This window comes from Bradyrhizobium nitroreducens, from assembly GCF_002776695.1.
GTDB classification, from domain to species: Bacteria; Pseudomonadota; Alphaproteobacteria; order Rhizobiales; family Xanthobacteraceae; genus Bradyrhizobium; species Bradyrhizobium nitroreducens.
The window spans coordinates 6351235-6466577 of the sequence record NZ_LFJC01000003.1 but is presented as its reverse complement, the minus strand read 5'-3'; the positions used below and the strand labels follow the sequence as shown (position 1 = coordinate 6466577).

The 115343-nt window shown below is 61.5% G+C and carries 88 protein-coding genes and 2 pseudogenes (1 of these 90 running past the window's edge); 56 read left to right on the top strand and 34 right to left on the bottom strand.

What is annotated here, in order from left to right:
• The 9 genes from TSA1_RS30805 to TSA1_RS30770 form a co-directional block, all read left to right on the top strand.
• On the top strand, nt 1–842 hold the 3' portion of the coding sequence (locus tag TSA1_RS30805; protein WP_100179607.1) for a helix-turn-helix domain-containing protein. Its footprint begins 55 nt before the window's first position; 842 of the gene's 897 nt are visible here — the last part of the coding sequence; its start codon lies off the left edge, out of view; the stop codon is at nt 840–842.
• Nucleotides 839–1444, top strand: coding sequence for a helix-turn-helix domain-containing protein (locus tag TSA1_RS30800; RefSeq protein ID WP_100179606.1), 606 nt, complete (start codon nt 839–841; stop codon nt 1442–1444). The genes TSA1_RS30805 and TSA1_RS30800 overlap by 4 nt, the downstream gene beginning before the upstream one ends.
• Nucleotides 1431–4784, top strand: a complete 3354-nt coding sequence (locus tag TSA1_RS30795; protein ID WP_145984401.1) for an ATP-dependent helicase — start codon at nt 1431–1433, stop codon at nt 4782–4784. Before TSA1_RS30800 ends, TSA1_RS30795 begins: the two co-directional genes overlap by 14 nt.
• A 74-nt stretch (nt 4785–4858) precedes the next feature.
• On the top strand, nt 4859–5350 hold the full coding sequence (locus TSA1_RS30790; protein WP_145984400.1) for a hypothetical protein: 492 nt from the start codon (nt 4859–4861) through the stop codon (nt 5348–5350).
• Between the two features lies 1 nt (nt 5351).
• Complete coding sequence (locus tag TSA1_RS39395; RefSeq protein WP_161497284.1) at nt 5352–5837, top strand: DUF7665 family protein; 486 nt, start codon at nt 5352–5354, stop codon at nt 5835–5837.
• Nucleotides 5791–6312: a Mov34/MPN/PAD-1 family protein gene (locus tag TSA1_RS30785; protein ID WP_161497283.1), complete on the top strand. Its 522-nt coding sequence runs from the start codon at nt 5791–5793 to the stop codon at nt 6310–6312. The genes TSA1_RS39395 and TSA1_RS30785 overlap by 47 nt, the downstream gene beginning before the upstream one ends.
• 2 nt (nt 6313–6314) lie before the next feature.
• Nucleotides 6315–7673, top strand: a complete 1359-nt coding sequence (locus tag TSA1_RS30780) for a ubiquitin-activating E1 family protein (RefSeq protein ID WP_100179602.1) — start codon at nt 6315–6317, stop codon at nt 7671–7673.
• A 131-nt stretch (nt 7674–7804) separates the two neighbouring features.
• Nucleotides 7805–8971 carry a metallophosphoesterase family protein gene (locus tag TSA1_RS30775; RefSeq protein ID WP_100179601.1) on the top strand — a complete coding sequence of 389 codons (1167 nt, stop codon included), beginning with the start codon at nt 7805–7807 and terminating at the stop codon, nt 8969–8971.
• On the top strand, nt 8968–11643 hold the full coding sequence (locus TSA1_RS30770) for an AAA family ATPase (RefSeq protein ID WP_100179600.1): 2676 nt from the start codon (nt 8968–8970) through the stop codon (nt 11641–11643). The genes TSA1_RS30775 and TSA1_RS30770 overlap by 4 nt, the downstream gene beginning before the upstream one ends.
• Nucleotides 11644–11870: 227 nt before the next feature.
• On the opposite strand, the gene TSA1_RS30765 is transcribed toward TSA1_RS30770, so the two are convergent.
• Complete coding sequence (locus tag TSA1_RS30765) at nt 11871–13058, bottom strand: hypothetical protein (protein WP_145984399.1); 1188 nt, start codon at nt 13056–13058, stop codon at nt 11871–11873.
• 66 nt (nt 13059–13124) lie between these two features.
• Nucleotides 13125–13850 (bottom strand): SOS response-associated peptidase, encoded by a 726-nt coding sequence (locus TSA1_RS30760; protein ID WP_100179598.1) that lies wholly within the window; start codon nt 13848–13850, stop codon nt 13125–13127.
• A 562-nt stretch (nt 13851–14412) separates the two neighbouring features.
• Here TSA1_RS30760 and TSA1_RS30755 point away from each other — a divergent pair.
• Together TSA1_RS30755 and TSA1_RS30750 are read left to right on the top strand one after the other, a co-directional pair.
• Nucleotides 14413–15318: a hypothetical protein gene (locus TSA1_RS30755; protein ID WP_100179597.1), complete on the top strand. Its 906-nt coding sequence runs from the start codon at nt 14413–14415 to the stop codon at nt 15316–15318.
• An 86-nt stretch (nt 15319–15404) separates the two neighbouring features.
• Entirely contained in the window at nt 15405–18371 is a 2967-nt protein-coding gene (locus TSA1_RS30750) for a tetratricopeptide repeat protein (protein ID WP_145984398.1), read from the top strand.
• Between the two features lie 12 nt (nt 18372–18383).
• Here the strand turns inward: TSA1_RS30750 and TSA1_RS30745 are convergent.
• Nucleotides 18384–18593: pseudogene (locus tag TSA1_RS30745) on the bottom strand (TIGR02391 family protein); the annotation flags it as partial.
• A 322-nt stretch (nt 18594–18915) separates the two neighbouring features.
• Nucleotides 18916–20025 carry an LOG family protein gene (locus TSA1_RS30740; protein WP_100179594.1) on the bottom strand — a complete coding sequence of 370 codons (1110 nt, stop codon included), beginning with the start codon at nt 20023–20025 and terminating at the stop codon, nt 18916–18918.
• Nucleotides 20026–20124: 99 nt separating this feature from the next.
• On the opposite strand from TSA1_RS30740, the gene TSA1_RS30735 reads away from it, so the two are divergent.
• The 6 genes from TSA1_RS30735 to TSA1_RS30710 all read left to right on the top strand — a co-directional run bounded on the left by TSA1_RS30735 (nt 20125) and on the right by TSA1_RS30710 (nt 30101).
• Nucleotides 20125–21900, top strand: coding sequence for a phospholipase D-like domain-containing protein (locus TSA1_RS30735; RefSeq protein WP_100179593.1), 1776 nt, complete (start codon nt 20125–20127; stop codon nt 21898–21900).
• Nucleotides 21901–22223: 323 nt separating this feature from the next.
• Nucleotides 22224–23480 carry an endonuclease/exonuclease/phosphatase family protein gene (locus TSA1_RS30730; protein ID WP_161497281.1) on the top strand — a complete coding sequence of 419 codons (1257 nt, stop codon included), beginning with the start codon at nt 22224–22226 and terminating at the stop codon, nt 23478–23480.
• A 49-nt stretch (nt 23481–23529) separates the two neighbouring features.
• On the top strand, nt 23530–24867 hold the full coding sequence (locus TSA1_RS30725) for a hypothetical protein (protein WP_100179591.1): 1338 nt from the start codon (nt 23530–23532) through the stop codon (nt 24865–24867).
• Nucleotides 24868–24946: 79 nt separating this feature from the next.
• On the top strand, nt 24947–27082 hold the full coding sequence (locus TSA1_RS30720) for a patatin-like phospholipase family protein (RefSeq protein ID WP_161497280.1): 2136 nt from the start codon (nt 24947–24949) through the stop codon (nt 27080–27082).
• 134 nt (nt 27083–27216) lie between these two features.
• Complete coding sequence (gene lysA / locus TSA1_RS30715) at nt 27217–28512, top strand: diaminopimelate decarboxylase (protein ID WP_100179589.1); 1296 nt, start codon at nt 27217–27219, stop codon at nt 28510–28512.
• Nucleotides 28513–28544: 32 nt separating this feature from the next.
• The gene (locus TSA1_RS30710; RefSeq protein ID WP_100179588.1) at nt 28545–30101 is read left to right on the top strand and encodes a UDP-N-acetylmuramoyl-L-alanyl-D-glutamate--2,6-diaminopimelate ligase; all 1557 of its coding nucleotides are present in this window, start codon (nt 28545–28547) and stop codon (nt 30099–30101) included.
• 210 nt (nt 30102–30311) lie between these two features.
• Here the strand turns inward: TSA1_RS30710 and TSA1_RS39085 are convergent, their stop codons facing one another.
• Nucleotides 30312–34277 (bottom strand): NACHT domain-containing protein, encoded by a 3966-nt coding sequence (locus TSA1_RS39085; RefSeq protein ID WP_145984396.1) that lies wholly within the window; start codon nt 34275–34277, stop codon nt 30312–30314.
• A gap of 507 nt (nt 34278–34784) precedes the next feature.
• Between TSA1_RS39085 and TSA1_RS30695 the strand changes: the two genes are divergently transcribed.
• Nucleotides 34785–35180: a hypothetical protein gene (locus TSA1_RS30695; protein WP_100179585.1), complete on the top strand. Its 396-nt coding sequence runs from the start codon at nt 34785–34787 to the stop codon at nt 35178–35180.
• 773 nt (nt 35181–35953) lie between these two features.
• Here TSA1_RS30695 and TSA1_RS30690 read toward each other — a convergent pair.
• From TSA1_RS30690 to TSA1_RS30660, 6 genes are all read right to left on the bottom strand, one after another.
• The gene (locus TSA1_RS30690) at nt 35954–36853 is read right to left on the bottom strand and encodes a Fic family protein (protein WP_145984395.1); all 900 of its coding nucleotides are present in this window, start codon (nt 36851–36853) and stop codon (nt 35954–35956) included.
• Between the two features lie 997 nt (nt 36854–37850).
• Nucleotides 37851–38423 carry an FHA domain-containing protein gene (locus tag TSA1_RS30680; protein ID WP_100179583.1) on the bottom strand — a complete coding sequence of 191 codons (573 nt, stop codon included), beginning with the start codon at nt 38421–38423 and terminating at the stop codon, nt 37851–37853.
• Between the two features lie 52 nt (nt 38424–38475).
• Complete coding sequence (locus TSA1_RS30675) at nt 38476–39948, bottom strand: hypothetical protein (RefSeq protein WP_100179582.1); 1473 nt, start codon at nt 39946–39948, stop codon at nt 38476–38478.
• A complete protein-coding gene (locus TSA1_RS30670) occupies nt 39932–40828 on the bottom strand; it encodes a protein phosphatase 2C domain-containing protein (RefSeq protein WP_100179581.1) in 897 nt (298 codons plus the stop codon). Before TSA1_RS30670 ends, TSA1_RS30675 begins: the two co-directional genes overlap by 17 nt.
• Nucleotides 40825–42024: a hypothetical protein gene (locus tag TSA1_RS30665; RefSeq protein WP_100179580.1), complete on the bottom strand. Its 1200-nt coding sequence runs from the start codon at nt 42022–42024 to the stop codon at nt 40825–40827. The genes TSA1_RS30670 and TSA1_RS30665 overlap by 4 nt, the downstream gene beginning before the upstream one ends.
• Before the next feature lie 41 nt (nt 42025–42065).
• Nucleotides 42066–42812 carry a vWA domain-containing protein gene (locus TSA1_RS30660; protein ID WP_100179579.1) on the bottom strand — a complete coding sequence of 249 codons (747 nt, stop codon included), beginning with the start codon at nt 42810–42812 and terminating at the stop codon, nt 42066–42068.
• A 451-nt stretch (nt 42813–43263) separates the two neighbouring features.
• Here TSA1_RS30660 and TSA1_RS30655 point away from each other — a divergent pair, with 451 nt between their 5' ends.
• From TSA1_RS30655 to TSA1_RS30635, 4 genes are all read left to right on the top strand, one after another.
• Entirely contained in the window at nt 43264–44220 is a 957-nt protein-coding gene (locus TSA1_RS30655) for an IS481 family transposase (protein WP_100179578.1), read from the top strand.
• Between the two features lie 355 nt (nt 44221–44575).
• Entirely contained in the window at nt 44576–45841 is a 1266-nt protein-coding gene (locus TSA1_RS30645) for a CaiB/BaiF CoA transferase family protein (RefSeq protein ID WP_100181430.1), read from the top strand.
• A 136-nt stretch (nt 45842–45977) separates the two neighbouring features.
• Entirely contained in the window at nt 45978–47183 is a 1206-nt protein-coding gene (locus tag TSA1_RS30640) for an acyl-CoA dehydrogenase family protein (RefSeq protein ID WP_245448447.1), read from the top strand.
• Between the two features lie 9 nt (nt 47184–47192).
• On the top strand, nt 47193–47750 hold the full coding sequence (locus tag TSA1_RS30635; RefSeq protein WP_100179576.1) for a flavin reductase family protein: 558 nt from the start codon (nt 47193–47195) through the stop codon (nt 47748–47750).
• A gap of 31 nt (nt 47751–47781) precedes the next feature.
• Here TSA1_RS30635 and TSA1_RS30630 read toward each other — a convergent pair whose 3' ends face one another.
• Nucleotides 47782–48690: an NAD(P)-dependent oxidoreductase gene (locus tag TSA1_RS30630; RefSeq protein ID WP_174719143.1), complete on the bottom strand. Its 909-nt coding sequence runs from the start codon at nt 48688–48690 to the stop codon at nt 47782–47784.
• A gap of 166 nt (nt 48691–48856) precedes the next feature.
• Here TSA1_RS30630 and TSA1_RS30625 point away from each other — a divergent pair, with 166 nt between their 5' ends.
• From TSA1_RS30625 to TSA1_RS30600, 6 genes are all read left to right on the top strand, one after another.
• Complete coding sequence (locus tag TSA1_RS30625) at nt 48857–49840, top strand: ABC transporter substrate-binding protein (protein WP_174719351.1); 984 nt, start codon at nt 48857–48859, stop codon at nt 49838–49840.
• A gap of 77 nt (nt 49841–49917) precedes the next feature.
• Nucleotides 49918–51603, top strand: coding sequence for a dihydroxy-acid dehydratase (gene ilvD, locus TSA1_RS30620; RefSeq protein WP_100179575.1), 1686 nt, complete (start codon nt 49918–49920; stop codon nt 51601–51603).
• Between the two features lie 91 nt (nt 51604–51694).
• Nucleotides 51695–52540 carry an ABC transporter ATP-binding protein gene (locus TSA1_RS30615; protein WP_100179574.1) on the top strand — a complete coding sequence of 282 codons (846 nt, stop codon included), beginning with the start codon at nt 51695–51697 and terminating at the stop codon, nt 52538–52540.
• Nucleotides 52537–53322: an ABC transporter permease gene (locus tag TSA1_RS30610; protein ID WP_100179573.1), complete on the top strand. Its 786-nt coding sequence runs from the start codon at nt 52537–52539 to the stop codon at nt 53320–53322. Before TSA1_RS30615 ends, TSA1_RS30610 begins: the two co-directional genes overlap by 4 nt.
• Entirely contained in the window at nt 53322–54086 is a 765-nt protein-coding gene (locus TSA1_RS30605) for an ABC transporter permease (RefSeq protein ID WP_174719142.1), read from the top strand. The genes TSA1_RS30610 and TSA1_RS30605 overlap by 1 nt, the downstream gene beginning before the upstream one ends.
• Nucleotides 54087–54121: 35 nt before the next feature.
• The gene (locus TSA1_RS30600) at nt 54122–55168 is read left to right on the top strand and encodes a 2,5-dihydroxypyridine 5,6-dioxygenase NicX family protein (protein ID WP_100179571.1); all 1047 of its coding nucleotides are present in this window, start codon (nt 54122–54124) and stop codon (nt 55166–55168) included.
• On the opposite strand, the gene TSA1_RS30595 is transcribed toward TSA1_RS30600, so the two are convergent.
• From TSA1_RS30595 to TSA1_RS30575, 5 genes are read right to left on the bottom strand one after another with little or no spacing between them, the layout of a single operon-like run.
• Nucleotides 55165–56157 carry a 3-hydroxybutyryl-CoA dehydrogenase gene (locus TSA1_RS30595; protein ID WP_100179570.1) on the bottom strand — a complete coding sequence of 331 codons (993 nt, stop codon included), beginning with the start codon at nt 56155–56157 and terminating at the stop codon, nt 55165–55167. The two genes, TSA1_RS30600 and TSA1_RS30595, sit on opposite strands and share 4 nt — an antisense overlap.
• Before the next feature lie 3 nt (nt 56158–56160).
• Nucleotides 56161–57249 (bottom strand): NAD/NADP-dependent octopine/nopaline dehydrogenase family protein, encoded by a 1089-nt coding sequence (locus tag TSA1_RS30590; RefSeq protein ID WP_100179569.1) that lies wholly within the window; start codon nt 57247–57249, stop codon nt 56161–56163.
• Nucleotides 57246–58772 (bottom strand): class I adenylate-forming enzyme family protein, encoded by a 1527-nt coding sequence (locus TSA1_RS30585; protein ID WP_100179568.1) that lies wholly within the window; start codon nt 58770–58772, stop codon nt 57246–57248. Before TSA1_RS30585 ends, TSA1_RS30590 begins: the two co-directional genes overlap by 4 nt.
• A 2-nt stretch (nt 58773–58774) precedes the next feature.
• On the bottom strand, nt 58775–60064 hold the full coding sequence (locus TSA1_RS30580) for an acyl-CoA dehydrogenase family protein (RefSeq protein WP_100179567.1): 1290 nt from the start codon (nt 60062–60064) through the stop codon (nt 58775–58777).
• A 12-nt stretch (nt 60065–60076) separates the two neighbouring features.
• Nucleotides 60077–60874, bottom strand: a complete 798-nt coding sequence (locus TSA1_RS30575) for an alpha/beta fold hydrolase (RefSeq protein ID WP_245448446.1) — start codon at nt 60872–60874, stop codon at nt 60077–60079.
• A gap of 212 nt (nt 60875–61086) precedes the next feature.
• Between TSA1_RS30575 and TSA1_RS30570 the strand changes: the two genes are divergently transcribed.
• Nucleotides 61087–61848 carry an SDR family NAD(P)-dependent oxidoreductase gene (locus TSA1_RS30570; RefSeq protein WP_100179565.1) on the top strand — a complete coding sequence of 254 codons (762 nt, stop codon included), beginning with the start codon at nt 61087–61089 and terminating at the stop codon, nt 61846–61848.
• Between the two features lie 30 nt (nt 61849–61878).
• Nucleotides 61879–62715, top strand: coding sequence for an enoyl-CoA hydratase family protein (locus TSA1_RS30565; protein WP_100179564.1), 837 nt, complete (start codon nt 61879–61881; stop codon nt 62713–62715).
• Here the strand turns inward: TSA1_RS30565 and TSA1_RS30560 are convergent.
• Nucleotides 62712–63056, bottom strand: a complete 345-nt coding sequence (locus tag TSA1_RS30560) for a LexA family protein (RefSeq protein ID WP_245448626.1) — start codon at nt 63054–63056, stop codon at nt 62712–62714. The two genes, TSA1_RS30565 and TSA1_RS30560, sit on opposite strands and share 4 nt — an antisense overlap.
• Here TSA1_RS30560 and TSA1_RS30555 point away from each other — a divergent pair.
• The 3 genes from TSA1_RS30555 to TSA1_RS30545 all read left to right on the top strand — a co-directional run bounded on the left by TSA1_RS30555 (nt 63049) and on the right by TSA1_RS30545 (nt 67964).
• On the top strand, nt 63049–64227 hold the full coding sequence (locus TSA1_RS30555; protein WP_100179563.1) for an IS630 family transposase: 1179 nt from the start codon (nt 63049–63051) through the stop codon (nt 64225–64227). The two genes, TSA1_RS30560 and TSA1_RS30555, sit on opposite strands and share 8 nt — an antisense overlap.
• Before the next feature lie 82 nt (nt 64228–64309).
• Nucleotides 64310–66661: a bifunctional salicylyl-CoA 5-hydroxylase/oxidoreductase gene (locus TSA1_RS30550; protein ID WP_100179562.1), complete on the top strand. Its 2352-nt coding sequence runs from the start codon at nt 64310–64312 to the stop codon at nt 66659–66661.
• 52 nt (nt 66662–66713) lie between these two features.
• Complete coding sequence (locus TSA1_RS30545) at nt 66714–67964, top strand: flavin-dependent oxidoreductase (protein WP_100179561.1); 1251 nt, start codon at nt 66714–66716, stop codon at nt 67962–67964.
• A gap of 7 nt (nt 67965–67971) precedes the next feature.
• Here the strand turns inward: TSA1_RS30545 and TSA1_RS30540 are convergent, their stop codons facing one another.
• Together TSA1_RS30540 and TSA1_RS30535 are read right to left on the bottom strand one after the other, a co-directional pair.
• Nucleotides 67972–68427, bottom strand: a complete 456-nt coding sequence (locus tag TSA1_RS30540) for a cupin domain-containing protein (protein ID WP_100179560.1) — start codon at nt 68425–68427, stop codon at nt 67972–67974.
• Nucleotides 68428–68455: 28 nt separating this feature from the next.
• Nucleotides 68456–69628 (bottom strand): ABC transporter substrate-binding protein, encoded by a 1173-nt coding sequence (locus TSA1_RS30535; protein ID WP_100181427.1) that lies wholly within the window; start codon nt 69626–69628, stop codon nt 68456–68458.
• Between the two features lie 249 nt (nt 69629–69877).
• Between TSA1_RS30535 and TSA1_RS30530 the strand changes: the two genes are divergently transcribed.
• The 3 genes from TSA1_RS30530 to TSA1_RS30520 all read left to right on the top strand — a co-directional run bounded on the left by TSA1_RS30530 (nt 69878) and on the right by TSA1_RS30520 (nt 72712).
• On the top strand, nt 69878–70396 hold the full coding sequence (locus TSA1_RS30530; RefSeq protein ID WP_174719141.1) for a MarR family winged helix-turn-helix transcriptional regulator: 519 nt from the start codon (nt 69878–69880) through the stop codon (nt 70394–70396).
• A gap of 146 nt (nt 70397–70542) precedes the next feature.
• Nucleotides 70543–72234 carry a benzoate-CoA ligase family protein gene (locus tag TSA1_RS30525; RefSeq protein ID WP_100179559.1) on the top strand — a complete coding sequence of 564 codons (1692 nt, stop codon included), beginning with the start codon at nt 70543–70545 and terminating at the stop codon, nt 72232–72234.
• A gap of 19 nt (nt 72235–72253) precedes the next feature.
• Entirely contained in the window at nt 72254–72712 is a 459-nt protein-coding gene (locus TSA1_RS30520) for a RidA family protein (RefSeq protein ID WP_100179558.1), read from the top strand.
• 6 nt (nt 72713–72718) lie between these two features.
• Here TSA1_RS30520 and TSA1_RS30515 read toward each other — a convergent pair whose 3' ends face one another.
• The gene (locus tag TSA1_RS30515) at nt 72719–73447 is read right to left on the bottom strand and encodes a CBS domain-containing protein (protein ID WP_100179557.1); all 729 of its coding nucleotides are present in this window, start codon (nt 73445–73447) and stop codon (nt 72719–72721) included.
• A gap of 202 nt (nt 73448–73649) precedes the next feature.
• On the opposite strand from TSA1_RS30515, the gene TSA1_RS30510 reads away from it, so the two are divergent.
• Nucleotides 73650–75512: a PHA/PHB synthase family protein gene (locus tag TSA1_RS30510; RefSeq protein ID WP_100179556.1), complete on the top strand. Its 1863-nt coding sequence runs from the start codon at nt 73650–73652 to the stop codon at nt 75510–75512.
• 99 nt (nt 75513–75611) lie between these two features.
• On the opposite strand, the gene TSA1_RS30500 is transcribed toward TSA1_RS30510, so the two are convergent.
• Genes TSA1_RS30500 through TSA1_RS30490 form a run of 3 tightly spaced genes read right to left on the bottom strand, consistent with a single transcriptional unit; the run spans nt 75612 to nt 79139 of the window.
• Complete coding sequence (locus TSA1_RS30500; protein WP_100179555.1) at nt 75612–76583, bottom strand: CHAD domain-containing protein; 972 nt, start codon at nt 76581–76583, stop codon at nt 75612–75614.
• Nucleotides 76570–78132: a bifunctional aminoglycoside phosphotransferase/ATP-binding protein gene (locus tag TSA1_RS30495; protein WP_100181425.1), complete on the bottom strand. Its 1563-nt coding sequence runs from the start codon at nt 78130–78132 to the stop codon at nt 76570–76572. Before TSA1_RS30495 ends, TSA1_RS30500 begins: the two co-directional genes overlap by 14 nt.
• 23 nt (nt 78133–78155) lie before the next feature.
• Nucleotides 78156–79139 carry a zinc-dependent alcohol dehydrogenase family protein gene (locus TSA1_RS30490; protein ID WP_100179554.1) on the bottom strand — a complete coding sequence of 328 codons (984 nt, stop codon included), beginning with the start codon at nt 79137–79139 and terminating at the stop codon, nt 78156–78158.
• A 164-nt stretch (nt 79140–79303) separates the two neighbouring features.
• On the opposite strand from TSA1_RS30490, the gene TSA1_RS30485 reads away from it, so the two are divergent.
• A complete protein-coding gene (locus TSA1_RS30485) occupies nt 79304–80143 on the top strand; it encodes a universal stress protein (RefSeq protein WP_100179553.1) in 840 nt (279 codons plus the stop codon).
• Nucleotides 80144–80209: 66 nt separating this feature from the next.
• A complete protein-coding gene (locus TSA1_RS30480) occupies nt 80210–82903 on the top strand; it encodes a bifunctional acetate--CoA ligase family protein/GNAT family N-acetyltransferase (protein ID WP_100179552.1) in 2694 nt (897 codons plus the stop codon).
• Nucleotides 82904–82912: 9 nt separating this feature from the next.
• Here the strand turns inward: TSA1_RS30480 and TSA1_RS30475 are convergent, their stop codons facing one another.
• Nucleotides 82913–83413: a phage holin family protein gene (locus TSA1_RS30475; RefSeq protein WP_100179551.1), complete on the bottom strand. Its 501-nt coding sequence runs from the start codon at nt 83411–83413 to the stop codon at nt 82913–82915.
• Complete coding sequence (locus TSA1_RS30470; RefSeq protein ID WP_100181424.1) at nt 83414–83689, bottom strand: hypothetical protein; 276 nt, start codon at nt 83687–83689, stop codon at nt 83414–83416.
• A 169-nt stretch (nt 83690–83858) separates the two neighbouring features.
• Between TSA1_RS30470 and TSA1_RS30465 the strand changes: the two genes are divergently transcribed.
• From TSA1_RS30465 to TSA1_RS30455, 3 genes are read left to right on the top strand one after another with little or no spacing between them, the layout of a single operon-like run.
• Nucleotides 83859–84995 carry an ABC transporter permease gene (locus TSA1_RS30465; protein WP_100179550.1) on the top strand — a complete coding sequence of 379 codons (1137 nt, stop codon included), beginning with the start codon at nt 83859–83861 and terminating at the stop codon, nt 84993–84995.
• Between the two features lie 2 nt (nt 84996–84997).
• Nucleotides 84998–85765: an ABC transporter ATP-binding protein gene (locus TSA1_RS30460; protein ID WP_100179549.1), complete on the top strand. Its 768-nt coding sequence runs from the start codon at nt 84998–85000 to the stop codon at nt 85763–85765.
• Nucleotides 85766–85768: 3 nt separating this feature from the next.
• Nucleotides 85769–86884, top strand: coding sequence for an ABC-type transport auxiliary lipoprotein family protein (locus tag TSA1_RS30455; protein WP_100179548.1), 1116 nt, complete (start codon nt 85769–85771; stop codon nt 86882–86884).
• Between the two features lie 6 nt (nt 86885–86890).
• Here TSA1_RS30455 and TSA1_RS30450 read toward each other — a convergent pair whose 3' ends face one another.
• Nucleotides 86891–87208, bottom strand: a complete 318-nt coding sequence (locus TSA1_RS30450) for a c-type cytochrome (RefSeq protein ID WP_100179547.1) — start codon at nt 87206–87208, stop codon at nt 86891–86893.
• Nucleotides 87209–87362: 154 nt separating this feature from the next.
• Between TSA1_RS30450 and TSA1_RS30445 the strand changes: the two genes are divergently transcribed.
• The 3 genes from TSA1_RS30445 to TSA1_RS30440 all read left to right on the top strand — a co-directional run bounded on the left by TSA1_RS30445 (nt 87363) and on the right by TSA1_RS30440 (nt 89308).
• Nucleotides 87363–88076: a helix-turn-helix domain-containing protein gene (locus TSA1_RS30445; RefSeq protein ID WP_100179546.1), complete on the top strand. Its 714-nt coding sequence runs from the start codon at nt 87363–87365 to the stop codon at nt 88074–88076.
• Nucleotides 88077–88169: 93 nt separating this feature from the next.
• Complete coding sequence (locus tag TSA1_RS40975) at nt 88170–88295, top strand: hypothetical protein (RefSeq protein ID WP_283811655.1); 126 nt, start codon at nt 88170–88172, stop codon at nt 88293–88295.
• Between the two features lie 284 nt (nt 88296–88579).
• Nucleotides 88580–89308, top strand: coding sequence for a Crp/Fnr family transcriptional regulator (locus TSA1_RS30440; RefSeq protein ID WP_028137643.1), 729 nt, complete (start codon nt 88580–88582; stop codon nt 89306–89308).
• 4 nt (nt 89309–89312) lie between these two features.
• Here the strand turns inward: TSA1_RS30440 and TSA1_RS30435 are convergent, their stop codons facing one another.
• Nucleotides 89313–90095, bottom strand: coding sequence for a cyclase family protein (locus tag TSA1_RS30435; protein ID WP_100179545.1), 783 nt, complete (start codon nt 90093–90095; stop codon nt 89313–89315).
• Between the two features lie 292 nt (nt 90096–90387).
• Here TSA1_RS30435 and TSA1_RS30430 point away from each other — a divergent pair, with 292 nt between their 5' ends.
• From TSA1_RS30430 to TSA1_RS30415, 4 genes are all read left to right on the top strand, one after another.
• Entirely contained in the window at nt 90388–91359 is a 972-nt protein-coding gene (locus TSA1_RS30430; RefSeq protein ID WP_100179544.1) for a TRAP transporter substrate-binding protein, read from the top strand.
• Between the two features lie 67 nt (nt 91360–91426).
• A complete protein-coding gene (locus tag TSA1_RS30425) occupies nt 91427–91975 on the top strand; it encodes a TRAP transporter small permease (protein WP_100179543.1) in 549 nt (182 codons plus the stop codon).
• Nucleotides 91966–93258, top strand: coding sequence for a TRAP transporter large permease (locus TSA1_RS30420; RefSeq protein WP_097661860.1), 1293 nt, complete (start codon nt 91966–91968; stop codon nt 93256–93258). Before TSA1_RS30425 ends, TSA1_RS30420 begins: the two co-directional genes overlap by 10 nt.
• Before the next feature lie 21 nt (nt 93259–93279).
• Nucleotides 93280–94086, top strand: a complete 807-nt coding sequence (locus TSA1_RS30415) for an SDR family NAD(P)-dependent oxidoreductase (protein ID WP_100179542.1) — start codon at nt 93280–93282, stop codon at nt 94084–94086.
• Nucleotides 94087–94095: 9 nt separating this feature from the next.
• On the opposite strand, the gene TSA1_RS30410 is transcribed toward TSA1_RS30415, so the two are convergent.
• From TSA1_RS30410 to TSA1_RS30395, 4 genes are read right to left on the bottom strand one after another with little or no spacing between them, the layout of a single operon-like run.
• A complete protein-coding gene (locus TSA1_RS30410) occupies nt 94096–94794 on the bottom strand; it encodes a molybdate ABC transporter substrate-binding protein (protein WP_100179541.1) in 699 nt (232 codons plus the stop codon).
• Nucleotides 94791–96917: a xanthine dehydrogenase family protein molybdopterin-binding subunit gene (locus tag TSA1_RS30405; protein ID WP_100181423.1), complete on the bottom strand. Its 2127-nt coding sequence runs from the start codon at nt 96915–96917 to the stop codon at nt 94791–94793. Before TSA1_RS30405 ends, TSA1_RS30410 begins: the two co-directional genes overlap by 4 nt.
• A 2-nt stretch (nt 96918–96919) precedes the next feature.
• Nucleotides 96920–97390, bottom strand: a complete 471-nt coding sequence (locus tag TSA1_RS30400; RefSeq protein WP_100179540.1) for a (2Fe-2S)-binding protein — start codon at nt 97388–97390, stop codon at nt 96920–96922.
• A 14-nt stretch (nt 97391–97404) separates the two neighbouring features.
• Complete coding sequence (locus TSA1_RS30395) at nt 97405–98379, bottom strand: Bug family tripartite tricarboxylate transporter substrate binding protein (RefSeq protein WP_174719140.1); 975 nt, start codon at nt 98377–98379, stop codon at nt 97405–97407.
• Between the two features lie 234 nt (nt 98380–98613).
• Here TSA1_RS30395 and TSA1_RS30390 point away from each other — a divergent pair, with 234 nt between their 5' ends.
• A complete protein-coding gene (locus TSA1_RS30390; protein ID WP_100179539.1) occupies nt 98614–100701 on the top strand; it encodes a molybdopterin oxidoreductase family protein in 2088 nt (695 codons plus the stop codon).
• Here TSA1_RS30390 and TSA1_RS30385 read toward each other — a convergent pair.
• Entirely contained in the window at nt 100698–102062 is a 1365-nt protein-coding gene (locus TSA1_RS30385; protein ID WP_100181421.1) for a caspase family protein, read from the bottom strand. The genes TSA1_RS30390 and TSA1_RS30385 overlap by 4 nt on opposite strands.
• A 180-nt stretch (nt 102063–102242) precedes the next feature.
• Between TSA1_RS30385 and TSA1_RS30380 the strand changes: the two genes are divergently transcribed.
• On the top strand, nt 102243–103025 hold the full coding sequence (locus TSA1_RS30380) for an enoyl-CoA hydratase/isomerase family protein (protein ID WP_100179538.1): 783 nt from the start codon (nt 102243–102245) through the stop codon (nt 103023–103025).
• Between the two features lie 49 nt (nt 103026–103074).
• On the opposite strand, the gene TSA1_RS39075 is transcribed toward TSA1_RS30380, so the two are convergent.
• The gene (locus TSA1_RS39075; protein ID WP_142249500.1) at nt 103075–104184 is read right to left on the bottom strand and encodes a hypothetical protein; all 1110 of its coding nucleotides are present in this window, start codon (nt 104182–104184) and stop codon (nt 103075–103077) included.
• Nucleotides 104185–105752: 1568 nt separating this feature from the next.
• Here TSA1_RS39075 and TSA1_RS30365 point away from each other — a divergent pair.
• The 5 genes and pseudogenes from TSA1_RS30365 to TSA1_RS40415 all read left to right on the top strand — a co-directional run.
• Nucleotides 105753–106715 carry an ArdC family protein gene (locus tag TSA1_RS30365; protein ID WP_100179535.1) on the top strand — a complete coding sequence of 321 codons (963 nt, stop codon included), beginning with the start codon at nt 105753–105755 and terminating at the stop codon, nt 106713–106715.
• 96 nt (nt 106716–106811) lie between these two features.
• A complete protein-coding gene (locus TSA1_RS40120; protein ID WP_174719138.1) occupies nt 106812–108929 on the top strand; it encodes a ParB/RepB/Spo0J family partition protein in 2118 nt (705 codons plus the stop codon).
• 184 nt (nt 108930–109113) lie between these two features.
• Nucleotides 109114–113430 (top strand): strawberry notch-like NTP hydrolase domain-containing protein, encoded by a 4317-nt coding sequence (locus tag TSA1_RS30345; protein ID WP_100179532.1) that lies wholly within the window; start codon nt 109114–109116, stop codon nt 113428–113430.
• Nucleotides 113430–114491, top strand: a complete 1062-nt coding sequence (locus TSA1_RS30340; protein ID WP_100179531.1) for a DUF7146 domain-containing protein — start codon at nt 113430–113432, stop codon at nt 114489–114491. The genes TSA1_RS30345 and TSA1_RS30340 overlap by 1 nt, the downstream gene beginning before the upstream one ends.
• 339 nt (nt 114492–114830) lie before the next feature.
• Nucleotides 114831–115343, top strand: a pseudogene (locus tag TSA1_RS40415) (hypothetical protein); the annotation flags it as partial.

Here is a 115343-nt window from a genome sequence, read left to right as displayed (position 1 = left end):
AAGCGATTGCCGACGGCCGCCTGCGAAAATATCGCCTTGAGACGATCGCGGCAGCCTTTCAAGACTTGGGTGAGGCCGATCTTAGAGTCCGTCAGGACCTGGCGAAGCATCTTTCTGGCGCGATCATCGGAATGCTTCGCAAGCGGGTCGATCCAAAGAAGCCTAACGGCGGCGAAGACATCATCTTTGAAGTTCACGAAGTGATCTTTGTGGCGTTGCTGAACCCAGGCACCGCCGATGGCAAACAGCTTCGCAAAGGCTTCGGCGGAATCGTTAACTTCCGCCTGAAAGATGCGCTCGCCCAGTCCCATAGTGATCAAATCGTTCCGGCGCCAAAGCCGAACAAGTCCTCCGCCAAATCGCGGAAGACGTCCGCCACCAAACCCGTCAAGAAAACAGCCGAAGAGATTGCCGCTGAGGTCGATAAAGTCGAGAGTGCCCTAAAGCAGGACGTGGCGGACCCACCGGACGAGACGGCCAATGATGACAAACCACCAGAAGCGGACCACGTCGATGACCGTCCGCCGCCTTACATAATGGATGACGCGGAGATTGACGAAATCGGGCCGGGCAAGAGCGAATACGATCCCAGCTTGATGGTCGCTGTCCAGAATATGGATGGCGAGATCGCCAGACAGCGTATCCTGGCAAAGATACCGGACCGCGTGAGGCAACTTGCATTCTCGCTCCACATGGATCGCGAGCCGCAAGAGGTCATTGCGCGAGCGTGCGGCGTGAGCACACGAACAATCCGGACATGGATTGCAGAAATTCAAGAAGATCTTCAACAGACCAAGGAGGCTCAAGAGCTTCTGATACGGAGAGCTGGAGCGAAGTCATGACCAAAGCAAATCGAAATCAAGAGCGGGACACCGTGCTGTTTGCCTTTCACGAGGCGTTCGAACGGCCAACAGCAACGCAAATTATCGAATGGACTGAGCGCTACCCTGAGTTCGCGGATGATATTCGTGCGCATGCCGCGGTGGCACGAGAGTGGGCCGATGACCAGCACGCCGTTTCTGCTGAAGCCGATGAGAGCCTCCTTTCTGCCGGCTATAGCCGCGCGCTCGATCTGATGCATAAGGCGCGCACGTCGACCAGCGAAGCGCAACGAAGCTTTCAAGACGTTATCGCTGCCCGCGGCATGACCGTTCCCCAGGTTGCGCGCGCGATCGGCATTGACCGAGGCGTCATCGCAGACCTCTTTAGCGGGCGGATGAGCGGTCCCATTCGGAATGTCTTTGTCGATGCGGCGATAGGAGTTTTGACGATGTCGCGCGATACTTTCGCGCGCCTTCACCAGCATGCGCTTAGCAACCCTACGCTTGGGTACGCCAAGGCGACGCACGCGCCGTCGGTCGTAGTCAGGCCATACGACGATATCATTCGGACATGCGACGACCTGACGGAAGACGAAAAAAAGAAATGGCTTGAAGAAGGTTGATATGGACGGCTGGATCGACATTCGACGCAAGGCGCGCGCAGTTCATTCGAAGGCACTCCTTGAAACGGGCGGAGACCGCCGCGCGGAGTTTCTGACTGCCGCCGCCGCAAAAGCGGACGATCTCAAAGTTCGTTATGTCGAAGCAGGCCAAACCTTCGGTCACGGCGTTTTTGGATTGCTCGAACGAGAAAATCTCATCTTGAATGTGCTCAAAGGGCAGAAAAAGCCTGATGAAGCCGTCGTTATCGCCCATGAGCTCGGCCATTTTCACATCCATCTCGATCCCACGCATGAAGTGACCAATCGCTCGGCCGGTCTCGGGGGCGATCCGGTCGAAAATGCAATGGGAAGCGGCGAGGGGTATTCACCGCGAGAACGGAAGGAGGTTCAGGCGGATGTCTTTGCAGGCGAGTTCCTGTGCCCTTCCGATTGGCTGCGCGACCAATTCGTAACGCATGGCAAGCGACCATCCGATATCGCCAAGGATCTTGGCTTGCCGCGTGATCTGGTCCTCCACCAAACGATCCGCGCCCTTTTGCTCCCGCCGCTTACCGAAGCCCCGCCGCCTCAAACCGGCGGGGCTTTTGCGTTGGATGACAGCCAGAAAACCGCTGCACTCTGGGCCGCCGGAAACATCCTTGTTGATGCCGGGCCGGGCACGGGCAAGACCCGCACTCTCGTTTCCAGGGTCGAGCACCTTCTGAAAAGCATCGGCCCTTCCTCCATTCTCGCGCTGACCTTTTCAGACAAGGCCGCAGAAGAGATGCGCGATCGCATTTCAACGATGAACCCTGCCGCCGCTATCGAGATGTGGGCTGGCACGTTTCACAGCTTCGGCTATGAGCTAATTCAAAAGTGGCCTTCGGCAGTGGGGCGATCCCCGAAGGTACGGATTCTGGACGAGGCCGCGCAGCTTGAGCTTCTTGAAGAGAATCTCGACAAACTGCCGTTGCGTTACTATCAAAACCTGTACGAACCGGCGTACGAGTTGGTTCACCTGCTGCGCGCTATCTCGCGCTGCAAAGACGAAGGGGTCACGCCGGCGGAATATCTGGCGGAAGCGCGGGCTATGCAGCAAAGTGCCGCAGACCCGGAGGCAACTGAAAAGGCTGACCGTGCCGTCGAAGTTGCCGAGACCTACGAGATATATCAAAAGGCGCTGCAAGAGGCCGACGCTGTGGACTTTGGAGATATTATTCTCCTTGCTGCAAAGTTGATCAAAGAGAACAAGGAAGTCCGCGCCTACATTTCCGGCTTCAAGCATGTTCTCGTCGACGAATACCAGGACGTGAACTTTGCAAGCGCGCGTATGCTGCAAGAAATCTGCAGCACGGGGTGTTCAGCGTGGGTCGTTGCCGACCAGCGCCAATCCATCTACCGGTTTCGCGGGGCAGAGCCATCCAACGTTGAATCGTTTGCGGCAGACTTTAAGGGAAGCCGTCATTCCTTAAATGTCAATTACCGCTCTTCAGCTCCGATCGTGAGGACGTTTCAGCAATTTTCTTCTGCCATGGGTGACGGTGGCGCCATGGCTGGATCATGGACGGCCAAGCGCGGTGCCGGAGGGCCGGTAACGCTGACTGTCACACCCGATGTGGCTGCGGAAGCTGAGGCTATTCGCGATCATATCGAGCAGCTTCGCCAACAGGGCGTTGCCTATAGCGATCAAGCGATCTTGGCCCGGACGCATCTCACGCTTGCCCGGATCACTACAATTCTCGAAAAGCTTGGCGTGCCATTAGTGTACCTCGGCGATTTATTCGAGCGCGAAGAAATCAGTACACTTTTGTCCCTGCTTTCTATTGACGCCGAGTACGGCGGCCTTGGCTTGATGCGGGTTGGCACGCTGAGCGATTACGGCGCAACCCGCGCGGATGTCCTGGCCGTCATTGATTGGTCGGCGCAAAAAAAGTCGCGCATCATCGACGCCCTTGCAAATATCACTGCGATCCCATCCCTTTCGACTGAAGGTCGAGCGGGGCTTTCTCGGCTCGCGAGCGAATTGGCTGGGCTCGCTGATGTGTCGGCGTGGACGATGCTCACCGAATGGCTCTTTGAACGCAGCAATCATCTTATGCCGCTGTTAGGTGCCAACAATGCTCTCGGGCAACAGAAGCTCATCGCGATCTATCATTTGCTTAAATTTTGCGGCGAGCAGGCGATGGCAGGCCGCAAGGGTAGGAAAGCGCTTCTGGAGCGGGTTCGGAGGCTTGAGGCTCTGAATTACGACAGCTCGTTCCGGCGGGTGGCTTCCGAAGCCTCGGATATGGATGCCGTGCGTGTCATGACGATCCACGGCAGCAAAGGACTTGAATTTCGGGCAGTTCATTTTCCTGCTCTTGCCACGCGCTATATGCCGACTAATCGGCAGGGCAATCGCTGCCCACCCCCTCCCGCTCTTTCTCGCTTGGCTATGCAGCCCTCGGACCATGATGCCGAAGAGGAGTGCCTATTTTTCGTGGGGTTGTCGCGTGCCAGGGATTATCTGTTTCTCAGTCGCGCTGAGTCCTACACGACGACCAGGGCAGGGGAGTCCAAATTCCTGCCCGCGATCCAAAGCGTCGTCGCGGGTCAAAGGTATTCGGGTTCTGGCGGTGTCTACAGCGATGCAACACCGCTCATTCCCCCCGCCCCGCAGGAGCGATACCTGGAACGCGATCTTGAGACATATATGCGGTGCCCGGCGCGCTATCGCTTCACGGTCGTGGAGGGCTTGCGGGGCGGACGGGATGACTCGGCTTACATCTCATTTCACCGCTGCGTGTACCAGACAGTTCGATGGCTGGAGACTGAGCGCGAAGCAGGAAAGACCGTCGGGATAGAGGACGGCCTCCGGCGGCTTTCAGAAACCTGGCAGGCTTCCGACATTGCCGAACATCCGTTCGAGCCTTACTACCGCCGCTCTGCAGAAAGCATGGTCCGCGCGATGGTCGAGGCCATCGCGAAGGAAACGGGCCAATATGCGCGCGATGAATGGGAAATTCCCGTGGGCCGCCATCGCGTTGTGCTCGTTCCTGATCGCGTTGTCGTGACGCCGGAGGGGGCGGTCAGCGTGCAGCGCGTCAGGACAGGTCGAGAAACAAAGTCCGAGCCTGACAAGCCAATCTACGCCCTCCTGCGCCGCGGTGCCGTGCAGCAATTCCCCCGAAAGAAGGTGAGCGTGGAGACTTTCTATTTGGCCGGGGCTAAGTCGGTGGCGACCGTCGCCAAGAACGACGAGAAGGCCATCGGCAAGTATGCCGACGCCATCGCGGCCATCGAGCTTGGCCGGTTTGAGCCCGATCCGAGCGACGACCGTTCTTGCCCTAATTGCCCCTGCTATTTTACCTGTCACGGCTGACTTCCGCTTTTTAGCGGCTCGCATCGCTTTCTCTATGACGGTCCATCATGGACCCCATTCAGGAGAAAGCATCCATGTCCACCCTCGCTCTCTTTGTTCAGGTTCACGGCACTCCAGGCCTGCGCGAACTCCAGCTCGCCGAAGCCGTCACGCTCGGGGAACTGCACCTGGCTCTCGAATCGCTGGGCATCAAGGTCGATGATGAAACGTTCGTATTCATCGACGAGGCAGAAAAACATGAATCCGGCCCGCATCATGAGCCGGTCGCGCATCTGAAGCATGGCTGCCGTGTTCACGTCAGCCGCTGCAAGCAGATCGAGGTGACCATTCACTATCTCGACAAGACCGCCAAGCATGCGTTCGCTCCCGGCGCGCGCGTTCGCGCGGTCAAGGCGTGGGCGGCGCAGCATTTTCACGTCAGCCCCAAGGACGCCGCCGAGCACGTCTTGCAACTCTGCAAGTCCAGTGATCGCCCCTCAAGCGATACTCCGCTGCATCAGGTCGCCAAGGGGCATGAGTGCACGGTGTGCTTCGACTTCGTCCCTGAAAAGCGGGTGGAAGGCTAACATGAACGCGCCAATCCCCCCGGATCGCTTGCTTCTCGATCAGGATCTCGCCGCAGCGGAATTTCGCTGCGGCGAAGCCGAGGGCCGTTGGCGCTTTCTCTCGCTGCGCTGGCCTTACGTCATCATCGCAGTGAGTGCCCCGGCGCGCCCGAACGCACCCGACGAGTTCGGCTTCCGTTTCGAGTGCACTGGCTACCGCCAGACCCCGGTTACCGCGCAGCCGTGGGATCTCGGCCGAGATGCGCCGTTGCCTCCGTCGCGATGGCCGACCGGGCCGACGCATGTTGTGGCGGTGTTTCGCCCTGACTGGAAGTTCGGCCAGTGCCTGTACCTGCCATGCGACCGTCTTTCGATCGAGGGCCATCACGACTGGCCAATCAAATACCCGAGCCGCATGTGGAACCCCGCGCGCGGCATCATCTGCTACTTGGAGCAACTGTATGATCTCTTCAATCATAGCGACTATTCGGGCGTGGTGGGCGCCTGAACATCGCCTTTGCTGTTCATCCCATCGCTGGCGCGGGCTTGTTGCCGAACTTGATCGGCGCGGCCAACGCCGCCACGAGGCTGGTGCGTTCCTCCTCGGAGCGACGCACGGGGCGCGGCGCGAGGTGGAGCAGATCGTGTTCTACGACGAACTCGATCCGCGAGCCTATGCTACGGGCGTCTGCGTGCTCCATGCGGATGCCTTTGCGAAGCTTTGGGCGATTTGCCGCGAGCGCGGCCTCTCCGTGGTCGCCGACGTTCACACGCATCCGGGAGCCGGGTTCCAAAGCGATTCCGACCGAACCAATCCGATGGTGGCGCGCCAAGGCCACATTGCGCTCATCGTACCAGATTTCGCCCGCTGGCCCATCAATCCGAAGCGCATGGGCATCTACGAGTACCGGGGTGACCACGCTTGGCTGGACCACAGTCCCGCGCGCGCACCGCATTTTCTTTACACCGGCTTCTGGAGTTGACGATGTCCATACCAATCGATCACACCGAACTGCATCGCACCGCCAAGTATTTCATGGACAATGGGCGCGCGTCCACGCACGAGGAAGCGATCGCTATCCTCAAGTCGTTTGGCCTCGTTGTCCACGTCGGGCCCGAGCTTGCCACCAGTGCCTTGCACCAGGCGGCATTGCTCACCCTCGTCAATCTTGCGCGCCGAACACTGCTCAACGGCGTCCATGTGTGCGGGATTCCCAAGGGCGCCGCTTGTGTGTCGAAACTTTCGAGAGCTTCGTCTCTCGCTGATGCGGTCACCGAGCTCGGAGGGACGATCACGTCGTCGCCGCCAGCAGACTGGCCGCAAGCTATGATTGGCAGCGCTGCCACCGCCATACGCCCGGCGTGGCGTGTAACATGGGAGGGGTGGCGTGGCGGCGTCGTGATGGCGGGTCATCCGGCAAAACTCGACGAAACTTCCGGGATGGAATTGGCCCCCATGCTCGCGGCGGCGGTGTGCGCCGCCGAAGCGTTTGCATTTTGCGCAGGCGATCACTTGCTTGCGGGTCGGCGCGCGCACGGCCTTTCCCTTTGGCGGCCTGGTCAGGACTGGCTCATCTCCGATCACAGCGAGCCGCGCCTGGCTTACCTGCCCTCCAGCCTGTGGATCATCGGCCTTGGAAATCTCGGGCAGGCCTTCGCATGGCTGCTATCGGCTCTCCCTTACTGCGAGCCGCAGAAGGCGACCCTCGTGCTGCAAGACTTCGACCGCATCGCGGCATCCAACGACAGCACATCGCCTCTTTCATTCAGGAAAGATATTGGCCGTCGCAAGGGCCGTGTCGTCTCGGATTGGCTTGAGGAGCGAGGCTTCCAGACCTTCGTTGAGGAGCGTCGCTTTGGCGGCTGGATACGGCGATCTCCGGATGAGCCGCGCGTTGCGTTGTGCGGCGTGGATAACGCGCTCGCACGAACCGCCCTGGAGGAAGCAGGTTTTGACCTCGTGGTCGAGGCTGGCCTTGGCGCCGGGCCAGAAGCCTTTCGGAGCCTCGCCGTGCACACGTTCCCAGCCACCCGCACCGCTAAAGAGATCTGGTCGCGGCAAATTAGCGACCGCGCCGTTTCCCCGGAAAGCATGCCTGCGTATCAGCAACTCAAGAAGGCTGGCATGGACGCTTGTGGCCTTGCGCAGCTCGCGTCGCGAACCGTCGGGGTGCCATTTGTCGGCTTGATCGCCGGCTGTCTCGCCGTATCCGAGCTCCTGCGCCGACTGCATGGAGGCATCGCGCTTGAATATGCGGCTGGCTCGGTGTTCGCACTCGACGATATTGAGTGTGGGTCAATCGAAGCGGAGGTCTATGCGTTCGGCCACCTGCCGCGCACATGAGTAAATCGCAGGGAAGGGCGAGGCAAATATCGGCGACATACGGGGACAACCGTCGGTAGCCAGCGTTTTTCTCTATTTCCGTGCAAGTTGAAGGCCTACCTTAGTGCAGATTCGAAGTTGAAGGTGTGTCCATGAAATTTATTCATTCGTCCGATCTCCAGATCGGTAAAGCATTCGGGTATTTCGTACCCGAGGTCGCGAACATCCTCCAGGATGCGCGACAAGCGGTCGTCCGCACTCTTGGTGAAGCCGCGGTCGAGGCGGGCGCGACCGCGGTTCTGATTGCCGGGGATATCTTCGAAAAGCAACAGATGAGCCAGCAGACGCTCGGCCGAGCGATCGAAAACATGCGCTCCTTCAGCACGGTTCAGTGGCATCTCATGCCGGGCAATCACGACCATGTGCGCGAGAGCGGGCTTTGGGATCGCTTGGCCCGTTCTCAATTGCCGGCCAACGTGAGCCTGCATGTTCGGCCTGGCGCGGTTCAAATTGCGGATGATGATGGCGCCCCAGTGTTTCTTCTACCTGCTCCGCTGCGCTTCACATCAAGCGTTGATGACCTCACGGCCTACATGAACGACGATCCTACGCCGGAGGGCGCCATCCGCATCGGCATGGCTCATGGCTCAATCCAAGGCTTCGGCTCGGAAGGAGACGCGAGCAATTATGTTGCGCCAACTCGCGCTGACGAAGCCGGCCTTGTTTATCTTGCCATGGGCGATTGGCACAGGCAGATCAAGGTCAATGATCGCTGCTGGTACAGCGGAACGCCGGAACCGGATCAGTTCAAACTTCCGCCAAACGCAGTGACGTCGCTCTGCAACGGCGGTTCTGCGCTGCTTGTCGAGGTGAACCGCTCAAGGATGGTGCCGTCGGTTACCCCCATTCTGACCGGCAGGCATCAGTGGCACCGTATTGAAAGGACACTGACCGAAGACAGCCAGATTAATTCGCTGGAAACCCAGCTTCGAGCGCTCAATTCGGACCTCAGCGAGCTCGTCATCGACTTGCGCGTGGAGGGCGTTCTATCCCTTTCCGGTCGTAAGGCATTTGAAGAGCAGATTGTGCAGGGCGTGGGGACTGCTTTCAGGGCAATGCGCTTCGATGATTCCGGCTTGGCTCTCAATCCCACGGAGCAAGATCTCGATGACATTGATCGCGCCGGCTTCGTACGCGTTGCTGCGGACCGTCTCAGGCTCATCGCCGCCGACGCATCGAACGGGGCACGAGCGCACACCGCCGCGCAAGCTCTGAAGCGCCTGTATGTCGAGCACCTTCGCCAAGGAGCGCGATCATGAAAATTCGCTCGGTCGAACTCACAAATTTTCGGAAATTCGTCGGAACGTTCCGGGTCGATTGCATTGGCGACAATGTCAATGTCTTAGTCGGCCGAAACGAGCTTGGTAAATCCACGCTGCTGGAGGCTATCAACGCCGCTATATTCGAAAAGGCCAAGTCCACAGCCGCTCATGTGAAGGCCTTCCGGCATCTCGCTAACCAAACCGTCCCAGAGGTCAAGCTTGCATTTGACGTGGACGGGAAGAGCTGGCTGATCCACAAGCGGTTTGCGGGGCAGGCCGGGAAAGCAATGCTGTCGTGCTCGGACCAGCGGTTGTTCGAGGACGAAGCTGCCGAAGCGGAATTGCAGCGTTTGCTCGGCTTCAGCGGCGGGAGGAGCGGGGGCGAGCCCGGAATTTGGGGGACGCTGTGGGTTCAGCAAGGCCAGTCCTTCGGCGACGTCGAGCTGAATGAGCAGGCTCAGCGGACCATGCAAGGTTGCCTTGAAGCCCAAGTTGGCCTTGTCACCGGCGGCACGCGGGGTCAAAAGATTCCCAAAGCTGTAAGGGACGCGCTGGACGCTCTTCGAGGGGCGAGGGGACCTCGCGGGAGGTTCAAAGACGCGGTCGACAAGCTTTCCGATGCCAAGCAGCAGGTAATCGATTTGGAAGCAAAGCGTCAGGCCGTGTTCCAGTTCATGGAAGACCTTGGGCGCAACAAGCATGATCTCAAGCAAGAGCTGGATGGATGGGACGAAAATGCGCACCGGCTAGAGCTTGAAGGCGAGCGCACCAAGCGCACGGTCGCTGTGACCCGCGCGGCCGAGGTCGGAAGTGCGCGAAGCGCGGCTAAGCTAGCACTTGAGAGGGCGACACAGGCCCGGAAGCTGGTGGATGATCGGGTCAAGGCTGTTGAAGAACTTCGACCGCTAGAAGCCAGCCTCTCGGAGCTTGGCGCGCAGAACGATGCGGCGCTCGCTGCGCAGGCGGATGCTCAGGTCGCTGTTTCGAAAGGCGAAGCAAAGCTGGCGGACCTCCGTATCAAGACGACCCAGAATGCCGAGCGAACGCGGAAGTTGGAGCGGGTCCGCAATGTTGTCACGCTGAGCGCAGAAGCCACTCAGCATCAGCACGTTATTGACACTTCTGCGGCCCTGGAGCTGGAACGTCAGCATCTCGGGGAAATGATCGGAGCGATTGCGGCGACCGACGAGGGAGTTACTCGCATTGAAGAGGCCGTGACTGAATGTGCGGCGGCGGATGCCGCCATGAGCGCCGTGGCGACGACTGTTTCTTTTGCCGTTCACGATGATGCGCGGGATAGCATTCTGGTCGATGGCAATGCGATTGCCGCTTCTGCCAGTTCCATGCCCATCATGGGCAAGACAACGGTTGCTATTGCGCGCGTTGGAACAATCACCATTGAGCCTCAAATCAAGAACCGAGGCGCGTTGCTGGCGCGGCGCGAGGCTGCTGTTCAGGAGATGAAAGACGCATTGCAGGCCGCTGGGGTTGAAAGCCTTGCCGCGGCGCGCGCGGCGACAGCTCAACGTAAGGAGCACGTACGTCGCCTCAGCGACATCGGGAAGGAACTGGCTCGCCTCGTTCCCGGCGACAAGTCCAAGAAGCTCGCGCCAGGGTTAGACGCTCTTAGGAGCCATTTGAGCGAACTGCGCGGTCGGCTCAAAGTTGATATGAAGGCCTGCGAACTTACAGAAATCCCGGCCGAGAGCGCGCTGGCGCGGGATATCCAGGAAAATCTTGATGATGGAGCGCGGCTAGAGGCCGAGATCAAGACGGCGGATGCGGAGATGGCTGGCCCCGCGGATGTGCTACTTCAGGCCGAGAAGAAACTGCGTCAAGTCCGGGAACGCATGGCGGGATTGAATGGCACAATCGAGAGCAAGAAGGCAGACCTAGCCGCGAGTCGGACGAGCGGAAGCGACGAGCAACTCGCTTCAGCTGCAGAAGCGCTGGAGCGCGAAGCGGTCGTGGCGGATACGCTATTGATCGAGAAGGAACGGGAAGAGGGCGAAAGCCTTGAGGCTATTGACGCCAGGATCAAGCGGCTGGAGAGGGCAGCCAGTAATCACCACCAATCTATTGCAAGCTTGAGCAATGAGGTTACCCGGCTGACGGCGTTGATTGAGGCAAACGAGGGGGCCGGTGTTGAGGAAATGCTTCTCGGCGCCGAGGCCGAACGGGACCGCCTCACGAACACGATCGCGGAATTTCACGAAGAAGCGGATGTCCTTCAATTGCTACTAGATACGCTAGAGACGGCAGAGGGTGAAGCGAAAACACGCTACCTCGCGCCGGTCGTAAGTCGGGTTGAACCTTACTTAAAGATGTTGTTGCCCGGGTCGAACATCGTCCTCGATGAAAACCTGCAAATTGCGGCTCTCCAGCGGAGCGGTCAACGCGAAGATTTCGAAGTGTTAAGCGGCGGGACAAAAGAGCAGCTTGCCGTTCTGACCCGGCTTGCATTCGCGGAGCTCCTGCTCGGGCAAGGACGGCCAGCCACAGTTATCCTTGATGACGCTCTAGCGTTCTCCGACGACGAACGGATCGAGAGTATGTTCGATGTGCTAATGCGAGCAGGAGAGAATGTGCAGATTATAGTTTTGACGTGCAGAAAGCGCCTTTTTACCCGCTTGGGCGCGTCGCCATTGGAGATTCGAGCGGCGTCTTGATGCAGCTCGCGAGCTAAAAGCGAATATGGGGAATTGTCATCGAAAATTGCGCGACTTCACCTTCAGGGTATCGATATGCAGGTCTGGTACGTACATATCTCCCGGTTTCGTCACAGGTTGCTTGGGTTCCCGGCTGTCCATGCCACTCGCGCCGCCTTTTGGTAAAGCGCCGAGGCGAGGTCATCGATATCCGACCAGAAACGCGCCGCTGACGGAGCGCAATACGCTCAATAATCCATGTTATCGTGCCGGTCCTGCTCGTAGCTCCAATGCATGATCCATTCTTTGCGCTCCTGAGTGGTGCCTTCACACAGCCGCTTGTAGAGCGCGATCTGGTCGGCTGAGTAAACCGGATCAACGCTTGCTTCAATGAAGTCATGCGCGCTTGACAGTGGTCCGTTGCGCATCGCTTCGTCAAACTCGTCAAACACAGCGCAGGCCGCGCCATGATCATCCTTCTCAACCGGAATAAAATTGAACCTTACGCTGTTGCGGATTTGCGTGAAGTTTGCCGGAAGCGCGCCAACAGTCGGGATGTGAACAAAGAGCGATCCGCCATCGTTCTCGACGCCGCCGTGCGCAAATGGATTCCGGACGCGCTCCTTGATGCGTTTCAGATCGGAGTACAGCTTCTGCATTGCAGGTTCGTCCACATCGACCAGCGCTTTCAACTTCTCATCCCAGAGCTTACTCAAATATGCCGTGAGCTCACCCTCAAGCAGCGGTTTGCCGGAGAACGCGCGCAGCAGCACAAGATTATGTTCGAGCCTGCTGAAATAGGCATCGACCATTGCCGTTGAATGATAGAAGCCTTGCGTCCGCGCGCGCATGGTTTGGTTCCAGCCGCGGGCGAACTCGGCAAGCACCGGTGAAAGCGAATCCGGTTTTGCCTTTGCCGGCTTCGCGCGCGGTTTCCGCTCCGCTGTCCGGTACGATCGGTCTGCAAGATCGCGGAAGAACCGGTAGCGGGAATCAAATTCCGAGTGCCGGTTGGCAACCGTGACGTTCCCGGCTGCGGCTTGCTGTTTCGCTATTGGCTCTAGCCAATCTTCGACATGCTTGACCGCAACCTGCAACTGGCCGCACAGCCGCTTCATATCGACGGATTCAGCCGCGTAAATCCTGAAGCCAAATTTCGCCATTTCCAGCGAGACCGGCGCGCCGTTGAAACCGAAATTGACCGCCCACCGCATCTTTTCGCCAGGACCGAACCAACGAAAGCCAAGGACGTTGCGAAGCGCAAAGAGGATCAACTCCGGGACGGGAAACTGTTCGGGCTCCGGTTTTACGCTCTTCGTCGGTGCCTGTTCGCTCCAATCTGCGGAATCTCGCGAAAAGCCCTTCAACGCCTTTTGCAGCCTTGGGCGCAGCACCGTGAAGGGATCTTCTGCCGTATCTTTGGCTGTTGGGGTCACATTCAATCCTCCCGGCGTATTCTTAGCGCTCGACACCGGTCGTTGGCTCAACTTTATCGTAACGTTTTATCCGCCCAGCGGCTGATCTTCCTTGGTACCCGTCGCTACGATCCGCAGAACGCCGTCCGCAAGAGGCCGCTGTAAGTTCAGCGCTTCTTCCACCGGCGCCTTTAGCCAGATCTCGATCTCGTCGGGCTTGGTCAGGATCACGGGCATGGCCTTGGGGTGAATAGGGCCGACCACGTCGTTGGGATCGGTGGTAAGAAACGCGAATAGATCGTTTGTGGTTTCGCCTTCCTTGACCTTGCGCACCGAGGTCCAGTTGGTCCAGAGCCCGGCGAATACGGCCAGCGGCCGGCTCTCATCGAACGCGAACCAGATATCGCCGCCTTCCGCCTTGTTGAACTCGCTGAAGGAGGAAAATGGGACGACGCATCGGTTCTCAACTCCAAGCCAGCGTGTCCAGTGCTTGCTCCCGGTGTTGCGGATGTTGGTGGTGCCGCTGTCCGGCTCCATGCGCAGCAGTTCCTTGAAGTCCACCGTCTTGCCCTTGGCTTCCAGCTTTGCGGCGCGCTTCTTGGTAGCTTCGAACAAGGCCGCATGCGAGGGGGGCATTCCGCACCGGGCGAGCGACAATTCGCGCACGCCGTCCGGCGCGTTGCGTACAATGGGCGCGCGGTAGTCGGGAAAAATACCCGGCATGGGCGGAAGGTTGCCCGTTGTGTCGCGCATGGCCCGTGTCAGCGCGATGATGGCGGCCTGGCCCTTTGTGAGGCTGTAAAGATTGCACATGCCGCAAGATATCGCGCCTCAAACAGAACGAACAATCCAAATCGATAGCTCGCTGAGCGCATCCGCTGGTCGCGGAACGGGCTCTCGTGAACCGAGCCCCTGCTTCGCACAGGGCTACGCAGGGTCTCGGCCATGCGGCTTCGATCCCTTGCGCAATACGGGGTCGCTCGCCGGAGGCACTCGCGTTAGGGGCTGCCGCTGCGCGGCACCGCTATCACTGCCCCGAACGCGGGTGCCTTCTTAACCGGTCTCGCGACTGCACTCGCTTTCGGTCGCGCCAGCTTCGCTGGCGTCGTTATCACTGCCCTTCAAGCGGGTGCCTCTTACTCCTTCCCAATCCGCACTTACGCGTTAGGGCAAAGCCCGATCGGCCGGGCGCTTGTCGCCGAACACGTCTGGCGTCGGATCGCGGGATAGGTGTGGTAAGCGAGATTTCAACCCTTGCACATTTGAGCTGGTATTGTCAGCTTCACCCGTCATGGCCCGAACCTCGCAATTCAACGCCGGTCCCCGGCTAAACGCACCTCCGGTTGGCGATCCATCACGGGAAGCCGTCGCGTCATTGCGCGGATACGCGTATCAGCTTTACACGAGTGCGCTTGCCTGGATCGAGCTCCGGAATCAGGAGGAGCTGTACCTCGAGGTTGCCGAAGACTATGCCGTTGCCGCGCAGGGCGCGCTCAAAGCGGTGCAAGTCAAAGACACAGGCCCATCTACCGTCACGATCAACTCCGAAGGCGTCCAGGAAGCGCTCGATGCATTTGTTGACCTCGTGGAGCGAAACCCGCAAACGAACGTTTTTGTCCATTATCTATCGACCTCTCCAATTGGGCAGGAACGTGCAGTTGCCGACCGTGCCGGAGGCAAGCCAACTCTTGAATATTGGCGGTCGGCGGCGGCCGCTGCCGACGTTGCGCCGCTACGCAAGGTCTTGCTGGCTTCCGGCCTCTCGGAAAGAGTCGCGCGGTTCATCAACGCGCGGGACGATGAGGCGCTGCGGAATGACTTCCTGAAACGGCTGCAATGGGATTGCGGGCAGCCTGACCTCCGAGCGGTTCAGGACACCCTGTCGGCACGGCTGGCGACGTATTGTTCAGAAGAACTCCAATTTTATGCTGACGATGGCGAAGACCTCGTCGGTACCGTTCTGATGCATGTCCTCGACACGATCGTCCATGGCAAACCGCGCCGCCTTGATGCGTTCGGCCTTCGAAAGTTGCTGGAGAATGCCACCACCGTCCGCGTTCCCCGAATTGCAGCGAACGCAATTCTGCAACAGGCAGCAGATCGCCTCGCTGGTTCGCAAGGAGAGGGAATTGCGACGCCAACGGTTCTTGCAACCGAAAGTGACCTTCCTCTGCCTGCCATCTTGGCGCGCAGGCCCTCGTTACTGACGAGGTCATCGGCCGTCTCCGTGGTTTTGGAGCGGCCGTTGTCACCGGGAGTTCCGGGCGAGGTAAAACGCTGATTGCCAGACTGTCGTCCCGGGAGCTCAGCAACGACATCCGCATTGTTGATCTGCGGAACGCCTCGCCGTCGGAATCCGTCACCCAGTTGCGGCTGGCCGCCCGCGAACTTCCGGCAACACGTCCGCGTGCGTTGCTGCTGGACGATCTGAACGAGATTGACGATCCCGGCGTCAGCGATGCCTTGGCTCGGTTGCTCTCGATGATCCGGCGCACCGACGCCGTCTGCATCATTACGGCTTACAATCAGCCGTCAGGGCGAGCCTTGGCTCAGGCAGGCCTTGATCAGAGCGTATGTCTTACTGTCCCTGATCTTTCAACAGATGAAGTCGAGGAAATGGTTGTCGGTGGCGGCGGCGATGCGAAATGGGCGCAAACGCTCTATCTCGCCGGAGGATTTGGCCATCCGCAGCTTGTGAACGCACTGATATCCGGATTACGGGCCCGGGCATGGCCTGAGGACGAGCTAAAGCGCCTCCGCGAGTTTGAGCGCTCGGACGACGTTGAAGCCGAACGCGTCGCCGCGCGCCGCCAACTCGTGACAGCACTCCCCGAAGCTGCGAAGGCACTCCTATATCGCGTTAGCCTGACGATCGGCAGGTTTGATCGCCCGATCGTACTGACCCTTGCTGAACTCCAGCCGCCTATTCCCGCACCTGGCGAACAGCTCGACCTGTTGGTTGGCCCGTGGATCGAGCCGTATGCCCAACAGCAATACCGTGTCTCGCCACTCGTCGCGAATGCCGGGGAGGAAACGTTAGGGCTATCTGCACAGCTCGGCGTGAACCGGGCCATCGCGGAGGCGTACACCGCTGGTTCGGTACTCGATATTCTCAAGGCGAACACGGCGTTTCTTCACGGGCTGCGCGGAAAATCGCAGCCAGCCCTCATGAAACTTGCAATTGGAATTCTTACCGCGAAGAAATCGGTCAGGAGAGATCTTGCCGACTGGATCACCGGGATTCGGCTCCACAGGACGGATCGACCGATCTTTGCGGAAGACACGCATGTGTCGGTATTGCTTCGCCTCTCACAACTGGTGCTTCGCGCCCCCGCCCGGGACCGCGAGGCAGTCGCAGAGTCCTGGCAGGCCTTGCAAAGGGAGGTTGCTCAGGCCGCATCCACCCATCCCGAGCTCGAGAAGTTGGCAATTGGAAAAGCGCTCAGCGACACCTCGCTGTCTGCGCTCCTGCCCGACTGGGTAGGGCTCATCCTGCGCTTCGCTGCGCTTGCCGGGACAGATGTCGATTTTGGGACTCTCGATCAGCCGATTGGTGGCATAAAAACGCCCACGGTCTGTGGGATATTGTTTCTGTTGCAGGCTTCCGGAATCGGCAGTGTCCTTGAACTTAAAGCCGTGTTTGACAGCCTCGATAGCCTTTCCGCCGAGCAGCGCGCCGCGCTTTTGGTGAATGTGGCGGAATTGCCAAGCGATTTCTCGGTCATCGTCAATCACGCGTGGTTGGCGGAGTCCCGGCAAAGCATCGACTTCGCGAGGTGCGCGCAGCTTTATCATGAGATGGCCGCGCAAGCGCTTCGCTGGGGTCTTCGTCAATTGGCACTACGCTGCTACGTCGCCCGATGCGTCATGCTTGACGAGTATGCCGTCGACCCAGAGGGGGCGCTGAAAGCTCTGGACGAGGCCGAGCAAGAACTTGGCGCCGATCCTGTCCTGTCGAGGGCGCGCGCCAAGGTTTATTACCGTCGGAAAGATCACGCCGCCGCCCTGGCTCTCTTGCGCGACTCCGCCGACAAAGCCGCCCGAAACGATTTTGTCGAACAGACCTTCATGTTGCGGGAGGCCGGGATAAGCGCAGCGGAGACGGGCGATTGGGAGGATGCGGCGCGATGGTTTGACGCCGCGCATGATGCGGGATCGAAAATCGTGACTGACGGTTTGGCGATGATGACCCTGGGTCTTGTCGCAGATCGCGGAATTGCCGAGTTTTTGGCGGGGCGTCTTCCCGACGCCATTGCATCTTTGGCCAAAGCGTTGGAAGGGCTGCCTCAATTTGATCCCACGGCGTCACTTGGGGCTGGCTATCTTCACAGGGTTATTCGACACGCGGTCTTTTGCGTAAATCTTCGCGTGACTGGCAAGAAGGTGATGCTGCCGGAGCAAGAGGGCGCCATCGTACCCGGCATGTGCAGCAATCCAGAGCCGTCGGATATGAGTGACATGCCGCTCGGGCATATCGACATCGCATGGTATTTGCTGGCGGAAGCCGAGCTTGCCAGGGATGCCGGGTCGTCCATTGCGGAATCGCTGCGAAGCCGTCTTGGCGGCAAGGCTATTCCCGCGATGGAGATCAACCTTCGGGCAGCGCGGCTAGAAGCAGCGATTAAAGCTTCGGACGTTCATCGGCTTTTCGCCAGCGTGTCGAGCTGGGTTGAGGGTCTCCTCTTCGTTCAAGGTCTCGGCCAAAGCTACAGAAGCTTTTCGCCGCTTGATCCCACCTACGGCGAAATTGAACCTGCCTCGCCGGAAAAATTTGAAGACGCGAACGGACAGCGGCTTCTTGCGAACGCCTTCTTCGGCTTCGGAATCGCTGCGAGCCTGCAGGGGAGGCCCGAAGCTCTGCAGGCGCTCCATGCCACGATGCCCGGCCAGCACTATTCCGCCGATCTCACCCGACTGGTGGGCGTGATGGCAGGTGCGTTGGAGCCCGATGCCGCGAACGAAGCGGTCGAAACCGCCATCAATCTGGTCGCCACGCGCGGGGCGGAGCTTCAGCCGGATGATGTGTTTGTGGCGGCCTTGAAGATGATCCAGTTCATTGCGCGCTCAACACTGAACACGGCATTGGCGCCGCTTCTCGCACACTGGTTGCGCGAGCGGTGGTCGCAAGCGGTTGAGCAACAAGTCTTCCTCCTGCGAAATCCGGCAACAAACATCCCTGCGATTCGGCGCGTCATTGGCATAGAGGAACATACCCTTGAATACTGCGCGCACTTCTTGTGCACCGTCGCACCAGCGGCCACAACGCGGCTGGATGAATCGCTTCGTGCTTACCTCACCGATCTGTCGATGCCGAAGTCGAACTTCGCGAGATGAAGTGCCTGTCCCTCAGGGCCTCGGCCTGCGCGCATCGACGATGCGCAGAAGATGCGAGGCGAGCAGCAGCTGATCTTTTGCCTCCTCGACCTCCAGCACCAGCGAGCGGTGAGAGATCGGGTTCCGGTATGTATTCATCGCGCCGATGAAAAGTGTTTGCAGACCTTCGCGTTCAGCCTTGGGCTTGCTTGTATCCCGGTCGCCCATTGGACCGGTATCGGGATCGAATGCTTTTTTTCATCAGGCGCTCGCCGTATTCTGTGAACGCATACCCACCGGCCGACCGAACGGCCTCCTCGATAGCGACGAAGGCTCCCCTGACAGCGTTGACAAGATCATTATGCGACGTGGAATTTGAGCTGCGCACCACGCCGTTCCACGCACTCTCTCGGATAGCCGGATGTAAGAGTGTCAAGTAGGGTGCATACGCCTATATGTTATTAACACCGAATATTCGCGTGCGACCGACAGGCGCCGTTCTCGGCATCTGATCGGGGACTCTCCTCTACTTAAAGACGGTCGGAGTCTCCGCGCACGTTCGTCGCTACCGCCGGTTCATGCGCAGGGTTCCGAATTTGAGCGGCTCCGCCGCGAGCGCGAAAGTGAGATTTTGCTGGGACGTTTTCTCGTGGCCGCGAAGCGCTTTCATGATGGATGGATGATCCGTAGTGAAGAGAAGCTTCTCATCAAGGCACGCCTCAACTTCCTTCTTGGGTCGATTGTCAGAGACAAGACCGAGCGCCAAAATCGGACGGATCGTCGGTTTCACATTGATGCCGGGCGATGTGGCTCGCGTATCACCCATGACGGGGTCCGTTTCCCAATACTTGTCGGGATCGAAGAAAATCATCGGGGTCACTTCCTCGAGCGTTTTCGCGTAGTAATTCCGCTCAACGTCCTGGTATACCTCGCGCATGGTTCCACCGCCGCGCCGGCCATACACGATCCCGGCGCGCGAATTATTGACGAGAGCCTCTTCCCGCAGGCTGTTCTGAAAATACTTCGCATAATGGGTCGCGAAGGGCATCGTTGGCTCGGCACCGTAGAGCCAGGTCGGGATAGCGAGGCTGACCGGAAGAATATCGGGGGCCTTGGCGCGCGCCTCGAGTGCGACTTTGAGCCATTTGCGCGCGTCGTCGATGGCACCGAGCTTTTCGTCCTTGATGGTCCAGGTGTCGGTAAAAAGGTCATCCAGAATGGGCGCTCTCGGTACCGCACTTAGAAGGCCGATCGCCTCGTCGAGCGGCCCAACACTCTCGGTCGAAGAAAAAGCGACGCCGAGATGGGCGGCCTCCATCACCCCCGGCCCTCCGCCCGTGACCAAGAGAAAGCGCGCGCGGGCAAGATCGCGCGCCAAATAAGCAATCGCCTTATAGGCCGCATGGTCGCGGGGAAGACTGTGACCTCCCATCACGCCGACCAGTGGCCGTTGAACGGTTTTCAAAAAAATACGTAGGGCATCGGCAATGGCGGCGTCGTGCGCAGCTTGCGCGGCGCGGACGGCGAGTGACGTCGGCACCGGCCCGCCGTCGGTTGCGAATTCGCGGTAAATCGCAAAGTCCCGGGAGAGCGTGAAGCCCATGGGGTCCCATGGGTTGAAGCCTCCGAGCAAGTCCTGAGCGTTGTACAGTTGGCTAGGCACAATGATGCCCATCACAAAAACCTCCGGCGAATATGACAAAAGTAATTCAGCGCACGCTTCAACGGGCGTTATACACCGTACGCACGTATTGCGCGAGCGTCGTATTCGTGCATGATGCGCCTCGAAGCGGGGGGAGCGATCATGGTCACGGCGGTGACGGTCAAAGCTTATGCTAGCCCGAGCTGCGTGCTCTTGACGTTCGACTGGAAAGCCGGCGCCGAACACGACGATTTCCTTGGGTTCGCCATTCAGCGCAATCCCGGTTATGGGCGCGACGGAAAGCCGCAATTCCTCTTCAACAAGCTCGACTTTGTGCCTCTCGCGGAGGAAGCCGCCCCGAAGGGGAGCGACAAGGCGCCCATCCAGAAGTTCAACTGGTGGGACGGCGGGATCAATCTCGACGACCAGGGCCGGAGCTTCGAGTATACGATCATTCCTGTCCTTGGCACCGGGCCGGGCGATCTGCAGCTACAGCACGCGGCGGCCGGCAAAAAGGCCGTAACGGTGCCCAAGCCCCTCCAAGGGCAGATCGCCACCTACTTCAACCGTGCCGTCATTAGTGCGCAGAGTTTTGCCAAGCAAAAGGACAAGCCGCTTGAGAAGCGGATGGATTGGCTAGCCAACGGCCTGCAAAACGCCGTTCCTCAGATCCTTAGCGAGAGCGATGCCTTTGAATGCGCCATCTATCATCTATCGGATAACCGGTGGATCATCCCGGCTTTCGAAGCCTTCAAAGGGCGCGGCTCAATCATCTATTTCGACAAAGCTGATGACACAAAATCCCGAGCCGCAGCGCTTCAGATCGCGGCCGCGCGGCCCAACATTTCGATCCACAAGCGCGATGCGATTTCCAAGCTGATGCACGACAAGTTCATCATCTCCTATCGGAAAAAGCACGAGCAGGCGGTTTTGGTGGGTTCGATGAATTTTACGCCGGAAGCCCAAACGATCCAGGCCAACCTCCTTCATATCATCCATTCCCGTGAACTTGCCGCCCTGTATGCCGAGCGCGCGAACGTGCTGGCCAAGAATCTCGGCAAGAAAGATATGGACCCGCCGGACTGGAACGACGTCACAGACGTCGACGGCACTGAACTGCGCGTCTTCTTTTTGCCCGAGCCCGGCGAAAGCCGAAAATTTCTCAACACGGTGACCGAGGCGGTCAAGAAGGCGAAGTCCTCAGTGCTGTTTTGCATGTACACGGCCTCCGACAAGGATCTCATGGAGGCGATCTTTGCCAAGGGAGACTCTCCAAAACACCTTATCTACGGGCTTCTCAACAGCATCGATGATCCCGACAAGCCAACTAAGAAGGGCGAGAAGCGCAAGCTTCCGGAGATCGCCGCGACCATTTTCCACCGCTCGCAGAATAACCCCGATACGCTACCCTACGCCGCTTTTGGGACCAACGCGCCACGCGGTTTCCTTCCCGAGCTCAAGACCATCGATACCTCGCCCTTTGACGCCTCCGCCCCAAAAGGCAAAGCAAAGCCTGCAAAAAAAGCTGCAAAGAAGAGATCCGGCGGCCCGCCGCCGATCCACGTGCACCACAAATTCATCGTGATCGATGGGGATACGGACGCGCCCACGATCTACACGGGCTCGCCGAACTTCAGCAAGGCATCGGAAAACTCCAACGACGAAAATGTCCTTGAGATCAAGGGCAACACGCAGCTGGCCCAAGCCTATGTTGCCGAGTTGATGCGGCTCTACAATCACTACCGTGCCCGCGCGATCTGGAACAGGACCCACGAAAAGGCGGGCAAGAAGCCGAAGCCGGGCTCCGAGGCGGATCCTCTCATCCTCAAGAAAACGCGGGATGAGTGGGTGAAGGACGCTTACAAAAAGGGCACCAAGGCCTCCCTCGCGAGGGAGCGCGGCCTGTAGGACCAGCGGTCTACTGCTGGTGATTCATAGTCTCAACTTTGTTTGATTTTGCTTTTTGCAGTTTTGCAGCATCGCCTTCGACCAGAATGAGCCATTTCCATTGCCATCGAGCACGCATGGGGCATCGATCGAAAGGCGACGCGCGAGAGCGTCTTGGGCGGGGAGGGTGCTATCGGCAAGCTTCCCAACGGCTGTGTCGCTGGTAGCCGGGATCCCATCCACCCCGCCGGCATGCAACCCCTGAAAGCCAAAGGAAACCTGCACCAGGTGCGGTCGCCTCAAGTTGAATAGGCCACCTTGGCATGAATCTCTGGAGCACTACGATGATTGGTCGCCGAAATGTCCTGTTCGCCCTGGCCGTCCTTCTTGGCACAGCGCCGGTCGCTCACGCACGAGACATTCGGATTGCGACGTGGAATCTCGGGTGGCATCTCAGTCAGGCCGAGGCGAAGGAGTGGATTCGTGATTGCGGCCAGCCTTTTTCCCTCAATCCCGCGAGTGGATTGTTTGAGCCCTCAACGACGGGAGCGACCAAGCCGGGCTGGGAACTCAAATGGGGACGGAACGCCAAGATCAAATGGGACATCGCCATAAAACCACCATGTGACGTCTACCAGGCCGGCTTCAAGATCGTGCCAGTGACCGAAGCCGCTTACCAGAAGCGCGCCCAGCAACTCCAGGACTTCATCCGAACGAACCTCGATCCCGACATCATCACCTTCCAGGAGGTCAGCGGTGCCACGGCCGTGCGCGAGGTTCTGCCTAACAACGGCGCCGATTACGAGATCTGCTCGTTCGACACGTTCAAGGTCCAGCGGCTCGCGATCGCCTGGAAAAGGACTCTTGGAACGGGCTCCGAGTGCAGCGTCATTGCGCCCCTCTCCCTCCCGGATCTCGCTGCTACCGATCAGGTGCGGCCGGGGTTATCTCTGACCTTGCAGATCGACGGCAAGCCCCTGCGCGTCATGACCGTGCATCTCAAATCCTCCTGCGTGAGCCCGCTCGAAGACCGCGGCAAGCTTGATGGTGGCGGCGACGCCTGTGCCATTCTGCAAAAGCAAATGCACCCACTTGAGGATTGGCTCGAAGCGAGTTCGGCAACCATGCCCGTCGTTCTGATGGGCGACTTCAACCGTAATCTCTCGCACGAGAAGAATTCGATCGCGAAATCTGCTGTTCGCTCAGACGGAAGTGATCCCGCTTCCCCGCTTCCAGCCGGCGTCCTGGTCCGCAGCCTCTATGGCGAGGTCAACGACGGCGCCCCTGCGTCCAGCGCCCTTCTCCACCTGGAGCCGGAATGCCAGGTCAACCCGGTCGCCAAGCAACTCTGCGAACGCTCCAAGCGTGAACTCTTTGATCAAGACGCACTCAAACCATTGACCAAGGCGGATAGCCTCGGTTGTCGTAATCCCATCGGACTGGATCAGATGCTCGTCAGTGCGAGCATTTCTGTACCGTACTCTGCCACCAAGCTTGCCATTGGACGCTTCGGCGGAACGCGGCCGGCTGGCCAAAGCCATTCTGACCCCTTGCTTGCGATCTCGGATCATTGTCCGTCAAAGGCCACGCTTCAGTTTTAGTGGAAGCTATTTCTATTCAGATCGGGATTGATTCCAAAGGGAGGAAGCAATGACCTGGGTACCAGCCAAGAAAAATATTCCCAATGTCAACATCATCTCGCTGACGCACGCCATCGCTAAAGACATCAGCGGCGTCTCTCTGCCGGAGTTGATCGAATTCGGTTGGGAGCAGTTCGTCCTGTCGGTGACCCGAACGCGAGGCATGCAAGTCCAAGTGGAGGGGCTGTCCTCGGAAAAGCGGGAAAAATATCTCACGCGGTATGCCCTAACCCGGGCGGAGGGCATCAACACCTTCATTGATGAAGACACGGAAGTGTTGTCGTTCGTCACCGCATTGAATGCTCTTCCCGATGACGAGCGCCCCTCCATGGCTGGCAATGTCGGCGCTGCGGTTGCGGATTTGACGATGGAAAGCCTCGGCTTCCATTGGCGTGCCAACGCGGCTGAGCTCAAGCTTTGGCAAAGCTCCGGCGCGGGAACCTCCAGGAAAACGCCAGACTATGTCTATGATCCCGGAAGCCAGCACGGCTTTGACGCTGGCAGCGTCGTGATCGTCGAGGCAAAGGGCAGCCTATCGGCTACGGAAGCGCAAGAGGCAGCCGTCAATCGTCGCGCACGCTCAGCCTTCAAGGAGCAGGTCGAAGATTTCATCGGAGCACAACCGGTGGGCCTAACCGTTGCGAACGGTTTTGCGATTTCCTTTGGATCGGTTCCAGGTACTCAAGAATCGCGCCTTGCGATCGCCAGCCCTCAAACGGTCGGGGTCGAACCGCAGCCTGCGTCACTTTCAGCGGCAGCTGTTGGTGGCGTCAGGAGGATACGCCTTTCGCAGCCACAGCCGCAGCAGCAAGAGAGGAAAATTCAGCAAGAGTACGTGAAGCAACAATTTCAGCAACCCGTCCAGCAAAAACGTGGCGGTGGCGGAGGTGGCGGCGGCGAAGGCGAAGGACGCCGCGAAGGCGAGCGCGCAGAGCCGAGTGGCCGGATTGCGTTCGCAAACTATGAGAACCTTTTTCTGATTTGCGGCGCCGGCAACGCGGCTGCGTTTTTGCGCAGTATTCTTGCAGGCGGATCGGAAGGTGAGCTCAAGGAGGAGGCACAATTCCAGGAGTTTCGGGTCCATTATAGCGATCCACCGATCTTCGGCGGTCCGAATGGACCATGGAGTTACGGCATCTATGCTCCGTCGGTGGAAGCGATACTCCGAGCTGCTGCCGCCAATCGCTCAGGCCCGCCTGCGACCGTTGATCTTCCTCTCGCTCCCGCTGGGGGAACGGCGGAAGTGGCCGTGCCGGTGATCATGCAGGGCGACGGGTTTGCGTACGTGCACCCTCCCGGGGGGGCGCACTACAAAACGTGGGATTTGATCAAGGGCGATTGGGTCTGAGTTAGAGATCGGATTTGAGGGTGGATTGATGTTACCGGAAAGTGAACGCGATTCCCCTCGTCTTGAGTGTGACATCGTCATGGCCGGCGGTGTCACGAGCGGGATTATCTATCCTGGCGCTTTGGCGATGATCGCGCGCAAATTCCGCTTCCGATCTATTGGCGGGACATCTGTCGGCGCGATCGCGGCGGCCGTGACAGCTGCCGCTGAATACGGACGCCAAACTGGGAAAAACCCGAACGCCTTTGAGATCGTAAGAACGCTGCCGAAAACGCTCGGCGAAGCGGCGGCCGACGGGCACACGCGCCTGTTTCATTTGTTCACACCGGAACCAGCGACCAGGACGCTATTGGCGTTGGTAACACCGCTTTTCGCTCAAGGCGCACGGATCAAGCAGGCATTCCAGATCATCGGCATTACCTGCTCTTATTGGCAAATCGCGCTTCCCTTGGCGTTGAGTTTTGTCGCAGGCCTGTTGGTTTTTCTGTGGCTACTGTTGAGCGGAAGTCTACAGTCGCTCCTGTTGTCAGCGCTGGCGTTGGCAATGACCATCGCTTCGTCTCTTGTGGTTTGGTGCGCCTCGACCTTGTTGATGCTGAAGCGGCAATGGCTCCTTGCCTGGCGATCTAACCAATACGGGATTTGTACCGGCCGCGCATCGCCTGATCCCAAGACCATCAAACGCCCGGACTTCGAAGGGCTGACGCCGTGGATGCATCGGGCGGTGCAGGATGCTGCTGGACGATCAGTCGCCGGCGGTCCACTCACGTTCGGTCAGCTTTGGTCGCTGCAGCAGCCAGGGGGAGGCCCATCTTCGATCAGTCCCCATTCGCCTCGCGAGATTGAGCTTGCAATGATCGCAAGCGATATTAGCCGGAACCGCACGGTCCAGCTTCCCTTTCTTGAGACACCTTCACCTCTCTACATCGAAATCGATGTTCTCAGCGCATATTTCCCGTCTTCGATTGTCGAATGGATGATCAATTCTTGCGGCGACTACGATAAGCGTGTCGAGCCGAGGTCCGACGTCATTCGGCTCCCGCGGCCTCAGGACTTGCCCATTGTGTTCGGCGCGCGGCTCTCCTTGAGTTTCCCTGTCCTTTTGTCTGCGTTGCCGTTGATGACGCCGGACTTCAATAAGGGAAAGGGAGAAAGCGGTTACATCCCACTTCGCCGCGTCTGGTTTTCGGATGGCGGGCTGACCTCGAACTTTCCGATCCACTTCTTCGACAGCCCGATCCCGTCGCGCCCGACCTTTTGTTTGAACCTCGTCGATTTCGACGCAGAGAGCCCGAGCGCGCTATCGACCAATCGCGTAGATGATGAGGAAGACGATCCCGCGGAGGTCGAGCAAGCGCTTGCCAAGCCGATCTCCCAGCCGGGAGCCGCTTCGCGTACTGCCGCGAACCGGCCCGACGTCACGACAGCGACTGATCCCGCGCCCCACGACAAAGTCTGGGGCTTTGTTTCCGTCGCACAAGGAAACCAATTCATACCGGCTCCATTCACGGCGTTCGATACGAAGCCCGGTACGGGTGTCCTTTCATTCGCGGCCACGCTCGTGAACACGGCCAGGTACTGGAGCGATAATCAAATGCTGTTGGCGCCCGGTGTTCGGGATCGAGTTGTGAACATAGCTCTTCGCGATGATGAAGGCGGATTGAACCTTGACATGAGCGCGAAAGTGATTGCTGATCTCGATTTGCGCGGGCGAGCGGCGGGCATGCTAATCGCGTCCAGGTTCGATCCAAACGAGAATACCGATCCCGAAACCGGTGGCCTAAGCGAACCCATGTTCGCAAATCATCGCTGGGTTCGGTTCAGGGGCTTCATGGCTTCATTCGAGGACATGTCGCGCCGCTTTGCTCGCTCGCGGCGTGCCTCTGATGCAGCGGCGGTTGAGCGCCGTGAATCCCTTCTCGATGATATGATCGATGGCATGGCGAAGGAAAAGCTGGGCTACCCCGCGCCATATGGAGCCCGAGCCTTTTACAAGACGGCAACGGATAAATTCGAGCAGCTTTCGCTCTGGATGGCGGGAACGACGTCACGGGAGCCTGCTGCGACATTTGACAGGGCCCGCGAGTTTAAAAATGATCGGGTTAGCAAGCCAGCCGGTGGCGCACCGCGGCCGATAATGAGAAGCCGATTACGGCCATTAGTAGACAACGACCCGCGTTCCGAGAGTGCCGACTTCCCCGAGCCTCGTGATTGAATTGCTTTTGCACAAGCGCCGGGGGCGGCTCACTACACCGGCAACGGCGGCAAATTCATTTCTCCACGGAACTGACTTGACCAACGCATGTAAAGATTGTTTCGTTATATTAAACCAGCAAGGGTAGAATTAGCATGCAGCGCCTGCCGGACGATCTTTTGCGTGAACTTGCAGAGAAGTATCATACACCGCTGTATGTGTTTGATGAAAATACAATTCGCGGGAAATGCCGCGAACTGACGTCCGTCATTACCTATCCGAATTTCAAGATTCGCTACGCCTGCAAGGCGTTAACGCTTCAGGCCGTCCTTCGCATCATGCTGGCCGAAGGCATGTGGGTCGATGCCTCATCCATCAACGAGGTTCACAGGGCGCTTCGTGCCGGGTTCAATCCCGAAGAGGTCTTCTACACCGGCGAAGGAGCCACAGACGCGGTGTACCGCTTTCTCGCGGACAAAGGCGTCCTTATCAACTGCACATCGCTCGATCAGCTTCGACTGCTGGGGGCCACAAGGCCCGGGCATTGCTGTTCTATCCGGATCAACCCTGGTGAAGGCCATGGCGAGAGCGACCGAACCAATACCGGGGGCCCGAGCAGTAAGCACGGAATCTACAAAGACCAGATCGACGAGGCCAAAGCGATCGCTGCCTCTCATGGTCTGCGTATCGTCGGAATCCATTCTCACATCGGATCGGGCTCCAAGCCGGAAGAGTGGCGACAGTGGAACAAGATCAACGAAATTGCTCTGGATATCGCTCGCGGGTTCGGAAGCGATCTCGAGTTCGTCAACCTCGGCGGCGGTCTGCCGGTGCCCTATCGTCCGGGCGAACAGCCCATGGATGTTGCTCAATGGGGTAAGGAACTGTCGGAGAGCATGCAGAAGCTGGCCGATGACCTTGGCAGGAATGTCCGCTTCTTCATCGAGCCGGGCAGATTCCTGGTCGCCGAGAGCGGAGTCCTCCTCGCCGAGGTTCAAGCCGTCAAGACCACGCCGACCGAAGGAAACATCCGCGGGTACAATTATGTCATCGTCAATACCGGGCTGAACCACAACATTCGACCCGCAATGTACGGAAGCTACCACGACATTCGCTTTTTGCCGCATGATCAGGTGCCCCGAGGAGAAGGCAAGGAATACGTGGTTGCCGGATATTTGTGCGAATCGGGTGACGTGTTCACGGCGGACGACAGCGGGCGACTGATGCCTCGCCCGTTCGCGGAGCTGAAGGTTGGCGATCTCATGGTCATGGGCAATATTGGCGCCTACAGCCACGCCATGAAGAGTGAATACAACTCGATGAACCTGCCTGCGTCAGTCCTCATCGATGCAACCGGACGCACACGGATCATCGAGAGACGCGGAACGCTCGATGACATCATGCGGCGGGAGTTGGAGGTCTACGACGAAGGCCGGGATGCCAGCATGTAGCGGGTTCATGACCCCGAACGTGGAGTACCACCTTGTATCTAGCCGAACTGAGAAGCAGGTTTGGGGCCGAACCAGTCGGGGATCTCTCTCAGTTCAACGAGGGCCTGTACCTTTTCGGCGTCACGGATGACTCAAGAGACGTAAGGTTCGGGTACGTCTTCTGCGCCGTCCGGGGCGAAAAGCAAGACGGGACCAAGTTCTGCAGGCAAGCCGCAGCAAAGGGCGCTCAAGCCATAGCGGTACAGTCGGGCGTTCCGGTTTCGGCGCTTGGGCTTAATGACTATGAACTGACCAAGATAGCTATCCTCCGGGTGCCTGACGTCAGAGCCTTCTATGCGCGCCTCTGCGCGCGTTTCCATCCTGGGCTGCCGGACACGATGGTCGGCGCAACCGGCACGAACGGCAAGACATCGACAGTCTCGTTTTTGCGCGACCTGTGGGATTTGAACGGAAAATCTGCAGTCAGCCTTGGTACACTGGGGATTCAGAGCAGGTCGCACGCTCGTACGAATCTCGAAGCGGGACTGACGACTTTTGACGCCAAGACCCTCCACATCATGCTGTCCGAGCTCAAGACCGTCCACGGCATTAGCAATGTGGCCATGGAAGCTTCGAGCCACGCCCTCCATCAGGGCCGGTTGGCAGGCCTGGCGTTCGATGCGGCCATTTTCACCAATCTTACGTTGGATCACCTCGATTACCACAAGGACATGGATGCCTATTACGTCGCGAAGGCGATGCTCTTTCGCGAACGGCTTAAGCCGGACGGCACGGCGATCATCAACGTGGACGATCCACGTGGCGCCGAGTTGGCGGCGGAACTAAAGGCCTCCAGGCGCAGGGTTATCACATATTCGCGCCGGTCGCCGGCCAGCGACCTGCAACTTGTCAATCGCAAGAGCCGTCCGGCCGGACAGGACCTTGAAGTAAGCATCTTTGGCCGGGTTTGTTCGATCGCATTGCCTCTGGCCGGCGAATTCCAGGCTGACAACATTATGGCGGCCATGGGCGCCGCGATCGCGACCGGGCTGACGGCAGATCACGTTGTCGAGCAGGCAGCGAAGGTCTCGCCCGTACCAGGGCGACTAGAGCTGGTCGCAACAACGCCAGCTGGCGCACCGGTCTACGTCGATTATGCGCACACCCCTGATGCTCTGGAAAATGTCTTGAGCAGCCTTCGGCCGCACGTTCCCCATACTGGGCGTCTGCATGTCGTTTTTGGGTGCGGTGGCGATAGGGACACATCGAAACGACCCAAGATGGGGGATATTGCTTCCCGGTTGGCTGATCGTGCTTGGATTACCGATGACAACCCCAGGTCGGAAGAGCCAACGGCAATTCGCAAGGCGATCATTGCCGGCGGCCCCGCCTGCGTGGACGCCGGCGATCGGCAGTCCGCGCTTCGTTGTGCGATCGAGGAGGCAGGAGGAAGCGACATCGTCGTGGTCGCCGGCAAGGGTCACGAAGACTATCAAATTCTACCCGTCCGGAATGAGCTTGGCGCACCCATACTGGACGAAAGCGGGAGGTTCGAACTAGAGAAGGTTCTCTTCTCTGACCAAGATCTGATACGTAGCCTATGCAGATAGAACAATGACATTGGATCCAGAACGATCACCTCTGTTCGATCCAAGAGGCAACCGATACATCGTCGTGGGCGGACTCTCGACGGAAAGTACTACTTGTGCGAACAGGCGTCACGAGCTCCTGACAACGCTGGCCAAGCCGCTCCTCCGCAGGTGAGCGATTGCCTTGCAGCGAGCGTCGCCTGATTGGTGACGCACCACCTAATCCCGCTGTTAAGAAGGCGTCGTTGATTGGCTGACCACTTCTCCTGACACATCGATCACTACCACCCCTAACCTCTCTCTATCAAACAAAGGTACGCTTTTGGCTAAGCGCCGCTGAAGTTCCATCGCCGTCTGCGCCGCCGTTTTGGCTCGACGGGCCTTGGGTATGTTCTTAGGACGCTTGGTGCCGAACCAGAATACCACTAATAGGCCATACCCCCCCGCATACAAATCAGACGCGTAGGATTTCTTCAGTTGGCCGGTTGCCGCGACCCACAAATCTGCGTGGTAGTCTCGCTTCAACTCAAGAGGAATTTTCATCCCTCCAACATTGATAGTAATATCCGCGCGTTTGTCGCGCGCCAAGTGCGCTTCTGGCTCAACGCTGATTCCAAGGCTACTCAAACGCAGCGACAAATGTTCCGCTAGGACATCTCGACAACTTTCTTCCGATTTCGGATCGATCACCCGTCCGCGGCTATCTTCGTTCCAGAAACGCTTGAAAATATCCGCGTTCGTCGCCGAATAATACTTTTTCAACCACTCGAGTTCGACAATAATAAGTTGGTAGAGATCTCCTATATTAGCTGGCTTTCCCGTCCACAAGGCAGCCAACGTCTGCTTCCAGCCAGGTTGCTCAAACTGCCTTTCTCTCTGTCTGGTCTGTTGATTGGACAAGGCATCGTTAAGTGCACGCTCGAAAGCGACAAAGCGTCTATCGCCCCTTGAACGCTGCAGATATGAGGCGGCCAAATGAGACGGATCGAGCGAAATCCGAGCAATCAAAAATTCGATCAATTTTCCATCGGTCGTCGGAAGTGCGCCTTTTTCTCCCATAAAAGACAAGACTGCTATCGCCTGCTTCGCATTGCTCCGCACGAGAGCCAAACTTGAACGAAGAATATCCATGACACAAGAACGTGCATAGTCTGACAACCCTACCGGAAGAATAGCAGTCTCGGATGAGAGTAAAAACGCCGCAGCCTTCCACGCGCTATCGACCGTATCGCTGTGGTTTGGAAGGGCGGCCGCTTGTGCCACGACCTGATAAAAATCTCGACGATTGGCAATATGCGAGAATCCGCTATTTAACAACTGCACGAGTGGCTCTGGTTCCACGTCAGCTGCTTCCTGCAAAAGACGCAAGATGAAATGTTCTTTGTAGTCCGAGAATTGCTCTTCCGACAGTACCTGATCAAGAGCACTCGATCGCGTATTATGCCGCAATTGCTGGCGGACAAACTGCTCGTAAACATCCAACACCGATTCCGGCCGATCTCGTTGGATAGCCGCGATCCAACCATATCCCTCTCGGTGAAACTCTAACTCGTCTTTTTCTGTTAGGTAGGTTCGTTCCAAGACAAACGCTATCGCCAACGCCCTTCTTGAAAATCCTTTGATGTTTTTCGACCGCAGCCACTCCTCATTGACGCCCGCCAATATCGCCATCCACCACATGGGATTCTGACGCGAATCTACTAAAGCAATCACTTTTGACAGTTCAGGAAGGTCATCCCTATCTAAACACGTAGACAACGCCTCCAATGCGGTCTGGGCTTGCCATTTCCCGAAGGCTTTCAGCACGCGCACTCGCGGTGAATCGACGCGATCGAGATTTAAAAGGCGCGAGAAATATACACTTGAGATTGTGCCAAGCCAGCCATCGTGCTTGCCGGAGAGAACCCGTGCACTATCGGCTCCAAAGCTAAACGAAACAGTCGAGGGAGACTTCTGCTCGAATTCGATTCGATTGAGGTCGAGGGAATTCTTCGAATAATTAATATCTTGTTGCCAGGGGCTAGTACAGAGACTTTCCCGAATCTGAAGAAGCTCGGAATTTGATCCGGCAAACGCAAAAATAGCTTCGAACTGAGTTTGTTCGAATTCTGCCGCAGACAACAAACTTGACAGGGCGAGTCTGTAAAGGCGTGGCGCACTATCATGCCCACATCCGAGGGCTTCTAGTTTACTGATAAGCCAACTCATCGCGTCGCGATCTGAGATGATGCCGACTGTGACCTGCCGGACCCACACACAGAAGGTCTCGCTTATATTGGATGTCGAGTAATTCTTCGTCGCGTCCAAGAGGCCCGCGCGCAACTGCGCCTCCCGCAATTTCAGCTGATCAACGAATGCATCATTGGCTGGTGGCTTTACAAAGGGCCATTCTCTCCGAAAAATAAGCCAATCAAAAAAGCGCACACCATCAGTGTCAGGAGGCAGCTCTAATAAGACGCGCTGAAAAATAACATCAAAAAGTCCGACAATAGCTCGCTCCTTGGGCCTTGGGACGCGCGAGTCTGGGGCGCGATCAATCTTTGGAAAATTGTTTAAAGCCTCGACCAAGTCTCGTTTAGGTACGCATGTCCCCGCTATGTCCAAATTCCATTCGCTACCGGTGTCCGAGGCGTTGGCCGATGCGTTGAGCAGATGGAGGACGTCGTCGAGATTGCATTGGCCGATGCTTGAGAGATGTGAATAAATTTGTGCAATGAAATTGACGTCGTCGACGGTCTTGTGGCGGCGTGCGCGAAAGAAGTTTACCAGAGGTCTCGATGCAATTTCTGGATTAACTTGGAGAACGATATCAAGGGCGCGACGTCGTAGCGCCGGCGTCAAATCTGGCCTGCCAACAATCGAAAGCAGGTCAGAGACCGCGTGGACAGAACCGGGAGCCCCTTGTAGGCTATCTACAACAATCTGAATGATCATCAGGGGCGGATCTCTGCGAAGAGCGTTTTGAAGTTCGAGCTCCATGCCTTCGCTGAATCGGTTATCTACCAGTGGTCGCACAGCGATTGAGCGATCAATCTGCCGATCTTCGATATTTCGAAACAACCTTCGTCGGTGGTCCAATTTGAGAACACCGGCATCACTGTCGAGCAAAACGCCAACTGGATCGGCGTCGATAAGAGTTTGGGCGTACTCTGGAAGAAAGACAGGAAGCCACGCATGGAGACCGCGCATCTCAGAGGTCGGAATGCCATAAACCCCTAAAAGGGCTCGCAATCGCTCAAGCGGAAAACCTGCTCTGACATGTTCCGCCAACCAACCGGCGGCCACGTACTCGGCCACTGTTCGGTGGGCATAGTCCACAGTCTCTTCAATGGGGCCCGAAATGAACAGCCGCCGGCTAAGAGCGGCGAGCAGTTTTTCGGTATCGGCGCTAGGAATCTCCTTGAAGTACGGAAAATCATCAGTGTTGAGATGGCCTGTCAGGCTTATGCCGCTTACGCCGCTGATAAGACTGGCTGCTAAGATGGAACCTGCTGCTTCTCTTAATTCGGCAGCGGTGTAAGAACCGCCTCCAGATCGGGAGCGATTGCGACTATGCTCTGACAAAAGAAGCCTTGCAGTTTCTTCAAACAAGGCATGCCGCGATTCGGGCCAGGTGCCGAATTGGACTAAGCTTGAGAGCATAACAACGTTTTGGGCATTTCCGAGGAACGCAGAAATTCCACGTTCGGTCGCTTCGTCCAAGAATGTGTCGGGAGCAGATATCCCGCGGGAAGCCAGCATCTCCACTTGTTGACTTCGGTTTAGATCTTGTAGCATCAGGACGACGTAGTCGTGTCCGGTCATATCAAAATAGGGACGGAAGGCGGCCAAGTCAGTTTCGCCGAGCCAATCTCTCTCGCGGCAAGAAATGCGAATTTTGCCCGGCCGTAGTTCGAACAGTTTGCGCACGAACAAGTCTATCGTGTCTTGGTCGCCTCTTCCGGCTCGCTTTTCGTCGAGCGCATCAATGAAAGTTTGATTGCAGCGTTCTAAAGCTGGCGAGTTGAGAAAATGCCGCGTGGTGATGTATCGTCCACCTTGCGATGCGGCAAACGCTTCGAAAAGATAGGTCTTTCCGGAGCCTGGCTCGCCTAACAGAATAATGTTTGCTTCTTCGGTAAATTCGGAAAAAGGCCTTGCGCCGGCTCTGTTTCTGGGAGGCGGAGGCGAAATCTGCTTTACAAGGCGGTCCGTCAATTTCTTTTCTTTCGAAAAATGGCTACGCCGGTAAACACGGAGTACTCTTAGGCTGGTTGAAACGCCCAAACTTTACGACCTGGTCGTCGATGGGATCAACAGGCGCCATATTGATCTCTCGTATCAATTGTCGCATCGCAACGAGAACCATTGACTATTCGCGACCGGGCAAGAGGCCACCTCTATGCGTCAACCCGCCCCCTTGGCGGGCATCCGTTCGATAGCTTGGCAGGCGAGATGGGCAAGAATGATGCATTCCACTTCCACTTTGCTGAGCGAAGTGAAGCAGCAAGCACCTCATAAGCCGCGTTGCATCCAAGGTTAGTGTCGCACAGGGGCGGTCAATTTGGCTCCAGCCCGTCGCCCGACGGTCTGTTTTTTAAGCTAATCAATGCCTTAGTTGATAATTAAGCTTTTTTAATATGCGACTGTGTAGGATTTCCCATATTTGCCCTCGCTTTTGCGGGCCAAAGACATTTGCTTGAAGCGTATTTTGAAGAGCAGTTCATGACGGAAGATTTGGTGCTTTCATCCGCCATCACGCGGCATCCAGCGGCCACGCTGTATGACCGCTTCTTCGTGACGGCGTTGCCCGAGGTCGCGACCGTTGCGGCTCGGAAGAACGTGTATCTTGGAGAGGGCGAAGCCGAGCACGTCTTGCACTACGCACTCAAAAACATTCCGCGAAAGACCCTCAAGCATGCCCTCCGAAATGATGACAGAGCTTGCTGGACGACCAGCTTCGCGCTCGACCATGCGCTCGACGTGCTCGCGATGATGCGGCTCATCGCACACAGCGAAGCCGTTTGCCAGAAGCCACTCCTTGGCGAAGGCCTCCTCGTCGAAAAGGCCGAAGAACTTCTCAAACAGAGATTTGCCAACGACAAAGCGCCGCAGCACTGAGCCTCCGCGCCGATCGGGACACTTATATAAGGACGTGTTAAGCCGCCAGAAGGACCTCCGCGCCGAGTTGGCCGAGCGGCAATCGTCGGGGCTGACCTCGCCTGATTTGCTTCGGGGTGAGGAGCGCCGATCTCCTCCCGGATATGCACCCACACGGACACGGGAGGCGGCTACCAACCCGCACGTCGGCCCCCTCTGGACACAGCGTGCGGGCCTGGTGCCGCAGCAACGGTCGGCACGCCGATGGCTCGACTTTGCGAGGGACCGGATTTCTCGCGGCCGAAGGAAAGAAGGGCCTCTGGCTACAAGCGCCCTGCAACGCGAGCAGGAACGCCTTCAGACAGTCAAGGTCGATAAAGGCAAGCGTTCGGGGAAAGCGTTGGAGCCAGGCGGCGGACCGGAATTATGAAGGGGCAACGGCTGCAGCGGATTCCGCCGGTGTCCCGAAAGAGACAGAAGTTCGCTACTGGGATTGCCGGCGGTCATGCCCGTGCGCGAGCCAGCCTTTTGAGCTGGTACGCGGCACGGTTCGCAAATGTCTGGACATGTTCGCGGCCGGAGGACCGGGCGGCGCAGATCGCGGCGCTCGAACTGGAGCAGCATGCCGCCATAGAAGCGTTGGCGCGGGCTTGGGCGGTACGGCTGCAGGAAGCACTCCGGGCCGCGAAAAGGGAAGTTACATCTTGCCATTCACCACGGGCTCGCCGGCCGCTGAGGAATCCGAAGCAAGCGAAGTCCGCTAAGGCAACAAAGCGAGGCCGCGGGCTGGAACACTAGCCCCCACTATCAAAGTCCTCATAAGGTAACGCATATACGCCATCGAGAAAAAACCTGAGGTATTCCCCGACGCGGTTGATGTCGTCCTGGCCGCCGCTGTTTCTGGTGAACAACTCCAGCATCGTCATCAGCAGCATGTCGTAGGGGCGCGGGTGGATCGAGAAGCGCCCCGAGAGGGGAATCCCGAAGGCCGTTGCCATCGCTGCGAAGATAACCCGCTGCACGTGGCCGTTGCCATCGAGAAACGGATGGATGCAACCGAAGAGGCCAAAAGTCTTCGCGAGGCTGCCAAGCCTCTGGTCGGCATTCTCGGGCGTGCTCGCGATTGCCCAGGATACATAATCCACGAGCTCAGCCATTTTGTCAGGAACGTGCGTCGAAGAGGTGAACAAGAAGGTCTTTCCGGGGGCCAGCAGGCTTGGTCCACTGATTTCCCTGCCTTCAAGCGTGGTTCCGGGTTGCCCGCGATATGTGCCAGCGTACTCGGGGTATCCATCCGGCGTGAGGGAGGCGAAGAGTTCGCGATGTATGGCGCAAGGATCGCGAAGGACGAGGTCGCGGCGTTCTTTGTTGATGAGAATGTCCCGGACAAGGGCATCGCATCGCGCGCGCATGATGGTCCCGTATTGTGGGCTTCGATGTACCTGCCACCCTGGCGGCGCTGAGGCTGACTCTTGTTTTGGCATGGGCGCATTCTGATCGTTCGCCGGAGCCCACGCAAGAATGCCGTAACCTTCTCCTGCGTCCGCAATTCTCGATTTTGCGCTGAGATAGCGCCCGCTGCGTCGGATTGGAAGAGAGGGCAAATGAGCGAACGGTTCAACTCTGAATCCATGAGATTGATGGATCTCGGCCTGGGTGTTGATCCCGGCGCGGGAGTTGCCGCGGAACAACACGATGGTTCATAGTCGAACATGGGAATCCCGATTGGTGGAGGCCAATGTGACTATGCGAGAGTTGGCAATCGAAGCGATGGCCATGAGGAACCGCGGAAGCGAGCCTTCCGAGATCCGGTTGTTCGTCTACAAGGGTGTAAATGCGCTGGTACTTCAAGATAGGACGCCAATGACGGAGCACGACAACCCGCCGGATGGTTGGGAAATGCGGAGACCGGCGACCGGTGAAGTCATCACTTATGGACCTAATGGCTACTCGTATCGCCCCAATTGAGGTTGCAGCGGGCAATGGGCTGCATTGCGAGAAAGAAGGCGTCCGAGGGCCCCATTCTCAACCGTTACAAAGCTTCTCCGATTGCTCCATCTGACATAGATCGGACATGGCGGAGTATTTTTCTGGGAATTTATTCCTTGTGCGAGCCTAAGTATATCTATAGAAAGAGGTTTCTCATTGACGCGGGATAGAGCAGCCCGGTAGCTCGTCAGGCTCATAACCTGAAGATCATCGGCTCAAATTTGATCGTAAAAGACATTCGCAGACTTTTCTGGGCTCCTCTTTTGTGATTTTGGACACTTCGCCACGCTGAAAAGCACGGGTAGTCCCGAAATGCACTTTGCTCTGCATCTCGGTCTGCAAGCCTTTGAAATCGCAGAAAATGCGAACGCCCTCCGAGCGCACCACAACCAATCTCTGGAATTGAATCGCCGTGCTGACGCGGTGCGTGGGCTCTCGCACACCCCTTGCTCAACATGGTTGGTCGCTCGCAACTGGCATTTTTGCCAGCGACCGTTATCGAGGCGTATCAGGCCATCCTGCGTTTCCACCTAAAGGACGCCATCGAGAGCGCCATCCGTTCCGATCCAGAGGTCCCGTCGGATGCGAACGCGAGTGCATACGAATAATCATAAAGGATCTGAACGGAAAAAGTGGCCTCAAAAGCGGGCGACGATAGCAAAGAAGAGCATCATCAATTTTCGAGTGCAAGTTCCGTCAACATTACGCCCCCCGAACAAGCACCAATTCGGTCTGCCCCACCGTCATAGTATCGTTTATCCGGAGAATACCTTTTCGAGCCTTAACCCCATTAAACTTGATCGCATTGTGAGCCGCCAAATCGGTGACTTCAATGTAGTCATCATGAACTTCGGCGATGCAGTGGTACTTGGAAACGTAGTCATCCTTGATGATAAGATCGTTGTCCTGTCCACGCCCGATGCTGATGGACGAGTTTCTCGGCAAACGATGAATTCTTCTTGAGCCGTTCGGATACCTTATTTTGAAAGCCAGCCATTGCGATCCCGACAGGGAAGCATTGGCGCCCCGTGTTGATCCCAGCCAGATCACAAATACGCCCCCGGACACGAGTAGAAGCCCGACCCAAACAGGGGCCGTTGGAGAAGTCTGCAACCCGAATGTCTTTCTTAGGAAATCAATTATGAGATCCTTGAATCCCGGAGCCAGGACGCCGACTCCACTAGCAATCAACACTGCCGCCAGTCGCAAGTAGAATGGCTCAATGCTGCGCAACGCACCATAAGCGCTTCTAAAGTCTTCGCGCCAATTCGCCATCCATTCTGCCCTACATCTCGGCACTATCGAGCAATACGCGTTTGGACCACACCTAGAAGACTGTTCGCTTCACCAATTCGACCAACGCTTTGTCATCGAGACCAGTTCGCGGCACGTACTGATGCGTCTTATTGCCATTCAGTATGAATGGAGCGATTGTGCCGTCGGATCGTTCAATCACGTGCCAGCAGTCGCCTTCCCGGCTGGTGATCGTGTTCACCAGCCTCCGCCACATCTCTTCGGGGATATGCGAACCTTTGAAAAGTGCCGCGGTCCCCGAAGCAGGGCTCTTCAGCAAGATGAAGCCGCACCCGTGGTTGTTCTCGTTTAGATAATTCTGAATAGCCTGATGAATTCGTGATACGCCAGCGACGGGCGTGATTGTTACCACCCAAACATGTGCGCGCTTTCGTCTAAGTGGTCCGCCCCGGTGATCGGGGGCCATGACATCAATTTCGCGAAGTACATTATGGGTTATTGTACCGACCTGAGTGCTTACTTTGATCTTCTGGCCTCGTACGGCAGCTCCAACGGCATCTTCGACGGCATAGAAGTGCAGTTGGTTCTGCAACTCGCCTTCCCAGAAATGGGTCGCGATGACGTCGCGGATCGCCTCACCCCAGCAGTGAGTGCAAGCAAAGCAAATCCGGCTGATGAGAAGAAGTTGGGGTGTCGATTTGCCCGCCGGAGTACCTAAAATGGCTTGCTTGAATGTTCTCTGCTGATCTCCAAAGATACTTCGCATACGGTTCACCGCATCATCAAAGCGCGGCTCGTCTGTGTGCGGGCTGTGTACGATATAGTTCTCTAGCGACGAGATCAGAGCTTCACGTTTAAGATCGGGATTGTCCAACAGATTGATGCGGTTTTCTTGACAAAAAACGACAGCCACTAGGCACGCATCAACGATCGCCCGCTTCCATTGGGGTGTGAGGTTGTCTCGGACCTGAGCGCCATCGCTTGCGCTTGAGTCGAATAGAAAGCGAATTTCGTGCATTGACTTGACGAGATTGTTCAGATTTTGCGGATGACCGCCGCCGAATTCGTCGATCGTGTTTACTTCATCTAGAACAGATCTGACCGACGACGGGACAGAACTCAACATCTTGTCAGCAACTATTTGGCTGCATGACGCCGCGACCTTGCTTTGTCCCGACACATGCTCATCGAACAGAAAGAGCGGTCGAGCTCCGCCTCCAAATGTGCTGCCAACGCCCAGGACGGCCGCGGAAGGCCATAGATGCTTTGCTCCGAGGTCGTCTGTCTCAGAAAAGATTGATTGTTCGACTAGATCGCATTGCCATTTTTCGCGCGGTAGACAGGCACGGAACAGCAATTGGGCAAAATACTCGTCTAGGTGTGGATCAGTATGGATGATGATCCGTTCAAGCTGGTCGACGGCTTGCTGGGACAGGGGCTTGAATGATTGCCCAAGGACGCTCTGCATGTATTCGACGCTCTTGTCCGAGAGAGCGGAAAGAAAGCCGCCGGCGTGTGCAACGTTGGCATCAGTGATCTTGATCATGAGATGCTGCCTCCGCGCTTGTCCGTCTCAGCAGGACGAACGTTGCATCATCGTCGAGTCTGGGCTCAACTGCAGGGTTCCATGCAAGGCGACTTCGGAAGTCTTGGAGGAGAAAGTCGACACCGTTTCTCACCTGTCGCGGTGATGGACTTGCGTTAGCGAATTGAGTGAATTCGTCACGATACTCGCTGATCAGTCGGGAAAGTCCGTCGGTTGCTAGAAATATGCTGTTGAGAGTGCTGGTGGGGCCGGCGGAGAGAAGCTTGATCGAGGGGCGGTCGGCCTCAGCGTTCACCCGCGAAAAAAGGTCGTTGGTCAGATATGTTCCCGCCTGACTCTCAAGGTCGAACAGTGTTCCGTTTATCGAAGCGAGTCCGTCGCCCGAGTGAAACACTATGAAGCGCTTATCCGTAACGACAAGGCCAAGGATCGTCGACATCAGGAAGTCGAACGCGAAGATGCGCTGGGATGTGAGATCGGGGCCGGCGAAAGTGCGAATCGTTCTAAGTAGCCTGCGGCCAACGAGGTCAGACAGCTTTAATACAAACCGATCCGGAGATAGTCGCGTATGAGTGATGGCTAGCTTTAGTGCGAGAGTTGACACGGCATAAGAAAGCAATTTCGCACCGACCTCATTCGCCGACCGAGTGCTCGCTGCCAGTCTCTCATGAGTTCCAGTACAGCCGTCGGTTACGACCGCGACGATGGCTTTCGGCTTTATTATGATGCTCGATGAATCTTGAGAATTCTGGCATTCGGTAACGGCTGTCAAATTGTGCTGAGTAGCGCCCCCGATCGCAAATGGAAGCGCGCATCCTTCTTGGGGAAGTTCAAAGTGCGATATGCGAGTCTGAAAGGGGGGGCGACGAGGCAATGTCATGAGGTGCTAAGCCTCAAATTGAATTGCTTCAAGAAATTGCCGAATTCCGCCGGATCGGGGCACTGCTGGCGAGTTGTCCTTTTCGGCGAAGATGGTGTCGAGGGCGACGGCACCAACGATGCGATCAAGTCTTTGAAGCCAGAATCAGGGACTGCGCGCTGTCCCTGGCGTGCTAAGACATCGTCGCGCACCTGTCGTCGCTCCTTCTCGCGGCGTATGACCGCGGCCATTCCACTGGTTTCGAAGAAATGATTGGCTGGATGCTTTACGTCTGAAATGGGCAGTGTGAACAGTATGTTCTCCCTGTCATCTCTAACGAAAACGCCTTCGAAGAAGTCGTACAGACGTTTATCGAGCGATTTGAGTTGGGCGACGCGGCGCTCAACCGATTCATTTTCGGGGCATGGGAAATAGCGTACTCCGTGTGAACTCAAGTGGTCACGGCCTATGGCGATGCACCTGATGCTGCTAATCCCAACCGCCTTATTCTGCTTGTCTAGCTTCGGCGGTGTTACCCTTAGCCAATGCGGTCGGCGGCCAACGAGAAATTCGAAGCAAACCACCGCTAGCGCAAAGATGTCAGTGCCGAAGTCGACGGGTAGTGCACCCCCGCGCCCCTTGCCGCGCGATAGGAGTTGAGGGTCGTTATAGTTGTCGTGAGTCGCACGGCAAGGAAAGCCGCCGATCTGGGCTGCGTCGACGTCGATAATCACCGGCTTCCCGGTCGACGGATCGCACATTATGTTTCCAGGATTAACGTCACCTAGGACAATCCGCGACTGATGAAGTTGGTCGACTAGCCCGAAGGTGTCGTATACGAATCTAATTGCAGTCCGGTCGTCGAACCGCAGGCCGCTGTCCTCGGAGAATCTCCCTGCGGAAATATCAAATCCAAGTTTATCGAGCTTTGGAAATGTGTACCGACACATTGAAAAGCCGACGACGGAGTCGAACGACACGGTGCCATGGTAGGCGGGAGCCTCGGGGAAGGCGATCATGCGATCATTGTGGCGCTTGCGAAAATTTGCGTGGGAGTTGCACAGCGCGAGGACTTTCTGTTTGCGCTCATCATCGATGAGGTGGTCATAGTAGAGCTTCGCTACGCTCTGCTTTGTCAGATCGTAAATTTCGCCTTCGCCGCCGTAGGCGAACGGCGTATCGAGGTCGTATAGTTGTGCGTTCACGAGTACTTGCATGAGAGACACCGGTTACGAAGCGTGCGCTGTTGAGAATCGCGCTATCCGATCGAGGCTCTTGAAGCGAGCGCAAATGCTCGTCTTATTTCGCGGCCGCTTTGACCGACGAAAATCGCGTCGTCAAACCCGAGGCTATTTTGAATATCAACAATTGTTTTTCGCGAGAGTTTTGGGTTTTCAATGCCGATGACTACTGACTTGGTTAGATATTCGTTTGCTCTTAGTTCACTCACAATGGTCTTGATGTCGGCTGGCTTGGCGCCGCCTTGATTGTCTTCTCCGTCCGTTATCAGGCCCAGCGTGAATGTCGTACGAATGTTTTGCTCTAGCGCAAAAGCGATATTGGCGGCCATGTCCTGGAGAACGTGAAAGACGGTCGCATACAGGGCCGTTCCGTCCCCGTCCTGCGGTCGATAGCGGGTTTTATCAAGAAGTGCCACGGCGTCATTGCCGGTTTGAGCGAGTACGCTGAATGGATTCAAAAGGGTTGTTTCATTCGAAAAGAGCCATTGGCCAACATACAGCGCTCCCATTCGGCACTTCGCGCTAGCGCGCAAAATATCGATCATCTGCCGCTGCCCGGCGATCACGTCATCGATGTATGGCTCCATGGAAGGGGAGGCGTCGACGATGAAGCATCCAAGCGTTGGATCCTCGAAGCCGGCGCGTATGTCTGCAACGGATATTGTTCTGTTTCGTTGCGACAGTTGAACGGCAGCTTGCGTTGTGATTGTCCCGGAGCTGACGAGCGTCTTTGTGGCTTCGGATACCGATACCTGACTCGACATGATCCCCCCTGAGAAGATGCCGAGTTAGGTCGGTCTTAGTTGTATAGAATTAGCTGATCTATTGTTGCGGGTGTGGCGGCAATTTGCAAGCGCTTGTTGAATCCCACGTCTTGGTCTCGGAGCCCATTAAAGGAAATGGTTCTTGAGCGAGAAGATCGCTGACCGAAGGTATTGGCCGGGCTCGCTATGCAGCGAGTTTGCTGGGCGGACACAAGATATTTCGCAAAAACAACAGTTTATCGACTCTCTGCATAGTGGGGGCAGGGAACAATGATGGTAGTCATTGAGGGGTTGATAGGATCTCGGTCGAAGACGTTCCATGCGCTGACACAGTGCAACGCTTGGCGGGCCGGGCCGGCCGATCTAGTTGTGGTCTGTCAGGAGGTTGTCCATCTGGTCTGAACCGAGGAAGCTGAGGTTGCGAAGCTTCAGTGTTCCAAGGAGAGACCAGATGAACGTGCATAAGAATGCGCCTTTGACGCCCAAAGGTCGAGAGGCGATGGTGCGAAGCGTGGTCGAGGGTGGGTTGAGCCAGGCCGGCGCGGCTGACCTTTTCAACACGACGCCGAAGACCGTCGCCAAATGGGTCAAGCGCTTCCGCGCAGAAGGTGTGGATGGCTTGCTCGACCGCTCGTCGCGACCTCATTCATCGCCGAGCCAAACCCCGCCAGCCACGTGCACCGCGATCGAAGCCTTGCGCCGGCAGCGCCACACCGGCAAGCAGATCGCAGCCGAAGTCGAGGTCTCGCCGGCTACCGTCAGCCGCGTCCTACGCCGCCTGGGATTGAACCGGATACGCGATCTGGAGCCGGCCGAGCCGGAGCGCCGCTATGAGCGCGAGAACGCCGGCGAGATCATTCACATCGACATCAAAAAGCTCGGGCGTTTCCAGCGTATCGGCCACCGTATCACCGGCGATCCGAGTGCTCCGAACAAGAGCCGCGGCGCCGGCCGGGATTTCGTCCATGTCTGTATCGACGACCATTCCCGCGTCGCCTTCCCCGAGATCAAGCCCGACGAGACGGCGGCCAGCGCTGTTCCCTTCCTCAAGGCGGCTGTGGCCTATTACAAAAGCCTCGGCGTCACCGTCACGCGTGTCATGACCGACAATGGCAGCTGCTATCAGTCGTTTGCCTTCCGCGACGCTTGTCGAGACCTCGGCATCAAACACATCCGGACAAAGCCTTACACGCCCAGAACAAACGGCAAGGCCGAGCGCTTCATCCAGACTGCACTTCGGGAATGGGCTTACGCCAAAGCCTACCCCACTTCGGATCGACGCGCCGAAGAGCTACCGATCTGGCTGCATCAATACAACTGGCACCGGCCCCACGGTGGTATAGACTCACAAACGCCGATCAGCAGACTTGGGCTGACCAAGGACAACCTCTTGAGGCTCCACACCTAGGGCGAGCGAGCGCATCCATTGTCCATCCTGAAAATTCCGACGGCGAAGATCTTCGAGCCGCTACTCAAGCCTGCGCGCTACAAGGGCATTTACAGCGGGCGCAGCTCGGGCAAGTGGTTGCGCTGACGGCCAAGTGCATATCCCGCGATGCGGAACGCGGCCTGCGATGGTCCTTATAAGGTGTAGCGCGGCTTGTATGCGCAGGATCGAAGCCCGGCAGCCTATGGCTGCCGGGCTTTTTTGCGTTGACAACCAATGCGAGCGAGACACTTGCGAAGTTGGCGGCGCCGGGCTTTAAGTTTGCCGTTGCGGGAAATTCGGCAGCCATAAGCCGATGTAAGGGAGCGTGCCATCGATGCCCACCAAGCCTCAATTGCCGGAACGTTCGCCGCGGGCGATGGGAGGGCCGACTGCGCTCGACGGTCTGCTGGTCGTTGATTTCACGCGGGTCGTCGCCGGCCCGGCCTGCACGCAGACGCTCGCCGATTTCGGCGCACACGTCATCAAGATCGAGAATCCGGACGGCGGCGACGATACCCGCGCCTATGAGCATGCCGAGATTGGCGGCGAGAGCGCCGCGTATTTGAGCCTGAACCGCAACAAGCGCGGCATCGCGCTCGACCTTTCCCTTCCTGAGGCCCGTGAGATAGCGCTTGACCTGATCCGCAAGGCGGATGTCGTCGTGGAAAATTTCTCGAGCGGGGTCATGAAGAAGTTCGGGCTGGATTACGAGAGGGTCGCGCCGTCCAATCCCCGGCTGGTCTATTGCTCGATTTCGGCGTACGGACGCTCCGGACCGTTCGCCTCGCGTCCCGGCTTCGATCCCATCACTCAGGCCGAGAGCGGCTTCATGTCGCTTAATGGATTTGCCGATGGCCCCGCGGTTCGCACCGGCCCTCCCATCGTGGATATGGCGACGGGGATGTCCGCCTGTAACGCGATACTTCTGGCACTGCTTGCGCGGGACCGGCTCGGCCGCGGGCAGCATGTCGAAGTCGCTCTGTTCGACGTCGCGATGGGGATGACCGGCTTCTACGGCATGGCCTATCTCATCAACGGTGAAAATCCCGGCCGGTTCGGCAATTCACCCAGCGGGTCGCCCACCGTCGGCGTCTACGAGGCTTCAGACGGACCGCTCTACATGGCCTGCGCCAACGATCGGCTCTATCGTCGGCTCGTGGTCGAGGTGTTCGACCGCCCCGATCTCATCACCGAGCCGCAGTTTGCCACGCGCAAGGCCCGTTCCGAGAACAAGGAGCTCCTGCGTGCCGCCATTGCGGACGTCTTTGCCGGCGATACCCTTGAGAACTGGATGGCAAAGATGAAGCTCGCCAATATTCCGGTCGGCTATCTCCGAACGGTCGAGGAGGGGTTCAACGCGCCCGAAGCTCGCGAACGCCATCGCTTGAGCCGGATTCCGCATCGTACCGCGGAATGGGTCCCCAACATCGAGCCACCGATAACCATGAGCCTGACCGGTGCGGTCGACCCCGTTGCCGCCCCGCTCCTGGGGGAGCACACCGAGGACATCTTGCGCAATATGCTCGGTTATGACGAGCGTCGTATCGCGGATTTTACCCGGAAGGGAGTCTTTGGCGCGGGCAGACCCTCGACGGGCTAGGTTCGCGGTCGATCCCCATGGCGTCAGGCCCACCGGCTTTGATGCGGTGTCAGCTGCATTGGCTTGATTTGGCGAAGGGGCGGCCGCATAAATACGCGAAGCGAGGGACAGAATGGCGCCTGGTCGAAAGCCGAGCATGGATCAGCCCGCCGGGTCGGAAGCTGGCGAACGCGCCTATGCGGAGATGATCGCGAAGGCCCGGGCTCTCCTGCCGCGACTTCGAGAGCGGGCGGCGCGGACGGAGGAGCTCCGACATCTCCCGCCGGAGACCGAAAGGGATCTCCACGACGGCGGTTTGTTCCGAATGCTCCAGCCGGCACGGATCGGCGGCGCCGAACTCGACTACGTCGCCCTCGTCGATTGCGCCGAGCTGCTTGGGCAAGCCGATGCGTCGGTCGCTTGGAATCTCGCCAATCTGGCAAGCCATCACTGGATGCTCGGCATGTTCGAGCAGAAGGCGCAGGATCTCGTTTGGAGCCGTGATCCGGACGCGCTAATCGCGTCCTCGTTCATTTTCCCAGCCGGACGCGCGACGAAAGTTGACGGCGGATACCAGCTGCGCGGCAGCTGGCCATTCTCTTCGGGCGTTGCCTCCTGCGAATGGAACATGCTGGCGAGCGTAGTCTACTCCGAAGACGAGGCAGACGGCATCGAGTATCGGATCTTCCTGCTGCCCAAGGGCGACTACAAGGTGCTGGATACCTGGAATGTCGCGGGATTGCGCGGGACCGGGTCTTGCGACGTGGAGGTCAGGGACGCCTTCGTGGCCGACCATATGACCGTTGCTGTCGGCGAGCTCGCAGGCGGCCCAACGCCGGGAAGCAAGATCAACCCGAATCCGCTTTATGCGTTGCCGGTGTTTTCGTTGTTCCCATACGTTCTCTCCGGCGTAGCCCTGGGGAATGCGCAAGCGTGTCTCGACGATTACATCGAGGTCACACGCCACCGGATTTCGACCTACAATCGCGCCAAGCTGAGCGACTTTCAAAGCACCCAGATCAAGATCGCGGAGGCCTCGGCGAAGATCGATGCGGCGCGATTGATCATGCGGTCGGCGTGCCTCGATGCCATGGAAGACGCGCGGTGCGGGCACATTCCCGACATGGTGACCAAGACCAGATATCGGCGCGACGGATCGTTTTCTGTGAACCTATGCACGGATGCCGTCTCGATGCTGTTTGCCGCGAGCGGCGCGCGCGGGCTGTTTACGTCAGGCGTATTGCAGCGGCAGTTCCGTGATGCACACGCCATCAACTCGCATCTCGCGTTCAATTTCGATGCGGCCGGAACCAACTATGGACGCGTGGCGCTGGGCCTGCCGTCCGAGAATCTCACGCTGTGAGGCCGGCTGATGAATGATCTGCCGAAGCAGCCGGCCGGCCCCGATCCAGCCAATGAGTTCGCGAGCGACAGCTCGCCGATCGATCCTCGCGACTTTCGCAATGCGCTCGGAACCTATGCTACGGGCGTGACGATCATCACGGCCGCGGCGCCTGACGGCAAGCCCTACGGCCTGACCTGCAATTCGTTCGCCTCCGTCTCACTGAATCCTCCGCTGGTCTTGTGGAGCCTGGTTGTCTATTCCTCGAGCCTGACCATTTTCCAGAACGCCAGCCATTTCACGGTCAATGTGCTTGGCGCCTCGCAGCAGGCTCTTGCGAGCAAATTCGCCAAGTCCTCGGAGGACAAGTTCACCGGTGTGGACTGGACACCGGGCCTCGGCGCGGCGCCGGTGCTTGCCGAGAGCGTCGCCAATTTTCAATGCCGGTCGGTGAATCGCTATTATGGCGGCGACCACGTGATCTTTCTCGGTGCGGTCGAGGCCTATACGTATAACGCGACGGAGCCGCTGCTCTTCGCGCGAGGCGCGTTCGGTCGATTTCTTGCGGACGACGAGCGCAAGAAGTGACCCCGGCGTGCTTCGCGGTGCGTTCGACAGCCTACGTCTTTGCCGCCGACAGCTTGTAAATCTCCAGCGCGTCCGCTTCCGCGCCGCGCGCGGCCTTGGCCAGCCTGAAGAGCTGTCCAGCAAGCGAGGCCATCGGCACCGGCGTCGACGTCGCCTGTGCGACGTCAGCAACCGTGTCGAGATCCTTGAGCATCGTGGCAATGTGACCCAGGGGCGGCGAGTGAATGCCTTGCACCATCCGCGGCACGAAGAGCTGAAGCGGAATGGAATCCGCAAAGCCGCCGGCGAGCGCTTCGGGAAGCCGATTGGCGTCAATTCCCGCGTTGACGGCAAGGCGCGTGGCTTCGGCGAGGACGGCCATGGCGCAACCGACGATGACCTGATTGCAGAGTTTTGTGGTCTGACCGGCGCCGGTCGGGCCCATGTGGGTGAACCTGCGGGCCATGGCCAGCACGTAAGGCCGGACTCGCTCGATATCGTCTGCTTCTCCGCCCGCCATGATCGCAAGCGTGCCTTCCTCGGCACCCTTCGTCCCGCCGGACACAGGTGCATCGATCCAGCCGGCGCCGTTTGCGCTTTCCAGTCGCTTGGCGAGGTCGCGCGCAGCGTCGGGGTGGATTGACGAGAAGTCGACGACGAGCTTGCCTGCACCGGGCGCTGCCGCCAGACCCTCCGGCCCGAAGATCACCTCCTCGACCGCCGTCGCATCCGTCACGCACATGAAGGCGATATCCGAATTCGCCAGGAGGTCGCGAGGCGTACCTGCGCGCCTGGCGCCGGCTTCGACAAGCGGAGCCACCTTGCCCTCCGAACGGTTCCAGACCGTCACCTGATAGCCAGTCTTGAGCAGGCGCCGGGTCATCGGCGTCCCCATCAGCCCGAGGCCGAGATAACCGAGCCTCTCGGCGCCTTGCGGGTTTGCCTTGCTCGCATCAGCCATAGGTTGCCTCCTTCTGTCGCAGCGCGACGCCGCCTTACCATACATTGCGCATCAGGCGGCAAACCCAGCCGGTTCGCATGGCTTGCCTGATTGTTTGAACCATGAAACATTTGAGACGGTCGGGTTGGGTGGCGCCGGTCGGCGCCAAAGCAGCGGAGTGGGCACGATGCGAACCGTTTCGAAGTGGATCCTGGCTTTGGGGACGGCGGCCGCCGTGACCGCAGGGGCATGCCCGTCGTGGGCGCAGCAGACGATCCGCGTAGGCTGGACGATCCCAGCCGAGGAATCCAAATACTGGATGATGCGCCGCCCGGCCGAATTCCCCAATATTGGCAAGACCTACAACATCGAATGGACCCAATTCCAGGGCACCGCGCCGATGACGCAGGCCCTGGCAGCGGGGGCGCTGGACTGTGCGACGCAAGCGCCGCTGTCGCTCGCCAACGGCGTGGTCGGCGGCAATCTCAAGGCCTACATCGTCGCGCAGCACGTGTTCGAGAAGCCGGGCGGCTTCTCGGTCTATTGGGCCGTCAAGGATGACTCGCCCATCAAGACAATCGCCGATCTTAAGGGCAAGACGGTCGGCATTTCCGTGATTGGGGGCGGCACCCAAGGTCCGTTCAACTTGCTCCTGAAGCAGAATGGTGTCGATCCAGCCAAGGATATCAAGCTGGTCGAGGTCGGGTTTGCAGTCTCCGAGGATGCGCTGCGCCAGGGCCGTGTCGACGCCGTCAACATGAATCAGCCGTTTGCCGCGCGCGCGGAGGCGAAGGGCGGCACACGGAAGCTGTTCTCACTGTCGGAGGCCATGCCGAACATCGTGCATATCCTGGAAGCCTGCCGCGCCGATTTCGTCGACAAGAACCCGGAACTCGTCAAGGCCTATGTCCGCGATATCACCTCGGGCATGAAGAAGGCGCTGGCGAACCGCGAGGAGACTCTCAAGGTCGTCAATGAAGTGCTGAAGGCGCCCATCCCGGTGCTCGAGACCTATCTGCTCAAGGACAACGATTTCGGCCGCGATCCAGGCGCCGCGCCGAATTTCCCGGCAATCCAGAAGATGCTGGACATCTACGCGGAGACCGGAATGCTGCCCAAACTGGATGTCGCGCAATTCAAGCATCCGACGATCGTCGCTCCGCTGCAATAGGCGATCGCGCGAACGAACCGGCCGATGATCTCGCGGCGTTCCGGCTCTCTGGCCCGCCGCATGAAGAAGATGCACGCATGAAGAAGTTACGATCACGAGTCACGACGGATGGCCTCGACCGGGCCCCGCACCGGGCATTCATGCGTGCCATGGGGCTTGACGACGCTGCGATTGCAAAGCCGATGGTGGGCGTCGTCAGCATGAAGGGCGAGCAGACGCCCTGCAACATGACCCACGACTTCCAGGTGGCTGCGGCAAAGACCGGCATCGAGGAGGCCGGCGGCACGCCGCGTGAATTCTCGACCGTTTCGGTGTCCGACGGCATCAGCATGAACCACGAGGGCATGAAGTTCTCGCTGTTTTCGCGCGAGCTGATCGCCGATTCGATCGAGGCTGTCGTTCATGGTCTGGCCTACGACGCGCTGATCGGATACGGCGGATGCGACAAGACGCTTCCCGGCGTGATGATGGGCATGGTTCGTTGCAACGTGCCGTCCATCTTCATCTACGGCGGCAGTTCTCTGCCGGGGCGCGTGGACGGTCGTACGCTGACGGTGCTCGACTCCTATGAGGCCGTCGGCAGCTTCATGACTGGCGAGATCGACGGCGCCACGCTCGAGCGAATCGAGCGGGCCTGCCTGCCGACGATCGGCGCTTGCGCCGGCCAGTTCACTGCGAACACCATGGGCATGGTCTCGGAGGCGATGGGGATGACCATTCCCAACGTCTCGATGGTGCCCGGTGTCTATGCAGAGCGTGCGCAAATCTCGCGGCGGGCCGGACGGCTGATCATGGAGATGCTGAAACGCGGCGGGCCGTTGCCGCGCGACATCGTGACACGGAAGTCCCTCGAGAACGGCGCGGCCATTGTCGCGGCGACGGGAGGCTCGACCAATGCCGCATTGCATCTGCCGGCGATCGCGAACGAGGCCGGCATTGCATTCACGATCGATGACGTGGGCGAGGTCTTTGCAAGAACGCCGTTGATTGGAAACCTGCGGCCGGGCGGCAAGTACACGGCAAAGGATGTCTACGACATCGGAGGTGCCGCCGTTGTGATCCGCGAGCTGATCCAGAGTGGTCACATCGATGGTGGCTGCATCACCATCACCGGCCGCACGCTTGCTGAAGAATATGGCGCAGCCAACGCGCCCGATGGCGTGGTGGTTTACGCCTCTCGCGCGCCGATCATGCCTGATGGCGGTGTGGCGGTTCTGAAGGGTAACCTCTGTCCCGACGGCGCGGTCATCAAGGTTGCCGGTTTGAAGAGCCAGTTTTTCGAGGGTGTGGCGCGCGTGTTCGAGGATGAGGAGGCTTGCGTCAAAGCCGTTCGCGACCGGAGCTACAAGGCGGGCGAGGTTCTCGTCATCCGCAATGAGGGCCCGGTCGGTGGTCCCGGTATGCGTGAGATGCTCGGCGTCACGGCGCTGATCTACGGGCAGGGCATGGGCGAAAAGGTGGCGTTGATCACCGACGGCCGGTTCTCCGGCGCCACCCGCGGCATGTGCATCGGCTACGTAGCTCCCGAAGCCTTTGTCGGTGGTCCGCTGGCGCTCATTCGGGACGGCGACAGGATCCGGATCGACGCCGCAAACCGGCGGATGGATGTCCTGCTCGATGAGCAGGAACTTGCTGCGCGCCGTCGCGATTGGAAGCAGCGTCCGCCGCGGCACCGGGCGGGGGCGCTTGCAAAATATGCGCGACTGGTTGGGCAGGCGCCGGGCGGGGCCGTCACCCATGAAGGCCCGGCAGAATGGCCGTGATTCGAATGACGCATCGCACGGGTGCGCAAACGATCGTCTGTCTGGCAGACTTCTTGCTAAGCCTGTGTCTCACGGTAAGGCGAGCGACGGGATGACGGCAGTGCCTGCGAGATCGAGCGAATGGGTGAGACCGGTGACGTCACAAGAGCCGGCTTCTGTAATCATCGAGATCGACCATGTCTCGCAGGTCTTTCAGACTTCGGCGCGCAAGGATCATGTGGCGCTTTCGGACATTTCGCTGACGATCGAGGAAGGGGCCTTCGTTTCCATCCTTGGTCCGTCGGGCTGCGGCAAGTCGACACTGCTCTATATCGTCGGCGGCTTCGTCAGCCCGACCAGCGGTGCGGCGAAAATGAAAGGGCAGGCCATCACGGGGCCGGGTCCGGATCGTGGCCCGGTGTTCCAGGAATTCGCGCTGTTTCCGTGGAAAACCGTGCTCGGCAATGTGATGTATGGCCCGTGTCAGCAGGGCGTGCGCGCCGCCGAGGCCGAAGCGCAGAGCAGGGCGTTGATCGAGATGGTCGGCCTCAAGGGGTACGAGAATTTCTATCCCAAGGAGCTGTCGGGCGGCATGAAGCAGCGTGTGGCGCTGGCGCGGACGCTGGCTTACCATCCTGAAGTCCTGTTGATGGACGAACCGTTCGGGGCGCTCGACGCCCATACGCGGACCCGCCTGCAGAACGATCTGTTGAACATCTGGGAACGCGACCGCAAGACAGTGCTGTTCGTCACCCATTCGGTCGACGAAGCGGTTTTTCTCTCCGACAAGGTCGTGATGATGTCGAAATCTCCCGGCCGCATCCGCGAGGTCATCGACATCGATCTGCCGCGGCCACGCCGCCGCAACGAGCTGTTGCTCGACCCGCGCTATCAGAAGTACGTCGTCGATATCGAGCGCATGTTCGATGAAAGCGACGAAGCCGGGCCTGCGTTATGATGTCACCGGCCACCCTGCTCAGACGAGCCGCTCCGGTGCTGGCCTGTATCGGGTTGCTAGCGGTGTGGCAGTTTGCCTCGCTTGTGTTGAAGAACGACAGCTTCCCGACGGCGATTGAAGCGATCCGCGCGATTCCCGATATTCTCGGCGACAAGGAATCCCTGATCAACATCCTGGCCTCGCTTCGCCGTATGGCGCTCGGGTTCGGCGTGGCGGTGCTGGTTTCGATTCCGCTGGGCCTGTTGATGGGACGCAGCCGCAGCGTCGCGGCGTTCTTCAATCCGCTTCTGATGGTGATTTATCCGGTGCCGAAGGCCGCCTTGATGCCGATCATCATGCTGTGGCTGGGCGTCGGCGACGTCACCAAAACCTTGGTGATCTTCCTCGGCGTCAGCCTTCCCGTGATTTACCATAGCTTCGAGGGTGCCAAGGCCGTCGAGGAGAAGATGCTGTGGTCGGGCGCCGCGATGGGTCTGTCGCCGGCCCAGCGCCTGGTGCGGATCGTGCTGCCGGCGGCGCTGCCGGAAATCCTGACCGGATGCCGCACGGGCCTGGTCCTGGCGCTGATCACGATGATCACGAGCGAGATGATCGCCCGCCAGTCCGGTGCCGGCAACATCCTGTTCAATGCCCTCGACATGGGCCAGTACGACACCGTCTTTGCGATGATCATCATCGTGGGCGCCATGGGAATTTGCTTCGACGCGATCTTTGAGAGGGTTCGGGCCAGGCTCGTGCGCTGGTCGGAGCCTCAGTTCGACCTGCCGCTGAGCTTCTCGTGATGGCGCGCCTTCTCTGCCCAAACGTCCTTCTCGGGATCGCCCCGATCGCACTGGTCATTGCCCTGTGGCAGGGGCTGGTGTCCTTCGGCTTCGCGCCCGCGGTCTTGCTGCCGCCGCCGGGCTTCGTCTTCAGCCGGCTGCTGCAGCAGCTCGTGACATGGACGTTCCAGCAGGAGATCGCGGCAACGCTCATCCGGCTGTTCGCCGGATTCGCGATCGCGGTCGTGCTCGGTGTCGGTATCGGCATAGCCGCAGCCGCCAGTCCCGCGATCAATGCCGTCGTGCGGCCGATCGTCCGTGTCTTGGCCCCGCTGCCCAAGGTCGCGCTCTATCCGGCACTTCTGCTGCTGCTCGGATTCGGCCATGGATCGAAGATCACCCTGGTGACCGCGGACGCGCTCTTTCCCATTCTGCTCTCGACCTATTACGGTGCCTCCACTGTTGAGCAGAAACTGATCTGGTCGGCCATGGCGGCGGGAACGCCGCGCTTTCAAATCCTGTTCAAGGTCGTGCTGCCGGCCGCGATGCCGTCGATCCTGACCGGCTGCAGGATCGGACTTGTCATTTCCTGCATCGTGGTGTTTCTGGCCGAGATGATCACGTCGACGGACGGATTGGGGCACGCGCTCGTGACCGCGGCGCGAACTTTTCAGGCCGTCGACATGTTCGTGCCGCTGATCACGATCTCGCTGTTGGGGTTGATCCTGAACGCCCTGCTGGGCGCCCTGCGATCTTACCTCCTGCGGGGTTTTCCAGAAGCGTGATCCGAACGAAGAAGAAACAAGACCGGGAGTGACCCATGCTGGCAGATCGCATCGAGGCAAAATGGATCGACGCATTTTGCGAGATCTTTGAGCGATGCGCCGTCAAGGCCGGCGATACCGCCGCAATTCTCTCGGAGACGCAGTCGCGCGCGTTGAATGTGCATCTGGCGGAGCTCGCCCTGTTGCGCATGGGCGCGCGGCCGTTTCACGTAGTGATGCCGACGCCGCGTAACCGGAATATCGTTCCGGTTCGTTCGACGGGAGCGAGCGAGGCCATCCAGAAGCTGGGCCCGGTCATCACCGCCCTGCAGCAGGCCGGCTTCGTGGTGGATTGCACCATCGAGGGCTTGATGCACGCGGTGGAGACGCCGGAGATCCTCAAGGCCGGCGCGCGGATTCTGGTGATTTCGAACGAGCACCCCGAGGCGCTGGAGCGGATGGTGCCGGATTCCGCGCTTGAGAAGCGCGTGCGCGCGGCGGCCAAGATGCTGCGCGCGACCAAGCGGATGCGGGTAACGTCGAAGGCCGGCACGGCGCTGGATATCGACATGGTCGGCGCGTCCACGGTCGGCGTGTGGGGTTGGACCGACAAGCCCGGCACGCTCGCGCACTGGCCGGGCGGAATCGTCGTCAGCTTTCCCAAGAGCGGGACCATCAACGGCACGCTGGTGATGGCGCCGGGCGACATCAATCTGACGTTCAAGCGATATTTGACATCGCCAGTGACGATGACGCTGAAGGACGACTATGTCGTCGAGCTGGCGGGTGAGGGCACGGATGCGGCGATGATGCGCGCCTATCTGGCGGCCTGGGGTGACCGCGAGGCCTACGCGGTCTCGCATGTCGGCTTCGGCATGAACCCGGGTGCCCGCTACGAAGCGCTGTCGATGTACGACCAGCGTGACACCAACGGTACGGAAATTCGCGCCGTCTCCGGCAATTTCCTGTTCTCGACCGGCGCCAACGAATTCGCCGGCCGCTATACGGCAGGCCATTTCGATCTGCCGATGATGGGAACGACCATCGAGCTCGATGGCGTCGCCGTGGTGCGGGAAGGCGTGCTTCAGGACGTCTTCGGTTAGCCGCGGTCGAGCACGGGCGGCCGGGCGAGGTCGAAGTGCCGGAGCAGGTCGACCATGGCCTGAAGCCGTTTCACGCGATACGCATCCACATCCATCCCGGAGTAGTCGAGGAAACCAGCGCCCGTGCGCAGGCCGATCCGCCCCTCATGCATGTTGCGGGAAATGACCTCCGGCGCCCGATAGCGGTCGCTGGCGAGCGCGCCCTCGAGGTAACGGCTCGCGTAGTACAGGATATCGCCGCCGCCCCAGTCGATGAACTCGAGCAGCCCGAGCACGACGTAGCGGAAGCCGAACCCGTAGCGGATTGCCTTGTCGATCTCCTCGGCGCTGGCGACGCCTTCCTCGACCATGCGTGCGGCTTCGTTCATCGCCAGCGCCTGGATACGCGGCACGATGAAGCCGGGCGTCGCTGCGCAGACAACCGGAACCTTGCCGATGCCTTCGAGCAGAGCCTTGACCTCGTCGATGATGGCAGGATCGGTGGCTTTCCCGGGCGAGACCTCGACAAGCGGAATGATGTAGGCGGGATTGAGCCAGTGCACGTTGAGAAAGCGGCGCGGGTTCACGATCGCGCCTGAGAGATCGTCGACAAGGATGGTCGACGTCGTCGATGCGATGATCGTATCGGGGCCGACCTGCTGGGAGGCCGCCCTCAGCACCTCGCGCTTGAGTTCGACGACCTCAGGAACGCCTTCGAAGACCATGCCGGCCTCGGCCAACGCCGCGCCGCTCTGGCTCGCCGGCACCACCGAGACCCGCGCGATCAGCGGATCCACATCCGCCTCGGTCAATAGCCCCAGCGTCGACAGGCTGGCGAAGGTCTTCCTGACCTCACCGAGCGCGTCCGCCTCCAGCTTGGCGAAGTCCTCCGGAGAGCGAGCCTTGACGTCAATCATCGCGACCTTGTGCCCGGCGTAGGCGAACGCGACGGCAATCCCACGGCCCATGCGGCCGGCCCCGAGACAGGCAATGTGGGCGCGACTGGTCATCGGTCAGAATCCATTGCGAAGCAGCGTCTGAAATTCGGCCTTGCTGAGCTTGTCGAGCCCCAGCGTCCCGAGCGTGCGGCCGCCTTGCGCAAAATCCTCGCCGCAGATCGCGCCGCCGATCGACAGGAAGGCCTTGGCCAGAGGTGTGGACACGCCCGCGAGGCCGGCGACGGAGACCAGCAGCGACAGTCCAAGCCGCAGATCCTCGCGCATGTAGCGATGCTCCGTCAGCACGATCCGCTCGCGCCAGTCGCCGGAATCGGTCAGGCGGTCGTGCGAGCCGCGGCCATACATCCAGATCTCGCCTTGCTTCGCGTAGTGATGAGCGAGCGGGAAATGCGGCGCGCCGTAGCCGAGCGCCTCGCGCACCGCGATCCGCTCGGCATCGAGCGCGTCGGTCACCCGCCGGATCGCGGCTTGCGTACCTTCTTTATGGATATCCCAGCGTTCGAAATGTTCGATCGGGCCTGCATTCATCACGATCAGCGGCGGATGGATGATCGGGCCAGCATTCATCAGTGCGCCGGACAATGCGTCTCCGCATGGCTCGATCGCGTCGGGAAAGGCGCGTCCGATCACTTCGAGCGCGTGTGGCGCCCGGTCGAGCGGAAAGACCCCGACCGGCAGCCGCTTGGCGCGGATGGTGATCGCGACCTCGAACGGCCCGTGCTTGCGGGTGAGCCACGGCAGCGTGCCGGTTTCGGCGAAGCTCGCCTTGGCATGGTTCCCCGCGTCGTTCGCAGCTTGGGCGAAGATCATCGAGCCGAATGTCGCCGGCGGCAGGAAGACGACCTGGTCGTCCCGCAGATGTGGGGCGAGCAGGCGGGCGATATCCGGTTGCGCGAAGGCGGGAGCCGGACACAGGATCAGCTCAGCGCCATCGACGGCCTCGGCCATATCGGCCGTGACCAGCGCGAGCCTCACGTCGTGGCGGCCGTTGTGGTCCTTGACCAGGATGCGCGCGTCGGCGGCGCGATGCGCCGCGACCTGGTCGGCATCGCGGCGCCAAAGCCGCACCTCATGCCCTGAGAGCGCAAAATCGCCTGCGGCCGCGAAAGAGCCGTTTCCCCCACCCAGAACAGCGATCTTCAAGATGCTTCTCCTTGCGCGCGTGACTGCGCATCGAGCTGCTTCAGCAGGAAATGCTGGACCTTGCCCAGCGCCGTCCGCGGCAAATCCGTGACGAAGACGATGTCGCGCGGAAGCTTGTAGCGCGCGAGTTGCGCCTGAAGGTGGAACCTCAGTTCGTCCGCTTCGAGCCGGCGACCGGATCGGGGAATGACGTAAGCGATCGGCACTTCGTCCCAGCGCGGATCTGGCCGTCCGATCACGGCGCATTCACTGACATCGGGGTGCTCGAGCAGGACACGCTCGACCTCGGCCGGGTAGACGTTTTCGCCGCCCGAAATGATCATGTTCTTCTTGCGGTCGCGAACCCAGAAATAGCCGTCGGCGTCGCTCAGGCCGATATCGCCGGTGCGATACCAGCCGTCGTGCAGCGCCTCGCGCGTTGCAGCTTCGTTGCCCCAATATTCGAAGAACACGTTGGGTCCGCGCACGGCAATCTCACCTGGCGTGCCCGCCGGCACCTCGTTACCGGAATGATCGACCACCTTGGCCTCGCAGCACAGGCCGGCAAGTCCGGTCGATCCCGGCCGTGAGAGATCGCCGCCAAGGCGTGTATAGACGGCGATGGGGCAGGTCTCCGTGGAGCCGTAGACCTGAAGCACGGGAACGTCGCGCGCGACGAAGCGCTCGATCAGGTGCGGCGGCACGATGGTCGAGCCTGTGGCGACGGCCCTGAGTGACGACAGATCGGTGTTCGCCCAGGCGGGATGCTCGCTGACGGCCTGGATGATCGCCGGCACCATCACGGTCAGCGTCGGCCGTTCGTTCTCGATCGCGGAGAGCGCCGTGTCCGGCGTGAAGCGGGCGTGGATCGTGACCGTCGCACCGAGCTGGAGCGCCGGCGTGGTCTGGATATTGAGGCCGCCGACATGAAAGAACGGCAGCACGGTCAGCACGTGGTCGTCCGACGTCATGTTGTGCATGTGCTGGCTCATGACGCCGTTCCAGAACAGAGCCTCCTGGCGCAGCACCGCGCCTTTCGGCCGCCCCGTCGTTCCCGAGGTGTAGACGATCAGCAACGGGCAGGAGAGATCGGTGTGCGGATTGCGGCTGGTGCCGTCGCTGCGGGCCAGCAGGCTTTCGAACGTCGTACCGCGAAGCGGCGAGAAGTCGAGCCCGACAACGGATGTCCCCGATGCAAGCTCGGGAAGAATGCCCTCGAACGCTCGTTCGAGCACCAGCACCTTTGCACCGGCGTCGGTGAGAATGAAGAGCTGCTCGGCGACCGCGAGCCGCCAGTTCAGCGGCACCAGCATCGCACCCAGCCGCGCGCATGCGTAGAGCAGCACCAGATAGTCTGGCCGGTTCAGGCTCAGGATCGCGACGCGATCGCCGCGACCGACACCCAGCTCCTGCTTCAACGCCGTCGCGGTCCGTTCGATGCGCGCGCCGAATGCCGCATAGCTCAGCCGCTCGCCTTCGAAGGCAATGGCTGTCTTGTCTGGCGCGAACGCCGCGTTGCGATCGATCAGACTACAGAGGTCCACCGTCAGTCGTCCGTCTCGCCGGCCTCGTACAGCGCCTCGCGCCCGATTCGGTCGAGGCAGAGCTCGGCCGTCCAGGGCAGCATCAGCGAGCCGCAGCGGCTGTCGCGATAGATCCGCTCCAGCGGCAGCGAGCGAAGCATGGCCTGGCCGCCGCAGGTACGGATCGCGAGCGCCGCGAGCTCGTTGGCCCCTTCCATCACCGAATATTGCGCGGCATAGGCTCGCAGCACCTGCTCCTTGCTCGGATTGGCGCAGGCGTCCGTGACCGCCTGGAACCAGATCCCCTTGATCTGCTCTAGCTTGATCTGCATTTGCGCGACCGCGATCTGCTTGGTCGGGTACATCCGCCGCTTGACCGGCGGCATGCCCGGCACTTCGCCGCGCAGATAACGCACGGTGAAGTCGTAGGCGGCCTGCGCGAGGCCCATATAGGTCGGCGACAGCGTCAGGAACATGTGCGGCCAGCGCATCGCGGCCTGGAAGTAGACGCCGCGCGGCATCAGCGCGGAATCCTCGGGGACGAACACGTCCTTGAACAGCAGCGTCCGCGAAACCGTTCCGCGCATGCCGAGCGGATCCCAGTCGCCGACGACCGAAACGCCTTCCGATTTGGCTGATATCGCGAGGTAAAGCGTGTTGCGGCGAGACGCCTTCTCGCCTTCCTCGATCTCGGTGCAGAGCACGCCGTAATAGTCGGCATGACCGGAGAGCGATGCAAAGATCTTTTTGCCGTTGACGATCCAGCCGCCTTTGACTGGCTTTGCCTCCGTGCCAAAGGCGACGCCGCCGGCGGCCGCCGCTCCGCCCTCGGAGAAGGGCTGCGAATAGATCGCGCCGTCATCGACAATGCGCTTGTAATGAACCGCGCGACGCCGCTCGTGTTCCGCGCGGGTCTCGGCGTCCATGTCGAGATCGTCGGCCAGCGGGCCCGACCACAGGGTCGAGCAGACGTGCATGTTCCAGGTCAGCGCCGTTGCACCGCAATAGCGGCCGATCTCGGCCGCCGCCAACGCATAGGTCTGGTAGTTCGCGCCGAGTCCGCCGTGCTTCTTGGGGACGGCAATGCCGAGCAGACCGACGCGGTGCAGATCGCGATAATTCTCTGTCGGGAAGATCGCCTCGCGATCGTAGGTGGCGGCGCGACCGGCGAACACGCTCTGCCCGATCTCCCTCGCGCGCGCAATGATGCCGGCTTGTTCGTCACTGAGGCGGAAGGCGACGGGATCAAAGATCGGGGCATCCAGCGCGACCTTGCCGGTTGCGCCAATCGTCTTGCTGACTTGCATGGTCATCGCGCAATCACCTTACGCTTTGGTCGTCACGGAATCGAGGAAGCGGCCGAGCGCCGCGTCGAAGGCGTCGGGACGCTCGAGGTTGGCGAGATGGCCGACGCCGGCGAGCTCGACATATTCAGCCCCAGGGATGTAGGTCGCCGTTTTCGCCATCATCGGCGCGGGGGCATTGTTGTCCTTGGACCCTGACAGCAACAGGGCCGGAACGGAGATGTCCTTCAGCGTGCTGCGCTGGTCGAACCCGATCAAGGCCAGCATCATGGCGCGATAACTCGCTTCGGGCACGCTCCCCATGCACGCGCGCGCAAGCTCCATTCCCCTGGGATCCGGATCGTCGCCAACGAGCTCCTTCACCAGCGAAGGTGCCAGCGACCTCATGGTCTCGCCGCGATCGAGCGGGCCGAGCCGCGCCGCGATGAAGGATCTCTGCCAATCGCCGTCGGCCTTGCCGAAGGCAGGGCTGGTCTGCGCCAGCACCACCGCGCGGGCCAGTTTCGGGAACTGCACCAGCCATTGCTGGACGATCATGCCGCCGATGGAATGGCCGACCACAATGGGTCTCGTTGCACCAAGCTGTTCGATGAATTGCTGGAGTGCATCTGCCAGGGCAGCGATGCTGACGCTCGCGAGCGGTGCCGAGCCACCATAGCCCGGCATGTCCCAAGCGATGGCGTGGAAGCTGCTGCCGAAAGTCGCCAGCTGCTGCCGCCAGCTCCGGGCCGCCCCGCCGATGCCATGCAGGAAAATCAGAGGGATCGCGCCCGGATCGCCTGCGGCTTCATAGGCGAAGCGTCCGTCCTTTGTTATCATTGGCACAGGCTGCGACACGCAACATCCTTCTGCTCGGCCCATGGATGCTAACAGGCCTTGCGGCGATGGGAAGCGATAATTTTATACTTAAAGCAATTTCCGGGCCGTGTTTCGTGGCGCGGCATTCGCGCCGGCGAGCGGCGCCTTCATTGCAAAAGTTTGAAGGTTAAAATATATCGGAAGACGATCACGAGATCCGAGGGAGCCAGCGCATGTCCGGATTGCCGCATTCGCCGCACGCGCTGGTGACCGGTGGCGGCCGCGGCATCGGTCGTGCGATCGCGGCGGCTCTCGTCGGTGCCGGCGCCACTGTGACGATCGTCGGCCGGAACGTCGCGGCCCTCGAAGAGGCCGTCAACGCAGGCGCTGCGCATTTTGGGGCTGCCGCCGACGTCGCGAACGAGATCGCTCTGAAGGCCGCCATCGCCGAGGCCCATGCGCGCAAGCCGATCGATATCCTGATCGCAAATGCGGGCAGCGCCGAATCCGCGCCGTTTGCAAAGTCGGACAGTGCCCTGTTTGCGCGCATGATGGACATCAATTTCATGGGCGTCGTCCATGCCATCCACGGCGTGCTGCCGGGTATGAAGGATCGTCCCTATGGCCGTATCGTCGTGATTGCGTCGACGGCGGGCCTCAAGGGCTATGCCTATGTCAGCGCATACACTGCGGCCAAGCACGCCGCGGTCGGGCTCGTTCGTTCGCTTGCCCTGGAGCTCGCGGGCAGTCATGTGACCGTGAATGCCGTTTGCCCCGGATTCACCGATACCGATCTCGTCGCCGGCAGCATCGACAACATCATGAAGAAGACGGGACGAAGCCGCGAGCAGGCCATCGCCGAGCTCGCCAGGCACAATCCGCAAGGGCGCCTGATCGCGCCTCAAGAGGTGGCGGATTCCGTGCTTTGGCTGTGCGGGCAGGGCGCCAGCGCAATCACCGGACAGGCAATCGCAGTCGCAGGCGGCGAAATCTAGCGGCGCGCAACAGACACCCAAGGAGATCGCATGAGCAGACCAGCCAATCCTGTCACCGTGCCGCTCGCGGATTACTCGCCGCAGCATTTCCTGCTGGCCGTGGTCGACGGCGTTGCGACGGTCACGCTCAATCGTCCCGAGCGGAAGAATCCGCTGACATTCGAAAGCTATCGGGAGCTGACCGATTTCTTTCGTGCCTGCGCCTTTGACGACGCCGTCAAATCCATCGTCGTGACCGGTGCCGGCGGCAATTTCTCGTCCGGTGGCGATGTGTTCGAGATCATCGGCCCGCTCGTGAAGATGGACACCAAGGGGCTGACCGCCTTCACGCGGATGACCGGCGATCTCGTCAAGGCGATGCGGGCCTGCCCGCAGCCGATCGTTGCCGCAGTCGAGGGCATCTGTGCCGGCGCCGGTGCGATCGTCGCCATGGCCTCGGACATACGCCTTGCGGCGAGCGGCGCCAAAGTGGCCTTTCTCTTCAACAAGGTGGGGCTGGCCGGCTGCGACATGGGGGCTTGCGCGATCCTGCCGCGGATCATCGGGCAGTCCCGTGCATCCGAGCTGCTCTATACCGGCCGGTTCATGACCGCGGAGGAGGGCGAGCGCTGGGGCTTCTTCAGCCGGATCGTGACATCGGAGCAGGTGCTGCCCCAGGCGCAAGTTCTAGCGAAGCAGATCGCGGAAGGGCCGACCTTCGCCAACACCATGACCAAGCGAATGCTGGCGATGGAATGGGCAATGTCGGTTGAGGAGGCCATCGAGGCGGAAGCCGTTGCCCAGGCTCTGTGCATGACCACGGCCGATTTCGAGCGCGCCTTCGAGGCCTTCGCCAACAAGGTTAAGCCGGTCTTCCGGGGCGACTAGTACCTCGACGCAGAGGTTTTGACTGGTTGATCTGGGTCCTGCAAGATCGGTAGCTGCTCGGGGGCGACGAGGACTTCGATGCTGCGTGGGCCACCGGGTGTTCTGCGGATGAACCCGGCGCGCTCGAGCGTGAGGATCATCTGGTGCACGGTCGGCGGCGTGACGCCGAAATAGCGCTGGATGTCGCGCTCGGCCGGCGGGCGCCGGTTGACGCGGGTGTAGGCGTCGATGAACGCCAGATACTGGCCCTGCTTAGGGGTGAAGCCGGGCGGGGTCTTGCCAGACATTTGATTCATCGGTCGATTCAGCTGGGCCTCCAGAACGGAGGCTGTGATGAACATACGTTATCATGTCGATCTAAGCTGCGCGGAGCGCACGGAGCTCGAGCTTCTGCTGAGTGGAGGTAGCCAGGCGGTGCGCAAGCTCAAGCGGGCGCAGATCCTGCTCGCGGCGGATGCCGGACTCAGCGACGACGACATTGCCACCAGCGTAGGCGTCGGCCATTCGACGGTCTACCGGACCCGGCGGCGTTTCGTCGAAGGCAATCTGGCTGCCGCCCTGAGTGAGGAGCCGCGTGCCGGGGCGGAACGCAAGCTCACCGACAAGGAGGAGGCCCTGCTTGTGGCCACCGCCTGTTCGAGCCCTCCGGCCGGTCGCGCGCGTTGGACGCTTGAGCTTCTGGCTGATGAGATGATCAGATTGACGTCTCACGAGAGCCTGTCGCGTGAGACGGTGCGGCGGCGCTTGGCCGAGAACGATCTCAAGCCATGGCGCAGGAGCATGTGGTGCATTCCAAAAGTCGACGCGGAATATGTCGCGCGCATGGAGGACGTGCTCGATCTATACGCCGCGCCGCCCGATCCGCGGCAACCGGTGGTCTGCTTCGACGAGAGCCCGGTCCAGCTTATCGGCGAGGTCCGGCCACCGATCCCGGCAAAGCCTGGACGGATCGAGCGCTACGATTACGAGTATCGGCGCAACGGCACCGCCAATCTGTTCGTGGTCATCGACGTGAACCGACCGTGGCGCAAGGTAAAGGCCACCGCGCACAGGGCCGCCACCGACTTCGCCGAGTGCATGCGCGAACTGGTCGACGTGCATTATCCCAAAGCCAATCGCATTCGCGTCGTGCTCGATAATCTGTCCACTCATACGGCCGGCGCACTCTATCAGGCGTTCCCGGCCGATCAGGCTCGTCGGCTGCTACGACGCCTGGAGTTCCATCACACTCCGAAACATGCCAGCTGGCTCAACATGGTCGAGATCGAGATCGGAGTCCTCGTCCGACAGTGTCTCGACCGCCGCATCGACAGCTATGCCCGTCTTGTCAGAGAGACCGTCGCTTGGGAAAAACGTCGCAACGCCGAGCGCGCCCAGATCAACTGGATGTTCACAACCCAGAAGGCGCGCGCCAAATTGGGCCGCGCCTACCCCAAAATACCCGCCGAAGCGGTGCAAAAACAAAGAGTCAAAACCTCTGTGTCGAGGTACTTGATCGGCGCCTTTGTCTGACGCCGAGTCAGCAGCGGGGACTTGCGCGAAATTATTTTAGGCTTAAAATAGTTTTCATGGCCGGGTGAATTGGCGAGGTCCCATGAAAGTCGCGATCATCGGTGGCGGACCTGCGGGTCTCTATGCTGCGATCCTGCTCAAGAAGCAGCGCCCGGGCGCCGACATCACCGTGTACGAGCGCAATCGCGCCGACGACACGTTCGGCTTCGGCGTGGTGTTCTCCGACGCCACGCTGGACAATTTCGAGAAGCACGATCTTCCGAGCTATCGCCGCATCACCCAGGAGTTCGCCTACTGGGACGATATCGCGGTGCATTTTCGCGGCACCGTCCACCGGGTCGGCGGCAACGGATTTTGCGGCTGCTCGCGGCAGAAGCTGCTGCTGATCCTCCAGGAGCGGGCGCGCGAGCTCGGCGTGGTGCTGCATTTCGAAGCCGACGTCGATGACGAATCCCGCTTCGCCGATGCCGATCTCATCCTGCTCGCTGACGGCATCAACAGCCGCTTCCGCGAAAAATACGTCGATCATTTCCAGCCGGAAGTCGATCTGCGCACCAACAAGTTCGCCTGGATGGGCTCGACCAGGCCGCTCGATGCCTTCACCTTCATCTTTCAGGAGACGGAGTGGGGCCCGTTCATTGCCCATGCCTATCAATACGAGGCGGGGCACTCGACCTGGATCTTCGAGACCGACCCCAAGACGTTCGAACGCGCGGGGCTGAAGGGGCTGGACGAGACGCAGTCCGCCGCCCGAATGGCCGAGATCTTCGGCTGGTTCCTCGATGACCACAAGCTGCTCACCAACCGCTCGATGTGGCGCAATTTCCCGATGATCCGCAGCAAGCGCTGGGTCAAGGACAACATGGTGCTGCTTGGCGATGCCAAGGCGAGCGCGCATTTCTCGATCGGCTCCGGCACCAAGCTCGCGATGGAAGATGCCATCGCCCTGGCCGACGCGATGGAGAAGGCATCTGACATCAAGGCCGCGCTCGACGTCTACGAGCATGGCCGGCGTGAGGAGGTCGAGAAGACGCAGCACGCTGCAGATGTCTCGCTGGTCTGGTTCGAGCATGTCGACCGCTTCTGGGATTTCGATCCCGTGCAGTTCGCCTTCGGCGTGATGACGCGCTCGAAAGCGATCACCTACGACAATCTCAAGCTTCGGGCGCCCGATTTCGTCGCCGAGGTCGAGAAGTCCTTTGCCAAACAGGTTCGCGCCGGCGGCTTTGACGTCGACACCGAAAAGCCTGCAGTGCCGCTGTTCCAGCCGTTCCGGCTGCGCGAGCTGGAGATCGCCAACCGCGCCGTGATGTCGCCGATGTGCATGTACTCGGCCAAGGAAGGCGTGCCGACCGATTTTCACCTCGTCCACTACGGATCGCGTGCGATCGGTGGTGCGGGCCTCATCTTCACCGAGATGACCTGCGTCAGCCGCGATGCCCGCATCACGCCTGGCTGCGCCGGCCTGTGGAACGATGAGCAAGAGGCCGGCTGGCGTCGCATCGTGGATTTCGTCCATGGCAATTCGGCTGCGAAGATCTGCCTTCAGCTCGGGCACGCCGGCCGCAAGGGCGCGACCAAGCTGATGTGGGACGGCATCGACCGTCCTCTGGACGAAGGTGGCTGGGACGTGGTCTCGGCGTCACCGCTGCCTTATTTCCCCGACAGTCAGGTGCCGCGCGAGCTCGATCGCGCCGGCATGAATGCGGTGCGGGATTCCTTCGTCGCGGCGGCCGAGCGCGGCGAACGCTGCGGCTTCGACATGCTGGAGCTGCATTGCGCCCACGGCTATCTGCTCGCGAGCTTCATCTCGCCGCTGACCAACACCCGCACGGACGAGTATGGTGGCTCGCTGGAAAACCGCTTGCGTTTCCCGCTCGAAATCTTCGAGGCGCTCCGCGCGGTGTGGCCGTCGCACAAGCCGATGTCGGTGCGTATCTCCGCGACCGATTGGGCGGAAGGCGGCATCACCGGCGACGATGCGGTGGCCATTGCGCGCGCCTTTGCCGAGGCCGGCGTCGATCTCGTCGATGTCTCGACCGGGCAGACCGTGCGAGATGCGCAGCCGGTCTATGGGCGCATGTTCCAGACGCCGTTCTCCGATCAGGTCCGCAATGAGGCGCGGGTGGCCACGATGTGCGTCGGCAATATCACGACGGCGGACCAGGCCAACACCATCCTGGCCGCGGGTCGGGCGGACCTCGTCGCCCTTGGCCGGCCGCATCTGGTCGATCCCTTTTTCACCATGAGGGCGGCGGCCTGGTACGGCGCAAAGGACGCGTACTGCCCGCCGCAATATCTGCCCGGAATGGATCAGATTTTCCGCAACAGCGTCCGCGATCGCCAGGACCTGGAGGAGCTGCGGATTAAGGCTAAGCCCAAGACCCGGGCCGAGCTCAAGGCGGAGGCGACAAAGCCGCTTGCGGCGGAGTGACCGCCCGTGCGACGTTAACCCATTGCCTGTGTTTTGAGTGGAGTAAGGGGCGATGAAGGCGATTATCGTCGGTGGTGGTATCGGTGGTCTCACCACCGCTTTGATGCTGCGCTCGCGCGGCCTCGACTGCGAGATTTTCGAGCAGGCCGACACCATTCGTGAGCTTGGCGTCGGCATCAACACGCTGCCGCATGCCATGCGCGAGCTCGCCGGGCTCGGCCTGCTTCAGAAGCTCGACGACGTCGCTGTTCGCACCGACCAGCTCTATTATCTCAACCGTCACGGCCAGGAGGTCTGGCGCGAAGCTCGCGGGATCGATGCCGGCCACGACGTGCCGCAATTCTCGATCCACCGCGGCCGCCTTCAGGGCGTCATCCACCGTGCGGTCGAGGAGCGGCTCGGAGCTGATGCCATCCACACCGGTTGCAGGCTCGGCGCCTTCACGCAGGACGAGGGTGGCGTCACCGCCTATTTCTTCGATCGCGCCGGCGCGCATGTTCACACCGCGCGCGGCGATATCCTGATCGGCGCCGATGGCATTCATTCCCGCGTTCGCGAGACGCTGTTTCCGAACGAGGGCCCGCCGTGCTGGAACGGCCTGATGCTGTGGCGCGGCGCGCGCGACTGGCCGCTGTTCCTCACCGGCAAATCGATGATCGTGGCCGGTGGTCTCAATGCCAAGGTGGTGATCTATCCGATCGCGGAGGGATCGAGCCCGGCGAGCCGCCTGACCAATTGGGCCGTGCTGGTGAAGGTCGGTGAGGGCAATGCTCCGCCGCCGCGCAAGGAAGACTGGTCACGGCCGGGCCGCCGCGAGGAGCTGATGCCCCATGTGGCCCGCTTCTCGGTGCCCTATATCGACGTGAAGAGTCTGATCTCCGCGACACCCGAATTCTACGAGTATCCGACCTGCGACCGCGATCCGTTGCCCTATTGGTCGTCCGGACGCGTCACGCTGCTCGGCGATGCCGCGCACCCCATGTATCCGGTCGGCTCCAATGGCGCATCGCAGGCGATCCTCGATGCGCGCTGCCTTGCGGACGCGCTGGTGCGCGCCGAGCATCCGCGCCAGGCCTTGCTCGAATACGAGAAGAAGCGCCTGCCGATGACGGCGGATATCGTTCGTTCCAACCGGCGCGGCGGCCCCGAGGGCGTTATCGACGCCGTCGAGCAGCTCGCACCCGACGGCTTCGACAATGTGGACAACGTGCTGAGCTATTCCCAGCGCGAGGCCATCGTGCGCGGCTATGCCACCAAGGCGGGCTTCGCCGCCGTGCCGGGGCTCGCGGCGGTGCGCGCCTAATGCGCGGCTAGCCGCCGGGCGGCGGCGGCAGGAAGTGGATGTTGAATTCGGCCGCCATCGCCACCACGTCCTCCGGCTTCTGTTCCTTCATGTTGTGAAGGCCCCAGAACAGGTCGAACAGCTTCTTGGTCGGCGAGACCCAGAACAGCACCTTTGCGGTCTGCTCCGACTTGTTGAAGATGCCGTGCGGCACGCCCATGCCGAGCCGGATCAGGTCACCTGCGGTCGCCTGCGCCTCCGAATTGCCGAGCATGAAGTCGAGCTTGCCTTCCAGCATATAGAGATATTCGTCCTGGTCGGGATGAATGTGCGGCGGCACGAACGTGCCTGGCGGCAGCGTCGCGTGCCAGGAGAAACTGTGCTCGGTCTTGCTCTTCGGCACATAGGTCTGGCCCAGAATGTTCCAGGAAATGCCCTGGATGCCCTCATTGGCCCGTGTGATGCCGGTGATTTCGCTGCTCATTGAAGTCCTCCCGTAACCCGTCGCGGCTTTAGTTCGCCGCCTTGCAGTCCTTGGCGTAGCGGTCGCCGTAGTTCTCGAAGACCTTCTGCACGATCTCGGTCTGGAACTTGCCGTCCGGACGCTTGGCGACCTTGGTCAGATAAAAATCCTGGATCGGATAGCCGTTGGTGTTGAACTTGAAGGCGCCGCGCAGCGAGGTGAAATCAGCCTTCTTCAGCGCGGCCTGGACGGCGTCCTTGTTCGACAGGTCGCCCTTCACGGCCTTGACCGCACTGTCGATCAGCATCGCGGCGTCGTAGGCCTGGAAGGCGTAGGTGCCGGGCACGACATTGTAGGCGGCCTCATAGGACGCCACGAACGTCTTGTTCTGGGGATTGTCGAGGTTGGGCGCCCAGTTCGCTCCGCCAAACATGCCGACGGCCGCATCCTGCTGCGCCGGCAGGGTCGATTCATCTACCGTGAACGCCGAGAGCACCGGGATGCTGTCGGCAAGGCCGGCCTGCCGATACTGCTTGACGAGATTAACGCCGAGGCCGCCCGGCATGAACGTGAACAGTGCATCGGGCTTCTGCGAGGAGATCTTGGAAAGCTCCGGCTGGAAATCCAGCGTGTTCAGCGGCATGTAGGATTCCTCAACGATCTCGCCCTTGTAGTCGAGCTTGAAGCCCGCCACCGAATCCTTGCCGGCCTGATAGTTCGGCACCATCAGGTACATGCGCTTGTAGCCGCGATCCTGCGCGACCTTGCCGAGGATCTCGTGCACCTGGTCGTTCTGATACGAGGTCACATAGAAGAACGGGTTGCAGTCCTTGCCGGCGAATGTCGACGGACCGGCATTGGGGCTGATCAGGAAGGTTTTCGATTCCGTCACGGGCCGATGGATCGCCTGCAGGATGTTGGAGAAGATCGGGCCGACCACGAAGTCGACCCTGTCGCGCTCGAGCAGGCCCTTGACCTTGGTCACCGCCGCATCCGGCTTCAGCTCGTCATCCGCGACGATCACCTCGACGTCGCGGCCGCCCATCTTGCCGCCGAGATCCTTCACCGCGAGCGCAAAGCCGTCGCGGACTTGTTGGCCCAGTGCAGCGGCAGGCCCCGACAGGGTTACGACCACACCCAGCTTGATCTTTTCCTGCGCCACGGCTGGATTGAGGGCGGTGCCGACGAGCAAGGCTGCGGCCAAGGTCAATTGCGTTTTCATGATCTGTCCCCGTGACATCGGGCTTGCGCTGCAAGCCGCGTACTCCAATCCAAGCTTATGCCGATGATGGCTGCCGCGGCAAGCAAGCTCGACGCGCCGCCATTCGTGCGGGCAGCGCGCATGCAAGTGGCGCGCCAATTATTTGAAGCCTAAAGAAGTTGACGTGCGGTCGATTGTTGCAGCTTTGGGCTTGCGGCCGGACCCGATTTATTTGAAGCTCAAAATGTTGGGGAATCCGTGCCGGCGCCAATGCCCGCCGAGAGTGACTGCACCGCGATGCTCGATTCCGAGACCAAGGCCGTCGAAACGCCGGAAGATCACGCCGACGAACTGCGACTGTGGTTGCGCCTGCTCACGTGCACGACGCTGATCGAAGGCGAGGTCCGAGGCCGGCTGCGGCAGCGCTTCGACGTCACGCTGCCGCGTTTCGACCTGATGGCGCAGCTCGACAAGGCACCCGACGGCATGACGCTGTCCGATGTCTCCAAGCGCATGATGGTGTCGAACGGCAACGTCACCGGTCTCGTCGAACGTCTTGTGGAATCCGGCCATCTCGACCGGCGGACGTCGGAGACGGACCGCCGTGTCCAGGTGATCCGCCTCACAAAGCTCGGTCGCGCCGAGTTCCGCCGCATGGCTGCGGAACACGAGACCTGGATCGCCGATCTGTTCGCCGACCTCTCGCCGAAGGACGTGCGCGAATTGATGCGGCTGCTCGCCAAGACCAAGGCGTCGGCGCAGAAATCGGCCGCCCGCCGCCGGCCGTAAGCGCTGGGCGAGCAATCCGCCCAATCCCTTTGCCACAGGAAAAAGCACGCCATGCCCAAAATCCGCTATTGCGCCGAATTGTTTTAAGCCTAAAATGTTTTCCAGATCGTGCTGCCGGGTGCAATCCATGCTGAAAGGAGCGTGCGATGGCCAACGCCGCCAAGGTTCAAGTGACGGGCTCGCATGACGGCAACGCCGCGACGGCCCATGTCGATACGTTCGCGCGGCAGCATCTGCCGCCGCGCGAGCTGTGGCCCGAATTCATCTTCACGCGGCCCGAGCTGGACTATCCGCCCCGATTGAACTGCGTCAGCTACTTCCTCGACCGCTGGGTCGAGCAGGGCCATGGCGACGCGCTCTGCGTCATCAGCCCCGCAATCAGCTACACCTATCGCGAGCTGCAAACGCTGGTGAACCGCATCGCCAACGTGCTGGTCGGCAAGCTCGGTCTCGTCGCCGGCGGTCGCGTGCTGCTGCGCTCTGCCAACAACCCGATGATGGTTGCGACCTATCTCGCGGTGATCAAGGCCGGCGGCATCGTGGTGGCGACCATGCCACTGCTCCGCGCCAAGGAGCTGTCCTACCCGATCCAGAAGGCAGAGATTACGCTGGCGCTGTGCGACGGCAAGCTCGCCGAGGAAATGGAGAAGGCGAAAGCTGCTGCGCCGAATCTCGAGCGGGTTGTTTATTGGGGCAATGGCGCGCCGGACTCGCTCGAAGCGCTCATGGCGGACGCGAGCCCGGAGTTCAATGCCGTCGACACCGCCTCCGACGACGTCTGCCTGATCGCTTTCACGTCGGGCACGACAGGTAATCCCAAGGGCACCATGCATTTCCACCGCGACATGCTCGCGGTCTGCGACGGCTATGCTCGCAACATCCTGCGCGCCGAGCAGAAGGATCGTTTCGTCGGCTCGGCGCCGCTCGCCTTCACGTTCGGTTTCGGCGGCGTGCTGTTTCCGATGCACATCGGCGCCTCCTTCGTGGTGCTGGAGAAGACGACGCCGGACGACATTCTGAATGCGATCGAGCAGTACAAGACCACGGTCTGCTTCACGGCGCCGACGGCATACCGTGCCATGATCGGCAAGCTCGCCGGCCGCGACATCTCCTCGCTGCGAAAATGCGTCTCCGCCGGCGAGACACTGCCCAAGCCGACCTTCGATGCCTGGCTCAAGGCCACCGGCCTCAAGCTGATGGACGGCATCGGCTCGACCGAGCTGCTGCACATCTTCATCAGCGCGACCGAGGACGAGATTCGCCCGGGCGCGACCGGAAAGCCGGTGCCGGGCTACGAGGCGAAGATCGTCGACGATGACGGCCGTGACCTGCCGCCGGGCACGATGGGCAAGCTTGCCGTGCGGGGGCCGACCGGCTGCCGCTATCTCGCCGACGAGCGCCAGCGCAAATACGTCCAGAACGGCTGGAACATCACCGGCGACACCTATCTGATGGATAGCGACGGTTATTTCTGGTACCAGTCCCGCTCCGACGACATGATCGTGTCGGCCGGCTACAACATCGCGGGCACCGACGTCGAGGCGGCGCTGCTCACGCACCCGGCGGTTGCCGAGTGCGGCGTGGTCGGCGCTCCAGACGAGGCGCGCGGCATGATCGTGAAGGCCTATGTCATCGCGGCGGCCGGCGTGACGCCGGATGCAAAGCTCGTGGCCGAGCTGCAGGAGCATGTCAAACGCGAGATCGCGCCGTACAAATATCCGCGCGCCATCGAGTTCGTGGCGCAACTGCCGAAGACCGAGACCGGAAAATTGAAGCGCTTTGCCCTGCGGCAACTGGCGCAGGCTGCGGTGACGTCCTCAGGCGTCGCGGCGGAATGAGAGGGATGGAGAATTGTCCGTGACGACGCCGAAAGGCCCGCAGCTCGCAGTGCTGTCGACCGCCGCCGAGGATGACACCCGTTCGCGGGTGCAGGTGCTCCAGCCGTCGGGGTGGCCGATGCCGAAGGGCTATGCCAACGGCATGGCCGCCGAGGGACGCATCGTCGTCACCGGCGGGGTGATCGGCTGGGATATCGAGGAGCGTCTCGCCGACGGCTTCGTCGCACAAGTGCGCCAGACCTTGAGCAACATCGCCGCGATTCTGGCCGAGGCCGGCGCGCGGCCCGAGCACCTCGTGCGGTTGACCTGGTACGTGGTCGACATAGACGAGTACCTGTCCAACCTGAAGGAGCTCGGCAAGATCTACCGTGCCGTCTTCGGCGCGCATTACCCCGCGATGGCGCTGGTGCAGGTGGTGCGCCTGGTGGAGAAGGCGGCGCGCGTCGAGATCGAGGCCACCGCCGTCATTCCGCGCTGACGCGCGTCAGCTCGCCTTGGAGAGCTCCTCGTCCTCGGGCGAATTCAGGTAGATGCCCGACATGGTGTCGACCCAGCACAGATGGTCGTGCACCTTCTTCACGCCCTCGACGTTCTCCGCAGCGACGATCGCGGCCTGCCGCGTGCGCTCTTCGGTGATGACGCCGCTGAGGTGAACGATACCGTCACGGACGATGACGTTCAGCCCGAAGGGGCACCAGTCGTTCTTCTCCATGCTGTCGATGATGCGGCTGCGAATGTGGTCGTCATCGGCCGTCGGATCCCGCACTTCGCGCGCAAGCCCCGCCACCGCCTGCAGCAGATTGGCCCGCGATACGATCCCGACGACCTTGTCGCCGCGCACCACCGGCAGCCGCTTCACGTTGTTGCGCTCCATGAGGTCGACGATCTCGGCGAGCGCGGTATCCTCCGTGATGGTGACGACCGAGTCGGTCATGACCTCCGCGACCTTGCGGCCATGCTCGTGGACGAAGTCGCTGGCGGATTTGCCCGGGCCGAGGATGAACCGCAGCCAGCGCCCACGCTTGCGCCCGGTGCCGATTTCGCTGCGGCGGATGAAATCTCCTTCCGAAACGACGCCAACCAGCTTGCCGGTATCGTCGACGACCGTGAGACCGCTGACATGCCGCTTGAGCATGATATTCGCCGCCTCGACGATGCTGGTGTCGGGGGTAACCGAGATGACCGACCGGGTCATGATCTGGTGGGCGCGCATGGACAACTCCGCTGGCTTGTTCAATTTCGATGCACGAAAACTAGCTCGGGTATCGAGGTGCGGTTTGACTCAGGTCAATTGGGCGAAGCCGATCTCCTCGATTAAGCAAACGTGATCTGGCGGGCGGGATTTGATGCAGCTCAACCCCTATGCGAAGCTTGGTCATATGCTGTTTCAGTTAGACCGACAGGAACATTTAGCCATGAGCGTCGTCCAGATCTTTCCCCGGACTGAAGAAGAAACGGCGGCGCTGGCTCTCCCCGTCAGTCCAGCCGCTCCTCCGGAAGCCGCGATGACGAGTTCCGAGAAGCCTGCGCTTGCGCCGACGCCGGTTGCCGCCGAGCCTTTGCCTGCATCAGAGCCATATCCCCTCGACCGCGCGTTTCACGCGATGCTGGCGCGATTCACGGGCGGCATTTCGCCGCTGGCCTTGTCGCTCGCTTGGCTCGACTGGAGTTCGCATCTCGCAGCGGCGCCGCAGCGCCAGATGGAGATTTCCCGCAACATCTTGCGCGACACCGGTCGGCTGGCTGAAGCAGTCGCGCACGCGACGTCGCCGGAGCAAAAGCCTTGGTCCGTGATTCAGCCGCAGTCGCGCGATCGCCGCTTCAGCGGGCCACAATGGGAGACTGCGCCGTTCAATCTGCTGGCGCAGGCATTCCTGCTCGGAGAGCGTTGGTGGCACGATGCCACGACTGGCGTGCGCGGCGTTTCGCATGCCAATGAAGCGATCGTCGAGTTTTCGATTCGTCAGATGCTGGACATGCTGGCGCCGTCGAATTTCGCGGCGACCAATCCCAAGGTGCTGGAGAAGGCGTTCCAGAGTGGAGGGGAGAATTTCGTCTTCGGCTGGCAGAACTGGTGCAGCGACCTGATGCGCCTGCTCTCCAACGCAAAATTGACAGATGACGCGCAGTTCGTGGTCGGCAAGACGGTGGCGGCGTCACCCGGCAAGGTCGTTTACCGCAACGAGCTTATCGAGCTGATCCAGTACCATCCGACCACGGCGCAGGTCCGGCCCGAGCCGATTCTGATCGTGCCGGCTTGGATCATGAAGTACTACATCCTCGATCTCTCGCCGCAGAACTCGCTGGTCAAATACCTGACCGGTCAAGGTTTCACCGTGTTCGCGATCTCCTGGCGCAACCCGGATGCGAGAGATCGGGATCTCGCCTTCGACGACTATCGCAAGCTGGGCGTCATGGCCGCGCTGGACATGATCGGCCTGATTGTGGTGGGCCGAAAGATCCATGCGCTCGGCTATTGTCTGGGCGGCACATTGCTGTCGATCGCCGCTGCCGCGATGGAGCGCGACGGTGATAATCGCCTCGGCACTGTCACGCTCCTCGCGGCCCAGACCGACTTCACCGAGGCTGGAGAGTTGACGCTTTTCATCAATGAGAGCCAGGTCGCCTTCCTCGAAGACATGATGTGGCAGCGCGGCTATCTCGACACGACGCAGATGGCCGGCGCCTTCCAGCTGCTGCGCTCGAACGAACTGATCTGGTCGCGTCTGTCGCACGACTATCTGATGGGCGAGGTCGCGCCGCCGAATGATCTGATGGCCTGGAATGCGGACGCCACGCGGCTGCCGTATCGCATGCATTCGGAATATCTGCGCAAGCTGTTCCTCAACAACGATCTGGCCGGAGGTCGCTATCACGTCGGCGGCCGGAGCGTTTCCCTGTCCGATATTCACGCGCCGATGTTCGTGGTCGGCACGCTCGCCGATCACGTCGCCCCATGGCGATCCGTCTACAAGATTCACTATCAGGTCGATGCCGACGTGACGTTCCTGTTGACCAGCGGCGGTCATAACGCCGGTGTCGTTGCGCCTCCAGAGGAGGCCGGCCACAGCTATCAGGTGCTGACCAAGGCGGAGGACGCGCCCTATGTCGGTCCGGACGAATGGCTGAAGCTGGCTCCGCACGTTGAGGGGTCGTGGTGGCCGGAATGGACCAATTGGCTGGCGGCGCGCTCCGGCGCGCCCTGCGATCCACCGCAGATCGGCGTTGGAGACGCTGCGGACCTGCCCGATGCACCAGGGAACTACGTCCATACCTAGAGCATTTTCGGTTCTGATTGAATCAGAACCGAAGCTCTGGATTCGTGTTTTGACGCGTTTTCTTCACGCGAACCGGTGTCCACTTCGCTCGAAAACGCTCTAAGCTTCGGGCTCGGAATTCGGCGCGAGAACAGAGGAGCGGAAAGGCTTGGTCTTGTCCAGTTTGCGGTAGGCCGCCGAGGCCGCTCGCAACAGCTTCTTTTCCCGCTTGCGGTCGAGGAAGCGATGGCTGGCATCGAGGCCGGCGCCGTTCAACGACGCCGCCAATGCCTGTCCACGCGCATCGTCGTTCAGTTGCCCGAGCGACCGTTGCGCCTTGCGCAATTTCTTGAGGATGGACTGCTGCTTCTTCAGGGCTTCCTCGGCGAACAGGTCCTGGAGCGACTCGATCGAATAGGTCATCCGCTTGTTGAGAAGCCGCAGCTTGTGGCGTTTCTCGACGTCGAGCTTGCGGAGCTTTCGCGCCTTCTTGAGCAGCGTCGTCTCCCATTCGGTCAGCCTCTGCATCGCATGTTCAGCGAGCGTCGAGCGGCGCAGTCGAATGGCCTCCTTGCTGCGCCGGGTCGACCAGGGGCCGCTCTCGATCCAGGCCGAGGTCTGCTCGACGAGGCGGCGATAGCGCGCCGATTGCAGCGCGCGCGCGAGCAGGCGGTGGCTCTCGGCCCGTTTCTCGTCCCAGTGCCGGAGCTCGGCGACCTCGACGAGTTCGCCGTCGCTCTCGGCGATCACCCGCTCGATCGCCACGTCGAGGTCCCTGACCATGCCGAGCTGGCCATTCAGCCATTTCAGTTCGGCCCAGACATGCGGCCGCTGAGCGTCGTCGACCATCGGCGAGAAGAAGCGGATGGCGGTGCGCAGATGCGTGAGCGCAATGCGAATCTGATGGAGCGCGTCGGGATCGCCGCGGCAGGTGCCGTCATGCTGGGCGAGGACGGCCGCGAGGTGGCGGCGCGCGATGATCCGGAACGCCGTATCGCAGGCCATGCCGGGACTGAGGCGGCCGGGCAAGGCATTCCGCCGTGCCGCTGGCGTGAGACGAGCGGCCGTCGAGGTCGTGCTAGGTCGCGCCATCTTTGCCCGCACCAATCAGATTGCCCTGCTTGCCTTCAGCGATCGCGTCCCGGCAGTTCTGGAGCGTCTGCTCTTGCGTCCCGGATGCATCGACGGTCGCCCAACCGACATGACCGATATTATAGTGCTCTTGCAGCGCGGCAACCTCTTGCGTGGCGTCGGATGCGTCGCCCCGGCGGCTTCCGATCCGCATCTGCCGGGTCGCAAGGTCCGCAACCAGGAACAGGCCGTTCAGCGGCACCTTGCTCTTGCGCGCCAGTGCCGAGATCGCGTCCCGTTCGTCCTCACGCGCGAACACGCCGTCGATGATTGCCGAATGGCCTTGCGCCAGCACCCGGCGGGCGAGTTGAACCAGCCTGTCGTAGACGCGGCCCGCGTGCTCCGACGTGTAGGCGGACGGCGGCAGGCGGTGGGTGTCTTCGACGCCGAACATCTGCTTGCGGACGATGTCGCTGCGCAGCACGACGGCTCCGGGCGGCGGTGCGACGAGGGGCGCGAGTGCTTGCGCCAGAACCGTCTTGCCGGTGCCTGACAATCCGCCGACCGCAATAAGGCGCGGAGCGGCCGGATGGATCAGCGTCCTGGCGAGGTCGAAATAGCGTTGGGCCTCATCCAGAATGCCGGGGTCATCGGAGTGCGGCGGCCTCAGCCGTGCCAAAGCCACCTGGGCGCGGATCGCGGCCCGTATGGACATGAACAACGGCAGAAGCGCGAGCGCGTCGAGATTGTCGGCAGATGTCGCGGCGAGATAACGGTTCAGGACGATGTTGGCGGCGCTGGGCTGATTGTGGTGCAGCAGATCCATCAGCGTGAATGCGATATCATAGAGCACGTCGACGGTTGCCATCTGCGCATCGAACTCGATGGCGTCGAACAGAACGGGCCGGCCATCGAGCAGCACGATGTTTGCCAGGTGCAGATCGCCGTGGCAGCGGCGCACGAAGCCCTGACGGCCGCGCTCCGCGATCAGGGAACGGAGGCGCAAGAACGCCTCGTGCGATGCCTTGTCGAGCTTGTCGATCTCGTCAGCGTTGAAACTGCCGCCTGTCCGCAGGCCGTGACTGTTGCCGTCGATCAAGGCAGGGATGGACGAGACCCACGCTTTTCCGTCGGCGTGAATCGCCGCCGCGTGCGAAGCCACAATCGCGTCGGCGGCAGCCGAGGCCAGTTTCGCATCCAACGGCCCGGTCTTTGCCAGATGATCCAGCGTCCTGCTTTCGTCGAAACGCGACATATCGACCGCGTACTCGATCGGCCGGCCGGGACCGTCGACCTGCACCGACCCATCCGGCTCTTCCGTGATCGCGACGACGCGATGATAGATCTGCGGCGCCAGCGGCCGGTTGATCCTGATTTCCTCCTCGCAAGCGGCCTTGCGTTTCTCGAGCGTCGAGTAGTCGAGGAAGGGAAACTTCACGGCACGCTTGATCTTCAGCGCGCGCTTGCCGTCGAGGAACACCGCGGCGCCATGCGTGTCGATCCGCGTCACGCCGGGATGGTCGGTCAGCGTCCGGAAGATCCGCTCCTGGGGCGCCATTTCATCTGTCATGGAACGAGCATCCGTAAGCACCATCAGGGCGTCAGCACGGCCGCGCCGAGAATCTGACCGGCTCGCAGCATGTTCAGGACGTCGTTGGCCTGGTGAAGCGGAAATGCCGTCGTTTCCGTGCGCACGCCGGCTTGCGGAGCGATCTTGAGAAAATCCAGGCCATCCTGCCGGGTCAGGTTGGCGACCGAGACCAGCTGCCGTTCCTGCCAGAGCAGATCATAGGGAAAGCCTGGAATGTCGGTCATGTGGATGCCGGCGCATACGACGCGACCGCCTTTGCGGACCGCGCGCAACGCGGCCGGGACAAGTTCGCCAGATGGTGCGTAGATGATGGCCGCGTCGAGCGGCTCCTCGGGCACCTCGTCGGATGCCCCCGCCCAGACCGCGCCGAGACGACGGGCAAGGTCTTGTGCGGCAGCATCGCCGCGTCGCGTGAAGGCATGGACGGATCGCCCTTGCCAGCGCGCGACCTGCGCGATGATGTGGCCGGCCGCGCCGAAGCCGTAGAGGCCGAGCCGTTCGGCGGGGCCAGCCAGCACCAGCGAGCGCCAGCCGATCAGCCCCGCGCACAATAGAGGCGCAATCTCCACGTCGTCGCCTTCCTCGCCGAGGGGAAAGGCGTAGCGTGCGTCGGCGATGGTGTGGGTGGCATAGCCGCCATCGCGCGTGTAGCCGGTGAACAGCGGCGCATCACACAGGTTTTCCATGCCGTCCCGGCAGAAGCGACAATGTCCGCAGGTGAAGCCGAGCCAGGGAATGCCGACCCGATCACCCGGCGCATGCGTTGCGACGTTCGGACCCACGAGATCGACCCGGCCGACGATCTCGTGACCGGGCACGATCGGGTAGCGAATATCGGGCAGCTCGGCATCGACGAGGTGAAGATCGGTCCGGCATACGCCGCAGGCGCTGATCTTCACCCGGAGCTGACCCTCGCCGGGTATCGGGTCGGGCCGCTCCTCTATCTCGAGCCGCGTTCGTGGGGCCGGCAACACCATCGCACGCATGAGCTTCTCCGGGGCAACCGCTCCCACTGGATTATCCGTAGAACAACCGGGCGGCCAGTCCTTGATGCCGGTCAACGCCTGTTCTGGCCGAAGTTCCCCTGGCTTGACGAGGATCAAGCGGCTCGACCAGAGCCGGCCTATTGTGGCAGCCAAGGAGAATCCCGATGCCGATCAAGGATGTCTTTATGCCGCTTGTCGGCCAGCCGCGCGGGGCGGCGCTGGCTGCGATCGACAAATGCGTGGCCGTCGCCGCCGAACTCGGCGCCAGGATCACCGCGCTCGCGCTCGAGGAAGAAGTTTTTGAGCGGCCGAAGGTGATGCTGCCCTACGATCGCGAAGCCGCGGAAGCCGGCAGCTCGGGCGAGGTGAGCGACATGCAGCAGCTTCTGAACGCATTCACGAGTGCGACGTCCCGCGCCAAGATTCTCGCCCGGAGCCGAACGGGCAAGGTGCCGGCGGACCAGATCGCGGCGGTCGTGGCCGAGCACGCCCGTTTCAGCGATCTCACGCTGCTTCCCGTGAAGCCGCACGACAGTCGGACAGAGAGCATTGTCGAAGCTTTCCTGTTCGGATCCGGCCGACCGCTCCTGCTATGCCCGGAACATCTCGCGAACGAGCTTCGGCCCAAATTCGAGAATGTCGTGATCGCCTGGGATCACTCCGCGCGTGCGGCGCGTGCGACCGGCGACGCGCTGCCGGTCCTGCAGGCGGCGGCGACCGTCCGCGTGGTGACCGTGGCGGATGACAAGACCGATGCGATCGTGCAATCCGGAACCGCCCTGGTCGATCATCTCAGGGAGCACGGTGTCCATGCTTCGTTCGAAACGGTGAAAGGCCGCGGCAGCTCGATCGGCAAGGTCCTGGAAAACTTTGTGAATTCCCATGATATGGACGCCATCGTGATGGGCGCCTATCATCATTCGCGTCTGAACGAGATCGTCTGGGGCGGTGTGACAAAGACCGTCATTGGCCAGCCACCGTGCTGGGTTATGATCTCACACTAGGCTCGCCATTCGTCCCGACTGATCGTCAACCATCGGAACCGTCTCCGACCGGGCGCATTTGATTTCATGTCAACCTATCGTCTGAACAACCTGCTGGCGCCGCGTTCGGTTGCGCTTGTCGGAGCCAGCGCTCGCCCGGTCTCGGTGGGACGCGCCGTTCTGGAGAACGTTCGCAAGGCCCAATTCAAGGGGCGGTTCGGCCTCGTCAATCCACGCCATGCGGAAATCGGCGGCATGGCGGCGGTGAAGAGTCTGGACGCCTTGGATTTCGTGCCCGAACTCGTGGTCATCACCGCGCCGGCGCGCGAGATCCCCGGCATCATCGACCAGGCCGGGCGCCGCGGCACGGCGGGCGCTTTGATCGTCTCGGCCGGGCTCGGCCATGGACCGGGATCTCTGCACGAGGCTGCCATCGCAGCGGCCGGTAAATACGGCATGCGGCTGATCGGACCGAACTGCCTCGGCATCATGATGCCCGGGGTCAGCCTGAATGCCAGCTTTGCCGCGCATATGCCGGGGGCGGGCAGCCTCGCGCTGATCTCGCAATCGGGGGCGATCGCCGCCGGCATGGTCGATTGGGCTGCGCAGCGCGGCGTCGGCTTCTCCGGCATCGTCTCGATCGGCGATCAGATCGACGTCGACATTGCCGATCTGCTCGACTATTTCGCGATGGATCACAAGACCCGCGCGATCCTGCTCTATATCGAGTCCATCAAGGACGCACGCAAGTTCATGTCGGCGGCGCGCGCGGCCGCGCGCGTGAAGCCCGTCGTCGTGGTGAAGTCCGGTCGCATGGCGCAGGGCGCGAAAGCCGCGGCGACCCACACCGGCGCGCTCGCTGGCGCCGACGCCGTCTATGACGCGGCGTTCCGCCGCGCGGGCGTCCTGCGGGTGTCGGACCTGCGCGAGCTGTTCGATTGTGCCGAGACGCTCGGCCGTGTCGAATCGCCGACCGGAAAGCGTCTCGCCATCCTGACCAATGGCGGCGGCATCGGCGTGCTCGCCGTCGATCGACTGGTCGAGCTCGGTGGAATTCCGGCGACCCTCTCGGCGGAGGCGCGCGAGAAGCTCGACGCGGCGCTGCCGCCGACCTGGTCCGGTGCAAATCCCGTCGACATCGTCGGCGACGCTGACGCCGCGCGCTATGCGGCGGCGCTGGAGGTGCTGCTGGCCGATCGCGACAATGACGCGGTCCTGGTCCTCAACGTGCAAACGGCCATCGCCTCGGCGGCCGAGATCGCCGCCACCGTGACGGAGCTCGTCGGTAAGTATCGAAAGGAGCACAGCCGATGGGCCAAGCCGGTGCTGGCCGCCTGGGTCGGTGCCGATCAGCAGATCATTCAGGCGCTTTCCGGCGCCGGCGTGCCGAACTATCCGACCGAGGACGACGCCGTGCGCGGCTTCATGCATCTGGTCCGCCACCGCGAAGTGGTGGAGGAGCTGAGCCAGGTTCCTCCAGCGATGCCCGACACGTTCGTTCCCGACGCCCGGGGGGCGAGGGAGATCGTCACCGCCGCGATCGCCGACGGTCGTGAATGGCTCGAGCCGGTCGAGATCAAGAACCTGCTCGAAGCGTATGACATCGCGATGGTGCCGACCTATGCGGCAGCAGATGTCGAGCAGGCGGTAGGCTATGCAAACGAGATCTTCGCACAGGGTGGCACCGTCGTGCTGAAGATCATGTCGCGGGACATCACCCACAAATCCGATGTCGGCGGCGTCGTTCTCAATCTGACCACGCCTGACGCCGTGCGAGGGGCTGCGGCGAACATTCTCGCGCGGGCGAAGAAGCTGCGGCCCGAGGCCCGGATCGGCGGCGTCATCGTCCAGGCCATGGTCGTCAAGGCCAAAGCGCGCGAGCTGATCCTGGGACTGGCCGACGATCCCACTTTCGGCACCGTTGTCGTGTTCGGCCGTGGCGGCACAGCGGTGGAGATCATCAACGACAAGGCCCTTGCGCTGCCGCCGCTGGATTTGCAGCTCGCCCGCGACCTGATCGACCGCACCCGCGTATCGCGGCTGCTAAAGGCCTACCGCGATGTGCCGGCGGTCAAGCAAGATGCGGTGGCCATGGTGCTGGTCAAGCTGGCACAGATGGCGGCTGACATTCCCGAAATCCGCGAATTCGACATCAATCCGCTGCTCGCGGACGAAACCGGCGTGACCGCGGTCGATGCCCGTGTCGCGGTCGGCCCGCCGCAACGGAAGTTTGCCGGCTCCGGCCCGGCCAATTTCGCCGTTCGCGCCTATCCATCGCAATGGGAGCGCCGCCTCAAGCTCAAGGACGACTGGCGCATCTTCGCGCGGCCCATGCGCCCCGAGGACGAGCCGACCATCCACGAATTCCTGCGTCACGTCACGCCGCACGATCTTCGCCTGCGCTTCTTTGCGCCGATGAAGGAGTTTACCCACGAGTTCATCGCGCGCCTGACCCAGCTCGATTATGCGCGCGCGATGGCCTTCATCGCATTCGACGAGGCCACGGGCGAAATGGTCGGCGTGGTCCGGCTCCATTCAGATTCGATCTACGAGAGCGGCGAATACGCGATCCTGCTGCGCTCCGATCTCAAGGGCAGGGGGCTCGGCTGGGCGCTCATGCAGCTCATCATCAACTATGCCAAGTCGGAAGGGCTGAAAGTCATCTCGGGCGACGTTCTCAAGGAGAACACCGTGATGCTCGAAATGTGCCGACAGCTCGGCTTCGAGGTCAAGCCGGATCCGGCCGAACCCGATATCTGCGACGTCAAGCTGACCCTTTGAGGACGCCCGTCAGGAATCCGCTTCGGCCGACCCTGCCGCCGCGGATGTCTTGGCGGACGTCCTGGCAGTCGATCGCAAGTTCTTCACGATGATCGCGATCAGCGGCACCAGCACCGGCACGATCGTACTGAGCGGATGATGCACCGCGCCCGACATCTGGGCCTGGAACGCGCGCGCCTCGAACTGGAGCGCTTCGATGGACGAGTCGTGGATTTCGTTGGCGAGCTCGATGTCACGGCCCGACGGAGCGCGGCCGGCGATGACGAAGAGAGCCGCCGCGATGACGAAATTGACGGCTCCGAGGATGGCCGCGGCGGCAATCGCGCTCCAGATCTGGACCAGCGCGAAATAGGCCGACAGCTCCAGCATCAGAAGCCCGAACGCTGCGATCAGGGCTGCAAAGGCGCGCAGGCCGAGCCCGATTAGCAAATGGCGGAGCCGGATGTCCGCAATGATCCTGTCGGTGCGCCACAGTGCGCGCAGATGTTTGACCACATTCTCGGTATTCACCTAGTGTCTCCTCAGCATGAAGCCGACAACCACGCCGAGCGCGAAGGCGGAGGCGAGCGATGTGATCGGACGGTCCGCAATGAGGCCCTGAAGCTGCTCCTGCTCTTCCTCGACGGTCTCGCCGAGCTCGGTCAGTGCGGCCCTGATCTGGTCGGCGAGCGCTTCGGCGCGATCTTTCGAACTCTCGTACATCTCTTCGCCGGCGGTGCTCAGCAAGCGCGTGACGTCGACCTTCAGCGCGCGTAGTTCTTCGCTCATCCTGTCGCTGTTGAACATGGACTTGATATCCCCATTGAACGGACGCAAGCCTAGGGCCCGCGCGCGCGATCGCGCTTGATTTGCGTCAATCGGCAGGGCAGCTCTTGAGACAGGTCAAGCCGGCCGCCATAAGCTGGCCTAGAAATACCGTCTGAATGGGGACCGATTGTCCCGACGAGGTGGAAGCGTGAACCACGAACCGCTATTGCTCGCGACGCCGTCCGGCGACGTGCTGAACTTGCGCCCCGAAGGGCCCTGGACCGCCGCGAATGTGGTGACGCTCGAGACCTTGTCCCGATCGGTCGGGACCGACGTCGATCGCTCGCGCGCCGTCACGCTGGACATGTCCGGTGTCAGTGCGCTCGACACGCTCGGCGCCTGGGTCCTGGAAAAACTGTCGCGCAGGGCCGCATCGTCAGGCAGATCGGCCGAATTCGTCGGCGTCGCCGATCATTTCAGCGGGCTGCTGGAAGAGGTGCGCCAGGTCAACCTCCACACGCCGGCTCCGGCGGCTGTGCCCAATCCGGTGCTGGCGAGGCTCGGCGATCTCGGCAAGTCCACCGTTGGCGCGCGGGAGGACATCACGATCTTCCTGCAGATGCTCGGCGCATTGTTCATGGCCATCATCGGCGTGCTGCGCCGGCCGCGTTCGCTGCGGCTGACCTCGCTGGTCTATCAGCTCTACCGCATCGGGTGGCAGGCGATCCCCATCGTAGCGCTGATCACCTTCCTGATCGGCGCCATCATCGCGCAGCAGGGTTTCTTCCATTTCCGCCGGTTCGGTGCGGAATCCTATACCGTCGACATGGTCGGCATCCTGGTGCTGCGCGAGCTCGGCGTGCTCATCGTCGCCATCATGGTCGCCGGCCGGTCCGGCAGCGCCTACACCGCCGAGCTCGGCTCGATGAAGATGCGCGAGGAGATCGACGCGCTCTCGACCATGGGGCTCGATCCCGTCGACGTCCTGATCCTGCCGCGCGTTGCGGCCCTGATCATCGCGCTGCCGATTCTCACCTTCATCGGTTCGATTGCCGCGCTCTATGGCGGCGGTCTCGTCGCTCAGTTCTATGGCGACATGGGTCCGGCGATCTACATCGCGCGGCTGCACGAGGCCATCTCCGTCACCCATTTCGAGGTGGGCATCCTGAAGGCGCCGTTCATGGCGCTGGTGATCGGGATCGTGGCTTGCAGCGAGGGATTGCGCGTCAAGGGCAGCGCGGAATCGCTCGGGCGACAGACCACGACGTCGGTGGTGAAATCGATCTTCCTGGTGATCGTGCTCGACGGCCTGTTCGCGGTCTTCTTTGCCTCGATCGGAATGTGAAGATGGACGCATCGCAAGACCAGTTCGCGATCCGCGTCCGGGACCTCGTGGTCGGCTTCGGCCGCCAGACCGTGCTGGACCATCTGTCGCTCGACGTCCGCCGGGGCGAGATCCTCGGACTGGTGGGGGCATCCGGCGGCGGCAAGTCGGTCTTGATGCGAACCATCATCGGCCTCATCCCGCGCCGGGGCGGGACCATCGAAGTCATGGGACAACCCACCGGCGGCCATGGTCGAGGCGCAGCCACGATATGGGGCATCTTGTTCCAGCAGGGCGCGCTGTTCTCCTCGCTGACGGTCCGGCAGAACATCCAGTTTCCGTTACGTGAAAATCTCGTCCTGTCGCAGGAGCTGATGGACGAGATCGCGATCGCCAAGCTTGAAATGGTCGGCTTGCGCGCTCAGGACGCCGACAAATATCCGTCAGAGCTGTCCGGCGGCATGACCAAGCGCGTCGCGCTGGCGCGCGCGCTCGCGCTCGACCCGCCGATCCTGTTCCTGGACGAGCCGACCTCCGGCCTCGATCCGATCGCCGCCGGCGATTTCGACGCGCTGATCAAGACCCTGCAAAAGACGCTGGGGCTGACCGTGTTCATGGTGACCCACGATCTTGCGAGCCTCACCACGGTCTGCGACCGCGTCGCCGCGCTCGCCGACGGCAAGATCGTGGCGATCGGCCCGATGCGCGAATTGCTGCAATCCGAGCATCCCTGGGTGCGCGCCTATTTCCACGGCAAGCGCTCGCAGATGCTGCAACACGAGATGAGATGAGACATGGAAACCCGCGCTCCCTACGTGCTGATCGGCAGTTTCGTGCTGGCCGCGATCCTCGCGGTGTTCGGCTTCGTCTATTGGCTGAACAACACCGGCGGCATCGGGCCGCGCACGAACTACCACGTGCAATTCCAGGGGCCGGTCCCGGGCCTGCTGGTCGGTGCCGGCGTGCTGTTCAACGGCATTCGGGTCGGTGAGGTGACCCAGCTCGGGCTCGCGCCGGACAATCCGCGTTTCGTCAACGCCACGATTTCGGTCGCGACCGCGACGCCAGTCCGCTCCGACACCAAGGTCGGTCTCGAATTCCAGGGCCTGACCGGCGTGCCGGTGGTGACGTTGGAGGGCGGATTGATCGTCGCCAAGTCCGGTGACAAGTCCGGCGAGCCGCCGACCTTGATCGCCGAGGCCGGCGCCGGCCAGAGCATGACGCAGGCGGCGCGCGATGCGCTGCGGCGGGTCGACACGGTGCTTCAGGACAATTCCGGCCCGCTCAAGGACACCATCGCGAATTTCAAGACCTTCTCCGAGGGGCTCGCGCGCAATACCGGCAAGATCGACGGCATTCTGGCGGGCCTGGAAAAGATGACCGGCGGTGGCGTCCCTGCGCAGAAGGTCACCTACGACCTGCACACGCCGCAGAATCTCGGCCCCGCCGGCAAGACGCTGTCGGCATCACTGGCCATTCCCGAGCCGAGCGCGGTCGCCATGCTGCAGACCCAGCGCATGCTGTTCGCGCCCGTTGGGGACCGGCCGGGCTTTGCCGACTTCCTCTGGGCCGACAGCATTCCGAAATTGGTGCAGGCGCGCCTGATCGACAGCTTCGAGAATTACGACATCGTCCACGCCCCGCTGCGCACGAGCGATCTCGGTCAGGCGGATTACCAGCTCCTGATCGACATCAGGCGCTTCCGGATCGCCACGGAGGGCGAGGCAAGGGTCGAGATCGAACTGTCGGCACGGATCGTCGACAAGAGCGGCAAGGTGGTTGCCTCGCGCCTGGTCGAGACCAGCGAGAAGCTCGACAAGGTCGAGCCGGCCGCTTCGGTTGCCGCCTTCGATGCGGCCTTTGCTCGCATCGCCAAGGAGCTGATCGGCTGGACCGTGCAGGCGGTGTAACGCCGTCTATTCCAGCGTCTTCAGGTAGGACAGAAGGTCGTGGATCTGGTCCGGACTGAGCTCGAAGGCCGGCATGTCGGCGTGACCGGTATAGATCCCCTCCGCCAGCGCCTCGCCAAGGGTCTCGATCGGGTAGCGCTGATGCAGGATCCGCAGCGGGGGCGCGCCCTCGAGCGGGCTGCGGGAGACGCGGTCGATCGCGTGGCAGCGGGCGCAATTGGCCCTTGCAAAGGCCTTGCCGCGCTGTTCGGCGGTCGGGGCCGCCAGCGCAGGTGTCATCAGAAGCAGCCCAATCAGGCCGTGACGCAGGGCGCCTTGCAGCATGGAACGTGATCCCGTCGAAACTCTGGAGCAGAATAAGACGGGGATGCCACTCAAATTTGATCTGAGTCAATTGGCTTTGGCGCAGTGCAGTAAAATGCCCTCCGCGCGGTGGACTCGGCCTGGGGCCGGGGGCAGCCGGCGCGGGGAGCGGTGGATGAAGCCTTCCGTGGTCATGATTGAGCCGAACGGACATTTTTGCAGCGATTGTGCCGTGCGCGGTGCGGCGGTTTGTTCGTCGCTGAATGCGGCCGAGCTCAGGGAGTTCGAGCATCTCGGGCGCCGCGTCCATTTTGACGGAGGCGAGACCGTGTTCTCCGAGGAGGACATCACGACCTCGTTCTACAACGTTCTCGAAGGCGTCATGCGGCTGTACAAGCTGCTGCCAGACGGCCGCCGGCAGATCGTCGGTTTTGCCTTGCCCGGCGATTTCCTGGGAATGAACATATCCGGCCGGCATAATTTTTCCGCCGATGCGATCGGCGTCGTGACCGTGTGCCAGTTCGCCAAAGCCCCGTTCGGTCGCTTTATCGAAGACCGGCCGCAGCTGCTCAAGCGGATCAACGAGCTGGCGATTCGCGAGTTGAGCCAGGCGCGCGACCATATGGTGCTGCTCGGCCGTCGTTCGGCCGACGAGAAGGTCGCGACCTTTCTGCTCAGCTGGCGCGAACGGCTGGTTGCGCTCAAGGGGCTGTCCGACACGGTTCCGCTTCCCATGAGCCGTCAGGACATCGCCGACTATCTCGGCCTGACCATCGAAACCGTCAGCCGCACCTTCACCAAGCTGGAGCGTCACGGCGTGATCGAGATCATTCACGGCGGCATCAGCCTGCTCGATCCCGCGCGCGCAGAGGCGCTGGCCGCAGCCTGACGGTCCGTTCGCGACGCTCTGGCATTCTTGATCTCGATCAATGACGTTGGCCGGCTGCGGCAAAATAATGCCCCAAATTATCGGGAGGGGATGATGCCTGCTGACGCGTTGCTGGTAACCGTTGTCGTCGTCGCGATCTTCGTCGTATTTGCCGCAGCCTTGGCTTACGCGGACCGGCAGACCAGCTCAGGCCGGATCGATTCGGATTCCAAGCGCTGAAGCTCCCGAGGTCCTAGCTAATCCGCCTGGAGGCGCTGACGGCTGACGCCCGCCCGGCCGGCTTCGGCGTTCGTCAGCGCCTCAACGCAACTACGGCTCGCGCGGCCTGCAACTCTGCATCGACCAAAACGCATCGGCGCATCCTTCGGATGCGGGCTTCGGGCTCGACCGCGGCTTTTTCGCGGCATTTGCCTCAAAACACGCGCGTGCTTTCCGGTTGAAAAGCCTGATAACGTTGACTACGCAGGAACATCAGTGCCTCGCAGTCTTAGGAGCCCCGCGGCGTGCCTCAGGACAAGACCGGCGACCCCCGACAGTCGGCGGGCAACAAACTATCGGTCCTGCGCAAGCACCCGATCTTCGCTGATCTGGAGCCCGAGGCGCTCGATCAGCTCTGCCGCTACGCCAAGCACACCACCGTCAAGCGCGGTGCGACGATCGCCGCCAAGGGCGATCCCGGCAACAATCTGTTCGCGGTGATCTCGGGGACGGTGAAGATCTCCTCCTCCTCCCCGGATGGGCGGAACGCCATTCTCAATCTGATCGGCCCCGGAGAGATTTTTGGCGAGATCGCGGTGCTCGACGGCGCGCCGAGATCGGCTGACGCGACCGCCAACACCAATTGCGAGCTCTACATCATCGACCGCCGGGACTTCCTTCCGTTCGTGAAGAGTCAGCCGGCGCTGGCGATGAAGTTCATCGAGCTGCTCTGCGCGCGTCTGCGCTGGACCAGCCAGCAGGTCGAGCAGGTGATCCTGCAGAATCTGCCGGGCCGGCTGGCGAGCGCGCTGCTCGGTCTCACCGAGGAGCGCAAGTTCGATTCCGGCAGCGGCACGCTCGCCATCACGCAGCAGGAGATCAGCGAGATGGTGGGGATGACGCGCGAGAGCATCAACAAGCAATTGCGCGCCTGGGCCGGCCGCAACTGGGTTCGCCTCGAGCACGGCGCCATCGTCGTGCTCGACACCGACGCGCTGCGCGAGCTCGCCGAGAGCGGCCTCGACGGCGAGTGACGCCTCAGGGCAGATCGTCGATGATGGCGACCGCGCGAGTCCAGCCCGCCGAGGCGCGTTCGATCTTCACCGGAAAGCATGAGACCGTGAACCCGGTCGATGGCAATTGGTCGAGATTGTGCAGCTTTTCGAGATGGCAATAGCCGATGTGCCGTCCCGCCTTGTGGCCCTCCCAGATCAGACCGGCGTCTTTGGTCTCTGCATATTTCTTCGCGGTGTAGACGAATGGCGCATCCCAGCTCCAGCCGTCGGTGCCGGTGAGCCGCACGCCGCGTTCGAGCAGATACATGGTGGCCTCATAACCCATGCCGCAGCCGGAATTGACGTATTCGGCCTTGCCGAATTTGGCGCCGGCGCTGGTGTTGACGACGACGATCTCCAGCGGCGACAGCGTGTGCCCGATGCGTTTCAGCTCCCTCTCGACGTCCTCGGCGCTCGCCACATAGCCGTCGGGCAGGTGCCGGAAGTCGAGCTTCACGCCGGGTTGAAAGCACCATTCCAGCGGGACCTCGTCGATCGTCCATGACCGCTCGCCGCGATTCATGGTCGGATGGAAGTGCCAGGGCGCGTCGAGATGCGTGCCGTTATGGGTCGACAGCGAGACCTGTTCGACGGCCCAGCCTTGTCCGTCCGGCAGATCCTGCGCCTCGAGCCCATCGAAGAACTGCAGCATGCGGGGCAGGCCCTGCTGGTGATCGATGTACTGGATGGTCGGATGGTTGCCGGGCGGATCGGCCGTCACGTCGTTTCTGAGCGGCACCGAGATATCGATCAGCTTCCGCGGCATGGGTATTCCTTGGACAGGGTCCGCTGTTTCCGTCCATTTTGGAGGGCCCCCGTCAGTCGCGTCAAGTCTCGTGCCGGCGAAGCAAGCCGTTCTGCCGCTTCCACAGCGAGGCGAATTGAGCCAGATTGATCGATGCAACTGTTGCATCGATCAATGCCGGATTTGGCTTGGACAGGGAATGCCGCGCGCCCTAGGGACGATATTGGCGCTTGACTTCACACTTGGAGCGGAGCGACCCAAGGCGGCCTGCAGCCTGCCGACAACGACATAATCAACCCAGGAGGAAGCCCTGATGAAGACACTGACCGGTATCGTCACAGCCGTTGCGCTGGCGCTCACAGCGCCCCTGGCGACCGCGCGCGACTTCCGCTCCGCCGACGTTCATCCCGCCGACTATCCGACCGTCGAGGCCGTCAAGTTCATGGGCAAGCAGCTCGCGACGGCGAGCGGCGGCAAGCTCGGCGTGAAGGTGTTTCCCAACGGAGCCCTGGGCTCGGAGAAGGACACCATCGAGCAGCTCAAGATCGGCGCGCTCGACATGATGCGGATCAACGCATCGCCGCTCAACAATTTCGTGCCCGAGACCATCGCGTTGTGTCTGCCGTTCGTGTTCCGCGACACCCAGCACATGCGCACCGTGCTCGACGGGCCGATCGGCGACGAGATCCTGGCGGCCATGGAGCCCGCGGGCCTGATCGGCCTTGCCTATTACGACAGCGGCGCGCGCTCCATCTACACTGTCAAGGCACCCGTCAAGTCGCTCGCCGATCTCAAGGGCCTGAAGATCCGCGTCCAGCAATCCGACCTGTGGGTCGGCATGATCCAGAGCCTCGGTGCCAACCCGACGCCGATGCCCTATGGCGAGGTCTATACCGCGCTCAAGACGGGTCTGGTCGATGCGGCCGAGAACAACTGGCCGTCTTACGAATCCTCCCGCCATTTCGAGGCCGCCAAGTTCTACAACGTCACCGAACATTCCCTGGCGCCCGAAGTCCTCGTGATGTCCAAGAAGGTCTGGGACGCGCTGAGCAAGGAAGATCAGGCCATGGTCCGCAAGGCGGCCAAGGAATCGGTGCCGGTCATGCGCAAGCTCTGGGACGAGCGCGAGCAGGCCTCCCGCAAGACCGTCGAGGCGGCGGGCGTGCAGGTCGTGACGGTGGCCAACAAGCAGGAGTTCGTCGACGCGATGAAGCCGGTGTACGACAAGTTCGCCGGTGACGAGAAGCTGAAGGGCCTCGTCAAGCGCATCCAGGACACGAAGTAAACCAGGGCGGTACAGGGTCCGGCGTCGCCGCAGGGTGACATCGGACCCTCGCGAGGGGAGACGCGGGATGACGGACCCACACGTCGCGGATCACGAGCACGACGAGGCCGGCCGCCCGTCCATCGGCTTGCTGTCGCAGATCAATGCGCCTGTTGCACGCGTCGGCATGTATCTGTCCGTGGCAGGGCTGCTCGTCATCGTCGCCATCGTCTTCTACCAGGTGTTCGGACGTTACGTGCTCAATTCGAGCCCGACCTGGACGGAGAACCTTGCGCTTGTCCTCATCCTGTACGTCACGCTGATCGGCGCCGCCGTCGGTGTGCGCGATGCCGGACACATCGGAATGGACAGCCTGCTGGTGATGCTGCCCGACCGGGCGCGAGAGAAGATCGAGATCGTGATCCACGTTCTGGTCGCCGTGTTCGGCGTCGCGATGGCCTATAACGGCTGGATCCTCGGCGCTTCGGTCGGCACCGTGAAGATCCCAAATCTGGGCCTGCCCGAGGTCATCCGCTACGTGCCGCTGATCGCCTCCGGCCTGCTGATCGTCTCCTTTTCAATCGAGCACATCATCGCTCTCCTGCGCGGCGAAGAGGTCGTCTCCTCATGGAACTGATCATCCTCGGCGCCACCTTCTTCGGCTTCCTGATCCTCGGCGTCCCCGTCGCCTTCGCCATCGGCCTCTCGGCCATCTGCACCATCCTCTACGAAGGCCTGCCGGTTGCCGTCATCTTCCAGCAGATGATGTCGGGGATGAATATCTTCTCCTTCCTCGCGATTCCCTTCTTCGTCTTCAGCGGTGAGCTGATGCTGCATGGCGGCGTCGCCGACAAGATCGTGCAGCTGGCCAAGAATCTGGTCGGGCACATCCGTGGCGGCCTCGGCATGTCGAACGTGGTCGCCTGCACGCTGTTCGGCGGCGTCTCCGGCTCGCCCGTGGCCGACGTCTCGGCGATGGGCGCGGTGATGATCCCGATGATGAAAAAGGAGGGATTCGACACCGACTACGCCGTCAACGTCACCACCCATGCCTCGCTGGTCGGAGCCTTGATGCCGACCAGCCACAACATGATCATCTATGCGCTCGCCGCCGGCGGCAAGGTCTCGATCGGCGCGCTGATCGCCGCCGGCCTGCTGCCGGCGATCGTGTTGATGGTGTGCATGCTGGTCGCCGCCTACGCGGTCGCGGTGAAGCGCGGTTATCCCGCCGGCAAGTTCCCGGGCTGGGCCGAGGTCGTCCGCTCCTTCGCGGCTGCGCTGCCCGGCCTCTTGATCGTCGGCATCATCCTCGCGGGCATCCTGTCCGGCGTCTTCACGGCAACGGAATCGGCGGCCGTCGCCGTCACCTACACGATCCTGCTGACGTTCTTCATCTACCGCACCATGACCCTGCAGAACTTTCTGCGCGCCGCCGCCAAGGCGGTGAAGACGACGGGCGTGGTGCTGTTGCTGATCGGCGTCTCCACCATGTTCCAATATTTGATGGGTCTCTACGAGGTCGCCGACTTCGCCGGCGACCTCATGAGCAAGGTGTCCTCGCAGCCCTGGATCATCTTCCTGCTCATCAACATCATCCTGTTCGTGCTCGGCACGTTCATGGACATGGCCGCGACCATCCTGATCTGCACCCCGATCTTCCTGCCGATCGCGATGAAGGCGGGCATGGACCCGGTGCAGTTCGGCATGCTGATGCTGATCAACTGCGCCCTCGGGCTGAACACGCCGCCGGTCGGAACCACGCAGTTCGTCGGCTGCGCCATCGGCGGCATTTCCGTCGGCGCTGTGATGCGCACCATCCTGCCGTTCTACGCCGCGCTGATCGCAGCTCTGATGTTCGTGACCTACGTCCCCGCGTTCTCGCTGTGGCTGCCCCGCCTGCTGATGGGTTACAAGGGCTAGCAGCTACAGGAGAAGCCATCAGTGACTGACTATCGCAAGCTCTTCGATCTCACCGGCAAGACGGCCGTGGTGCTCGGCGCCGCCTCCGGCATCGGCAAATCGTCGGCCGAGGCGCTGGCGGGGCTCGGGGCCCGCGTCGTCTGCGCCGATCGCGCGCTCGATGCAGCGGAGGCGACCGCTGCCGGTATCCGTGAGAAGGGCGGCTGGGCGGAAGCGGCCAGCTGCGATGCCGCGAGCGCTGCGGACGTCAACGCGCTGGCGAAAACCGTGATGCAAAAATTTCCGCGGCTCGACATCGCCGTGACGACGCCCGGGCTCAACATCCGCAAGACCATCCTCGACTACACCGAGGAGGACCTCGACCGCGTGCTGAATCTCAACGTCAAGGGCACTGTGTGGTTCTTCCAGGCCTTCGGCCGCATCATGGTCGAACAAAAGGGCGGCAGCATCATCGCCTGCTCTTCGGTGCGCGCGGTCACCATCGAGCCGGGGCTCGGCGTCTACGGCTCGACCAAGGCGGCAATCGGCCTGCTGGTGAAGGGCTTTGCCTCCGAGGTCGGTCATGCCGGCGTGCGCGTCAATGCGATCGCGCCGAGCATCGCGGAGACCGCGCTCACCGGTCCGTTCAAGCAGCGCCCCGACATCTACAATCTCTACGCCGGCCACACCGTGTTCAACCGCTGGAGCAGCGCCGACGAGGTCGCGACCGCCGTCGCCTATCTCGCCTCGGATGCCGCGAGCTATGTCAGCGGCAGCACGATGTTCGTGGATGGCGGCTGGACCGCCGTCGACGGTCCGCCGACCGGGCTCACCCAGCTGCACAAATAGGCCGGCGGGCTAGCCGGCAAAGCCTACGCGCTGACGCAGCCCCCTCTGGTCTGGGCCGGTGAGGAGTGCAACCAGTGCGGCGGCCTCCCTCGGATGCGCGGCCCGCGTCGTCACGCCGGCCGTGTACATCGTCACCAGCTCGCATCCCGGCGGCAGCGAACCCGACAGCGCGATGCCTTCGGTCGCGATGATCTCGGTCGCCTGCGTGCAGCCGATCGGCCGCGTGGCAGTCGAATTCGCAAGCTCGCGCATCGCGGTCGCGCCGTTCGGAAAGATCTTGAGGCGCGAGGCGACCTCGTAGGCAATACCGAGCTGGTCCAGCACCCTTGCGACATGCTGGCCCGCGGTCGAAGCCTTGGTGTCCGGGACGTAGATCGCATCGGCGGAGCGTAACACGTCGCGCAAATCGGCTTCGGTTTTCGCCACCACCTTGGGATCGCGGCTGCGGACTGCCAGCGCCGTCTCGACCCTGCCGACATCGGCGATCGAGGAGGGGATGACGAGCTCCTCCTTGGCGAGCTTCGCAAGCAGCGCCTGCGTCAGGACCACGAGATCGGCGGGAATGCCGGCGCGCAGCTTGTCGGCCATGATCCCGACTGCCCCAAACTCCCCGTCGATGCCAAGGCCGGTCTGCGCCTTGAAAGCTTCCGTGACGCCGCGCACCAGGCCTTGCGCCGCGCCGCCGCTCAAGATGTTCACTGTCGTCACGATGCCAGCTCCATGGCTGCAATGATCTTGTCGCGGGTGATCGGCAGGTCGCGCACGCGCACGCCGAGGCAGTCGAACACGGCATTCGCGATCGCTGCCGTCACCGGGCCGTGCGCGGCCTCGCCGGCTCCGACCGGTTCGATCTCCGGCCGCTGGAGGATCTCGACATCCACGGCCGGTGCCTCGCTGAACGTCAGGATCGGATAGTCGCTCCAGGACGTCGACGTGATGCGCGTCCTGTCGAAACGGACTCGCTCCTTCATCACCCAGCTCGTCGCCTGGATCGCGCCGCCCTCGATCTGGTTGACGACGCCGTCGGGGTTGATGGCCTCGCCGACATCGACCGCCAGCGTCAGCCGCTTCACGCGGATGTCGTCAGTGCCCTCGATCTCGGCAATCGCCGCGCAATAGGCGCCGGTGTTCTTGTAGCGGGCAAAGCCGACGCCGTGACCGATGCCGGGACGCTTCCACGGCTTCCAGCCTGCGCGTCGTGCCGCGGCGCTGATGACGTCCCGCGCGCGCTCGTCACGCAGATGCCGCAAGCGGAATGCGATCGGATCTTCGCCGCGCAAGGCGGCGATCTCGTCGAGCAGGGACTCGATGGCGAACACATTGCCTTGTCCGCCCAGCGTCCGCAGTGCGGAAGTCCGTACCGGCATGGTCAGCAGCCGATGGCAGGTGATCGTCCAGGCCGGAAGGTCGTACAGCGGAACGGAGTTGCGGTCGCCGCCGCCGCCATTGGCCGCAGGCGGGTCGGTCGAGATCATGCGCGGGTAGGGATTTGCGATCTCGGTTGCGGCCAGCAGCGCCGGCTGTGCTGCACGTCCCGGCCTTGCCGTGTGACCGTTGCTCCAGATCGCATGACGCCAACCGACGATCTCGTTGTCGGCGTCGAGATCGGCCTCGATCTCGATGGCCATCGCCGCGCCAAACGGGGCGTGAGACATCTCGTCATGGCGCAACCACTGCACTCGTACCGGTCGTCCATCGGCCGCCCTCGCCAGCAGCACGGCATCGAGTGCGATGTCGTCGGCCGCATTGTGCCCGTAGCAGCCGGCGCCTTCCATGTGCTCGACCACGATGTTCTCCGCCGGGAGCCTGAGCACGATCGCGAGGTCGGCGCGCAGCAGATAGACACCCTGGCTGTGGGTCCAGACATGGACACGATCGCCGTCCCATTGGGCCATGGCGCAGGACGGCGCGATCGAAGCATGTGCGATGTAGGGGCGGGTGTATTGCCGGCGAAGGGTTTGGGCGGGCTTGCGCGCCGGCTCCGCCGTCCTGGTGTCGATGGTGGTGGTCTCGACCGGTTGGCTCCTCAGAAAACCCGCCAGATCGTCTTCATCCGGCAGCGGCTCGCCGGCCGACCAGGTCGCGGCCTTGCGCAAAGCCTTGAGCGCGGTTTCCGCCGCCGTCTCGCTGTCGGCGACGACGCCCGCAAAGCCGCCGTCGCGGACGATCGCAACGAGGCCGGGGACCGCGCGCGCAGCTTCTTCATTGAGCGCCGTCAGTTTCGCGCCCGAGATATCCGGCCGCAGCACGCGCCCGTGCATCAGTCCCGGCAGTGCGCAGTCATGGATGAAGCGTGGCCGCGCGAACACCTTGTCGGGAATGTCGACACGCTGGACCGAATGTCCGGCGACACCGCGCTTGGCGACGCTCTTCGCGCTCGCATTGGCAGTGATGTCGTGGTCCAGGGAGACATCTCCGGCGAGCTCCCAATAGCTGGTCCTGACATTGCCGGGGCCCGAGATGGTGCCGTCCTCGACATTGAGCAGCGCCGCATCGACGCCGAGACGTTCCGAGGCCACGGTGAGGAAGCGCTGGCGCACCTCGGCGCACACGTGCCGGAGCGCGCGGCCGGACTGCTGAATCGACAGGCTGCCCGAGGTGACGCCCTCGTTCGGGCTCATCGCCGTCGAGGCGCGGATCATGTCAATGTGGCCGATATCGACGTCAAGCTCATCCGCCGCGATCTGTGCCAGGGCCGTGACGATGCCCTGGCCGATCTCGACCTTGCCGGGCGAGATCGCCACACGACCGTCCTCGGTGAACCGCAGCCATGATGACACCTTGGGATTGGCCACGAGGCTCACCGGCAGCTTCGGAGCTGGGGATGGCATGTTCATGACGCCGCCATCTCCGCCGCCGCGCGAAGCACGGCGCGGACCATGCGGTTATGCGATCCGCAGCGGCACAAATTGCGATCCAACGCGGCTCGGACCTCTGCCTCCGTCGGCGACGGATTGCGCGTGAGCAGCGCCGCAGCGCTGACGAGGATTCCGGAGACGCAATACCCGCACTGCATCGCCTGTTCGGATATGAAGGCGCGTTGCAGCGGATACGGACGCTCTGCGGTCCCGAGGCCTTCGACCGTGACGACGTCCTTGCCCGCGACCGACCACATCGGCATGTCGCAGGACGTCATCGCGCGGCCGTCGACCATGACGTGACATGCGCCGCACTCGCCGGCGCCGCAGCCGAAATGCGGGCTGGTGACGCCGAGCCGGCCACGGAGCACGTCGAGCAGTGTCTGGTCGGGATCGGCTTCCACGACGGCTGTCGTGCCATTGAGCTGGAATTGGACGGTGGGCATTACGCGCTGAGGCCTCAGGACTTGTCGAACTTCTTGACGACGTCGGCCCATTTCTCGATGTCGCCGCGCAGGAACTTGTCGAATTCCTCCGGCGTCATCGACATGGGCACGGCGCCCTGTTCTGTCCAGAGCTTGACGATATCGGGTCGCTTCACCATTGCGTTCACGGCGGCATTGAGCTTGTCGATCACGGGCTTCGGCGTGCCTGATGGTGCCATCAGGCCGAGCCAGATCGTGGCTTCATAGCCGGGAACGCCAGCTTCGATCGCGGTCGGCACGTTCGGCAGCACGGTCGATCGCTGCTTGCCGGTGGTGGCGAGCGCGCGGACCTGGCTCTCGGCGATGTTCGGCGCCATCGCCGGCACCGCGTCGATCATCATCTGCACCTGTCCGCCGATCACGCCGCTGCGCGCCTCGCCGCTGTTGCGATAGGGCACGTGGACGAGGTCGATGCCGGCCATGGCTTTGAACAGCTCGCCGGCCATGTGGTAGGGCGTGCCCTGACCGGAGGAGGCGTAGTTGAGCTTGCCTGGCTGCGCCTTGGCGAGCGCGATGAACTCGGCCAGCGTCTTCGCCGGAACCTGCGGGTTCACCACGATGACGAGATCGGAATAGTTCACGGGCGCGATCGGCGCGAGGTCGCGCATCAATTCGTACTTGCGCTTGTCCGGCGTCAGCAAGGATTCATTCGCCGTCTGGGTGTTCGACATCATCAGCAGCGTGTAGCCGTCGGCCGGCGACTTTGCAGCTTCCACGGTGCCGATGACGCCGCCCGCGCCGGTGCGGTTCTCGATCACGAAGGGCTGGCCAAAACTCTCCTGGAGCACGTTGCCGATCAGCCGGGCCGCGACATCGGCCGGCCCGCCGGCACCGAACGGCACCACGATCCGAACGGCATGGGTGGGATAATCCTGTGCGAATGAGGGGGCGGCCGGGACTACTGTGAGCAGGCCGGCAGCCAGCGCCAGCATGAAGCCTCGGGCTGTCATGCCCACCTCCCTGATGTCGTTCTTGTTGGCTGGCACTGTAGCGGCAGGGAATGCGGACTGTCGACGCCTTACAAAACTGCTCGGGTGGGGAATATCGAGCGGTTTTCGGTGTGATTGCGCCGCCTTTCGCGGTCGCAGCAGGAACCGCAGGCGCGCACGGTTTGAGCAAATCGCATGGGCGTTGGCGGATAAATGCCCTCGGCTGACCGGTATTTTGGTGTTACGAACTGGGACATGAACCAGCACGCGAAAATCGAAATCCGCCATTCGACCTGTCCGCACGATTGCCCGTCGGCCTGTGCTCTCGATGTCGAGGTGGTCGAGGGCCGCAGCATCGGCCGTGTCCGAGGTTCGAAAAAGCAGACCTACACGGCCGGCGTCGTCTGCGCCAAGGTCGCGCGCTACGCCGAGCGCATCCATCACCCCGAGCGGGTGACGTATCCGATGCGCCGCATCGGACCGAAAGGCTCGGGGCAGTTCGCGCGGATCTCCTGGGACGAAGCGCTGGATGAGATCGGGCACCGCTTCAATGCGGCCGAGCGCGAGTTCGGCGCGGAATCGATCTGGCCATATTATTACGCTGGCACGATGGGCCTGGTGATGCGCGACGGGCTCAACCGCCTGACGCATGTCAAAAAGTACTCGCGCTTCTACCAGACCATCTGCGCCAATGTCGCGCGCATCGGCTTTGCGATCGGCACCGGCAAGATCGCCGGCGTCGATCCGCGCGAGATGGCGCTGTCCGATCTCGTCGTGATCTGGGGCACCAATCCCGTCAACACCCAGGTCAACGTGATGACGCACGCCTCCCGCGCCCGCAAGGAGCGCGGCGCGAAGATCGCGGCGATCGACATCTACGACAACGAGACGATGAAGCAGGCTGACATCAGGATCATCCTGCGGCCCGGCACGGACGGCGCCTTCGCCTGCGGCGTGATGCACGTCCTGTTCCGCGACGGTTATGCCGACCGCGCCTATCTGGACAAATACACCGACTGTCCCGCCGAGCTCGAGGCGCATCTGAGGACACGCACGCCGGAATGGGCGTCCGCGATTTGCGGCGTGCCTGTCGCGGAAATCGAAGCCTTCGCGAAGGCGGTCGGCGAGACCAAGCGTACCTTCTTCCGCTTCGGCTACGGGTTTACGCGCAGCCGCAACGGCGCCACGCAGATGCACGCGGCCAATTGCATTCCCGCGGTGACCGGCGCCTGGCAGTATGAAGGCGGCGGCGCCTTCTTCAACAATTACGCGCTGTGGCACTTCAACGAATCCATCATTGAGGGTCACGACGCGATCGACCCGGGCGTCCGCGCCCTCGACCAGTCCAAGATCGGCCGTATCCTCACCGGCGATGCCGAGGCCCTGCTGGGCAAGGGCCCGGTCAAGGCGATGCTGATCCAGAACACCAATCCCATGACGGTGGCGCCGGAGCAGGCGCTGGTGCGGCAGGGCTTTGCGCGCGAGGACCTGTTCGTCGCGGTGCACGAGCAGTTCATGACCGAGACGGCTGAGATGGCCGACATCGTGCTGCCCGCGACCATGTTCATGGAACATGACGATCTCTATTACGGCGGCGGCCATCAGCACATCTCGGTGGGTGCGAAGCTGATCGACCCGCCCGGCGAATGCCGCTCCAACCACGAGGTGTTGCAGGCGCTGGCGCCGCGGCTTGGCGCCAAGCACCGGGGCTTCGAGATGACGCCGCGCGAGTTGATCGACGCGACGCTGAAGCTCAGCAATCACGGCGACATCGGCGGCCTAGAAGCCGACCTCTGGCGCGATCTGCAGCCGGACTTCCGCACCTCGCATTTCCTCGACGGCTTTGCCCATGCCGACGGGAAATTCCACTTCAAGGCCGATTGGGCCCATCCGCCGTTCGGCGTCACGATGGGCGATGTCGCCAACATGCCTGATCTGCCGGACCATTGGGCCGTGATCGAGCACGTCGACCAGGCCCATCCGTTCCGGCTCGCGACCAGCCCCTCGCGCAGCTTCCTCAACACCACCTTCAACGAGACGCCGTCCTCGCAGGCGCGCGAGGGCAAGGCGAGCGTGATGATCCATCCTCTGGATGCCGCAGCGCTCGACATCGCCGACGGCGACACCGTGACGCTCGGCAACACCCGCGGCGAGACCACGCTGATTGCGAGGCTGTTCGAGGGCGTGCGGCGCGGCGTCCTGATCGCCGAGTCGGTTCATCCGAACAAGAACCATGTCGGCGGCCGCGGCATCAACATGCTGACGGGCGCCGAAGCGGTGGCGCCGATCGGCGGGGCCGCGTTCCACGACAACAAGGTCTGGATCAGGAAGGCTTCCGCCTAAGGGCTGCATTCCGTCACGCCGTAGCCGGCAAACTCCTTCGCGATGTCGGGGTTCATGGACTTCGCCTGCGCGATATCGGTGGCGCCGTCGCCGCCGCCTCTGCGGGTGGCGATGCCCCGGCCGAACAGCGACGATGACGAGCGCGGGTTGCGCTGGATCGCGTCGGTGTAGTCCTTGATCGCCTCGGCGGTTCGGCCGAGCTTGAGGTTGACCAGCCCACGGCTGTCGAGCGCATCGCTCAAGCCGGGATCGGCCTGGAGCGCCAGATTGCAGTCGGTCAGCGCGCCCTGCAGATCGCCGGTCGCAGCGCGCGTCCAGCAGCGATTGTTGAGCGCCTCGCCATCTCCAGGATTCTTGCGGATCACGACGTCGAAATCCTGCATGGCGAGAGCATAGGCGCGCTTGATTGCATAGACCTGGCCGCGCTTGTAGCGCGAGATGACATCGTTGGCATTCGCTGCGATCTTGCGGCTGAGATCGGCGACGACCGGATCCCTGGCGAGATCGTCGGCGCTGGGGGCGGGCTCTGCTTGCGGCGTCACGCAGACCGGCTTCTCGGGTTTCGTCGGCGCCGGGTCGCCGGCCTTGTTGTCGGAAGGCTGGGTTACTGGCCCTGCGAACGAGAAATCTGTGGTCAGGGAGGACGACAGCCACGGCACCTGTTCCCGCCTGGTGGCGGCGACCACGCCGTTCTTGGTGTTGGTCAGGGCCTGCTCGGCGCTGATATTCGGGGCGCGGATCTCGCGCAGCAGCTCGGCGACGAACAGGCTGTGATCGGTCCTGCCCCCGGCCGCAGCCGCACCGAGCGCTGCGGAGTAGAGCACGAGCGAGTTGCTCGGCGCGATCGCCGGCGCGAGGCCCGCCGAATAGCGGCGGAAGCGCCGCTCGAACGGATTGCGGCGCGAAGCGTCGATCAGCGCGATCTTGATCGCCGCGCCACGTGTGTTCATCTCGGCCAGAATGGTATCGAGGCTGAAGCCGTCGCGCGCCACGTCCGGCTCGGTCCAGATCTGCGCGTCGACGGGAAGCAAATAAGTCTGCCGGTTGGACTGGATGGCAAAGCCGTCGAAGAAGATCAGCGCCACCGTGCCGCGTTCGATGCGGGCATAAAAGCGATCGAGCACCTGCCGCATGGCGTCCGCCGTGAGATTGCTCTGGCGGTCGACGACGAAGCCGCTGCGCTTCAATTCTTCAGTGACGTCCTGGGTGTCGTTGGCGACGTCGTTCAGCACGAATTCGTTGTCGGGATATCTGGCGTTGCCGATCACCAGCGCGAGTTTGGCGGCATCGGCCGCGCAGCTTGCGGGGCTCGCGCCGACTGCGAGCAGGCCCGCCAGCAACAAGATCATCGCAGCGCGCATGAAATGGCTCATTGGGGATCAAAACCTCCAGTCGGGACAGCGGCTGTCGCTCGTCGTCCAAGCGGCGCGCGAATTTGTGCCCACACGCTGCGCCGACACCGCGTTGCAGATTGCCCTTGCGCGCGCCGCCCGTCCTGCCGCAAATGGCGGCAGATCGAAAGGCAAGGAAGCGAGTGGACCATGACCGACACCACAGCAATCATCACCGAGAAGCGCGGGCAGGCATTCTGGATCACCATCAACCGGCCGGAGAAGCGCAACGCGCTGAACGGCGACGTCATCGCCGGCATCACCAAAGGCTATCGCGACGCGCATGACGACAAGGACGTCCGCGTCATCGTGCTGACGGGCGCGGGCGACAAGGCGTTCTGCGCGGGCGCGGACTTGCAGAATTCCGGCGCCGCTTTCGCGATGGATCATTCTAAACCAAATGTCGACTATGCCGATCTGTTACGTTTGTCACAGAACGCCACCAAGCCCGCGATTGCGCGGGTCGGCGGCGTCTGCATGGCCGGCGGCATGGGCCTTTTGTGCATGACCGACATGGCGGTTGCGGCCGATCACGTCGTCTTCGGCCTACCGGAGGTGAAGGTCGGCGTGTTCCCGATGCAGGTGCTGAGCCTGTTGCAGACCATCGCGCCGCCGCGCCTCGTCAACGAATGGGCGCTCACGGGCGAGCCGTTCGATGCCAAGGCGGCGCAGGCGGCGGGCCTGCTCAACTACGTGGTGCCCGCGGCCGAGCTTGATGCCAAGGTCGACTGGCTGATCGGCCGCATCGTCGACAAATCCCCGACCGCGATCCGCCGCGGCAAATATGCCATGCGCGCCATCGCCTCGATGTCGTTCGACGAGAGCATCGCCTACACCGAAAGCCAGATCGCGCTGCTGGCGATGACCGAGGACGCCAAGGAAGGCCTGAAGGCGTTCAGCGAGAAGCGCAAGCCGGTCTGGACGGGCAAATAGGCGATCATTCCCGGGCAAATATAGGATGCCGCGAGTGAGGCGTTGCCTTTTATTCCCAGTCGCGATTGGCATTTAGTCGAAAAAGGAGTGATCTAGTCCGCTCCTTGCGGCGCTTCTTTGTAGCCGCGATCAGCTGCTTGCCGGTGCGTTTGGCGTAGGTTGGCAGTTGGCGGCTGGACCTGTGACGGCCCGCGGCACGTAATTCCGCGTCGGTGAGATCGCTGTCGGCACCTTCCGTGAAGCCTCCGTGTCGGAAGGACGTAAAGGAAAGTTCCTGACGAAGGCCGGCCTCTACCACGATCTTCTTCACAACGCTCCGCAAATAGCGTAGATCCTTGCGTGGTGTGATCCATGGAAGTGGGAACGCCGAGCTACGATGGGCGTGGGTGCGTCGGAATACCAGGCCGGGAAGAGAAGCCTTCTTGATCTCGTCGAGTTCGTTCGTAAGTTCAGGAAAAAGAGCGGTGCCCATCTCGTCAAATAGGGGCCACCAGGCCTCCTCTCCGTTCTTAGGATGCACGATCTTGACGCTGTTCGGACGTTCGTCAGGGCGATAATGCGATATGTCGAAAGCACCGAAAACGTGTTGCTCTCGTTGCAACCATTCCCATGACAACAAGGCAGCAGTTCCTATCGAACCGTAGTCGAGTCGTGTAGCGGCAGCTCTGAACGCGACAAGTTCATCCCATGTTGCGGTCGGGGTGGGCCGTATCGGCTGCCCGGGCGCGCGCGATCTTAACCCCATTCGTGAAAATGGATTGCTCGCTGGCACAATCATCTCTTGGGCCCGCTGGCCAACAAACCAAGCGCGCCGGCAGCTCGCCATGGCCAAGTTGACGTAGCGTCGGCGCTCGCGGACGATAACTTCTCCATTCTTACCTGGTTTTGTAACAACTAGTAACTTTACGTAAATTGCGTCGACAAAGGCCTTTGTGAAATCTGACAATCGCTTCGATCCAACGCGGCTTCCATCTCTCAGCTCATGATTGGCAAGGAGGGCCAGGTTCTTGCGGTACTGGCGCTGGGTGTTGCTGTCGAGTTCGTGCCATTTCTGGTGAGCTTGGAATATGCCGACGAGCCAGTCAAAGGTGCCGGTCTCGGGCGAAGCAGGCACCATATCACTTTGCCCTTGAGAGCGCCAACTGTCGAACGCTGGCAAGAGGACTTTCTCAACTCGCTCGAGGGCACGGGCGTAATCTCTCCCTAGCGCTTCGGCGGTCAATTCGCAACCTTGCCGACGAGCCCACATTGGCGGTACAAAATAGTAGGCGACGGCATTGCTTGCCAATAGCTTCCGTTGACAATATCGAGGAAGCTTGGGTTTACCATCGACTGGCATCATACCAGACATAAGAGATCCTCCGAGTTGTTGATTTGCGCTTTCTGAACGGGAGGTGCTGCGAAGTCGTCCATAGCTGACCGCGACCAAACCGGCTGACGCACCCGTCCAGTTCGACGACCACCGACCGGGAGCGGGGCGTCCCCTTGGCGGATTGCGCGCGTGAATTCGCCTGTGTCTTCAAAGTCGAGGTAAGCGGCTGCCATGTCCGCCCTCATCAACGCTGGCCAAGCTCCAGCGGGTGGATATCGAGCGGGCAGCACTTTGCGTGGCGAGCTTCGATATTCTGGTCTGACTAATGGGGAACGGTTAGGTGCAAGCAAGAGCGGAGTTTGCCCGTTTGTGACGTCCGATCTAGAGGACCCAGGTTGATCTGTAGTCCTCCCCGACGCGCGAGAATTGCGATTGGTCTTGAGAAGATTTTTTACGGTGAAAGAGCTTCCTGCTCTACTGCGCCGTGCGGCCTCGCGGTGATCGGTTAGGCTGGCGTGCAGAAAAGTACTCCTTGGTGTGCTCTATCGTAGCTAGCCAATGAGCCGGTCCGCCAAATAGCCGAACAACATGGCTTGTTTTCTCCAATCGTGGGTGGGACGCCCGCTAGCAGGCAGTCAACTGCTTTCGATGCTTCATCAATCGTCTTTCCGACAAATTCGCCGTCGGATCCGCATTTGGGCATCAGAGCGCTTTTCAGCGCCGGAACATGAACTGTGCGCGCTTCGGAAGTTTGTTTCTGTGGTTTCCCGAACGCGTGATCGACGGCTCTCTTGTCGATCCACCTGATCGGTGTGGGCTGCTTCTTGGAGGAGCTAGCGCGAAGTTGAGCTATGAAGTTGTGGCAATCGATCGCTTAGGCTGATCCGCAACGTGAGGCGATGCCAGAGTAGGTGAGAAGGGCCAAAGCCATTTCTCCTGACGCATCAAGATCGATGGAATGCAGGCGTGTGTGCATAGCCCGTGGCAGGTTGTCGCTCTTTGTGGGCGGGGGCGCGTGCGGCCAGAGCCGCACCGGGCTCCCGTGAACCGAGCCGCGCAGCGTCTCGGCCTTGCGGCTTCGATCCCTCGCGCTAGAGCTTTGGTGCTCCTCGCCGGGGGCACTCGGGAAAGGGGCTCGCCTGCGGCGATCGCTATCACTGCCCCGTTCCCGGGTGCCCTTTTAACCGGTCTCGTCGCTGCACTCGGTCCCGCGTGCCGCCTTCGGCGTCGCTATGCTCACGCTCCTGCGGGTGCCATTTTGCGTTTAGGCGATGCGCCTCTGGCGCACGCCCGGTCGGACCTGCAGCCCTAAGGCAGATCGGGCAAGAGGCTAAGAGTAAGAGTGCGGGCTGGGTTTTCCGTGACGGGTTACAAGCTGCGAGAGAGGCTCGCCGCGCCCGTCGCGGAGAACCGCGATGCCAAACCCTGCTTCTCGCGCGCGCGCCGGCCGGGACCGCGCGAACTTCTATAGCGAAATCACCGACAAGATTATTGCCGAGCTTCAGGCCGGACGCATCCCCTGGGTTCAGCCTTGGGGTACGGCCGCGGCGAAAGCGCCGCTGGCGATGCCGAAAAATGCATCGACTAGCCGGCAATACAGTGGCGTTAACATCCTCATCCTCTGGGGAGCCGTAATCGAACGCGGATTCACCGGGCAAAGTTGGCTCACCTTCCGTCAGGCGCTCTCGCTTGGCGGCCACGTTCGCAAGGGAGAGCGCGGCACCACTGTCGTCTACGCAGATCGTTTCGTTCCGAATGACGAAAAACGACGCGCCGTCGAGACCGGCGAAGACGAGCAGGCAATTCCATTCCTCAAGCGATTTACCGTCTTCAACACCGATCAGTGCGAGCAACTGCCTGGCGGGATTGCTACCGCTGCGCCGCCACCGCCAGCTGGCCTCATCGAACCTACGGTCGACGCCCTGATCAAGGCCAGCGGAATTCCATTTCGGATCGGTGGAGATCGCGCATTCTACGCAACAGCCGAAGACTATGTTCAGGTCCCACCGCCCCAGGCCTATTTTGAACCCATCAACTGGCACCGCACAGCGTTGCATGAACTCGGTCATGCGACGGGACATCGCTCGCGCCTCAACCGCGACCAAAGCGGATCCTACGGTACGAAGAAATATGCCTTCGAGGAGTTGGTAGCCGAACTAAGTTCCGCGTTCGGCTGCGCGTCGCTCGGGATAACGCCGACCGTGCGCCATGCCGACTATATCGGCTCCTGGCTCGAAGTACTGCGCGAAGATAATCGCGCCATCGTGCGGGCCGCCTCGCAGGCGAGCAAGGCCGCGGACTATTTGCTCGGCTTCGTTCCCGGGTCCATTGAGTCCGCGTCGCTGGCTTCGGCTGTCGCCGATCGCGAGGCAGCGTGATGCTTGGCCTCGCGCGAGAGTGAGAGGGGGGAGGCTGTTCGCGACGGGTTGGAAGCCGAGAGAGAGTCTCACGGCCGCCCGTCGTGGAGAGCCAAAATGACGAAAGCCGTACAAAAGATCACGCTGTCGCCTTCCCGGGATATTCCGTTCAACAAGCTCGTGCTCAGCCAGTCGAACGTTCGCCGCGTCAAGGCCGGTGTCTCGATCGAACAGCTAGCCGAGAGCATCGCCCAACGCACGCTTCTGCAAAGTCTAAGTGTCCGGGCCGTCGTTGATGCAGATGACAACGAGACCGGCATGTTCGAGGTGCCGGCGGGCGGCAGGCGCTATCGTGCCCTCGAGCTTCTGGTGAAACAAAAACGCATGTCAAAGACGCAGGCGGTGCCGTGCGTCGTGCGTGAAGGGGGCATTGCCGCGGACGATTCGGTGGCGGAGAACGATGAGCGGGTCGGTCTGCACCCGCTCGATCAGTTTCGGGCCTTCCAGACTCTCCGCGATCTCGGCATGACCGAGGAAAACATCGCCGCCCGGCACTTCGTGAACCCTGCGATCGTGAAGCAGCGGCTGCGGCTGGCGTCGGTGTCGCCGAAGCTGCTTGAGGTCTATGCCGAAGACGGCATAACGCTCGAGCAGCTCATGGCGTTCTCGGTCACAGCCGATCACGCCCGCCAGGAGCAAGTCTGGGAGAACGTCAGCCGTTCCGGTTATGACGAGCCTTACCAGATCCGCCGGCTGCTCACTGAGAACACCGTGCGGGGGTCCGATCGTCGGGCCCAATTTGTGGGCCGCGATGCCTATCAGCAAGCGGGTGGCGGCGTTCTGCGGGATCTGTTCGAGCACGACGAATGCGGCTGGCTTCAGGACGTCGTGTTGCTCGACCGCCTCGTGACCGAAAAGCTCAAAGCCGAAGCTGAGGCGATCGCGGCCGAAGGCTGGAAGTGGATCTCGGTCGCCGTAGAGTTCTCTTACGGTCACACTCAAGGGCTCCGAGGAATCGAGGGCAAACCTGTCGATCCCTCACCTGAGGAGCAGGCCACCATCGATGCCCTGAACGCCGAGCAAGCCAAGCTGGAAACCGATTATCAGGATGCAGACGAGCTGCCCGACGAAATCGACCGGCGTCTCGGCGAAATCGAGGCGGCACTGGCGGCATTCGAAAACCGGCCGATGCACTACGATCCGACCGAGATCGCCCGAGCTGGCGTCTTCATCAGCATCGATTCCGAGGGGCGCCTCTCCGTGGACCGGGGTTACGTCCGGCCAGAGGACGAGGTGCCGGCAACTGATTGCGACGTCGGGCAAGACGCCGGTGCGTTTTCCACCGAAGGTCAAGAAGAGGGTACTTCCGTCCAACGCACGGTGATAGCGGTCGCGGGTGGTGCTCCCGATGCTGAAGAAGATGATGAGGATGCGGCCAGACCTCTGCCGGATCGGCTGATCACCGAGCTGACGGCGCATCGTACGCTGGCATTGCGGGATGCGCTGGCAGAACATCCCGCCATCGCGTTCCAGGCGGTGCTGCATAACTTCGTGCTGACGGCCTTTTACCGGTTCGCCTCGTCCGGAAGCTCACTTGAGATCGGACTTCACACGCCGACCTTTCCCGCTCAAGCCCCCGGCCTGCGGGAGAGCGCGTCCGCGAAGGCCGTCGAGGCGCGGCATGAGTCTTGGAAAGCACGGTTGCCGAAGGGCGAGAAGGATCTCTGGGATGCGCTCACAGCTCTCGACGGTGCCGCTCAGGCGTCCCTGTTCGCTCACTGTGCGTCATTTGCGGTCAACGCCGTCTATGAGCCGACCAACCGCTACAATCAGGGCCGCTTCTCCGCCCATGGTGGCCGCACGCGTCTCGACCAGGCCAATGTGTTGGCGCGCGCGGTCGGGCTCGACATGGTGCAGGCCGGCTGGCGACCGACTGTCGATAGCTATCTCGGCCGGGTCACCAAACCTCGCATACTGGAGGCGATCCGGGAAGCCAAGGGCGAGTCGTCGGCACAATTGATCGATCATCTGAAGAAGGCCGACATGGCCAAGGAGGCCGAGCGTCTTCTGGATGGCTCGGGCTGGTTGCCGGAGCCGCTGCGTCTCCTCGATCCCGATGCGGCGCCAGTGGGGCAGGAGCGCGAAGCTGGCCCGCTTCCAGAATTCATTGCCGACGAGGTGGATCCGGAGAACGCCCGCGACGATGATCCTCAACGGCTCGACGCGGCTGAGTGAACATCATCGATCGGATGGCTCGGTTCGTCCCGCAGTTGCTTGGGGACCGGTGTACAGCGCCGGTCCCCATTCTTATGGGCGAGGGCTGAGAGGGAGAGTCGGGCCGGGAAGGGTTTGAGCCGTCGGGGTCAGAGGAGAGCGCCTGGTGGTTCGACCCATTCCTGCTCCCCGAAAGAATCCTGCCATGACCGAATCTCTCGCCGGCGGCGCTGCCGCCGCGCCGCTCTCGATGCGTGCCGCCGCAAATCTCACCTCCGCCGCCGTCAGGGCCGCGCGACAGCTCCTGACCGAGCTCGAACGCGGCCGTCGCATCGATGCCGCCGTCCTGCGTAGCGCCATGGAGGCAGCCTTCGGCGCCTCAGACGCGGCCGGCGTCTGGAGCTGGAAGACCGCCTATGACGTCTGCGAGGCGGCAACCGTTCTATTCCTTCGCAAGTTCGGCCCTGCCATGCGCGCCAAGGCTGGCTCGACGACCGCCATGCTGCCGATGCTCGCGCGAGTGGCCGGCCTTCTGCCGACCCACACGCGGCGCTCAGAAGATAGTCAGGCACTTCAGCAATTCTCGACGCCGATCCCGCTTGGGCTGGCTGCATGCACCGCAGCCGGCATTACGCCGGCCGATCGCGTTCTGGAGCCCTCTGGGGGGACTGGCTTGCTCGCAATCTTTGCCGAACTGGCCGGCGGCGCTCTGATATTGAACGAGTTGGCCGAGACCCGGGCGGGGCTGCTCGAGCATCTATTCGCGGGCGTTAAGGTCACGCGGTTCGATGCGGCACACATCGATGACCACCTCGATGCGGGTGTTGTGCCAAGCGTCGTCCTGATGAACCCGCCGTTCTCGGCGATGGCAAACGTCGATCGACGGATGGCAGACGCGGCTCTCAGGCACATTGCTTCAGCGCTCGCGCGTCTTTGCGACGGTGGACGCCTCGTCGCCATCGCTGGCGCAAGCTTCGCGCCGGATAACCCGCCATGGCGAGACGCCTTTGTGCGGCTCCAGGAACGCGGGCGGGTGGTGCTTTCTGCGGCCATCGATGGCGCCGTTTACGCGAAGCACGGAACGCAAATCGACACACGGCTGCTTGTGATCGACAAGCTGCGCGCTGCCGATCCGACGGCTTTTCCTACTTCGCTAGGCTTGGCCAGCGATGTCGCCACCTTGCTTGACTGGGTGAGCCAGCACGTGCCTCCGAGGTTGCCCATCGCAACGCAGGTCGTGGCCGACGTCATTAGACGCCCTGCAAGGTCCCGATCAGCGGGCACCATTGCACCAAGCCCATCGTCCACTTCGGGGAGCTCGCCCGACGGTGTGGAGCTTACGTATGAGACCGTCGAATGGTCGCCGCCGGAAGGCGCCCGCCTCACCGATGCGCTCTATGAGGAGTACGGATTGCAGTCGATCCGTATTCCCGGATCATGCGCACATTCGACCAAGCTCGTGCAATCCGCGGCGATGGCGTCCGTTGCGCCACCGAAGCCGTCCTACCGTCCGCATCTACCTTTAAGTCTGGTGGCAGACGGAGTTCTGTCGGACGCCCAGCTCGAAAGCGTCATTTATGCTGGCGAGGCGCATTCTGAATTCCTGGCAGGCTCCTGGACGGTCGATACGACCTTTGATGTTGTGGCCGCCGCGCGCGACGACGCCGAGAATGCCGTCCGCTTTCGCCGCGGCTGGTTCTTGGGCGATGGGACCGGTGCGGGCAAGGGACGGCAGGTCGCCGGGATCCTGCTCGACAATTGGCTCAAGGGCCGCCGCCGTGCGGTCTGGATCAGCAAATCCGACAAGCTGATCGAAGATGCCCAGCGCGACTGGTCCGCGCTCGGCATGGAGCGACTACTCGTCACGCCTCTGTCCCGGTTTCGCCAGGGCACACCGATCCGGCTTTCGGAAGGCATCCTTTTTGCCACCTACGCCACGCTACGCACCGACGAGCGTGGCAAGAAGCTCTCTCGTGTCAGGCAGATCATTGAATGGTTGGGCTCCGACTTCGACGGAGTGATCGTCTTCGACGAGAGCCATGCCATGCAGAATGCGGTCGGGGGCAAGGGCGAGCGTGGTGATCAGGCGGCCTCTCAGCAGGGGCGCGCAGGCCTGAGGCTCCAGCACGCCTTGCCCAACGCTCGCGTAGTTTATGTGTCGGCGACGGGCGCTACCACGGTGCACAACCTCGCTTATGCCCAACGCCTCGGCCTTTGGGGCGGTGCCGACTTCCCATTTGCCACACGCGCCGAGTTCGTCGAGGCAATCGAGGAGGGGGGCGTCGCGGCGATGGAGGTGCTGGCGCGCGACCTCAAGGCGCTCGGTCTCTACGCCGCCCGCTCATTGTCCTATGAGGGCGTCGAGTACGAGCTCGTCGAGCACCAGCTTGCGCCGGAGCAGGTTCGCATCTACGACGCCTATGCCGATGCGTTCAGCATCATCCATAACAACCTCGACGCGGCGATGCGGGCCGCCAACATCACCGGCGAAACCGGAACGCTGAACGGGCAGGCCAAATCCGCGGCCCGATCCGCCTTCGAGAGCGCCAAACAGCGCTTCTTCGGTCATCTGCTGACCTCGATGAAGACGCCATCGCTCATCCGATCGATCGACCGCGATCTCGACGCCGGCCATGCCGCTGTCATCCAGATTGTCTCAACGGGCGAAGCGCTGATGGAGCGCCGGCTCGCCGAGATCCCGACCGAAGACTGGGGCGACGTCCAGGTCGACATCACCCCGCGCGAATATGTGCTCGACTATCTCGCCCATTCCTTCCCAGTCCAGCTCTACGAACCGTTCACGGACTCTGAGGGCAACCTCTGCTCCCGGCCTGTCTATCGCGATGGCCAGCCGGTTGAGAGCCGGGAAGCCGTAGCACGACGCGGCCGCCTCATCGAGAAGCTCGCCTCGCTGCCTCCGGTACCTGGGGCGCTAGATCAAATAGTGCAGCGCTTCGGCACCGACGTGGTCGCCGAAGTGACCGGCCGATCGCGCCGTGTCGTGCGCAAGGGCGACCGGCTGGTGGTCGAGAACCGCGCCGGCTCGGCCAACCTCGCCGAGACCTCGGCCTTCATGGACGACGTCAAGCGGATCCTCGTGTTCTCCGACGCGGGCGGCACGGGGAGGAGCTACCACGCCGAACTCTCGGCCCGGAATCGCCGCTTGCGGGTTCACTATCTGCTCGAGCCCGGATGGAAGGCGGATGCTGCGATCCAGGGGCTCGGCCGAACGAACCGGACCAATCAGGCGCAGCCGCCGCTGTTTCGTCCCATCGCGACCGACGTGAAGGCGGAAAAGCGCTTCCTCAGCACCATCGCGCGTCGGCTCGACACATTGGGGGCCATTACGCGCGGGCAGCGCCAGACCGGAGGGCAGGGGCTGTTTCGGCCCGAGGACAATCTCGAAAGCCAGTATGGGCGCGATGCATTGCGTCAACTCTACACGCTGCTGGTGCGAGGCAAGGTCGACGGATGTTCGCTCGAGAGGTTTCAAGATGCGACTGGCCTGAAGCTGACGGATACCAATGGGCTCAGGGATGAGCTGCCGCCCATCACGACCTTCCTGAACAGGTTGTTGGCCCTCACCATTGACCTGCAGAATGTGCTGTTCACCGCCTTCGAGCAGCTCTTGACCGCTCGGATCGAAGGCGCGGTTGCATCCGGCACCTACGACGTGGGGTTGGAAACTCTCCGTGCCGAGAGCTTTGTCGTCACCGACCGGCGGACGATCTATGACCATCCGGCGACCGGCGCCGAGACCCGGCTGCTCACGGTCGCCCAGCGCCACCGCAATCATCCGGTGAGTCTGGATGACGCTCTTGCTCGTCTTTCCAATCATGCTGTCCTGCTGATCAACGAGCGCTCGGGACGGGCCGCCGTGCAGGTTCCCGCCCCGAGCATCATGCTCGACGACGGCGAGATCGAGCGCCGCGTCCGCCTGATCCGGCCTATGGAGCAGCACCAAGTTCCCTTGAACATGATGGTGGAGAGCCATTGGGTTGAAGCGGATCGCGAGCGTTTTGCTGCTGCCTGGCTGGCGGAGCTTGCCGACGTGCCTGAGTTCACGGAAAGCACGATCCACATCGTGGCGGGCCTGCTGCTCCCGATCTGGAAGTGGCTGCCGAACGAATCGACCCGTGTCTATCGGCTCCAGACCGATGCAGGCGAACGTATCATCGGACGCAAGGTCTCTGCGGTCTGGGTCGCAAGCGTCCTTGCGGCGGACGCGCCTTCGCTGACGCCGGATGCTGCCTTTGCCGCGCTGGTGGAAGGACGGACCGTCCTCGATCTAACGGAGGGGCTCCAGCTTCGTCGAGTCCGCGTGATGGGTGCATATCGCATCGAGTTGTCGGGATTCAACGACACGATGCGCGATCGCCTCCGTGCTTACGGCCTCTTTGGGGAGATCATCTCCTGGAAGCTGCGCATGTTCGTACCCGCGGACGCGAGCGGCATTGAGGTCCTGTCGAGGGTGCTCGACACCTATCCGGTTACGGGCGTCAGTGAGCGGGAGGCCGCGTGATGTCCGGCGATGTCTCCGAACTGGCACGCCGCCTCGCGCGCGAGGCCGAGGCGGTGTGCCGACACTATCTCCCCAATGGTAAGCGGGCGGGGCGGTACTGGGTGGTTGGCGACGTCCACAACACCCCGGGCCGCTCGCTATTTGTGCGGCTCCAGGAATCGTCGAAGGGCCGCGCCGGCAAATGGACCGACGCCGCGACCGGGGGGCATGGCGATCTCCTCGACATCATCCGCGAAAGCCTTGCCTTGCGAGACTTCCGCGAGGTCGCCGAGGAGGCGAGGCGCTTTCTGAAGCTGCCTCGTTCTGAGGAGCAATCACTCCCGAGACCCGTTCGTCCGGTCGTGCCAGCTGGATCGCAAGAAGCCGCCCGTCGACTTTTTGCGATATCCGGTCCGATCGAAGGGACGTTGGTGGAAACGTATTTGCAACGTCGTGGAATAAGCCAAATCCACCATGGTGGTAGCCTGCGCTTCCACCCACGTTGCTACTACCGACCGGACGAGCATTTGCCGACTGAAACCTGGCCGGCGATGATAGGCTCTGTCACGGACCTCGAAGGACGGATCACCGGCGTACATCGCACCTGGCTAGATCCACACGGCTTTGATCGTGTGCGGCTCGGCAAGGCCCCGATCGACACCCCACGACGGGCCATGGGCGACCTGCTTGGTAACGCCGTTCGCTTCGGCGTGGTGGACGACGTGCTCGCTGCGGGCGAGGGGATCGAGACCATGCTGTCGCTGCGTCATGTACTGCCGACCTTGCCCATGACCGCTGCTCTCTCGGCCAATCACCTCTCAGCCATGTTGCTGCCGTCTGGCCTACGCCGACTCTATATCGCCCGTGACGCAGATGCCGCCGGAGATGCCGTACAGGCTATTCTCACCCAGCGCGCAGAAGCCGCCGGCATTGAAGCGATCGCATTATCGCCCCGGCTGGGCGACTTCAACGAAGATCTGCATATCTTCGGCCTCGAGGCCCTCCGAGCAGCGTTGCTACTTCAACTCGCACCGGAGGACGTCGTCCGTTTCCCGCATTCGTCGATGGCAACCGCGGAATAGCCCCGGCAATTCGATGGGCCGTCGACAGGTCGGTCGCGGTGCGGCCACTGCCGGAAGAGGACGCGACCACGGCCTTCTAGAGGGCGATCGGACGGCAAGCGGCTCGGGCCGGCAATGGCTGCGTCCGGCTATTTTCCGCCGCGCGCCGGCGACGAGAAGACATATTAGCCATCTGTCGAGCGCGCTTTGCATCGCGAAGCAAAATAGCCGGCCTCCGCCATCCTCCGCTGCGCTTCGGCCCTCCGTTCCGCTCCGGGTTCTGGCCCGTTCCGCCTGCCATCTGAGTGATCACCACGAAGGCCGCGATGGTCGCGGCCGATCCGGCAAAGGATCACCTCCATGACCGATCACGACGACATCGAACCGCCGCACGCCGCATCTCCGACCGAACACGTTCTTACCGAATTGCAGCTCTTCGGCTACCACCCCTTCGACGACCAGCCCGATCCACGGCCGCTTCCCGAGGGCAAGAGCATCACCGGTGCCGTCGCTGACATCTTCGATGCTCTGGTCGCGACGTTGAGTGATACTCGGCTCGAGCCGGACCTTGACGATCTGCTCTGGTCGACCGTCAACCTGTTTCACCGAGCGGTCGACCGCCTCGGTCGTCAGCTCGACAATAACGAACAGGCGCAGCAGAAGAGCCAGCGCGAGCAGGACGGCTCCGAAATTCGATCCGTCGAACTCGAGCGCATCACGGCGGAAGGCATCACGCTGATTGAGCGCCGCAACTGTCTGGAGCTCTTCCGTGATCAGGCCATTGAGCGCTTCGAGACTCACACCGGCTCATCCTGGCGCCCCCGATCGGGATCGCTGGTGAACCATCGTACGCTGACCGCAGCAATGATCGAC

Bases quoted from the DNA above. Each gene is read 5' to 3' on its own strand.
- TSA1_RS30800 (WP_100179606.1), top strand. From the start codon at position 839: ATGACCAAAGCAAATCGAAATCAAGAGCGGGACACCGTGCTGTTTGCC.
- TSA1_RS30790 (WP_145984400.1), top strand. From the start codon at position 4,859: ATGTCCACCCTCGCTCTCTTTGTTCAGGTTCACGGCACTCCAGGCCTG.
- TSA1_RS39395 (WP_161497284.1), top strand. From the start codon at position 5,352: ATGAACGCGCCAATCCCCCCGGATCGCTTGCTTCTCGATCAGGATCTC.
- TSA1_RS30785 (WP_161497283.1), top strand. From the start codon at position 5,791: ATGATCTCTTCAATCATAGCGACTATTCGGGCGTGGTGGGCGCCTGAA.
- TSA1_RS30780 (WP_100179602.1), top strand. From the start codon at position 6,315: ATGTCCATACCAATCGATCACACCGAACTGCATCGCACCGCCAAGTAT.
- TSA1_RS30775 (WP_100179601.1), top strand. From the start codon at position 7,805: ATGAAATTTATTCATTCGTCCGATCTCCAGATCGGTAAAGCATTCGGG.
- TSA1_RS30770 (WP_100179600.1), top strand. From the start codon at position 8,968: ATGAAAATTCGCTCGGTCGAACTCACAAATTTTCGGAAATTCGTCGGA.
- TSA1_RS30760 (WP_100179598.1), bottom strand. From the start codon at position 13,850: ATGTGCAATCTTTACAGCCTCACAAAGGGCCAGGCCGCCATCATCGCG.
- TSA1_RS30740 (WP_100179594.1), bottom strand. From the start codon at position 20,025: ATGGGCATCATTGTGCCTAGCCAACTGTACAACGCTCAGGACTTGCTC.
- TSA1_RS30735 (WP_100179593.1), top strand. From the start codon at position 20,125: ATGATGCGCCTCGAAGCGGGGGGAGCGATCATGGTCACGGCGGTGACG.
- TSA1_RS30730 (WP_161497281.1), top strand. From the start codon at position 22,224: ATGATTGGTCGCCGAAATGTCCTGTTCGCCCTGGCCGTCCTTCTTGGC.
- TSA1_RS30725 (WP_100179591.1), top strand. From the start codon at position 23,530: ATGACCTGGGTACCAGCCAAGAAAAATATTCCCAATGTCAACATCATC.
- TSA1_RS30720 (WP_161497280.1), top strand. From the start codon at position 24,947: ATGGCCGGCGGTGTCACGAGCGGGATTATCTATCCTGGCGCTTTGGCG.
- lysA (WP_100179589.1), top strand. From the start codon at position 27,217: ATGCAGCGCCTGCCGGACGATCTTTTGCGTGAACTTGCAGAGAAGTAT.
- TSA1_RS30695 (WP_100179585.1), top strand. From the start codon at position 34,785: ATGACGGAAGATTTGGTGCTTTCATCCGCCATCACGCGGCATCCAGCG.
- TSA1_RS30680 (WP_100179583.1), bottom strand. From the start codon at position 38,423: ATGGCGAATTGGCGCGAAGACTTTAGAAGCGCTTATGGTGCGTTGCGC.
- TSA1_RS30675 (WP_100179582.1), bottom strand. From the start codon at position 39,948: ATGATCAAGATCACTGATGCCAACGTTGCACACGCCGGCGGCTTTCTT.
- TSA1_RS30670 (WP_100179581.1), bottom strand. From the start codon at position 40,828: ATGACATTGCCTCGTCGCCCCCCCTTTCAGACTCGCATATCGCACTTT.
- TSA1_RS30665 (WP_100179580.1), bottom strand. From the start codon at position 42,024: ATGCAAGTACTCGTGAACGCACAACTATACGACCTCGATACGCCGTTC.
- TSA1_RS30660 (WP_100179579.1), bottom strand. From the start codon at position 42,812: ATGTCGAGTCAGGTATCGGTATCCGAAGCCACAAAGACGCTCGTCAGC.
- TSA1_RS30655 (WP_100179578.1), top strand. From the start codon at position 43,264: ATGAACGTGCATAAGAATGCGCCTTTGACGCCCAAAGGTCGAGAGGCG.
- TSA1_RS30645 (WP_100181430.1), top strand. From the start codon at position 44,576: ATGCCCACCAAGCCTCAATTGCCGGAACGTTCGCCGCGGGCGATGGGA.
- TSA1_RS30640 (WP_245448447.1), top strand. From the start codon at position 45,978: ATGGATCAGCCCGCCGGGTCGGAAGCTGGCGAACGCGCCTATGCGGAG.
- TSA1_RS30635 (WP_100179576.1), top strand. From the start codon at position 47,193: ATGAATGATCTGCCGAAGCAGCCGGCCGGCCCCGATCCAGCCAATGAG.
- TSA1_RS30630 (WP_174719143.1), bottom strand. From the start codon at position 48,690: ATGGCTGATGCGAGCAAGGCAAACCCGCAAGGCGCCGAGAGGCTCGGT.
- TSA1_RS30625 (WP_174719351.1), top strand. From the start codon at position 48,857: ATGCGAACCGTTTCGAAGTGGATCCTGGCTTTGGGGACGGCGGCCGCC.
- ilvD (WP_100179575.1), top strand. From the start codon at position 49,918: ATGAAGAAGTTACGATCACGAGTCACGACGGATGGCCTCGACCGGGCC.
- TSA1_RS30615 (WP_100179574.1), top strand. From the start codon at position 51,695: ATGACGGCAGTGCCTGCGAGATCGAGCGAATGGGTGAGACCGGTGACG.
- TSA1_RS30610 (WP_100179573.1), top strand. From the start codon at position 52,537: ATGATGTCACCGGCCACCCTGCTCAGACGAGCCGCTCCGGTGCTGGCC.
- TSA1_RS30605 (WP_174719142.1), top strand. From the start codon at position 53,322: ATGGCGCGCCTTCTCTGCCCAAACGTCCTTCTCGGGATCGCCCCGATC.
- TSA1_RS30600 (WP_100179571.1), top strand. From the start codon at position 54,122: ATGCTGGCAGATCGCATCGAGGCAAAATGGATCGACGCATTTTGCGAG.
- TSA1_RS30595 (WP_100179570.1), bottom strand. From the start codon at position 56,157: ATGACCAGTCGCGCCCACATTGCCTGTCTCGGGGCCGGCCGCATGGGC.
- TSA1_RS30580 (WP_100179567.1), bottom strand. From the start codon at position 60,064: ATGACCATGCAAGTCAGCAAGACGATTGGCGCAACCGGCAAGGTCGCG.
- TSA1_RS30575 (WP_245448446.1), bottom strand. From the start codon at position 60,874: ATGATAACAAAGGACGGACGCTTCGCCTATGAAGCCGCAGGCGATCCG.
- TSA1_RS30570 (WP_100179565.1), top strand. From the start codon at position 61,087: ATGTCCGGATTGCCGCATTCGCCGCACGCGCTGGTGACCGGTGGCGGC.
- TSA1_RS30565 (WP_100179564.1), top strand. From the start codon at position 61,879: ATGAGCAGACCAGCCAATCCTGTCACCGTGCCGCTCGCGGATTACTCG.
- TSA1_RS30555 (WP_100179563.1), top strand. From the start codon at position 63,049: ATGAACATACGTTATCATGTCGATCTAAGCTGCGCGGAGCGCACGGAG.
- TSA1_RS30560 (WP_245448626.1), bottom strand. From the start codon at position 63,056: ATGTTCATCACAGCCTCCGTTCTGGAGGCCCAGCTGAATCGACCGATG.
- TSA1_RS30550 (WP_100179562.1), top strand. From the start codon at position 64,310: ATGAAAGTCGCGATCATCGGTGGCGGACCTGCGGGTCTCTATGCTGCG.
- TSA1_RS30545 (WP_100179561.1), top strand. From the start codon at position 66,714: ATGAAGGCGATTATCGTCGGTGGTGGTATCGGTGGTCTCACCACCGCT.
- TSA1_RS30540 (WP_100179560.1), bottom strand. From the start codon at position 68,427: ATGAGCAGCGAAATCACCGGCATCACACGGGCCAATGAGGGCATCCAG.
- TSA1_RS30535 (WP_100181427.1), bottom strand. From the start codon at position 69,628: ATGAAAACGCAATTGACCTTGGCCGCAGCCTTGCTCGTCGGCACCGCC.
- TSA1_RS30530 (WP_174719141.1), top strand. From the start codon at position 69,878: ATGCCCGCCGAGAGTGACTGCACCGCGATGCTCGATTCCGAGACCAAG.
- TSA1_RS30525 (WP_100179559.1), top strand. From the start codon at position 70,543: ATGGCCAACGCCGCCAAGGTTCAAGTGACGGGCTCGCATGACGGCAAC.
- TSA1_RS30515 (WP_100179557.1), bottom strand. From the start codon at position 73,447: ATGCGCGCCCACCAGATCATGACCCGGTCGGTCATCTCGGTTACCCCC.
- TSA1_RS30510 (WP_100179556.1), top strand. From the start codon at position 73,650: ATGAGCGTCGTCCAGATCTTTCCCCGGACTGAAGAAGAAACGGCGGCG.
- TSA1_RS30500 (WP_100179555.1), bottom strand. From the start codon at position 76,583: ATGGCGCGACCTAGCACGACCTCGACGGCCGCTCGTCTCACGCCAGCG.
- TSA1_RS30495 (WP_100181425.1), bottom strand. From the start codon at position 78,132: ATGACAGATGAAATGGCGCCCCAGGAGCGGATCTTCCGGACGCTGACC.
- TSA1_RS30490 (WP_100179554.1), bottom strand. From the start codon at position 79,139: ATGCGTGCGATGGTGTTGCCGGCCCCACGAACGCGGCTCGAGATAGAG.
- TSA1_RS30485 (WP_100179553.1), top strand. From the start codon at position 79,304: ATGCCGATCAAGGATGTCTTTATGCCGCTTGTCGGCCAGCCGCGCGGG.
- TSA1_RS30480 (WP_100179552.1), top strand. From the start codon at position 80,210: ATGTCAACCTATCGTCTGAACAACCTGCTGGCGCCGCGTTCGGTTGCG.
- TSA1_RS30470 (WP_100181424.1), bottom strand. From the start codon at position 83,689: ATGTTCAACAGCGACAGGATGAGCGAAGAACTACGCGCGCTGAAGGTC.
- TSA1_RS30460 (WP_100179549.1), top strand. From the start codon at position 84,998: ATGGACGCATCGCAAGACCAGTTCGCGATCCGCGTCCGGGACCTCGTG.
- TSA1_RS30455 (WP_100179548.1), top strand. From the start codon at position 85,769: ATGGAAACCCGCGCTCCCTACGTGCTGATCGGCAGTTTCGTGCTGGCC.
- TSA1_RS30450 (WP_100179547.1), bottom strand. From the start codon at position 87,208: ATGCTGCAAGGCGCCCTGCGTCACGGCCTGATTGGGCTGCTTCTGATG.
- TSA1_RS30445 (WP_100179546.1), top strand. From the start codon at position 87,363: ATGAAGCCTTCCGTGGTCATGATTGAGCCGAACGGACATTTTTGCAGC.
- TSA1_RS40975 (WP_283811655.1), top strand. From the start codon at position 88,170: ATGCCTGCTGACGCGTTGCTGGTAACCGTTGTCGTCGTCGCGATCTTC.
- TSA1_RS30435 (WP_100179545.1), bottom strand. From the start codon at position 90,095: ATGCCGCGGAAGCTGATCGATATCTCGGTGCCGCTCAGAAACGACGTG.
- TSA1_RS30430 (WP_100179544.1), top strand. From the start codon at position 90,388: ATGAAGACACTGACCGGTATCGTCACAGCCGTTGCGCTGGCGCTCACA.
- TSA1_RS30425 (WP_100179543.1), top strand. From the start codon at position 91,427: ATGACGGACCCACACGTCGCGGATCACGAGCACGACGAGGCCGGCCGC.
- TSA1_RS30420 (WP_097661860.1), top strand. From the start codon at position 91,966: ATGGAACTGATCATCCTCGGCGCCACCTTCTTCGGCTTCCTGATCCTC.
- TSA1_RS30405 (WP_100181423.1), bottom strand. From the start codon at position 96,917: ATGCCATCCCCAGCTCCGAAGCTGCCGGTGAGCCTCGTGGCCAATCCC.
- TSA1_RS30400 (WP_100179540.1), bottom strand. From the start codon at position 97,390: ATGCCCACCGTCCAATTCCAGCTCAATGGCACGACAGCCGTCGTGGAA.
- TSA1_RS30395 (WP_174719140.1), bottom strand. From the start codon at position 98,379: ATGACAGCCCGAGGCTTCATGCTGGCGCTGGCTGCCGGCCTGCTCACA.
- TSA1_RS30390 (WP_100179539.1), top strand. From the start codon at position 98,614: ATGAACCAGCACGCGAAAATCGAAATCCGCCATTCGACCTGTCCGCAC.
- TSA1_RS30385 (WP_100181421.1), bottom strand. From the start codon at position 102,062: ATGCGCGCTGCGATGATCTTGTTGCTGGCGGGCCTGCTCGCAGTCGGC.
- TSA1_RS30380 (WP_100179538.1), top strand. From the start codon at position 102,243: ATGACCGACACCACAGCAATCATCACCGAGAAGCGCGGGCAGGCATTC.
- TSA1_RS30365 (WP_100179535.1), top strand. From the start codon at position 105,753: ATGCCAAACCCTGCTTCTCGCGCGCGCGCCGGCCGGGACCGCGCGAAC.
- TSA1_RS40120 (WP_174719138.1), top strand. From the start codon at position 106,812: ATGACGAAAGCCGTACAAAAGATCACGCTGTCGCCTTCCCGGGATATT.
- TSA1_RS30345 (WP_100179532.1), top strand. From the start codon at position 109,114: ATGACCGAATCTCTCGCCGGCGGCGCTGCCGCCGCGCCGCTCTCGATG.
- TSA1_RS30340 (WP_100179531.1), top strand. From the start codon at position 113,430: ATGTCCGGCGATGTCTCCGAACTGGCACGCCGCCTCGCGCGCGAGGCC.